The 115343-nt window shown below is 61.0% G+C and carries 82 protein-coding genes and 4 tRNA genes (2 of these 86 cut by a window edge); 41 read left to right on the forward strand and 45 right to left on the reverse strand.

Going from position 1 to position 115343, the window contains the following annotated elements; translation table 11 throughout:
* The 13 genes from B5F33_RS02180 to B5F33_RS02240 all read right to left on the reverse strand — a co-directional run.
* Positions 1 to 536 carry the start of an ABC transporter ATP-binding protein gene (locus tag B5F33_RS02180; RefSeq protein ID WP_087410297.1) on the reverse strand. The gene continues 1270 nt to the left of window position 1, outside the view, so the window shows 536 of its 1806 coding nt (coding positions 1-536); it begins with the start codon at positions 534 to 536; its stop codon lies off the left edge, out of view.
* A gap of 265 nt (positions 537 to 801) precedes the next feature.
* Positions 802 to 1434 (reverse strand): NUDIX hydrolase, encoded by a 633-nt coding sequence (locus B5F33_RS02185; protein WP_087410167.1) that lies wholly within the window; start codon positions 1432 to 1434, stop codon positions 802 to 804.
* Between the two features lie 2 nt (positions 1435 to 1436).
* Positions 1437 to 2168: an NUDIX hydrolase gene (locus B5F33_RS02190; RefSeq protein ID WP_087410168.1), complete on the reverse strand. Its 732-nt coding sequence runs from the start codon at positions 2166 to 2168 to the stop codon at positions 1437 to 1439.
* Positions 2169 to 2285: 117 nt separating this feature from the next.
* Entirely contained in the window at positions 2286 to 2738 is a 453-nt protein-coding gene (locus B5F33_RS02195; RefSeq protein WP_239284670.1) for a MarR family transcriptional regulator, read from the reverse strand.
* Positions 2739 to 3111: 373 nt separating this feature from the next.
* Positions 3112 to 3489 (reverse strand): MarR family transcriptional regulator, encoded by a 378-nt coding sequence (locus B5F33_RS02200; protein ID WP_087410169.1) that lies wholly within the window; start codon positions 3487 to 3489, stop codon positions 3112 to 3114.
* The gene (locus B5F33_RS02205) at positions 3490 to 8535 is read right to left on the reverse strand and encodes an FctA domain-containing protein (protein WP_087410170.1); all 5046 of its coding nucleotides are present in this window, start codon (positions 8533 to 8535) and stop codon (positions 3490 to 3492) included.
* A gap of 761 nt (positions 8536 to 9296) precedes the next feature.
* A complete protein-coding gene (locus B5F33_RS02210) occupies positions 9297 to 9674 on the reverse strand; it encodes a MarR family transcriptional regulator (protein WP_087410171.1) in 378 nt (125 codons plus the stop codon).
* Positions 9675 to 9677: 3 nt separating this feature from the next.
* Entirely contained in the window at positions 9678 to 17813 is an 8136-nt protein-coding gene (locus tag B5F33_RS02215; RefSeq protein WP_087410172.1) for an FctA domain-containing protein, read from the reverse strand.
* Between the two features lie 983 nt (positions 17814 to 18796).
* Complete coding sequence (purD, locus tag B5F33_RS02220; RefSeq protein WP_087410173.1) at positions 18797 to 20101, reverse strand: phosphoribosylamine--glycine ligase; 1305 nt, start codon at positions 20099 to 20101, stop codon at positions 18797 to 18799.
* 228 nt (positions 20102 to 20329) lie between these two features.
* Positions 20330 to 21241, reverse strand: a complete 912-nt coding sequence (locus tag B5F33_RS02225) for a DegV family protein (RefSeq protein ID WP_087410174.1) — start codon at positions 21239 to 21241, stop codon at positions 20330 to 20332.
* A 134-nt stretch (positions 21242 to 21375) separates the two neighbouring features.
* Entirely contained in the window at positions 21376 to 22659 is a 1284-nt protein-coding gene (locus tag B5F33_RS02230; RefSeq protein WP_087410175.1) for an adenylosuccinate synthase, read from the reverse strand.
* A gap of 282 nt (positions 22660 to 22941) precedes the next feature.
* Positions 22942 to 24345 (reverse strand): replicative DNA helicase, encoded by a 1404-nt coding sequence (gene dnaB / locus B5F33_RS02235; protein ID WP_087410176.1) that lies wholly within the window; start codon positions 24343 to 24345, stop codon positions 22942 to 22944.
* 634 nt (positions 24346 to 24979) lie between these two features.
* Positions 24980 to 25906 (reverse strand): GNAT family N-acetyltransferase, encoded by a 927-nt coding sequence (locus B5F33_RS02240; RefSeq protein WP_158095284.1) that lies wholly within the window; start codon positions 25904 to 25906, stop codon positions 24980 to 24982.
* 691 nt (positions 25907 to 26597) lie between these two features.
* On the opposite strand from B5F33_RS02240, the gene B5F33_RS02250 reads away from it, so the two are divergent.
* From B5F33_RS02250 to B5F33_RS02260, 3 genes are all read left to right on the forward strand, one after another.
* On the forward strand, positions 26598 to 27479 hold the full coding sequence (locus B5F33_RS02250) for a transporter substrate-binding domain-containing protein (RefSeq protein ID WP_239284672.1): 882 nt from the start codon (positions 26598 to 26600) through the stop codon (positions 27477 to 27479).
* Between the two features lie 176 nt (positions 27480 to 27655).
* Complete coding sequence (locus B5F33_RS02255; RefSeq protein ID WP_087410179.1) at positions 27656 to 28309, forward strand: amino acid ABC transporter permease; 654 nt, start codon at positions 27656 to 27658, stop codon at positions 28307 to 28309.
* 81 nt (positions 28310 to 28390) lie between these two features.
* Positions 28391 to 29176, forward strand: coding sequence for an amino acid ABC transporter ATP-binding protein (locus B5F33_RS02260; protein WP_087410180.1), 786 nt, complete (start codon positions 28391 to 28393; stop codon positions 29174 to 29176).
* Between the two features lie 713 nt (positions 29177 to 29889).
* Here the strand turns inward: B5F33_RS02260 and B5F33_RS02265 are convergent.
* Entirely contained in the window at positions 29890 to 32550 is a 2661-nt protein-coding gene (locus B5F33_RS02265; RefSeq protein ID WP_087410181.1) for an ABC transporter ATP-binding protein/permease, read from the reverse strand.
* Between the two features lie 305 nt (positions 32551 to 32855).
* Between B5F33_RS02265 and rlmD the strand changes: the two genes are divergently transcribed.
* A complete protein-coding gene (gene rlmD / locus B5F33_RS02270) occupies positions 32856 to 34166 on the forward strand; it encodes a 23S rRNA (uracil(1939)-C(5))-methyltransferase RlmD (RefSeq protein ID WP_087410182.1) in 1311 nt (436 codons plus the stop codon).
* Positions 34167 to 34609: 443 nt separating this feature from the next.
* On the opposite strand, the gene B5F33_RS02275 is transcribed toward rlmD, so the two are convergent.
* The 7 genes from B5F33_RS02275 to tilS all read right to left on the reverse strand — a co-directional run bounded on the left by B5F33_RS02275 (position 34610) and on the right by tilS (position 44298).
* Entirely contained in the window at positions 34610 to 35896 is a 1287-nt protein-coding gene (locus tag B5F33_RS02275; protein WP_087410183.1) for a hypothetical protein, read from the reverse strand.
* Between the two features lie 190 nt (positions 35897 to 36086).
* Positions 36087 to 36686 carry an FmdE family protein gene (locus B5F33_RS02280; protein WP_087410184.1) on the reverse strand — a complete coding sequence of 200 codons (600 nt, stop codon included), beginning with the start codon at positions 36684 to 36686 and terminating at the stop codon, positions 36087 to 36089.
* A gap of 222 nt (positions 36687 to 36908) precedes the next feature.
* Entirely contained in the window at positions 36909 to 37736 is an 828-nt protein-coding gene (locus B5F33_RS02285) for a phosphatase (RefSeq protein ID WP_087410185.1), read from the reverse strand.
* A 116-nt stretch (positions 37737 to 37852) separates the two neighbouring features.
* Positions 37853 to 39064: a pyridoxal phosphate-dependent aminotransferase gene (locus B5F33_RS02290; RefSeq protein ID WP_087410186.1), complete on the reverse strand. Its 1212-nt coding sequence runs from the start codon at positions 39062 to 39064 to the stop codon at positions 37853 to 37855.
* Positions 39065 to 39239: 175 nt separating this feature from the next.
* Complete coding sequence (ftsH, locus tag B5F33_RS02295) at positions 39240 to 41567, reverse strand: ATP-dependent zinc metalloprotease FtsH (RefSeq protein ID WP_087410187.1); 2328 nt, start codon at positions 41565 to 41567, stop codon at positions 39240 to 39242.
* A complete protein-coding gene (hpt, locus tag B5F33_RS02300) occupies positions 41568 to 42116 on the reverse strand; it encodes a hypoxanthine phosphoribosyltransferase (RefSeq protein ID WP_087410188.1) in 549 nt (182 codons plus the stop codon).
* A 550-nt stretch (positions 42117 to 42666) separates the two neighbouring features.
* A complete protein-coding gene (gene tilS / locus B5F33_RS02305) occupies positions 42667 to 44298 on the reverse strand; it encodes a tRNA lysidine(34) synthetase TilS (protein WP_204214351.1) in 1632 nt (543 codons plus the stop codon).
* A gap of 57 nt (positions 44299 to 44355) precedes the next feature.
* Between tilS and B5F33_RS02310 the strand changes: the two genes are divergently transcribed.
* Entirely contained in the window at positions 44356 to 45180 is an 825-nt protein-coding gene (locus tag B5F33_RS02310; protein WP_087410189.1) for an MBL fold metallo-hydrolase, read from the forward strand.
* Between the two features lie 146 nt (positions 45181 to 45326).
* On the opposite strand, the gene B5F33_RS02315 is transcribed toward B5F33_RS02310, so the two are convergent.
* The gene (locus B5F33_RS02315; protein WP_087410190.1) at positions 45327 to 45752 is read right to left on the reverse strand and encodes an Hsp20 family protein; all 426 of its coding nucleotides are present in this window, start codon (positions 45750 to 45752) and stop codon (positions 45327 to 45329) included.
* 264 nt (positions 45753 to 46016) lie between these two features.
* Between B5F33_RS02315 and B5F33_RS02320 the strand changes: the two genes are divergently transcribed.
* Complete coding sequence (locus B5F33_RS02320) at positions 46017 to 46619, forward strand: hypothetical protein (protein WP_087410191.1); 603 nt, start codon at positions 46017 to 46019, stop codon at positions 46617 to 46619.
* Positions 46620 to 46647: 28 nt separating this feature from the next.
* The gene (locus B5F33_RS02325) at positions 46648 to 47889 is read left to right on the forward strand and encodes a cysteine desulfurase family protein (protein ID WP_087410192.1); all 1242 of its coding nucleotides are present in this window, start codon (positions 46648 to 46650) and stop codon (positions 47887 to 47889) included.
* 182 nt (positions 47890 to 48071) lie between these two features.
* Here B5F33_RS02325 and B5F33_RS02330 read toward each other — a convergent pair whose 3' ends face one another.
* From B5F33_RS02330 to B5F33_RS02340, 3 genes are all read right to left on the reverse strand, one after another.
* Complete coding sequence (locus B5F33_RS02330) at positions 48072 to 49766, reverse strand: phospho-sugar mutase (RefSeq protein WP_087410193.1); 1695 nt, start codon at positions 49764 to 49766, stop codon at positions 48072 to 48074.
* A gap of 492 nt (positions 49767 to 50258) precedes the next feature.
* Positions 50259 to 50334, reverse strand: a tRNA-Ala gene (locus B5F33_RS02335).
* Between the two features lie 63 nt (positions 50335 to 50397).
* A tRNA-Ile gene (locus B5F33_RS02340) sits at positions 50398 to 50474 on the reverse strand.
* A gap of 574 nt (positions 50475 to 51048) precedes the next feature.
* Here B5F33_RS02340 and B5F33_RS02345 point away from each other — a divergent pair.
* Positions 51049 to 55821 (forward strand): isopeptide-forming domain-containing fimbrial protein, encoded by a 4773-nt coding sequence (locus B5F33_RS02345; RefSeq protein WP_158095285.1) that lies wholly within the window; start codon positions 51049 to 51051, stop codon positions 55819 to 55821.
* 339 nt (positions 55822 to 56160) lie between these two features.
* Positions 56161 to 56754, forward strand: coding sequence for a class B sortase (locus tag B5F33_RS02350; protein WP_158095286.1), 594 nt, complete (start codon positions 56161 to 56163; stop codon positions 56752 to 56754).
* Here B5F33_RS02350 and B5F33_RS10950 read toward each other — a convergent pair.
* Complete coding sequence (locus tag B5F33_RS10950) at positions 56747 to 56902, reverse strand: hypothetical protein (RefSeq protein ID WP_204214353.1); 156 nt, start codon at positions 56900 to 56902, stop codon at positions 56747 to 56749. The genes B5F33_RS02350 and B5F33_RS10950 overlap by 8 nt on opposite strands.
* 153 nt (positions 56903 to 57055) lie before the next feature.
* Here B5F33_RS10950 and B5F33_RS02355 point away from each other — a divergent pair, with 153 nt between their 5' ends.
* Entirely contained in the window at positions 57056 to 57298 is a 243-nt protein-coding gene (locus tag B5F33_RS02355; RefSeq protein WP_087410196.1) for a glutaredoxin, read from the forward strand.
* Positions 57299 to 57494: 196 nt separating this feature from the next.
* Here B5F33_RS02355 and B5F33_RS10905 read toward each other — a convergent pair whose 3' ends face one another.
* Entirely contained in the window at positions 57495 to 60947 is a 3453-nt protein-coding gene (locus B5F33_RS10905) for a hypothetical protein (protein WP_158095287.1), read from the reverse strand.
* A 218-nt stretch (positions 60948 to 61165) separates the two neighbouring features.
* On the opposite strand from B5F33_RS10905, the gene B5F33_RS02365 reads away from it, so the two are divergent.
* Together B5F33_RS02365 and B5F33_RS02370 are read left to right on the forward strand one after the other, a co-directional pair.
* Positions 61166 to 62191, forward strand: coding sequence for a WYL domain-containing protein (locus B5F33_RS02365; RefSeq protein ID WP_087410198.1), 1026 nt, complete (start codon positions 61166 to 61168; stop codon positions 62189 to 62191).
* A complete protein-coding gene (locus B5F33_RS02370) occupies positions 62178 to 63089 on the forward strand; it encodes a WYL domain-containing protein (RefSeq protein ID WP_087410199.1) in 912 nt (303 codons plus the stop codon). The genes B5F33_RS02365 and B5F33_RS02370 overlap by 14 nt, the downstream gene beginning before the upstream one ends.
* Here the strand turns inward: B5F33_RS02370 and B5F33_RS02375 are convergent.
* Positions 63083 to 65983, reverse strand: coding sequence for a helicase C-terminal domain-containing protein (locus B5F33_RS02375; RefSeq protein ID WP_087410200.1), 2901 nt, complete (start codon positions 65981 to 65983; stop codon positions 63083 to 63085). The genes B5F33_RS02370 and B5F33_RS02375 overlap by 7 nt on opposite strands.
* Before the next feature lie 43 nt (positions 65984 to 66026).
* Positions 66027 to 66983, reverse strand: coding sequence for a D-alanine--D-alanine ligase (locus B5F33_RS02380; protein WP_087410201.1), 957 nt, complete (start codon positions 66981 to 66983; stop codon positions 66027 to 66029).
* A gap of 112 nt (positions 66984 to 67095) precedes the next feature.
* Here B5F33_RS02380 and rlmN point away from each other — a divergent pair, with 112 nt between their 5' ends.
* On the forward strand, positions 67096 to 68142 hold the full coding sequence (gene rlmN, locus B5F33_RS02385; RefSeq protein WP_087410202.1) for a 23S rRNA (adenine(2503)-C(2))-methyltransferase RlmN: 1047 nt from the start codon (positions 67096 to 67098) through the stop codon (positions 68140 to 68142).
* 157 nt (positions 68143 to 68299) lie between these two features.
* Here the strand turns inward: rlmN and B5F33_RS11060 are convergent, their stop codons facing one another.
* From B5F33_RS11060 to rpmH, 9 genes are all read right to left on the reverse strand, one after another.
* A complete protein-coding gene (locus B5F33_RS11060; RefSeq protein WP_255376236.1) occupies positions 68300 to 68428 on the reverse strand; it encodes a hypothetical protein in 129 nt (42 codons plus the stop codon).
* 128 nt (positions 68429 to 68556) lie between these two features.
* Positions 68557 to 69396, reverse strand: coding sequence for a ParB/RepB/Spo0J family partition protein (locus B5F33_RS02395; RefSeq protein ID WP_087410204.1), 840 nt, complete (start codon positions 69394 to 69396; stop codon positions 68557 to 68559).
* A 43-nt stretch (positions 69397 to 69439) separates the two neighbouring features.
* Positions 69440 to 70240, reverse strand: coding sequence for an AAA family ATPase (locus B5F33_RS02400; protein ID WP_087410205.1), 801 nt, complete (start codon positions 70238 to 70240; stop codon positions 69440 to 69442).
* A 609-nt stretch (positions 70241 to 70849) separates the two neighbouring features.
* The gene (gene rsmG / locus B5F33_RS02405; protein WP_087410206.1) at positions 70850 to 71599 is read right to left on the reverse strand and encodes a 16S rRNA (guanine(527)-N(7))-methyltransferase RsmG; all 750 of its coding nucleotides are present in this window, start codon (positions 71597 to 71599) and stop codon (positions 70850 to 70852) included.
* A 99-nt stretch (positions 71600 to 71698) separates the two neighbouring features.
* On the reverse strand, positions 71699 to 72256 hold the full coding sequence (locus B5F33_RS02410) for a R3H domain-containing nucleic acid-binding protein (RefSeq protein WP_239284674.1): 558 nt from the start codon (positions 72254 to 72256) through the stop codon (positions 71699 to 71701).
* A gap of 27 nt (positions 72257 to 72283) precedes the next feature.
* Entirely contained in the window at positions 72284 to 73060 is a 777-nt protein-coding gene (locus B5F33_RS02415) for a YidC/Oxa1 family membrane protein insertase (RefSeq protein WP_087410207.1), read from the reverse strand.
* Positions 73061 to 73089: 29 nt separating this feature from the next.
* A complete protein-coding gene (yidD, locus tag B5F33_RS02420) occupies positions 73090 to 73326 on the reverse strand; it encodes a membrane protein insertion efficiency factor YidD (RefSeq protein WP_087410208.1) in 237 nt (78 codons plus the stop codon).
* Positions 73319 to 73648 (reverse strand): ribonuclease P protein component, encoded by a 330-nt coding sequence (gene rnpA / locus B5F33_RS02425; RefSeq protein WP_087410209.1) that lies wholly within the window; start codon positions 73646 to 73648, stop codon positions 73319 to 73321. The genes yidD and rnpA overlap by 8 nt, the downstream gene beginning before the upstream one ends.
* Positions 73649 to 73662: 14 nt before the next feature.
* Positions 73663 to 73797, reverse strand: coding sequence for a 50S ribosomal protein L34 (rpmH, locus tag B5F33_RS02430; protein ID WP_019127408.1), 135 nt, complete (start codon positions 73795 to 73797; stop codon positions 73663 to 73665).
* Between the two features lie 339 nt (positions 73798 to 74136).
* Between rpmH and B5F33_RS02435 the strand changes: the two genes are divergently transcribed.
* The 7 genes from B5F33_RS02435 to gyrA all read left to right on the forward strand — a co-directional run bounded on the left by B5F33_RS02435 (position 74137) and on the right by gyrA (position 85878).
* Complete coding sequence (locus B5F33_RS02435) at positions 74137 to 75495, forward strand: ATP-binding protein (RefSeq protein WP_087410210.1); 1359 nt, start codon at positions 74137 to 74139, stop codon at positions 75493 to 75495.
* Positions 75496 to 75569: 74 nt separating this feature from the next.
* Positions 75570 to 77300, forward strand: coding sequence for a DnaA/Hda family protein (locus tag B5F33_RS02440; protein ID WP_087410211.1), 1731 nt, complete (start codon positions 75570 to 75572; stop codon positions 77298 to 77300).
* Positions 77301 to 77565: 265 nt separating this feature from the next.
* Positions 77566 to 78669: a DNA polymerase III subunit beta gene (gene dnaN / locus B5F33_RS02445; protein ID WP_087410212.1), complete on the forward strand. Its 1104-nt coding sequence runs from the start codon at positions 77566 to 77568 to the stop codon at positions 78667 to 78669.
* 327 nt (positions 78670 to 78996) lie between these two features.
* Entirely contained in the window at positions 78997 to 80178 is a 1182-nt protein-coding gene (gene recF / locus B5F33_RS02450) for a DNA replication and repair protein RecF (protein ID WP_087410213.1), read from the forward strand.
* Positions 80168 to 80743 (forward strand): DciA family protein, encoded by a 576-nt coding sequence (locus B5F33_RS02455; protein WP_239284676.1) that lies wholly within the window; start codon positions 80168 to 80170, stop codon positions 80741 to 80743. The genes recF and B5F33_RS02455 overlap by 11 nt, the downstream gene beginning before the upstream one ends.
* 116 nt (positions 80744 to 80859) lie before the next feature.
* Positions 80860 to 82884, forward strand: a complete 2025-nt coding sequence (gene gyrB, locus B5F33_RS02460; protein ID WP_087410214.1) for a DNA topoisomerase (ATP-hydrolyzing) subunit B — start codon at positions 80860 to 80862, stop codon at positions 82882 to 82884.
* Positions 82885 to 83130: 246 nt separating this feature from the next.
* Positions 83131 to 85878 carry a DNA gyrase subunit A gene (gyrA, locus tag B5F33_RS02465; RefSeq protein ID WP_087410303.1) on the forward strand — a complete coding sequence of 916 codons (2748 nt, stop codon included), beginning with the start codon at positions 83131 to 83133 and terminating at the stop codon, positions 85876 to 85878.
* A 197-nt stretch (positions 85879 to 86075) separates the two neighbouring features.
* Here gyrA and B5F33_RS02470 read toward each other — a convergent pair whose 3' ends face one another.
* Positions 86076 to 86585 (reverse strand): bifunctional nuclease family protein, encoded by a 510-nt coding sequence (locus tag B5F33_RS02470; RefSeq protein ID WP_087410215.1) that lies wholly within the window; start codon positions 86583 to 86585, stop codon positions 86076 to 86078.
* Between the two features lie 874 nt (positions 86586 to 87459).
* Positions 87460 to 87534: transfer RNA gene (locus B5F33_RS02475), tRNA-Gly, on the reverse strand.
* Between the two features lie 345 nt (positions 87535 to 87879).
* Between B5F33_RS02475 and B5F33_RS02480 the strand changes: the two genes are divergently transcribed.
* Complete coding sequence (locus B5F33_RS02480; protein WP_343215917.1) at positions 87880 to 88032, forward strand: aspartate/glutamate racemase family protein; 153 nt, start codon at positions 87880 to 87882, stop codon at positions 88030 to 88032.
* Positions 88033 to 88177: 145 nt separating this feature from the next.
* Positions 88178 to 89524 (forward strand): adenylosuccinate lyase, encoded by a 1347-nt coding sequence (purB, locus tag B5F33_RS02485; RefSeq protein ID WP_087410216.1) that lies wholly within the window; start codon positions 88178 to 88180, stop codon positions 89522 to 89524.
* Positions 89525 to 89779: 255 nt separating this feature from the next.
* Here the strand turns inward: purB and B5F33_RS02490 are convergent, their stop codons facing one another.
* Complete coding sequence (locus B5F33_RS02490) at positions 89780 to 90373, reverse strand: iron-sulfur cluster assembly scaffold protein (protein ID WP_087410217.1); 594 nt, start codon at positions 90371 to 90373, stop codon at positions 89780 to 89782.
* A 65-nt stretch (positions 90374 to 90438) separates the two neighbouring features.
* Complete coding sequence (locus tag B5F33_RS02495; protein ID WP_087410218.1) at positions 90439 to 91227, reverse strand: hypothetical protein; 789 nt, start codon at positions 91225 to 91227, stop codon at positions 90439 to 90441.
* A 149-nt stretch (positions 91228 to 91376) separates the two neighbouring features.
* On the opposite strand from B5F33_RS02495, the gene B5F33_RS02500 reads away from it, so the two are divergent.
* The 6 genes from B5F33_RS02500 (at position 91377) to B5F33_RS02525 (ending at position 98865) form a co-directional block, all read left to right on the forward strand.
* Positions 91377 to 93005, forward strand: a complete 1629-nt coding sequence (locus B5F33_RS02500; protein WP_158095288.1) for a helix-turn-helix transcriptional regulator — start codon at positions 91377 to 91379, stop codon at positions 93003 to 93005.
* Positions 93006 to 93410: 405 nt separating this feature from the next.
* Positions 93411 to 94136 (forward strand): 4Fe-4S binding protein, encoded by a 726-nt coding sequence (locus B5F33_RS02505; RefSeq protein WP_087410220.1) that lies wholly within the window; start codon positions 93411 to 93413, stop codon positions 94134 to 94136.
* A 14-nt stretch (positions 94137 to 94150) separates the two neighbouring features.
* Entirely contained in the window at positions 94151 to 96397 is a 2247-nt protein-coding gene (locus tag B5F33_RS02510; protein ID WP_087410221.1) for an aldehyde ferredoxin oxidoreductase, read from the forward strand.
* A 21-nt stretch (positions 96398 to 96418) separates the two neighbouring features.
* On the forward strand, positions 96419 to 97102 hold the full coding sequence (locus tag B5F33_RS02515) for a cytochrome c3 family protein (RefSeq protein ID WP_087410222.1): 684 nt from the start codon (positions 96419 to 96421) through the stop codon (positions 97100 to 97102).
* 233 nt (positions 97103 to 97335) lie between these two features.
* Positions 97336 to 97608: a TIGR03905 family TSCPD domain-containing protein gene (locus tag B5F33_RS02520; protein ID WP_087410223.1), complete on the forward strand. Its 273-nt coding sequence runs from the start codon at positions 97336 to 97338 to the stop codon at positions 97606 to 97608.
* 123 nt (positions 97609 to 97731) lie between these two features.
* Positions 97732 to 98865, forward strand: coding sequence for a hypothetical protein (locus tag B5F33_RS02525; protein ID WP_239284678.1), 1134 nt, complete (start codon positions 97732 to 97734; stop codon positions 98863 to 98865).
* Between the two features lie 69 nt (positions 98866 to 98934).
* Here the strand turns inward: B5F33_RS02525 and B5F33_RS02530 are convergent, their stop codons facing one another.
* On the reverse strand, positions 98935 to 99528 hold the full coding sequence (locus tag B5F33_RS02530; RefSeq protein WP_087410224.1) for a GNAT family N-acetyltransferase: 594 nt from the start codon (positions 99526 to 99528) through the stop codon (positions 98935 to 98937).
* 158 nt (positions 99529 to 99686) lie between these two features.
* Here B5F33_RS02530 and B5F33_RS02535 point away from each other — a divergent pair, with 158 nt between their 5' ends.
* The 9 genes from B5F33_RS02535 to typA all read left to right on the forward strand — a co-directional run bounded on the left by B5F33_RS02535 (position 99687) and on the right by typA (position 108888).
* Positions 99687 to 100409: a response regulator transcription factor gene (locus B5F33_RS02535; RefSeq protein WP_087410225.1), complete on the forward strand. Its 723-nt coding sequence runs from the start codon at positions 99687 to 99689 to the stop codon at positions 100407 to 100409.
* 9 nt (positions 100410 to 100418) lie between these two features.
* A complete protein-coding gene (locus B5F33_RS02540) occupies positions 100419 to 102020 on the forward strand; it encodes a HAMP domain-containing sensor histidine kinase (protein ID WP_087410226.1) in 1602 nt (533 codons plus the stop codon).
* A gap of 81 nt (positions 102021 to 102101) precedes the next feature.
* Positions 102102 to 102980, forward strand: a complete 879-nt coding sequence (locus B5F33_RS02545) for a phosphoribosylaminoimidazolesuccinocarboxamide synthase (RefSeq protein WP_087410227.1) — start codon at positions 102102 to 102104, stop codon at positions 102978 to 102980.
* The gene (locus B5F33_RS02550) at positions 102981 to 103652 is read left to right on the forward strand and encodes a hypothetical protein (protein WP_204214357.1); all 672 of its coding nucleotides are present in this window, start codon (positions 102981 to 102983) and stop codon (positions 103650 to 103652) included.
* Positions 103653 to 103826: 174 nt separating this feature from the next.
* A complete protein-coding gene (locus tag B5F33_RS02555) occupies positions 103827 to 105107 on the forward strand; it encodes an aminopeptidase (protein ID WP_087410228.1) in 1281 nt (426 codons plus the stop codon).
* 49 nt (positions 105108 to 105156) lie between these two features.
* Positions 105157 to 105232: transfer RNA gene (locus B5F33_RS02560), tRNA-Lys, on the forward strand.
* Positions 105233 to 105387: 155 nt separating this feature from the next.
* Positions 105388 to 105972 (forward strand): J domain-containing protein, encoded by a 585-nt coding sequence (locus B5F33_RS02565; protein ID WP_087410229.1) that lies wholly within the window; start codon positions 105388 to 105390, stop codon positions 105970 to 105972.
* 402 nt (positions 105973 to 106374) lie between these two features.
* The gene (locus B5F33_RS02570; protein ID WP_087410230.1) at positions 106375 to 106824 is read left to right on the forward strand and encodes a hypothetical protein; all 450 of its coding nucleotides are present in this window, start codon (positions 106375 to 106377) and stop codon (positions 106822 to 106824) included.
* A gap of 225 nt (positions 106825 to 107049) precedes the next feature.
* The gene (gene typA / locus B5F33_RS02575; protein WP_087410231.1) at positions 107050 to 108888 is read left to right on the forward strand and encodes a translational GTPase TypA; all 1839 of its coding nucleotides are present in this window, start codon (positions 107050 to 107052) and stop codon (positions 108886 to 108888) included.
* A gap of 298 nt (positions 108889 to 109186) precedes the next feature.
* Here typA and B5F33_RS02580 read toward each other — a convergent pair whose 3' ends face one another.
* Positions 109187 to 110056: a trimeric intracellular cation channel family protein gene (locus tag B5F33_RS02580; RefSeq protein WP_087410232.1), complete on the reverse strand. Its 870-nt coding sequence runs from the start codon at positions 110054 to 110056 to the stop codon at positions 109187 to 109189.
* 116 nt (positions 110057 to 110172) lie between these two features.
* Positions 110173 to 111042, reverse strand: coding sequence for an AraC family transcriptional regulator (locus B5F33_RS02585; RefSeq protein ID WP_087410233.1), 870 nt, complete (start codon positions 111040 to 111042; stop codon positions 110173 to 110175).
* A 459-nt stretch (positions 111043 to 111501) separates the two neighbouring features.
* On the opposite strand from B5F33_RS02585, the gene ugpC reads away from it, so the two are divergent.
* The 4 genes in view from ugpC to B5F33_RS02605 are tightly spaced (at most 20 nt apart) and all read left to right on the forward strand, a layout consistent with a single transcriptional unit that may run on beyond the window.
* Positions 111502 to 112611 carry a sn-glycerol-3-phosphate ABC transporter ATP-binding protein UgpC gene (gene ugpC, locus B5F33_RS02590; RefSeq protein WP_087410234.1) on the forward strand — a complete coding sequence of 370 codons (1110 nt, stop codon included), beginning with the start codon at positions 111502 to 111504 and terminating at the stop codon, positions 112609 to 112611.
* A 20-nt stretch (positions 112612 to 112631) separates the two neighbouring features.
* On the forward strand, positions 112632 to 113915 hold the full coding sequence (locus B5F33_RS02595; protein ID WP_087410235.1) for an extracellular solute-binding protein: 1284 nt from the start codon (positions 112632 to 112634) through the stop codon (positions 113913 to 113915).
* Positions 113916 to 113927: 12 nt separating this feature from the next.
* A complete protein-coding gene (locus B5F33_RS02600) occupies positions 113928 to 114797 on the forward strand; it encodes a sugar ABC transporter permease (RefSeq protein ID WP_087410236.1) in 870 nt (289 codons plus the stop codon).
* Positions 114797 to 115343, forward strand: partial view of a carbohydrate ABC transporter permease gene (locus tag B5F33_RS02605; RefSeq protein WP_087410237.1) — the 5' portion only. 299 nt of this gene lie beyond the right edge of the window; the window shows 547 of its 846 coding nt (coding positions 1-547); the start codon lies at positions 114797 to 114799; its stop codon lies off the right edge, out of view. Before B5F33_RS02600 ends, B5F33_RS02605 begins: the two co-directional genes overlap by 1 nt.

Genomic DNA, 115343 nt, shown 5'->3' on the forward strand with positions numbered 1-115343 from the left:
AGGTTCTGCACGACCATGATCGCCACGAAGATTGCGGTGACCACCGCCATGACGCCGGTGAGCGCCGGGGAGATGGTAAAGAGGATCACGAACGCGCCGATGATCTCGACCCCGCAGATGATGATCCACTCGGGAACGTGGTGCGCGGCCTCGCAGATATCAAAGAGGTCGTTGACCACACGGCTCATCATGTCGCCCGAGTTCACGCGGTCGAAGTAGCTAAAGCTGAAGCGCTCGTACTGGTCGAAGAGGTCCTGGCGCATCTTGGACTCCATGCGCGCACCCATGATGTGGCCCTGCGCCGACACGAAGTAGCGGCATCCACACCGGATGAGGTACATGACAACGAGGCCGGCGGCTACCATGCCGATAGAGGCCATGATGGCTGCGGGACCCTCGGTGAACAGCCCGTTGGTAAGCGAGCGCAGGATGACGGGAAACGCCAGGTCGATGCCGGCGATGATGAGCGCGCAGACCGTATCGGCTATGAACAGGTGCTTCTGCGGTCCGTAATAGGCCAAAAAGCGGCGGAGCATGGTCTTGGGGCGCGCGGCGGTGCGCGAGGAAGTTGAACTGGTCACGGCGTTTCCTTGCTTGAAGTCGTGTTTGAGCTGTACAACGTAGTGCAGCCAACCAGTATATACGCGGGGCGGCAACGGAACGGCGGCTTGATGGCGGCTTTTTAGTCCAGCAACTACTTTTGACTAACTTTAGGCCCGTTTTTCGGCCGAAACTTAGTCAATGGTAGTTGCTGAACTACGTTTGGGATGTTTGCACGGCGAGCAGACGAGCGGCTCGACGCTACGAAGCGGACAACGTCGTCCGAGCATGCGCCGCCAACACGCCAGCAACCGTCTTCGCATCGGTGATGGACCCGCCCAGCGCGGCCAGCACCAGCTCGCGCAGGTCCACCATGTCCACGTTCAGAAACTCGTCGGCATCGGGACTCGTACCCACGAAGTGCAGCCCGTGGGCCAGATACACCCGCACCACCTCGTCCGTGTAGCCCGGCGAGGCCGCCACCGACACCAGCGGCTCCAATCGGTCCGCTACAAAGCCGGTCTCCTCGCGCAGCTCACGGCGAGCAGCCGAAGCGGGATCCTCACCGGGGTCGAGCTTGCCCGCGGGAATCTCGACCGTCACGGCATCAAACGGCACGCGATACTGACGCACCACCGGCACCTGTCCCTGCGGCGTTATGGCTACCACGCCAACACCGCCCGGGTGCCGCACAACGTCGCGCTCCTCATGGGCGCCGTCGGGCAGCGTCACCTGCAGGTTGTGCACGTCAATGACGCCGCCGCGCCAAATGTGCTCGTCGCCATTGATATGCTCGTGCAAGGCGGCGTCACGCGGGTCGGCGTCTCCGGCAATATACGGTCGCGAGGGCCAAGGCGACTCGGGCTCCGCGGCGCTCAAAGGGTTCTGCGCCATGGCTACTCCTCTGCCAGACGATGCGCCATGACCTCGCAGGCAAGGGCGCCCACCACGGTCTTTGCGTCTTCGATCTTGCCGTCCAGCACGGCGTCCACCAGCTCGTTTACCGGCACCAGGTCGACGTTTAGGAACTCGTCCTCGTCGGGCTCGGCACCTTCGAAGCCCAGCTGCGTGGCCAGGTAGATGTGGATCAGCTCGTCGGAGAATCCGCAGGACGAGGCGATGGTGGTGAGGTAGGCGATGCAGCCCGCCACGAAGCCCGTCTCTTCTTTGAGCTCGCGCTTCGCGCACTCGAGCGGCTCCTCGCCGGGGTCAAGCTTGCCGGCGGGGATCTCGACCGTCACGCGGTCGAGCGCGGTGCGGTACTGGCGCACCAGGGCGATCTTGCCTGTTTCGGTAAGGGCCACAATGGCTACGGCGCCGCGGTGACGCACCACGTCGCGCACGGAGGTCCTGCCGTTCGGCAGGCGCACGTCCAGCCGTTCAACGTTGAAGATCTTGCCCGACCAGGCGATTTCACTCGAAAGAATCTGCTCGTGCAGGTCGGCGTCGTGCTCGGCCTCGTCGCCTAAGATGAGCGAAGGCACTTCCTCCGGCTCGGGACTCTCGGTCGTCTCGTAGGGCCCGCGGCCCGTGTCGTCGGGCTCGCAGGCGCACTGTTCGGCACCATCCGGACACGGCTCGGCAGGTGCCTCCTCGCCCGAAACGACCTTCTCCTGATCCTCCGCCATGGGTCCTCCTCCCCGCGCCGCGCACCGGCCGGCGTGGCCGCGCGGCGTCTGGAACGTTCGCACAATCACGCTAGTTGTACCCAACATGAAGAGGGGTCGATACCTTGTGGGCGAAGCCTATGCCGATGCAGAGGCGTCGGGGTTCGTGTCGCCCTTTGTTCTGCGTCGACGCGAGCGGCGCTGCTTGAGCAGCGTGGCGTGCTCGATGCCTTGTTCGGTTGCCTGATACACGTTGCCCAGTTGGGCTCCGGTGGGGCTGAACACCGGGGTCGAAACGATGTCGCCCTCGCGACGCAGGCGGGTCAGTGCGCGGTCGAGGGTGCGTCCGCAGCAGCCCAGACGCTGTACCAGGTCGGTTTTGCGAAACGTGACCGACCCGTGAATCTCGGTCTCGCGCGCGATCATTTCCAGCACGCGCTCGTGGATGAACGCGTGCCGGCCGTCGATTTCGGTGCTGACGCCGCGAAGCGACGAGTTGCCCACGCCTTCGCGCGCGGGCGTAGGACGCTTCGCGTCACCTTCCTGGGAAGGACCCCCCCCCAGGCCGTTTTTGAGCAAATCTGTGGTCATGAGAGCTCCATTGCATTTGCGTGGCGAACGGTGCGAAACCGCAGCAGGCGCCGCACGTCCAACGGTGTATTGCAATCACTTTAGGGGACCCACACAATCCTGCCAGTTCATGTTATGTGGGTCCCCCATTGTTTTATGAGTTTTCTAACATCTTTTTTTGGCGTTTCACCTGGTGTTTTCCGTTCGCCGATTTCTTCTGCAGAAGCTGTGGTGTTCGGCGGTGCGCAGGCGTGGTGGAGGGTGATTATAAGGTGCTATGCGACTGTTGATTGCGAGCTGGGTGTCGGGTGCTCCGAACCGTGTCCGCGCCACGCAAGCGCAAAGGACCGGCACGGGATGCTCCCCGCACCGGCCCCTATGGTTTGCAGCCGCTCTAGCAGGCTGCCTCTGCGCTCTTGGGCTTATCCTGGCCCGCAGGCTTCGGACGCTTCTCCGCCCGGAAGGTCTTCGCATGGGCGATGCCCGCTTCCGTGGCGCGGTACTCGTTGCCAAGCTGCGCGCCCGTCTCGCCGAACACCGGCGTCGAGACGACCTCGCCCGAGCGCCGCAGCCTCACGAGAGCGTTGTCGAGCGAGCGCTCGCAGCATCCCAGGCGGTGCGCCAGGTCCGCTTTGCGGAACGTGACCGACCCCCGAATCTCGGTCTCGCGCACGATCATCTCCAGCACGCGTTCGTGCACGAACGCGTGCCGGCCGTTGATCTTCCTGCTGATACCCTTGAGCGACGAGCCCTCGCCGCTCTTGAGCGCCACCTACCGCTCACCCCGCTTCCGGATTACGTGAGCCGCGCCCAGGCATGCCACGCCGATGGCCGCCGTCGCGATGACCGCGCCCAGCATGGCGTCGCCGGTGCTGGGGAGCGTTTCGGTGGGCTGCTCCGGTTTCACGGGCTGTTCCGGCGTGCTCGGCGTCGAGGGGTTCTCTGGCGTTACCGGGGTTTCCGGAGTCTCGGGCTGCTCGGGGGTCTCCGGAGTCTCAGGCGTCGTGGGCTCCTCGGGAGTCGTCGGGGTCTCCGGCTCTTCGGGCTCGGGAGTGTTCGGCTTCTCGGGCTCGTGCTCCCCCGGAGGTGTCGTGGGCGGGGTGTAGGTGTTGGTGAACTTCAGGTCATCGCCACCAGACGTCACCGTAGCAACCAGCTGGCCCTGTCCGTCATCCGTGACACTCACGTGGACGGTGCGGGACGGAATCTTATCGTAGGAAACACCACTCTGGCGGTCGTTGACCTCAGTGATGGTGTAGTCATATTCGCCCGCAGTCGTGAACGTGATGGGGCCGAAGGTCACTTTGCCGTTCTCATCGTTGGTCACCTTCTTCTCGTTGGGCATAGGAGCACCCTCGGAACCTGTGAGCTCGAAGGTGAACCGCCCCGCGGTGAGCTCAGCGCCCTTCAGGACCTTGGTTGCCTCGATCGTCGCCGATGTTGAAGTAGGCGTATAAGTGTTAACAAAAGCGAACAGCGGGCCGCTGACCGGATCGGCGACGGCGGTCAGGTTGCCTTTCCCGTCGTCCGTCAACGTAATCGTGAACGTCCTGGTCGCGGTCGCGTCGTTCGTCACCGACTCGACGGAACCGGATTCGGTCACGGTGTACGTGAAGGTCTTCGATCGGGAACCGTCGGCGGCGGTCTCGACGCCGGCAAGGTTGTCGAGGTCGAACGAGATGGCACCGAACGTCACGTTGCCGTTCACATCATTGGTCGCGGTGGCACCGTCGCCCTCCGGCATCGGCGCGGCCGGGTCGTCCGAGGACAGCGTGAATGTGAACAGGCCCTCCAAGTCGGGATTCGCGGCCTCGCCGTCGGCGTAGACGAACGACTTGCTGCCGGACGGGGCCACCTCCACCGACTCGCCGGTAGAGTACGTGTTCGTGAACGCGATGCCGCCTCCAGGCAGGTTGGCGGTGGCAGTCAGCGTGCCGTCGCCGCTGTCCACGACCGTGACCGTGAAGTTAAAACTGCTCGCATTGGCGCTCACGCCGGCGGGCAGACTGTTGGTCACCTCGTAGGCGGTGTAGTTCAGCGTCCACGTGCGCTGGCCATCGGCGTTCACACCCTTGGTCGCGTAGCCAGCAGTGACCGCCTGCGGCAGCGAGGTCAGCGTGCCCGTACCCTCATCCGCGGTCGTGTAGCCGAGGCTGCCGAAGCTGACGGTGCCGTCGGCGGTGTTTTTCGCGGTGGCGACCGGATCGAGAAGGCCGTTCGCGGTGCGTGGGGCGATGGCAAACGAGAACTCGTCGGCCTGCAGGCCGCGTCCGGTCAGCGTCTTGGTCGCAGACACGTTGGCGGCACCGCTATCACCGGTCGTAGCTTTATAGGTGTTAGTGAACACGAGCGCATCGGAGGCATCATCGCCCGTTGTCACCAAAGTCGCCTCAAGCTGACCCGTCATCTGATTCGGGGCGACGCTCACGGTTACGACCTTCTGCGACTCGTCCTTGGAGAGGCCCTCGATGCTGAAGTCGTTTTCGGTTACCACAAATTGATAGGTGCCCTCAGCGCTGAACGTGATGTTGCCGAACGACTTCTGATGCACGCCATCGCCGTTCTCATCAGTCGCGCTGATAGAAATCGACGCCGGATTAGGCATGGTCACGGTGCCGACCTTAACGGCTTCCTCGGTTTCTTCGCCATACGGAGCAATCGTGAAGTCAAAGCTCCAACCATCGTCCCAGTCGGTGCCCACCACACGCTTGGTCACCACCAGGTTGGTGGCACCGTCGAGCATGGCGCTCGGTGCCCATGTATTGGTCACCGTGGTGGTCGCGGTCTCATTGAACTCAATCGTGCCTATCTGGTTATCGTCGTACAAGGTCTTGAAGTTTGCCACCTGCTCCTCGGTCACCTGATAGGTAACACCTGCGGGGATATTAGTGAATTGCGCGGTCTGGCCGGCTTCTAACTGGAACGTCACTGCGCCGTCTTCACCCACGGTGACATCCGCGGCTTCACCATCGCCGATTGCCAGCCGCATGCCGGCAGCCGTAGCTTCGTCCTGCGTCAGCGCAATGGTGTCCTCCTGACCCTCTTCCGCAGGATGCACAAAGGTCACCGTGAAGTCGAATGTCGCATCCTGGTTAGCGCCCTGACCTGTCACCACCTTGGTTACATTGAGCGCGCCAACCTGCTGGTCTTTGATGTGCACAATGGTCACGCCGGTGAACAGATTAGTGACGTTCGCGCTGATATCCTGACGAGGCGTTGTTGCATGATCGGCAATGTCGCACTGCTCAATTGACAAGCCCGGGACCCCCGCCTCTACGGTATAGGCCCCTCCACTCATCATCTCGTAGTCGAGCACCGCATCGCCGTCATCCGCAAACTCAAGATGCTGAGTTGATGCACTGCCGTTCGGAACCCATTTCCAAGAGCCATCGTTCTGCTGCTCACGCAACTGCGGCGTCGCAACGATATCGTGCAGCGTCGCGTCAACATCGTCGGCGGTGGCAAACTGTACCATCGAACGCACGATACGTCCCACGCCGCGGGTCACGCTGACTCCGTCGCCATCCGTTCCAGCGTCGGCGTACACGCCCGTGTCGTCGACGATGATTTTGGCAAAGTTCTGGTTCAGCGCATAGCTACTCGGAGCCGCCGTCTCAACCACATAGTACGTACCCGGCTCGAGCTCGGTAAAAATCACCGCGCCGCCAAGATCGATCGAGTCCCCGTTCTTCTTGCTCAACGTGCGGGTCGTGTCCGTCTGAATCGCGTCTTCGGCCGTCACATCATCCTTGAGGGTAACCGAACCGTCCTCGGCAACATTTACCTGATCAGCCTTGAAGAGCGACATGGTGGCACCGTCAACCGCATTGCCGTTCTCGTCGGTCTTCTGCACCAACACGCGATTCAGGATATTGGAAAGGTAGATGCGCGCCGAGAACTGACGGTCGAACGTGTCGGGATTTGTCACAGCGTACGTATTATCCTCAGTCGCCCCGGCAAGAGTGCTTGCCGTGGTGTAGTAGTACGCTCCACGATAGCTTGTTCCGCTCTTACTATTCGCATCCTTGAAGAACTCATAGTCCTGGATTCGCCCAGGCAGATTCTTGATTTCAGTCTGATAGGCACCTGACGTGGAGATGGTGAACACCGCGTTGGTTGATTTCCCCGCTGCGATGATGTCGCTCATTGCGTTCTTCTTGCTCACATTCCAGCCACTGAGAGCATCACCCGTGACCGGGTACCACTTTCCGTCGCTGCCCTGCTGCTCGATGACTGCGAAGAGGACACCACTCTGTAGTTCGTCCTTGCTCAACGTACCGTTGTCCTGCCGATCGATTTGAACATCGCTTGTCGTCGTGGCGGTCACCTTAGGCTGCGCGTACGCGCCCGTTGTCCACGGATCGCTTGAAAGCAGCAGATTGGTTTCTTTTCCGTTTGCCGTTTGATCGGCATCGTAGTGCTGGATATACAGCGGTATTTCCGTTGCGGCCCTATAGCCATCAGGTGTGTCGGTCTCGACAAGCGTGATGTTCTTGACGCCATCAGCCCACAGTCGATCAAGCGTGATGGGATAGTCGTCCTGACCGATAAGCGTAACGGTGCCGTCCTTCTCCGTCACGACGCCTTCGCAAATGAGGTTCTCGTCGGAGATTTCCTTGTCATTGGTGGTGTCGTACACGTTGAACGTCGCGCCGTCGATAAAGTTGCCCTCCTGATCGACCTTGGACAGCTCGGTCTCGGGGATGCTCACCAGGTTGTAGCGCAACGACATGTTGGAGTCGTTGTTGCCGCGCTCAAGGTAGAAGAAGTCGAGGGTATGGTAGGTCTCATCGGCAAACGTGCTACCGCTACCGTTGTTGCTCCATTTGACGTTGTTCTCAGCCCGCGCGTTCTGGTAGCATGCGCGAAGCGTCTTCATGTTATCGGGCGTAACGTCATCGCCACTCGAAGCAGTCACTTTAATCTCGCCCGTGCTGAAATCGATAGTGATGCGCGCGGCGTCGTGGATGCCGCCCAAGTCGCCCACGAGCACGTCGTCGATGTAAATCCACACGTCGTCATCGCCCGAAAACTCGTAGGTCACCTTGTCAGCGTCTTCCGCGTCATTTACATGACCGCCATACTGCTGCACGAACTGCGTGGACATGTGCATGCCGAAGTAGTGGTTAAGGATATTACTCGAAGCCTTAACGTCCTTCTGGACAAGAGCGGAGTTCTTGCCATTCTCGGTAAATACATCCGCCGCATTGTTGAAAGGGAAGAATTGGCCATTAGGCGAGTTGGTGCCTTCGTGCATCACACCCCAGGTGTTGTAAAGCGTAAAAGTGTTGGCGCTGGAATCGAACGCTGCATAATTGGCACTCTCGAAGCTGCCACCCTGAGCTTTCGTCTGCTCCGACGAGGCGTTGTAATAATAGTAGCCATCAGAGTCTACCTGTAGCAGACCCTGCACGCCATAATAACCTTGCTTGCCGGCTTGGCTGGAATCATCGAAAAGGTACGCAAGAGGCTCGTCAGCAAGCACCTGCGTGCCGCCTTGACCATAATTATTATTGTTCAGATTAACCCATCCGCTAATCGTTCCGGCAGCAATTGAGGGATAACCGTCGACCAGCGTGTTTTTAACTATGCCCGTGCGAGGCCCGTTGCCAGCATTGGTCCATGAATTGATAACATCGCTTGCGTCCCGAGGCGTACCCGTATTGAACTTCAGCTGATGGTCATTGTTAATACCACCGTTATAGTTATAGTTATCGTCCTCGCTAGGCGCTTCAGTATTGGCTGTCCAATAATCGAACAGGTCGATCGTCGTCCCGTTGGGCGAGACGCCCTGCACGGTGTACTTCGCGTCCGTCACTGCCGCCTTCGCAATCGTCGGAAGGCAGAATACCGACGTTGCAACGAGCGCCAAAACTGCAAGGGCTGAGGCTATCTTCCTGGAGCGCCCCCCCCCGAACTTATTTTCGTTCTCCTAAATAAACCCATGTGCAATCATCCTCCCCGTCTACGCTGTGTAGGCATGTCTCGCTACATTCCGTGTGAACTAGCCGGTTTATCAGCAGTTATGTCGAACTGTAGGTAGAGAGGAATCGTTTTGCCAGAAAGCCGCAGGTCGGCCCCACGAACAATTTTGTATGGGGAGTGCCAATTTTGTGGCCCGTTACCTGCGCCAAACCATTTGCCGAATTTTTCCGGCCGTCAACGGCTCAAATGTTGCGAAATCGTCAACATATGACGAGTCAACCGATTTTTCGCAGCGCGGCAGACCAAAATCCGGGGGCGCGGAAAGCCGCAAAGGCCGCTCCCGCGCCGGCAAATCCACGCCGCACGGTTCATACGGAACAAAACTGAGCGTCTGCGACCGCGTTATTCGCCGAAGCTCAGTTTTGCTCCAGAATCGGAGCTGATTCCGGAGCATTACTGAGCGTTGCCGAAACGTCAGCAGGAGCTCATGGCAAAGATAAGCTGGACGCACGCGCTGCCCCATAAGCCACGAATCCCCCAGCCGCCTCGCAGGCCCACCCTCGCCCTCCCCTCACCCAACCCCACCCATCGCAAAAAGGCCGGCGCAGGAACCGCTCCCTGCGCCGGCCTTGTGCCGTCTATGTCGCCTTGTCGCTACTCGGTCGCTCCGTCCTCGCCGTCCAAAGCCGGCTTGTGAGCCTTCGAGCGCTTCTCGGTGTTAAACGTCTTTGCCCGGGCTATGCCGAACTCCGTGGCCACGTACTCGTTGCCAAGCTGTGCGCCCGAGGTGTCGAAGACGGGGGTTGACTTGACCTCGCCGTCGCGGCGGAGCCTGGTGAGCGCCCGGTCGAGCGATCGCTCGCAGCACCCAAGGCGATGCGCCAGGTCTGCCTTACGGAAGGTCACCGACCCTCGCAGCTCGGTCTCGCGCACAATCATCTCCAGCACGCGCTCGTGCACGAATGCGTGGCGACCGTTGATACGTCGGCTGATTCCTGTGAGGGACGAGCCCTCCCCCTTCTTCATAGCCATGAGCTACTTCTCACCCCGCTTCCGCAGAATGACGGCGCCAGCGATGCAGACGATACCGATGCCAGCCACGGCGGCGATGGTCGCAGGTGCGGTGTCGCCGGTGCCAGGCAGCTCGTCCTTGGGCTGCTCGGACTCTTCAGGCGTAGTCGGTGTGGTCGGCTCTTCAGGAGTCTCAGGCTCCTCAGGCTCGACCGGCTGCTCGGGTTCCTCGTAATCGTTGGTGAAGACGATGCTGTCATCAACGCTCCACGTGACCTGCAGCTTGCCATCGACCTCGGTAACCGTAGCGGTCGCTCGATGGGTGGTCTGATCGTAGGTTACGCCATCATGCTGAATGCCCTCGGTGTCCGGGTCGTCGTCCGCAGGCAGGACCTCAGAAATGACAAACTCGTAGGTTCCTTCCTTGTAGAAGGTGAAACCCTTGCCGAAGCTCACGCCGCCGTCAGCCGCGTTTGTAGCCGTGAGGCTCTTGGGAGAGACGTCTTCGCCGTAGTCCTTGGCGGTCGCGATCTGGAAGGTGAACTCGCCAGCCGTAAGGTCACGCCCGGTCAGGGTCTTGGAGATGTCCGTATCGGAATCCGTAGGATCGGACGGCTCGCTGGGCGTAGGCTCTTCGGGCTCGGGCTCGGGCTCAACAGTGCCACCACCGCCACCGTTGTAGGTGTTGGTAATCGTCGGGTTATTGCCCTCGACCGTTGCCTCAAGCTGGCCGTTGTTATCGGTCACCGTCACCGTAATAGTCTTGGGCTCGTTGTCGTAGTCCCAGTTTCCATCGGTAGTAGTCGTGATCTCGGTCACCGTGAAGGTATAGGTGCCCGCCTTGGTGAAAGTAAAGTCACCGAATTCAACCGTTTCGGAACCCTGCTTGCCCTTAAGGTCGTTAGTCGAAACCGTCCAGCCGTCATCGGGCCAACCAAGGATGCCGGTCGGATCTCCAGAGGCAAGCGAGAGCTTGAACTCGAATTCAGACGGAGCAGCTGCACCTGTAACCGTCTTGGTTACCTTGAGGTTTTCCTCGTCGTCGCCAACGGTCACGTATTCAGCCTCGTACGTGTTGGTAAACACGCCGCTATTCACATTGACGCTAGCCACGAGGCTCCCGTCCTCGTTCTCACTTACCGTCACCGTCACCTTGGCGACATTGTCCGAATAGGTAATGGCCTCATTGTCGCCATGAACCTCGCGCACCTCATATTCATAGGTACCGGCCTGTGTGTATGTAATCGGCCCAAAGCCAAAGGTCGCCTCATCAGATTGACCAGCGTCAGGCCCTGTCACAGTTACTCGGTTAGTGCCCGGTGTTGGAATCAGAATCGAAGTACCATCAGGTGCCTCAGCGTTGACGGGCGCAATCTCAAAGGTGAACGCATCACCGTCCCACTCTTTGCCAGTAAACACCTTCTTGAGGCCAAAGTCGGCTGCTTCAACCTGAACCTTAGTACCCTCCTCGTACACGTTTGTAAAGGTGAGGTTGGCAGAGCTGTCCTTATCGACGCTTGCAACGAGCTGGCCATCATCGCCACGCTCCACATTCACCACCACTAGACGCGGAGTGGTGTCATAGGTCAAATCAATATCGGACCCAGCTTGCTCTGCCACGTCAAAGTAATAGGTGCCCTCACTCTTGAACGTTATGTTGCCGAAATAATTGCTATGCGCTTCATCTTCGTCAGTGATGGTCAAGCTGTCAGCGTTATCAGGAAGCAGGATGCTCCCGTTGTCTATCGCGCTCTGTGTCGCATATCCATGGGCGGTCAGAGTGAATACGAATTCATCTTCACTTGTCCAATTACGCCCTACAAGCTGCTTCGTTACATCAAGGTATGTAGCGCCGTCCAACGTGGCGTCGTTTTCGCCATTCGAATCGTACGTATTCACAAAGGTCGTGTCGCCCGTAGTGTTAACGAGAACAGACTCAAGGATTCCGTCCTGATCAATGTCCTCCACTCTATAGGTAGACGTGAACACATTGCCCGAATAGGTCATATGCTCATCGAAGGCTTCTTCGTTCTCGGCAGGAACAACCTCTTTGATTTGGAGGGTGTAGACGCCTGGTTCGGTGAAGATAATTTTACCGAACTGAACCTTGCCATTGGCGTCATTGCTCATGACGGTCGGGCTGGGCAGAGTGACGCCATTAACCGGAGGTTCAGAAACCCCGTCAAGAGCGCCGATGCTTAGAATACTCAGCTCAAAGCTAAATTCGCCTTGCTGAAGCGGCGTCGAGCGATCGCCCTCGAGAACCTTGGTTATTTCAAGGGGAGTCTGTACTGCTTTATCGAGATTGAAGCTGTTGGTGAAGACCACTTCATTAACGGTGGCATCCTCCCCGACTGGGGTGAATACCGAATCGTCGTAAGAGCCCTTTTCAATCGAGTCAATGCTCGGAATGTATTCGTTTTTCTCCTCGTCAAATTGAACATTGATCGTCACTAAAAACGCAGTCGTATCGTACGTAAGTCCAGGAATCCGATTCTCCTCTGATGGGATTTCCTCAGTAATGATGTACTGGAAGTTCTTGGCGTTCTGCCCGTCCATATCAGAGGCCGTATATGTAATGTCTCGCAACAGCTCAATTCTGCTTACAGGAAGGTTGTCGGAACCAACACCGTTGGCATTCCCCTGAGCATAGGTCTTTCCCATCGGCGCCCCATCGACCGGTGTGACGTCGAAGTAGAACTGCCCCTTTGTCAGCTCGCCTCCCTCGAGAACCTTCTTGCCGTAAAGACTAATCGAGTTGTCTTGGTCAGTAGTCTGAGGAGTATAAACGTTTGTGAATGTTGGATTTGCTCCTTCCACAACCGTAGCAGAGAGCTCGCCCTTCATATTGTCAGTAACCTCAACAACGACAACCTTGTAGTCCTCGGCATAATACATGTTGGGGTCAGCATTTTCGGGCACAACTTCCCTAATTGCGAAACTGTAGCGCCCAGCAGCGTTGAACACAATGTCGCCGAAGGATTCCTTGTGGCCCTGGGAATTCGACGTGATTTCGATTCCATTCGCGTTATCGGGCAGTATTACGGATTTGCCTATGGCCTGATCAGTAAAGTCATCAGCACCAGACAGCTCGAAAGCGAAGGAGTCTTCCTCCTCCCACTCACGCCCAACGAGGTTTTTCGTTACCGACAGGTTGTCCGCACCGCTCAGCGTAACCGACTCCGGTTCGTATGTATTGGTAAAGACACCCGCGCCACCATCCGTAAGCTCGACGCCCTTAATCTCGGCAGAGACCTGGAGCTTACCAGCACCATTATCCGTCACGGTAAAGGTTACGCGAGCAGTGTCCGTACTGTAGGAAACACCCTGCGTGTCGGTGCCTTCGGCGGGCTGAGTCTCAGCCACGTCGTAGGCGTATGTACCGGCCTTGGAGAAGATAAAGCTACCAAACGAGAAGCCCTTATCCTCATCGGCGCCTGTCACCTTCGCCGTCGTATCCTGGGGCATAGCAGCCTCAAGATCGTCTTCGGACACAGTGGAACGCTCGGCGTTAGGCGTCAGCGTGAACTCAAAGCTGTCCGTTTGCTTCCAATCGCGGCCGATAAGCCGCTTTTCGAAGTTGACGGAAGCCGGGTCTGCCGCAGACGCGTGGTAGCTGTTCACAAACGAGGCCGTAGGATAGGTGCTGGCATCATTGGTCTTGAAATCAGCGCTGTTATAGGTAGTCGATGCGCCGTCCTTTGTGACGGTAGTGACGGTGCTCATGGTACCGTCGCCATCGTTGGACACGGCGATCTGAACCGTTACCGGCTGGCCGTCATAGGTATAACCGTCCCCCTCTTGATGTTCGTCGGTTTCCGCAACGATGAAGGTAAACGTCTTGCCCGCGTCATCCTCGTCGAACGTCAGGTTGCCAATACCCTTCCACATGGCAGCGGTGCCGTCGGGGGCTCCCTGCTCGTTGGAAAGCACCGTCGTAGCTTCCGCTAGCTTGGCCGCGGAATCCGCGTCATCCTCAGGCGTGGTCACGGTGAAGTTAAACTGGTTGGCAGTGAGCGCGCGGCCGTTCAGCGTCTTGGAGAACCAGACGCCACCAGCCTCGCTGTCGTAGTCCATCGAGGACGCATAGGTGTTGGTAAAGGTAGCGGAACCGTTCGTGGTTACCGGGGCGGTGATGGTCAGCTGGCCGTCAACGTCCTTTACCTCGAACTGCACCTGATATGTATGGCTGTCATACTTCCATGCAGCATTGGGAGCATCCTGCTTCTCGGTGATGTTGAACGTATAGGTGCCCGGATGCGAGAAGGTCAGGTTGTCGAACTGGACGTTCTGCGAGCCATCCTTCTCGATGGCGGTCGTACTCCTCGAGGTGCCGTCGGCGTCGATGCCCGTCACCCAACCGTTGGTCACGGCGTCCGCAGTGCCTTTGTCAGCCGCCTCCATGATGAAGGTAAACTGCCCGTTGGCACCAGCAGCGCCATCAAGCTGCTTGGTGATCTTCAGCACGTTGGACACGCCCTCGGTGGTTATCGAGGAAGCCCGGTAGCTGTTGGTAAACGTAAAGCCGTTGCCGGTCACCGTGGCGATGACGTTGCCAGTCTTCTCGTCCTGCGTAACGGCGATGGTCACCTTCTTGGCCGACATGTCATACGTCATGCCCTGATATGTCACAGTCTGGGCGACATCGTCACGCACACCGTTGTCCAGAGCCTCTTGCGGAATATCCTCTGTTATCTGGTACTCGTACGTTTTGCCCACGTCGTCAATGCCGAACTCGATATCCGAGAATTCGATGGCACCGGTTCCGAGGTTGCCTGTACGGGTCTCGCCGGGCATGGGGGCGCCAGCAGTCACGGCAGTCAGGTTGAAATAGAAGTCGTTGATGTCAAGCACACTACCGGACGTAGCGTCGGTGAAGTTCTTGGTACCTGTAATGTTGGCATAGTCGACATCGTCGCCGCCGAAGGTGTTAACGAACGCCGCGGTGGCAGCGATCGGCCACTGGCTCTCATCCTCACCCGTGGAATCGCCCTTGTCATTGAACGTATTGTATATGGAGCCGATAGAAGCGCTGAGATTGCCGGCGCCGTCGTCGGTCACCTTGACCGTCACGCGGTACACAGCGTTGGAGTAGGCCAGGCCGTACTCGTCGCCCTCGGCCTCCTGTACCAGGTAGACATATGTCCCCACACGGTCATACTGGATAGAGCCAAACTGGAAGGCAACCTCCTGGTCCTCCGCATAATCGTTGCTGTTATCATTCGTCAACGTAACGGAAGCAACACCATCCTGCGCGCCCTCGGGAAGCGGCGCGCCCTCGCTAGAAGCAGCAGGCTTTAACGTGAAGGTGAAGCTCTCTCCGTCCTTCCAATCTCGTCCGGTCAGATTCTTTGTGCCTTTGATGCTGCCATCGGCCAAGCTGGTGGCAGCCACGGTGTATGCGTTGGTATACGCCACTTCAATGGTGTCATTAGATGCGACGGTGCCCTCTGCAATCGCACCGTTCTGGCTGGCGACGCCTTCAACCGTGTTGGAAGCGGTGTAGCCGTCAGCGGCGGTCTCAGTCACCGTAAAGCTGGTGTTGGCAGGAAGTCCGCTGATAACCACGCGCTCGCCGTTCTTAAGCGTGAGGGTGCCACCGTCGGAAATCTGACCGGTTGCGACAGGCTGGGCGCCGTCCTCAAGCTTCTGCACATTACCGTCGACAGCGAGCGGTTGGCCGGCAGCGTTGTACTTGACGTAATCGAAGTTTCCGGAAACGGTGGTATCCGCACCCCCGAAGTCGACGGTGTAGGTGAAGTCCTTGTCGTTGTGCTCGGCACCAGTGTTGCCCCAGTCAACGGTCTTGCTGATCTGCAGCGAGCCGGAAACCGGGTAGCTGATCTTACCGTTGTTGCCAAGCGAGACGGTCACGTCCGAACCGACCCAAGAAGGACTGATGGCATCCTTTGCAGTGCTCGTGGTGTTGTCGGACTTGGCGGCCTCAAACTCCGTAGCGCGCGTCAGGCGCGGAGAGCCCTTCTGGATGTAATACGTCCCGCTGTCAGAGTTGAACCGAACATATTGACCAAGTTGCCCCTCTTGTGCGGTAAAGGACACCCATTCAGTATGGAGACCGTTCTCAGCATAGTATGTGCGCTGATAGTAGTACGTGCTGCTAGGCGTGTAGCTTGTTGCAGGGTTGTTAGTATCCTCCGTCGCGTAGATAGGGGTGTCCTCGGTGAAGTAGTAGAAACTATTGGTATCTGCCGGCTGGAAGGTAGCCGTAGTGGTTCCCGCATCGCCCCTGCTATATGCATTGGAGAGGAAGTAGACGTTACCGTCATCGTCGATGTGACTGGAAATATAGTTCGCCGAAAGCTTCGACGCATCGATATTGTCGCCATCCATCACGTCAGACTTGAGCCCAACGGTGTAGAACACACGGATGGGGTATGCGTCGCGCACCGAAGTCGTAGTAGTCGTTTCACCGTCAACCGTCGTGGTATTCGCGGTATACAGACGAAGCGGCACCAGGTTGGACGGAATACGAACGGTAACGGTGTCGCCTTGCTCCAGTGTTGCTCCGTGGCTAACGGTGATTTCGATAGTGCTCAGATCATGATCGCCAGGATAGACGACCCCATCATCTGTACCGTTGCTGACGGTTCCCTGGAAGGTGTAGGTAGTAGAAACACCATCATCCGAGTTCGTGGATGACACCTGAGTGAACTCCTCGCCGGCAAAAACAATGGCCTTGAAGTTCTTTACTTCCATATAGCTGCCGAGAGTATCGGTAAACGTGAGGTAACCGACATTCTCACCACCGATGTTCGTCGTGCTCTCAATAGGTGACGTAGCTCCAGTGCCGAAATCGTCATAAATGGATTGGAAGACGTCATTCAGAGATTCCGCGTTATCCGCTGCAAAGTAGTAATCGCCGTCGGCACGTTCGCCCAAGGTGCAGTTATCAGAAAAATCAGCTCGGCTACTATCTGTATTGTGGGATTGAGCAGTGGGATAATTGCTCGATACCGCGTTCATGAAGTAGTTTGCGTCGTGGGTGGTGTTTCCGGTGCCGGTCAAATCGTTTGGATCAGCACCCTGGAACACGCCAATGGAGTAAACGGTGACCCCGTCTGCTTTCATCTCCCGCGAAGTATTGACGGACTTGCCCGCGTTATCGTTCTCGACGCGCTGGCCGCTGCCAGGCATACCGTCGGTGAAGAAGATGACCACCTTTTTGGCATCGCTGCGGGCGCCGTCGCCCACACCGCCATTTTGGCTGCCATCTATGATGCTCTGGGCCATTTCAAAGCCCTTATCGGCTTCCGTACCTCCGCTATAGGTTAACCCGGTTACATAGTCCTTCAGGTCGGTAGCATTAGCGCCTTGGGTGCAATTAATGAAGTACTGTTGATCGCGCCAGCCACCCGTGCTAAATGCAGAGGCGTTATCAGAATACGAAACGATAGAAACGCGATGCTGTTGCGAGGCATCCTTGCCCGCGTTCTCATCGGCAACGGTATCAATGAAGTTGGTGACCGCGGCCTCCATAGCCTGATCGATACGAGTTCTGCCCGTAGTCGAACGCGTATAGAACTGGATGTGGGAGTCATCGGGATCTTGCGCACCCGTCTTGGGATAAACCCGGTCACCGGTATCCGCACGACGCCAACCCCAATCCGGGTCCTCAAGTATTCCCCAGCCACCAAAATTATGGCGCTCAACTTGAACGTACGTTCCATCATCATCCTGAATATAGTACGTCCCATTATCTCTAATGCTATACGCTTCGCTGTATTCGTAGCTCGTCAAATAGCTATCGTCCATCGAGCCGGAGCGATCGAGAACGAGCACAATATCGAGCGGCTGGTTGATAGTGGTCTGACCGGAAATGTTCGCCGCGGAAGACAATGCCGAGAGCCCGACGAGCGCGGCGTTCTCGTCGTTCTCGATCTTGAACGTCGGCTCGCCGCTCGTACTGGTCAGCTGGACATCGTCGCTGTACACGGACTTGTCGGTCCAGATGCGGCCGGTGTTTTTGGTGGAGTCGCCCCCCTGCGTGGAAACACCGGTTCCGTCAGTGTTGCTATACCACGTGTCATGCGTGTCGGGGTCTGAAATCCAGACACCCGTTTCAGCCGCGCGGGCAATACCTGCAAAGGACACTACCGACACTGCCAGCAACAGTGCCGACAGCACGCCGATCAGGCCCACCCGCCTAACTTTGGCGGAAGTGCGAGGCGTCTCACCAAAGATTACTCTTTTGAGACGCCCCCCCCCCGCAACTTATTTCGTCCAGAGCTTGCCATGACTACCATCCTTCACTCTCAGTGCACGTTACGTTTACTGTGCATTTCGTGCACATCCACCGTTTTGGCACAGCGATAGATAGTCAAATTCTAGGCAGCGTCACCTTGACAATCATCAAATCATTTTGTACCCCCTCTCTCCGAACTTGCTTAAATTGCAAGTCGGGCGGCGGCATATACCTGCGAAGAACCGTTCACCGATAATTCGCCGGCCACTTGTCACATTCGTAACATCAGACGTCGCGCTGCTACCCCTTTGTCTTAACTTCAACGGGCGCCACAACCGCGGCACCGTCGGCCACAAACTCCATCTCGCACGAACCTAAGCACGCTCAGATTCCTTCGATACAGCTTCTCAGGATGTCTCTCAGTAAAAAATGCAGCTTTTCAGGACGAGTTTTTCAGAAAATTGCAGCTTTTTAGAGATTCGCTACTACGAGCGTCCCTTGGAGGGACGGCACCGGTGCCCTCTATACATGCCATGGGTGAGCGACGCCCGCCCACCGTCAACATGCGAGCTGGCTAACATGTGGCAAAACACACGCTCGTCCTCGCGTATGGTCCTATCTTGTAGCAATCCACACGCTCGGACCGTCAAAAACGACCCCTGAGCGTGTGAATTGCCGCAATTCTGAAAACGAGCGTGTGATTTGCCACAATTTATGCAGCCACGCGAAGCTGCCACCACGTTACACGAGCTCACAGCCCGCCCCGCCACCTCGCACAGGCACCTCGCCGCCATGGCCACGCAGCCACTCCGCCGCCCCACGCAAGCCCGCCGCCACCTCGCCGCCGCACGCTCGTCCCCGCCCACAAAAACGAGGGCCGAGCCATCAGGCCCGACCCCCACAAGTCACAACAATGTCCTCAGGCCAACATCCTCAGACGCTAGTCCCATGCCTCGCGGCCCTTAAGAGCGCGCAGGCCAATGTCGTGGCGAAGCGTCTTGCCCTCGAACTCAATCTTCTCGCAGGCCTCGTATGCCAGGTTGCGCGCAGCCTCGAAGGTGTCGCCCAGCGCAGTCACCGCAAGCACACGGCCGCCGTTGGTCACCAGCTCGCCCGCCTCGTTCACAGCAGTGCCGGCGTGGTACACCGTCACGTCGTCCATAGCAGCGGCATCCTCGACGCCCGTGATGACCTTGCCCTTCTCGTAGCTGCCCGGATATCCCGCAGAGGTAAGCACCACGGCCACAGCCCACTTGTCACTCCACGAGAGCTCGACCTCGTCCAGATGCTGCTCAGCACAGGCCAGCATGACCTCTACCAGGTCGTTCTGCAGGCGCGGAAGGATGACCTGCGTCTCGGGGTCACCGAAGCGCGCGTTGAACTCCAGCACCTTCGGCCCGGCAGGGGTCAGCATGAAGCCGCCATACAGGCAGCCGCGGTAGTCGATGCCCTCGGCGGCGAGCTCGACCACCACGTCAACCATGATCTGTTCCATGGTGGCGTGCTCCTCGTCGGTGACGATGGGCACCGGGCTGTAGACGCCCATGCCGCCGGTGTTGGGCCCGCGGTCGCCCTCAAGCGCACGCTTGTGATCCTGCGAGGTCGCCATGGGACGCACGGTCTTGCCGTCGGTAAAAGCCAGCAGCGAACACTCCGGACCGGTGAGCATCTCCTCGATAACCACCGTGGAGCCAGCCTCGCCAAACGCACCGGCGAAGCACTCGTGCACAGCCTCCTCGGCCTGGGCAAGCTCGGTGGCCACCACGACGCCCTTACCCGCAGCAAGGCCGTCGGCCTTCACGACCAGCGGGGCCCCCTGCTCGCGCACGTAGGCGAGCGCGCTTTCCTCGTCGGTGAAGGAGCCGTATGCAGCCGTCGGCACGCCCGCGCGCTCCATGACCTGCTTGGAGAAGAGCTTGGAGCCCTCCATCTGCGCGCCGGCGGCGCCAGGACCAAAGCAGGGGATTCCCGCCTCGCGAACGGCGTCGGCAACGCCTACGACCAGCGGAGCCTCGGGGCCGATGACAACCAGCCCGCAGCCCATCTCACGCGCGAACTCTGCCACGGCGGCGGGGTCGTTCTCGTTCAGATCGACGTTCTCGCCCACCTCGAGCGTGCCGCCATTGCCCGGAGCGATGTACAGCGTGCCACAATGCGCGGACTCGGTGAGCTTCTTGGCAAGGGCATGCTCGCGCCCACCACTTCCAAGCAGCAGGATATCGATGGTCTGGGACGCTTCAATCATGGTGAGCTCCTTGTCAGTCGATCGGCCGATGCGCTCCGTCGTCCAAAGCGGTACCGCACGCCTTGAATAGCACATCTGTATCATATGAGATTGCGCGCCCGGCCGTGCCGAAGACTTGAGAAGCCAGAAATCTCAGCGAAATCGACCGCTGCCGCGCTTTAAGAAGAAAGGCCGGGGTCGCCGACCTTTCCACCAATTCATTTGTACGGCCCGCCAAGGACAGCGGCGTTAGAACTGCGGCGTCAGGTACTCCGCAATGCCGTCCAGCTCGGGCGCGTGCAGCGCCTCGGGATAGCAGAAGATGCCGATGGCGCCGTTGCCCACATGCGTGGCAATCACCGGCCCGATCGTGGCCTCGGTGATCATGCGAACGCTCGCCCCGGTCTTCTCCAGCGCCTCGCGAATCTTGCTGGCCTTCTCCGCTGCGTTGGTGTGCAGCAGGTAGTAGACCATGGGCCCCTTCTCCTGCGCGAGCGCGGCCACATGCTTGGCCATGAAGGAGATGGCGTTCTTGACGCCCTTTGCCTTGTGCTCGACCTCGATGCTCCCGTCCTCAAGCAGGCCGATGACCAGCTTGATGTTCAACAGCGAGGTCACAAAACCCTGGGCCTTCGTGGCGCGCCCGCCCTTCACGAGGTTCTCGAGCGTGTCGGGCACGAAGTGCAGGGCAAACCCCGCGCGCATCTGCGAGATATGCTCGATCGCCTCGTCGATCGTGCCGCCCTTCTGCGCAATGACGGCAGCCTCGAGCACCATGGCGCCCTCGCCCACCGTGGCATGGCGGCTGTCTACGACCTCCAGGCGCACGCCCTCGGGAAGCTGCGAGGCAATCGTACGCGCGCTCTCGATGGTCGCCGAAAGCGCCCGCGCAAGGTGAATCGAAAGGATCTGCGTGTATCCCTCGTCGATGAGTTCCTGGTAGACCGCCAAGAAGTCGCCCGGCGTAGGCTGGGAGGTCTGCGGCAGGGCGCCACTGCCGTCCATAAGGCGCAGCAGTTCGGGCGTGGAGATGTCCACGCCGTCCCGATAATCCTTCCCCTGGAACAGCACGTGGAGCGGGACGATCCGAATGTTCAGGCGCTGCGCCAGCTCCAGCGGGATGTCGGACGCGCTATCGGTGACGACGGCAAAGCTATTCATGGCACTCCTTGCTCTCTGCAGCTTGTGGTGTTGAGCCGCCGGGTCGCGCCGCAGGCCCGGCAGCGGCGCCGGGACTCCCCCGAAGTCGCGCGGCGCAAAAGGGCCAAGGCCGCGTTGGCCTTGGCCCTTTGGTGTTACCAAGAGCGGTTGATGGTCTGGTCGCGGTCCGGTCCGACCGACACGAAGGATACGCGCGTATGCGAGAGCCGCTCGACCAGCGCCACGTAATCCTGCGCTGCCTGCGGAAGCTCTTCGAAGCTGCGGCAGCCGGTGATGTCGCAGCACCAACCGGGTACTTCCTCGTAGACCGGCACGGCATGGGCGAAGACGCTCTCGTGCTCGGGCACCGTGGTGTAGCGCACGCCGTCGCACTCATAGGCCACGCACACCTTGATGGTGTCGAAGGCCGAGAGCACGTCGAGCTTGGTGAGGGCGATGTCCGTCAGCCCGTTCACGCGCGCGGAGTAGTTGGCGATCACGCCGTCAAACCATCCGCATCGACGACGGCGGCCGGTGGTCACACCGTACTCGTAGCCGTTCTCGGTGAGGGTGTGGCCCTCCTCGGTCTCATAGGCAAGCTCGGTGGGCATGGGGCCCATACCCACGCGGGTGATGTAGGCTTTCATGATGCCCAGCACGCGGTCGATGTTCTTCATGCCCACGCCCGAGCCCGTCACGGCGCCGCCGGCGGTGCAGTTGGACGAGGTCACATAGGGATAGGTGCCATGGTCGATGTCGAGCAGCGTCGCCTGCGCGCCCTCGAACAGGATGCTCTTGCCCTGCTCCACAAGGTCGTTGAGCAGAAGGCCGCTCTCGCAAATGTAGGGACGCAGCCGCTCGGCCATGGGCAGGTACTCGTCGCAGATCTGCTCGACGGTATAGGTTGGCATATTGAAGAGCTTCTCGAGCTGCGGATTCACGCGATCGAGCGCGCGGCCCAGCTTGTCGCGGAAGACCTGCTCGTCAAGCATGTCCTGCATGCGCAGGCCCACGCGAGCCATCTTGTCCTGGTAGCACGGGCCAATGCCGCGACGCGTGGTGCCGATGTTGTGATCGCCCAGCAGCTGCTCGAAGGCGCCGTCGAGGTCCATGTGATACGGCATGATGATGTGCGCGTTGCCCGAGACCTTGAGGTTCGCGGTCGAGACCCCGTCATGCTCAAACATGTCGATCTCTTCAAGCAGGACCTTCGGGTTCACCACGCAGCCGTTGCCGATCACCGAGATGCACTCGGGATACATGATGCCCGAGGGCACCTGGTGGAGACCGTACTTCTTGTCGCCCACCACAATGGTATGCCCGGCGTTGTTACCGCCCTGATAGCGCACGACGCAGTCGTAGTCCCCGGCGATCAGGTCGCAGATCTTGCCCTTGCCCTCATCGCCCCACTGGGTTCCGACCAACACTGTCGACGGCATGATGCATCTCCTTCTAAACCGTCGTTCCGGCCCGCGGGCCGGACGAGAAGCGTTCTTATTCGTACGCGCGGCTCGCGTGCAGCGCAAAGCGCGCGTCGACTCAACCTCTTCATTATATCCATCGGCACGAATGCTAACCGTAGACGCTCGGCAGGTGGCAGCAATCGTGCCTGTAGGCGCAAGGCGCCATAGGTGCGGCGGCAGCGCAGGCGACGCTGCGAAACGTCGCCGCGGGGCGGCGCTGCGCTACCCCGTCCCCTGCCGCGGAGCGCGGCGGAGCCGTTAGTCGTGCACGCCATCCAGCTCGTAGAACTTCGTGGACGCCGGCAGGAACATGAGGTCCACGTCGCCGATGGGGCCGGAACGGTTCTTGGCCACGATGACGCGCGTCACGCCCTCGTCCGGTCGGTCGTCGCGGCTCGCCTCCTGCTCGTCGCTCGAGCGGTCCAGGAACATGACGATGTCGGCGTCCTGCTCGATCGAGCCCGATTCGCGCAGGTCCGAAAGCTGGGGTCGCTTACCGGTACGGCTCTCGACCGCACGCGAGAGCTGAGAGAGCGCGATAAGCGGAATTTCCAGGTCTTTTGCCATGATCTTGAGGCCACGGCTCATCTCCGAGACCTCAACCGCGCGGTTCTCGGCGCGGCGTCCCGGAGGCGGGCTCACCAGCTGCAGGTAGTCCAGGATGATGACGGCCTTCTCTTTGTTGTGCAGCATGCGGCGCGCCTTGGCGCGGATCTCGGTCACCGTGGTGCCGGGCGTGTCGTCGATGAGGATGTCGAGCTTCGAGAGCTCCTGCGTCGCCTCGTTGATGTTGGCCCACTGCTCGGGCGAGATGCGGCCGGTGCGGAAGTCCGAGATGGACAGCATCGCGTGCGCACAGATGAGACGCTGGGCGATTTCCTTGCCGCTCATCTCGAGCGAGAAGAAACCGACGGTGAAACCCGCCGCGGCGGCATTCAGCGCCAGGTTGAGTGCGAACGAGGTTTTACCCACAGCAGGACGCGCGCCGATGATGATGAGCTGGCCCTCGCGGAAGCCCAGCAGCAAGCGGTCCAGGCTGGGAAAGCCCGTGGGCACGCCATGCGCCTGGCCGCCGGCGGCGCACACCTCCGAAGCCTCGTTGTACGCCTCGATCATGAACTCGGTGAGCGACTTGTACGAGCTGGACACCTCGCGCTCCGTCACCGACAGCAGCATACTCTCGGCGCGCTCGACAACCTCCTTGGTGTCAAGCGGTGCATCGTAGGCCAGGGCGTTGATCTGGTTTGTGGCGCCGATGATCTCGCGGAGCATCGAGTCGCGCCGCACAATACCGGCATGGTGCTGCCAGTTCACCAGCGCGATCGTGTTGCCCACGAGCTCCAGGATGTACGCCTCTCCGCCAACCTGCGCCAGCGTCCCCTCCGACGTGAGGTAGTCGATCAGCGAGATCGAGTCGATGGGGATGCTGCGCTCGTTCATCTCCATCATGGCGGTAAAGAGCGTGCGATGCGACGGACGATAGAAGTCGTCGGGGCGAAGCTCCGAGATGGCATCGGAGACCACCTCGGGCGAAAGAATCATGGCAGCGAGCACGTTGGCCTCTGCCTCGGCGTTGTTGGGCAGCCCCTGGCGCGCGCCGCGGTCGGACGCGCCGGCGGGCGTCCACGCGTAATCGCTGTACTCGTTTGTCGATGCGTCCATGTGCACTCCTTGCGTCGGGCAGTCCCCCGCCTAGAACGGCAGCGCGCGGTAACGATGGTGCGGGGTCGGCAGGCCCCCGAGGCAAAGCCCTGGGAACAGCCACGGCACCGATGTCGTTTACAGCCAGGCACATCCCGGCCCCACGTCCGTCCTTAGCTGGGGAGCACCCATGGTACGGTATCCGCACGTCAGGCGAACAGGCCTGCGCAGCGGGTTTTTCTTTCCACACCGCCCTGTCGATAACCTTGCGCGACAACCCTGCGCAAATAGTGGTTTTCAACGTTATCCACAATTTTGGTTGCCTATTGTGACTAGTTTTCCACAGCCAAGCGTCTGACCTGCGATTATTCAGTTTGACGCTCTTCTTACTGCGCTTTTACCAAATGCTATTTGTGCATTTTGTGAACTCGCAGGTAAAGAATACCTTCTTATACATTGCGCAGGAAAACACCATCGCTTGCTAAAGCATATGCTCGCGCGATTCGCTGTGTACAACGTCTGTTCGGTGATGACTTTTCCCGACATTCCGCAAACGACCTGTGGATTTCTTCTCTGCCGATTTTGTCAAGTGAAAACCTTGTTGAAGTCCTGCCTCAACGGCTTTTTAATAACCCCGCAGGCGCGCCGGGCCTCCCTACTCCGTCCAGCACTGGACGCCGGACAGACGGGTCATGCCCAAGCTCTCCTGCAAGGCAAACGAAGCCGCGTTGTCGATTACAACCTGGCCGAACGGTACCCTGCCCGCCGCCAGCATGCGATTGACCGCATGAGCCTCGAGCTCTGTCGCATAGCCGTGACGCCGATGCTCGGGAAAGACCTCGAGCATGCCGATCGCCGACTCGTCGTGCTCGCCGATAAAACCCACAAGATCGCCCTGGGCGTTGTAGCCGCCCCACACCCAGCCGTCTGCGAGGTGGCGGGCTATATCCTCCTCGGGAAGCATGTCGTAGTGCGCCGCGACAACTGCGAGGTCGCCAGGACCGAGCTGCCGAATGTCGAGCGTACCCGCCAACGGCAGCGGATGCTCGCGCTCATAGAGACAGATGTTGTAGCAAGAGCCCCGCGAAACGGGAAAGCCCAGCGCCCGGGCCTGACGGGCATCATGCGTCATGAGTATGGGGCGCTCATCGCGCGGAAGCCGGGCGGCGTCATGCAACGTCGTGCCGCCCACAAGAAGGGGCATGCTGCCGATACGCTCCGCTGCGGACGCGTCCTGTGCGGCGAGGAAATACATCCCCGACCCCGTCGTTCGCACGAGCACGCCGTCGGCGCCCACATAGAGATAGTCGGCACGGCCGAGGCACAGCATCTCAGCCAAGGTCACGAGCTCGCGCGGGTCGGGCTGGGACGCAATGAAGGCAAGGGCGCGCTGCAGGTTATCGGAAGCTGTCGGGGCTACTGCTGGGATCGCTGCCGCTGCTGTCGGCTTTGACTCCGTACGCTGAGCTTGGTCACACGTGAAACACTCGGCGTCGAGCATATTCCTCGACGCGTCTTTTGCCGCCGCGCTCTCTGCAGTCTCACATTTCGTCCTAGAAGGCTCCTCCGGCTTATCGCCCATTTGCACGCTCCCCCGCCATACCTCGTTGATTGCAGAAGCATACACAATACTAAAGAACCGCCGATCCACGCCGGAAGCACAAGACAGGAACACATGGATGGGCTGGGAGGGTTGTCCCCGCATCCAGCGCTGAGAGGGCATCCTGGCCCTGCCCAGAGCTGCGGCCGACCTTGCCCCCGGCCAGAACCGCTGGCCATCCCGACCAGAGCCGTGGACCATCCAGACCAGAGCCGCGGGCCATCCCTACCAGAGCCGAGGACCATCCAGACCAGAGCTGCGGGCCGCGCCGACCAGGCCTTTCGACATGATTCTTCCAGGGGAGACCTCTCCGCGTCTTTTGAAGTCCTCGATTTGGACGTTTTTGAGCCCTAAAACGGCCAAATCTAGGACTTCGTTTGAACAGGACGAGATACACGCGCTCACAACTAAACGCTGACCCCCTATCAGCCATCGGCTCAACCCTCTTGCCGTCATCTGACCGACCCTCCCCCAGCCTCTCCAGCTAGCCTCCTCCAACTTCTCCCGCCGCCCCTCCACCAGCCTCTCCCGCCAGCCCTCCTCCAACTACTCCTCAGCCTCTCGCCGATACGCTGCCCAATAAGCCCTTGCGCTCCATCGCACTAAAGCGTAAAGTCTCAACTGCTTTGCTCGACACTTTAGTTAACTAAAGTACTACCTTGAAAGGCCTCAGATGATGGACATGTCTACCACGCCCACGCGCCGCAGGTTTACGCTGATTGCCTGCTTCGCCACCCTTCTTTGCGCCGTCGCGCTGCTGGCCGGCTGCAATTCCTCTGCACCGGCCAACGATGCCGCCGGATCTGCCGACACCGATGCTGCAACCGAGGACACCGGCGCCGCAGCTACCGGCACCCTGATCGTGGGCTTCGACCAGTCCTATCCGCCGTACGGCTTCGTGGGCGATGACGGCGAATTCACCGGCTTCGACCTTGACCTTGCCGCCGCCGTGGCTAAGAAGGAGGGCTGGAACGTCCAGTACGAGGCCATCGACTGGGATGCCAAGGACACCCTGCTTAACTCGGGCGCCATCAACTGCATCTGGAACGGATTCACCATGGAAGGCCGCGAGGACGATTACACCTTCTCCGAGCCCTACATGCTGAACGAGCAGGTTGTCGTCGTGCGCGCCGACAGCGACATCGAAAGCCTTGACGATCTGGCCGGCAAGACGGTCATCACCCAGGTCGACTCCGCCGCGCTCGACGTGCTCGAGGGCGACAAGGCCGACCTCGCCGCCACCTTCGCGTCGCTTGAGCAGATCGGCGACTACAACACCGCCTTCATGCAGCTCGAGTCCGGCGCCGTCGACGCCGTGGCCTGCGATCTCTCCATCGCTGCCTACCAGCTTGCCGCCAACCCGGACGCCTACGTGCAGCTTGACGAGGCCCTCTCCTCCGAGCACTACGCCGTCGGCTTCAAGCTGGGCGACACCGAGACCGCCGACGCCGTGACCGAGGCGCTGCGCGAGCTCAACAAGGACGGCACCGTCAAGGAGCTCTGCGACAAGTACGCCGAGTACGGTCTGTCCTACGACAACTGGGTCCTGGAGTAAACAGGTGCGCGGCCGGCGGCGAGGTGCCCCGGCCGCGCTTTCCCGCCGTCGAGGACGGGGCCATTCGTCATGCTCTATGCTTGGGTGACGGATGACCCCGTTCCCCATGTTGGGAACACGTCCACCCCGTCGCCGGCCATCGACACCCGAGGGCCGCCACGTACCAAAGGAGACACATGGACATCGCCACCATGCTGCAGATGCTCTTCGAAGGCTTCCTGGTGAGCATGCAGATCTTCGCGTTTACGCTGGTCGGCGCCGTGCCGCTGGGCATCGTCGTCGCGCTGCTGCGCATGAGCCGCATCGCGCCGGTACGCCTCATCACGCGCCTCTACATCTCCGTGATGCGCGGCACGCCTCTTATGCTGCAGATGTTTGCCATCTACTTCGCGCCGTACTACGTGTTTGGCATCCAGCTTTCAACCGATTCCAAGTGGTATGCGACCATCGTCGCGTTCATCGTGAACTATGCCGCCTACTTCGCCGAGATCTACCGCTCGGGCATCCAATCCATTCCGCGCGGCCAATACGAGGCCGCCGAGGTGCTGGGCTACTCGCGGGTGCAGACCTTCGTGCACATCGTGCTGCCCCAGGTGGTCAAGCGCATCCTTCCCGCCATGGGCAACGAGGTCATTACGCTGGTGAAAGACACCTCCCTGGCCTTCTCAATCGGCGTGGCCGAGATGTTCTCCACCGCCAAGGCCCTCGTCGCCTCACAGGTAAGCATGCTGCCCTTCGCCATCGCCGCCGCGTTCTACTGGGTCTTCAACCTCATTGTCGAGATGGTCTTGAACGCAATTGAGAAGCGCCTGGACTACTACCACGACTAGCTCACCTAGCCCCGCCGACGGCGCCGCCCGCGCCGGGCGAGACTGCGCCCCTTCATTCAGCCTTCTTCTCGAGGAGTCATCATGACCGCATCACAGCAGACCTCCCCCGCACCCGTCGTGACACTTTCTGGCGCCCGCAAGGCGTTTGGTGACAACGAGGTGCTGCGCGGCGTGTCGCTCGCCGTCAAGCCGGGCGAGGTCGTCGCCATCATCGGGCCGTCGGGCGGCGGCAAGTCGACGCTGCTGCGCTGCCTCACCCTGCTGGAGACGCTCGACGCCGGCTCGCTGAGCTACGGCGACCTCACTGTCGCGCAGGACGAGGGCGGACGCACGCGCTATGTTAAAGGTCCCGAGCTCAAGCAGGCCCGCGACCGCTTTGGCCTGGTGTTTCAGAACTACAACCTGTTCCCGCACATGACTGTCATGAAAAACATCTCCGACGCGCCTATTCGCGTGCAGAAGCGTCCACGAGCAGAGGCTGAGGCCGAGGCGCGCGCCCTCATTGCGAAGATGGGGCTTGAAGGCTGCGAGGAAAAGGTGCCGTGCCAGCTTTCGGGAGGTCAGCAGCAGCGTGTGAGCATTGCCCGTGCGCTGGCCATGAACCCCGAGGTACTGTACTTCGACGAGCCCACGAGTGCCCTGGACCCCGAGCTCACGGCAGAGGTGCTGCGCGTTATCAAGGAGCTTGCCGCGGAAAACATGACCATGGTCATCGTGACCCACGAGATGGGCTTTGCACGCGACGTCGCGGACCGCGTCATCTTTATGGACGGCGGCGTCATTGCCGAGGAAGGTCCGGCGAGCCAGGTCATCGATCACCCGCGCGAGGCCCGTACCCGTGCGTTCCTGAGTCGCCTGGAAGAGTAAGCGAACTTGCGACAAGAGTACAGAACAAGGTAGACAGCAGGCCCGGGGCATCCGCGTGCGCAACGGATGCCCCGGGCCTTGAACACGATGCATCATAACCACCGAGCGCAACCCCGAAGATGTCTCCGACGCGCCAGGGCTTCATCGATGCCGTTCTGGTCTTCAGCAGCGGACAGTATGCACGTCCGCGGCGCCCCTCAGGACTCAGAGGCAGCAAAAGGAATTGGATGTGTGCAAAAACGCCCGTTTTGTACGACTGGAATCTCCCATCTGGCTCTGGCCGACCCTCGCATCGGCAAAACGCCAGGTAAATATCTGCATAAACAGCTTGTAAAACTGCATATCGGAATCCAGTCGTACAAAACGCCGATTTTTACACACAACAGGAGTCGTTTTCTACCCCGCCCGGGTTTCCCAGGTGCCCCAGGTTGCCACGAACGTCGAGGGCAAACGCCTAGCGGCGGCGCCCGAAGTTTGCGACAAGCTGAGTCAGGGAAAACCCTGCGCTGAGGCGCCCGAGATTGCCTTGAACGAGGAGGGAACGCACCCCGGACAGTTGGCCTCGGCGCCCTGAGCGCCCGAGATTGCGAGCGACAAGCCCACCCCACCTGGCTTTCCCAGGTGCCCCAGGTTGCCACGAAAGCCGAGGGCGTACGCCTGACGGCGGCGCCCGAAGGCTTGAGCGGCAAGATGGGGTGCCTGGGAAAGCCAGGCTATTCGGTGCGGAGAGCGGTGACCGGATCCTTCTTCGCCGCCATCCGGCTGGGCGCCAGCCCCGCCACAAGCGACAGCACGACCGAGATGATCACAAGCGCGATACCCGGTCCAACCGGCACAGCAGCCAGGTTCTCCACGCCGGCAACCTGGTAGATGATCGCATTCACCGGAATATCCAGCAGCACGGTCACGCCCACGCCCAGAAGACCCGACACCAGTCCGATGATGAACGTCTCGGCGGTAAAGATGCGACTCACGTCGCGTTTGGAAGCACCGATGGCGCGCAGGATGCCGATCTCCTTCGTACGCTCGAGCACGCTGATGTACGTAATGATGCCGATCATGATGGAGCTCACCACGAGCGAGATCGCCACGAACGCAATGAGGATGTAGGTCAGCGCGTTCACGATGTCGGTCACACTCGACATGAGCATGCCTACGATGTCGGTGTACTGAATCTCGGTACCCTCGCCGTCAGCGCGAATCTGCTCGTTGTAGTCGGAGATGAGGTTGTCGATGTACTCCTTCGCTTCAAAGTCCACCGGGTAGATGCTGATCTGCGACGGGTCGTCGAGGTCGGCCTTGCCGAGTGTCTCCAGGTTGCCGTCGTAGGTGGCGTTATCCGTCTGGTCGGCCATACGCTCGGAGAAGGCAGAGGCGGTCTCGTCGTCGGACATGCCCGACGAGCGCATCTCGTCCACATACGCCTGAATCTGCTGACCCTGCTCGCCCGGCATCTGAGCAACCATCGCCTCGATCTGGTCCATCGTGAGGCTTGTCCCCACGTCGTCCGAGAACGGAAGTCCGGTAAACACGTCGGTGGTGGGGTCGGCCTCCTGGGCCTGGACCACGGGGCTCGCGTTGACCTGGTCGATCACATGCTCGATGAGCTCGGGCGTATAGAGCACCATGCCCCAGTTGGAGAGACTCGAATCCTCAGTCTGCTGCGCGATGCCCACGACGTGGAGCTCTTCGGCGTTGTTCACCACATCGGTCATAAAGGCGTCGTCGTCGCTCATGTCTGCCCAGGTCCCGTCGTCCTGCTGGGCGTACTTCGAGCTTTCGGGCACCAGCTTGAACGTGAGCCCCATGAGGTCGTCGTAGGTGTACGAGCTCGACTCCACCGAGTCGACCGAGCGGCCGGCGATGACATCCGCCATCATGCCGCGCAGGTCGCTTTGGTCCAGCAGGCCCAGCGCGTAGAGCGTGTAGTCGGAAATCCGGCCGTTCTCATCGGTAAGAATCACGACCTCGTCCCAGTTCTGGGGCTCATGCCCCGCCACCATGGTGAAGTCGCGCGACCACGCGTCGCGGTTGGGCAAAAGCTCGTGGAAGGCGTCGTAGCTTGAACCCATGGAGGACATCATCTCGGTCTGTGTCTCGCCCGACGTCGAGATGCCAAGGGCGTCCAGGACCGTGGCGGGATTCACCTGCACCGGTCCCTTCGACGTGTCGCTCGCATACACGTTGAGCGGCGTGTCGTAGGTGTACTTGATCGCCGTCACCTGGTCGTCGATATCGTCCGGGTTAGAGTCGAGCCAGGCCTTGATGGCCTTCATGTCGTTCTCGTTGGCGCCGTCAGCCACGCTCGAGACCATGTCGGTCACGAGGTCCTTCGACTCGACCGTGCCGTCGGCCGCGCGGCGCGTGACGTCGGCCGCAGCGCCCATCATCGAGCTCATCATGCTCGAAAGGTCGACGCTCGTCTCCTGAATGGTGAGCGGGTAGCTCCCCATGGTGGATTCCTCGGTCTCGGCAATGTAGTTCTGCGCGCCGTCGGAAAGCGACAGGATGAGCGCGATGCCGATGATGCCGATCGACCCTGCAAACGCCGTGAGGAACGTGCGGCCCTTCTTGGTCATGAGGTTGGTGAACGACAGCGAGAGCGCCGAGCGGAAGCCCATGGAGCGCTTGCCTTTCCTGGCGTCCTCGACGGCATGCTGCTGAATCTGTTCGGGGGTGAGCCGCTCCGCCTCGGAGTCTACCGGGCGCGAGTCGCTGGTAATGAGGCCGTCCTGGATGCGCACGATGCGGTCGGAGTATCCCTCGGCGAGCTGCGGGTTGTGCGTGACCATGATGACGAGGCGATCCCGGCTGAGCTTTTTCAAGATCTCCATGACCTCGACGGAGGTCTCAGTGTCAAGGGCGCCCGTGGGCTCGTCTGCCAGGATGATCTCGGGGTTGTTCACGATGGCGCGGGCGATGGCGACGCGCTGCATCTGACCGCCCGACAGCTGGTTGGGCTTCTTGTGCATCTGCTCGGCCAGGCCCACCTGCGCAAGCGCCTCTTCGGCGCGGCGGCGGCGCTCGGCCTTTGGCGTGCCCGAGAGTACCAGCGCCATCTCGACGTTGGCGATGACCGTCTGATGCGGAATGAGGTTGTAGCTCTGGAATACGAAGCCCACCGAGTGGTTGCGGTACGTATCCCAGTCGCGGTCGTGGTAGCTCTTGGTGGACCTGCCGTTGATAACCAGGTCGCCACGGGTGTATTGGTCCAGTCCGCCGATGATGTTGAGCAGCGTCGTCTTGCCGCAGCCGGACTGGCCGAGGATGCTCACAAACTCCTGGTCGCGAAACGTGACGCTGATGCCCTTAAGCGCGTGGACCACAGAGTCGCCCGACGGATAGTCTTTGGTGATGCCTTTGAGTTCAAGCACGATAGGCCCTTCTTGTAGAGACGATGCGGCGGCGCAGATAAGACGTGGCATGTGCCAGCGCGCAGAGATAGCCCGCCCCAGCAGGCACAGGCATGTCGCCGCAACAATATTGATGTATGGTACCCATTTTTCGCGCAGGACGTGGCACCCACATGGCTTGGCTATACTTAAGTCCCGCTCCCACCCTGGTTCCCCGTGGTGCCAGATGCCTTGACCTGCCAAATCGTGCCACATCAACGACTGCAGGAAAGGTGCGATGACGTGGAGCGAAGCACCGAACAGGCGACGACGAAAGAGGGCGCGGCATGAGCAAGGTCACCGGGCGCGAGCGCAAGGCGCGCAAAGACAACGCCGGACCCTGTCCCATCATGCGTTCGTGCGGCGGCTGCGCGTGGCTGGGCATGCCCTACCGCAAACAGCTTGCACACAAGCACGAGGCCATGACGGAGCTCTTCGCGCCGCTCTTTACGCGGCTTCGGTGGAACGTCGAAATCGAGCCCGTCCTGGGCATGCGCGTGCTTGCAGACGGCGAGCGGGAACAGGAAGGCTACCGCCCTCTTCGCGATGCCGTAGTCACCACCGATGATGGCAAACTGCCCGCGCCCCGAGGATTTCGCCACAAGGCGGCAACCCCGTTTGCGCCCGGCCCCAAGGGAACGTTGCGCTGCGGCTTCTTCGCCCGAGGAACCCACACGATCGTTCCTGCCACCACGTGCGCCGTCGAGGCCCCCGGAGCGCGTGAAATCCTGCGCGGGGTCGCCCGGGTCGCACAGGCCTGCGGCGTCACCGCCTATGCCGAAGACGTTCGCCGCGGCATGCTGCGCCACGCCGTGGTTCGCATGGGGTGGCGTACCGACGATGCCATGCTCACGGTGGTCACCGCCCACCGCGACCTCGCCCGCCTGGATGAGTTCACCCAGGCGCTCGCTGAGCTCTCGCCCCGGCTGGTCACCGTCGCACAGAATATAAACCCCCGGCCTGGCAACGCCATCCTGGGGCCCGGCACCCGAACACTTGCCGGACAGGATCGCATGCAGGACCGGCTGCTGGGCTGCACCTTCGAGATCTCTCCCACGGCGTTCTATCAAACGAATCCCCAACAGACGGAAGTCCTCTACCAGCTGGCCATCGACGGCATGGATCTTCGCGACGGAGACGTGCTCATGGATGCCTACTGCGGCAGCGGTACCATTGGCCTGTGCGCGCTGCAGGAAGCGCAGGAAGTTGGGCGCTCCGTGCGTCTGACGGGCGTCGAGCGCAACCAGGCGGGCATCGCTGACGCGCAACGCAATGCCCAGGTCAACCATCTGGAAGACCGTGCGGAGTTCGTCGCAGAGGACGCCACCGCCTTCATGAAGCGCGCTGCTACGGAAGGCCGAAGCATCGACGTGCTTGCCATGGACCCGCCGCGTGCAGGCTCGACCCCGGAGTTCTTGGACGCCGCTGTGGCGCTTGGCCCGCGGCGCATTGTCTACATCAGCTGCAACCCCACCACCCAGGCGCGCGATCTGGAAACGCTGGCCGCCGGCGGATATCGACTTGAGCGCCTGACCCCGGTGGATATGTTCCCGCACACCGACCACGTCGAAACCGTCGCCGTGCTCACGCGAGGCTAGGCGCTTGTTCCGCGTGCGCGGGCAACGCCGTCGGAATGGCGAAGGGCGAAAGGCGCCGCGCGTTTGCAGCAGCCGAAACGCCACCGGAACGCGGATGCAGCATAGCTTGTTCACGTTCAAACCGTTCGCGCCGCGCTGAGCGGCGCCCGCGAACCCCTCACGGCGCACCTAAATGGCCCGTCCACGCTGTACCTACGATTGTTCGTTTCGGTTTTATGCAGTTTATTGGAGACTTGGCGAGTAGACACCTCATTTGGGCCCTGGAATCCTGCGGTTTTGTTGGCGAGATCGGCCGTCTACTCGAGGATTCCCGAACTAACTGCATAAAAACGAAACGAGTTTCGCAGCCCGCCCAAAAAACCTCGACATCCCCCCACCGGACTGCCCCGCGGCGGCCGTCGCAGCAGCCGCGGGACAGCTGCGCCCAACATGACACGCCGCTCTTAGCCGGTGGCAAGGGCCTCCAGCCAGGCGAGGTAAACGCTTGGATAATGCCCTGCGAGCAGACGCAGGGGATTTGCTGCTGCGACAACGGCCGCAGCATGTGCGACGGCAACCGGGTCGGCCAGCGAGTCCGGAGAGACCAGGATGCCAGAGAGCTCGTCCAACAGCGTCTCGACCTCACTTGGAGACATCGGCTCGTGCGCGCACAAAACCCCAGTGAGCGCCCGATACGCCTCCCGCATACCAGCCGCGTCCTCCGCCGACGCACCGGACGGCATACCTATGGACACGTCGCGCCCAAAGCGAACGTATCCCCAGGTGGCCAGCGGCAGGCGCGGTACCAGATCTGCCGTGTTCACCACGTTGACGATGGTGTCGTAGCGCGCGGAGCGGGCCGAGGCGTCCGTGGTTGAGCAAGGCGCGGCGAAGGTGTAGCCAAGCGCTTCGTCGTCGGCACCCCACTGCGCGCCCACGTCGCCGTCGATGGCGCGCGCCGCAACCATGCCGGCAATCGCGCCGCCTCGGCTGTGGCCGCAGGTAAGCACGGTGACGGCATCTCCCTGCGCGTGCGCGGCGTCCACCCACCGCCCGACTTCTCCGGCAATCTCGTCTGCCAGCACCCGGTAGCCCGGGTGGTCACCCGAGGAGGACAGGTCGGCGTTGCTTAGCCACTCGGACCCATAGCTCCCGCGCACGGCAACCACGATGACCGAACGCGAACCATCATCGCCGCTCGCCGCGAGGCGGCGGCGTGCGACGGTATAGGCTCCCAGGTCCTCGTCCTGCGTAAACACGTTGAGCACCTGGTCGGCAACCTCGCTTCGAAAGCGATAGGAATCGGTCGAGACCTCGGAGAAGCCCAGTTGTTCCAGCGCCTGCTCCATGTAGGCAGGACCTTGGCTTCCCTCCTGATAATGCCCCGACTCCGAGTAGGCAAGCGTCGAGAGCGCGGCACAGGTGAGGGCAAGCTCGCTGTTCCACGATGCCGACGCGCGCCCAAACCAGGCGTCGTCCCATGTGACGCGCAGCTCGTGCTCGCCTGGAACATCGAGCAACGTCAAGGTGAGCGGCACTTCGCGCGCGGAGCGCAACGCTTCGGGCGTTGTCCGGTCCAGAGGCGCAGGAAGGCCCTGTGCCTCGGCGACGGCAGCGCACTTGACCTGATACCGCAGAACAAGGCCGAATCCCAGCGCGAGCCCTACAACCAGCAACGCCATGCCGGCAGCCGCCATGGCACGCCGCACCATACGACGAAAACCACCCTGTTGCATGCCGCTGCGGAGCATCGGGACCTCTCCTTGCCTGACTGCCTCACATCATGAGCATACGGAAGGATTATGGATGCGCCGTGGGCATACCCTTACGCTTTTATAAGGTTTTAAGAGCACGGCAGCCGGAGCAGGCAGATGTCCGCGTCGCGGGGATGCCACGGGCAGCGACTTCCCCGCAACGCCGCATCTCTCTGAAAGCCTTGTCCTAGGCGCCCTGCGCGAGCTCGGAGGCGCTCAGCTCGCGGCCAAGCGTGTAATAGACGTGCTCGCCGGCGCAGCGCTTGCAGTAGGTGTGCCCGTCGCGCTCGACGCCGCGCCCGTCGTGCACGCGCTCGCCACACACCTCGCACACCTGCGTGGCGCGAGGGCGACCGGGCAGGTCGAACTCGCGGAAATCCGGCAAGTCGACCTCGTTGACGCAAAACAGGTCGTTATCTGAGATGCCGGCAAAGAAGGCAAGCATCTCATCTTTGCCGTGCGGCGCCTTCGGCACGTCCGGTCGCTGGGTGATACGAATGGCCTTGTTGCTCGCCAGGTCGAGGAAGCTCGCCGCCATGATGCCATAGTCGTACCACTTGAGCCGGCGACGCCCCAGATGGCAGTTGGCCACCGAGATGACTGCGTCGGCCAGGCATCGGTCGCACTCGACAAACGCCACGAGGTCGCGATAGGTGTCGGGGTCCTCAATGTGGAAGTAGTCCATGGCCACGCGCGCCATACGCGTACCAATGACCTGACCTGCGCAAAGATGGCCGTGGAAGGCGACGGCGCGGTCCAGGTCTTCTTCAAACGTGCGTTTGAGCATGGTGTTCCTTTCGTTGTATCGTGCCGCAGCCGCCGGGGGATGCGGGCAGGTGGAGGCGCAGCGGCAGTGCGGCGGCTAGCGCGGGGCGCAACCGCGAGGACAGCGCGACGACCGGCGCGGCATGCGACCGCGAGGGCAGCGCGACAACCGGCGCGGCATGCGACCGCAAGGGCAGCATGCGGCGACCCGGGACAGCGCGGCCGTTAAGGCAGCGCGCAGCACCTAGGCTGCAGCACCGCCTTTGAGCGCACGCAGATCGCACACGCCGGACACCGCAAGTGCTTCGAGCAGCGTGTCGCGGTCGCGGTTCATGATGAGCTCCTGCGGGAAGTGAATCTCTTCCAGCAAGCGCTTGGCGCACGGGTAGTCGCCGATAGCGGGTGCGATATGGGCGTCGCTCGACACGCAGATGCCCACGCCCAGCTCGGCACAGCGCACTGCGATGTCTCGACATGCCTGATGGTGCCTGCCCGCACCTTCCAGGCTGTGGTTGTTGATCTCGATGAGCTTTCCCTGCTCCTTGGCGCAGCCCAGGACCTCATCCAAGTCGTAGGGAATGCCCGAGCGGCCCGTGTGCCCCAGCACGAACACCTTGGGGTTCTGCAGCACACACACATACATCTCGGTCGTTTGCGCCAACGTAGCATCGGCGGCAAAATCGCCGTTGTGAACGCTCGCTACCAGGTAGTCGAGCGATTCCACCACCCGGTCGTACAGCGTCCAGTCGCGACGGAAGCGCTTGCCCACGATGGACTCGGGCACATGAACGTCCTGGCCAAAGAGCCCGCCCTCGAGCGACACGATATCGGCCTCGGCGCCGCGCAGCAGCGTCACGCCGTCCCACACACGCGGCCACACGACCTGGTTGTAGAAAAACTGGAAGTTGCGAATATCGGGCTCAGGGAAAAGCATCGAGCTCATATGGTCTGCCGAGCCCAGAAGCTCCAGGCCTGCCGCCCGCGCCGCGGCAACGTTTTCGCCGATGGTCGAGTATGCGTGGCGCGAGAACAGCGTATGCGTATGGATGTCCGTCGCGATGGTGTAGGACATTGCATCCTCCTCGGTCGACTGGTCGGTATGGTCTATGAGTCGCACCTGGGCGTAAACGTGCCGGCCATGGACTTCACACGTCATCGCGGCCGGCGCGTTTTCCCAAGACAAATACCCTACTTGGCGCAGACTCCGTAGTCCTGGGCCAGACGCTGCCAGGCCGGCAGCGAGCGCTCGATGACCTCGGGCGCGACGCAGTAGCCCACGCGCACCCAGCCGGTCACGCCAAAGCTGTTGGATGGCACCGGCAGCAGCTCGTAGGCGCGAGCGCGCTCGCAGAATGCCTCGGCATCGGGCTCGAGGGCACGCACCCACAGGTAGAAGGCCCCGTCGGGCTCCACGTAGGTATACCCAAAGGAGGAAAGCGCCTTCGTAAGCGTCTCACGATTGCGCGCATAGGCCTCGACGTTGACCGGCTCGTCCACGCAATCGACCACCACGCGTTGGAAGAGTGCCGGGGCACACACGAAACCCAGTGCACGCGCCGAGCCCGCGACAGCGGCCATGACGCGGCGGGCGCCCTCGCTCACCTGCGGCACCAGCACCCAACCGACGCGCTCGCCCGGAAGCGACAGGGACTTGCTGTAGGAGTAGCACACCACGGTGTGCTCGTAGATGCTCGGAACCCAGGGAACCTCGGCACCATAGGTGAGCTCGCGATACGGCTCGTCGGAGATGAGGACCACCGGCTGCGGATGGCCCAAGCCCTCCGTGCGGCGGGCATTCTCCTTCTCGAGCACCGCCGCGAGCGCCTCGAGCGTTGCACGCGTGTAGACCGCGCCTGTGGGGTTGTTGGGCGAGTCCACGATCACCGCCGCCGTCCGCGGCGTGATGGCGCGCTCGACCGCAACCGGGTCAAGCTGGAAGGTCTCGGGATCCGCGGGCACCTCGACACAGACGGCGCCAGCGGTCTCGATCCACACGCGATACTCGGGGAAATACGGTGCGATCACAATGATCTCGTCGCCCGGTGTGGTCACGGCGTGGACCGCGCAGGAGACCGACGCGGCCGCGCCGACCGTCATGAACACGTCTTGCGCCGTGTACGAGCAGCCAAAGCGCCGGTTGAGGGACGAAGCAACCGCCTCGCGCGCCGCGGGAAGACCCGGAGCGGGCGTATATCCGTGCAGCTCCGCCGGCGGCACCTCGGCAAGCGAGCGCTCGATGGATGCACGCACGGCGTCGGGCGCAGGAATGCTCGGATTTCCCAGGCTGAAGTCGAACACCTTGTCCGCCCCGATCTGTGCTTTGCGCTCGTTCGCGTAGGTGAAGATCTCACGGATGACCGAGCTCTCGACCCCGTATCCATACATGGCCTCGTTGATCATGGCTGCTCCTTAGCTTGTTTGTGTATCCCGCCCATCATACGCCAATCCACCGTGCACCAGGCACGGTCGCGCGGCGCCGATACCGCAATGACCCAATCTACGACAACGGCCCGCTGCCGCCTTCTCACCGAAAGACAACAGCGGGCCGAACTAACCCTGTAGCGGAGGACGGGGCCTATACCTCGTCGTCCTGAGCTTCTGCAGCGTCAGAGGCATCAGAAGCTTCCGGTGAGGCAGGCTCCTCCGAAGATGCCCCCTCCTCGGCAGCCATGCTCGCGGCTGCGTAGCGGGCGGCATCCTCCGCAAGCTCCTCGTCGCTCATGCGCGGCTTGCGTGCGGATGCGGCCTGCTTGGGCTCGTCCTCGCCCGCCGTCCGGTGCTCCTGCTCGTGGGCAAGGTACTCGTCCCACTTGTTATCAAGCAGCGCCTCGACCGCGTCGCCCTCGACCGTCTCGCGCTCAAGCAGGACGTCCGCCATCAGCTGCAGCTGGTCGCGACGCTCCTCCAAAATCGCCTCGGCGCGGCGGTGTGCCTCACGCATGATGCGCTGCACCTCAACGTCGATGCGGCGCGCGGTCTCCTCGGAGTAGTTCTCGTGGTCAGCGTAGTCGCGACCCAAGAACACCTGGTGCTGAGCCTCGCCGAAGACCATGGTTCCCAGCTCTTCGCTCATGCCCAAGCGCGTGACCATCTCGCGGGCCATCTTCGTGGCGCGCTCAAGGTCGTTCGAAGCGCCCGACGTGATGTCGTCGCACATGAGCTCCTCGGCCACGCGGCCGCCCAAGAACACGGCAAGCTCGTCGAGCATCTCGTTTTTGGTCTTGAGGAAGTGGTCCTCGGTGGGCAGCTGCAGGGTGTAGCCCAAAGCCTGGCCGCGGCTCACGATCGAGATCTTGTGCACCGGATCCGAATGCTCCAGGATGTGTCCCACCAGCGCGTGTCCACTCTCGTGGAAGGCGATCGTGGTGCGCTCCTGCTTCGTCATGACGCGGCTCTTGCGCTGCGGGCCGGCGATAACGCGCTCCATGGACTCCTCGACCTCCGACATGGAGATGAGCGGCTTCTTGCGGCGCGCCGCCAGAAGTGCGGCCTCGTTCATGAGGTTCGCCAGGTCGGCGCCGGTAAATCCAACGGTGAGCTGCGCGAGCTTGTCGAATTTCACGTCGTCGGCAAGCGGCTTGTTACGGCCGTGGACGCGCAGAATCTGCTCGCGGCCCGCGACGTCGGGGCGGTCGACCGTGATCTGGCGGTCAAAGCGGCCGGGACGCAGTAACGCAGGGTCCAGGATGTCGGGGCGGTTCGTTGCGGCGATGAGAATCACGCTCTCGCTCTCCTCGAAGCCGTCCATCTCCACCAGCAGCTGGTTCAGAGTCTGTTCGCGCTCATCGTGACCGCCGCCCAAGCCGGCGCCGCGCTGGCGGCCGACCGCGTCGATCTCGTCGATGAAGATGATCGAGGGAGCCTGCGCCTTCGCCTCCTTGAAGAGGTCGCGCACGCGGGACGCGCCCACGCCCACGAACATCTCTACGAAGTCTGAGCCCGAGATGGAGAAGAATGGAACCCCCGCCTCACCGGCAACGGCCTTTGCGAGCAGCGTCTTGCCGGTGCCTGGAGGGCCCACGAGCAGTACGCCACGGGGAATCTTCGCGCCGAGCTTGCGATAGCGCTCGGGATTCGCCAGGAAGTCGCGCACCTCCTCGAGCTCTTCCACCGCCTCGTCAATGCCCGCCACGTCCTTGAACTTGACCTTGGGACGAGTCTCCTCGTTGGTCTTGGCGTTCGTCTTACCAAACTGCATGGTCTTGCTGTTCGCGCCCATCATCTGACGCAGGAAGTAGAACATGAGCACGATGAGCAACACGGTGGGCAGCACGCTCACCAAGAAGTCGCTCCAGAAGTCGGGATTGCTCGTGTCCACTTCATAGGTGGTGTCGGGGTGCTTCGCCATGAGCTCCGCCAGCGAGTCCGACCCGACATAGGTCGATTTGAACTGGACAAGCTCATCGTCCTTCGAGGTATTGGCGTCGTCCGGCCAATATTCACCCGTCACCGAGCCGTTCGCAACCGTATAGGTCAGGCTGTCGACGCGGTTGTCCTCGATGGCGCTTACCAGCTGGTTGGTCGGAATCTCCTGAACCTGGTCTCCCCCGCCAAAGCCCGGGCCCATGTTGAAGAACATGTAAGCCAACAATACGCAGGCCAGCAGGAAATAGAGCCATGTGGCGCGCGAAGGCGGACGGCGCGGGCCGCGGTCGCCGCGATTGCCCTTGCCACCAAGCAGCATGTCGTCGAAGTTGCCAAGCAGCGGGTCGCCGGACGGACGCCGATTCGAACCGCTGCGCCTGTCGTCGCGGTCGTCGCGGTTACCTCGACTGTCTCGGTCACCTCGGTCGGTCGAGGTCTTCGAATCCCCCGAGGTGCTCGGCTTCTCGTCTTTATGCGAGCCGTCGCCCTCGGCAAGGAGAGCGACGGCCTCTAGATCGTCATGGATACGAAACGTCATCTACGAATAAACCTCCGGTTTGAGAATGCCCACGTAGGGGAGATTGCGATACCGCTCGGCGAAGTCCAGGCCATAGCCCACCACGAAGGCGTCCGGGCAATGGGTGCCCACGTACTTGGGATTGATCGCCGCCTGCTTGCCCTCGATGTCCTTCCAGAGGAACGTCGCCACCTCGATCGAGGCGGGATGACGGCTGGAGAGGTTCTTCATGAGGTACTTGAGCGTAAGACCCGAGTCAAGAATGTCCTCGACGATGAGCACGTCGCGACCCTTGATATCCATATCCAGGTCTTTGACGATACGCACAATACCCGAGCTCTTCGCCTTGTCGCCGTAGCTGGACACAGCCATGAAGTCGATGGACAGCGGCACGTCGATGGCGCGCATGAGATCGCCCATGAAGACCACCGCGCCGCGCAGCACGGCGATGAGCACGAGGTCCTTGCCCTGGTAATCCTGGGAAATCTGCTGACCCAGGCGTTTCACGATGGCCGCGATCTCCTCCTCAGAGAACAAAACGGTTTCGACATCGGGATGCACGGTGCTCATGGATACCCTTTCTGTTGCGAGAAACGATCGCGCCTCGGGCCGCGGCAACGAAAGCAGGGCCCAGATCGACGTGGTCAAGGTGTACCCGTATATAGTACCAGCAAGACCAGCGATACAACGGCAGCCGCTTTACAGACACCAGGTAAACAACCGTGACAGGTGGCTGTGTAGCCGTGACGCTCGTCCGCGCGGGCGCAGCCTAGAGATAGATCGCTCATCCCCCGAAGTTACGTACCGTCGATGTGCGTTACATACCGGCAACGTAAGTTGCGTACCGGCAGCGCGAGTTACGTACCTCAAAATAAAGTTAGACGAACAAATCGGCCGTTTCTCCCCTGTTTTTGGACGAGAAGCGGCCGATTCACGCTCGCAATTTAAGTCGGCGGCACGTAACTTGAAACGACGGCACGCAATTCGAAGCGGCGGCACGCAGCGTGAAAACACGACACGTAACTCGAGTCGATGGCGCACAACGCAGCTTGGCAGCCCTGACGCACTCAGTGCACAACATGAAAGCGTGGCACGCAACGTGCGTCGGCGGCGTCCCTCGTTACGATATCGAGCGGAGAGTAAGCTTGACGAGCACCCTCGTTGCCGCCGTGCACTTGAAGCGGTCGTCCAGTCGAAGGCCTCCCAGCCACACCACCGTGCCACTGGGCGCGGTACGAACCACCGGAACGAGCGGGCGCTCGGCCACGGGAACCTGTTCCTCTCCCAGAATGTCCGACACCTTCTTCGTACGACCATGCATGCCCAACGGGCACATGAGGTCGCCCGGCGCCGGAGCATCGACCCACAGTCGTGCCGACAACGCTTCTGCAGGAAGTCCCTCGCCCGCTTCTTTAAGGCGCACAAGGTCGGACTCGGCATATCCCAACGACGCTGCATCCACAAACGCGACACGCGCATGTGCAACGGACGCGGTCGTAGATGCAGGTACCGCCGTATCGGCAGGCCGCTCTTGTTGTGATTCGCCGGCACTTCCAGACACGTCGGCCTGTGCAAGCCGCTGGACCTCTTCGCGGGCGAGGGCCACAGCATCGGTTCCTGCCGGCACACGCAACAGCTCCGCCGTGAGCGTCGCCTCATTTGCCAGAGCCATGCGACCCGGAACCGCCAGCCATCCTGCCACAAGCGTCTCCCGCGCATCGGCTGTACGCAGGGCGAGCGTCCCAAACTCCATGCGGGCGTCGATGCCGTTCGGCAGCGTCAGCGATCCCTCACCCGCGGCAACACAGGCAAGAACGGCTTCCACGTGGCGCATCTCAAGACGCGCCTCGGGATCGAGTGCCTTCACCGCCAGGCGCACCATGCGTCGGGCGATGGCGACCTCGGAAGCTGCAAGCCTTGTCGCATCCAGCACGACGAGCCCGTCCTGCTGTCGACGGATGCACGTGCGCAAGGCCCGCGCCGCGAGTTGCGACATGAAGGCGTCCTCGTCTCCCAAAATGTCACAGGTCGCGCCGATGATGCGCGGAAGGTTCTCGTTGCGCTGACGCGCCACGGGCAGCACGCGGTGACGCACGAAATTGCGCAGGTAGGTGGTGTCCTGGTTGGATTCGTCCTCACGCCACGATATGCCAGCCACCTCCAGGCGATGGCAAAGCTCTTCGTGGGTGTAGTCCAGCAGGGGGCGCACGATGATATTGCGGCGGCGAGGAATACTCGAGAGGCCCGCCGGACCCGAGCCCTTGATGGCATTCATGAAGAAGGTTTCCGCGCGATCGCTCGCCGTGTGCGCGGTCACGATACGCGCGGCCGTACGGGGACACCCCGCCTCCTGACACAGTTCGCGCACGTATCGGCGGGCGGCTGCATAGCGAACCTCCCGCGCGGCAGCCTCGAGGTTGCGCCCGCCCAGATCGCTAAACGAAGCATGCTCGACGCAGAGGGGCAGACCATAGCGTTCACAGAGCTCGCGCACGAAGGCCTCGTCGGCGTCCGACGCCGCACCCCTCAGATGGTGATTCACGTGCAGAACATGCAGGCGCTCGCGGGCGATGCGCGCCGGACCGCGACCATCCTGCAGGTCAAGCCGGGAGGTGCAAGCAAAGACCGTAAGCGCCGTAGAATCGGCGCCGCCCGACACCATAAGCACCACCGGCGCGGCGGACGTCCGTGAATCCGCGCTGCGTGCCGCCGCGGGCGTCCTCTGGATATAATGCTGTGCCACCGTTGGCATGAATCGCCTCCTTATCGCGTAGTCCACATTGTATCCTCCGGGGGATGAACGAACACCATGGCCCATCACGACCACACCCTGCACCTGCACATCCTTGGCAGCGGATCCAAGGGGAACTGCGCCCTTGTCGAAGGACCCGAGGGGCTCGTCATGATCGACTGTGGCTTCTCGCGGCGCGAGACCCTAAACCGCATGCATGAGTTGGGACTTGAGGAAACACAGGTGCGCGCGCTGCTCATCACCCATGAGCATGGCGACCACACGGGCGGCATGCCGGTGTGGTGCCGCCGCTTTGACGGCGAGGTCTTTGCAAGCGCCGGCACTCTGCAGGCGCGCAAGGCAACCGCCGAGGTCGATGCGCACGAGTTTATGCCGGGGGATGTTCTGCAGGTGGCAGGCTTGACGGTAGAGACCTTCCCCACCTCGCACGACGTGGTGAACCCCGTCGGCTTTCGTTTCTCATGTGGCGACGACGCCGTGGGGTTCGCAACCGATACCGGCTTTGTGACCCCAGGCGCACTCAGGCTCCTGCGCGACGCCCGCATCCTTGCAATCGAGAGCAACCACGACCTACCCATGCTGCGCACCGGCGACTACCCACGCTACCTGCAGGACCGCATTGCGAGCAACGAGGGACACCTCTCCAATGCCCAGGCAGCCGAAGCGGTGCGCGAGCTGGTGGGAGAACACACGCAGCAGCTTGTCGCCATGCACATCTCGCAGGAAAACAACCGTCTGAGCCTTGCCGTACGCGCACTTGCTGAAGCCCTGGGAGCGCAGCTTGACAATGAGCTTGGTTCCTCGGCGACCCTTGTGCGCCGCAACGGCCCCGACCTGCATATCCGTGCCGCCGGCCAGAATCGTCCCATCAGCGTGTGGTAACTGCCAGGCCAACCGATGCCGGACCAATCACTGTCAATCCCTTCAACAGGCAAAAGCCCCGGCGGGGAAATCCTCGCCGGGGCATATGCACGTCATGCTATTGAGAAGCGCCTAAAGGTCGATTGCCAGCTTGCGAATACCGATTGCTAGTCGATCGAGATCTTCGTGACGTTGCTCTTCTCCTGAATCTTCGGGACGGTGACCGTAAGCACGCCGTCGGCATACTTAGCAGACAGGCCCTCGCTTGCGGCGTCCTTCAGATATACGCCACGGGTCGCGCTGTAGGACGTGAACTCCTTCTGCAGGTAGTTCTTGTCCTTGTCCTCTTCCTTGTCCTGAACGTTGACGGAGATGGACAGACGACCCTCGTTGAGTTCGACGTCGATGTCGTCCTTGCTCACGCCCGTGAGATACGCCTTGACCTCATAGCCGGTACCCGTGTCCTCGACGTCGATGGGGAACGCCTTCGCAAGCGGCGCGTTCGCGAAGTCCATCATGTCGTCGAGTGCATCAAAGAGGCTCGTGGTGGGACGAATACCAAACATCGAACGATAAGGAATCATGCTAGCCATAATCAACCACTCCTTTTGTGGATTGCCTCGACCCTGCTTTGGCTGGTCGGGGACTTCTTTGGACACTGCTGTTATTCCCGCCTCAAACCATTTCATACATCTCATATCAAGTTTTTTAAGCGTCACAGTATCATCAAATTTAAGTCCTTGACACTTAGATTTGATGAACCTGCATTTTTGGTTAATGCCTCTACACACAGCGAGTGGTCCATTCCAGACCTTTAGAATAGGAAGAGTACTGTTTCGTTTCTGTCGAAGGATGCTATGGATACCCAAGCGAGGACAGAACGCACCCCACAGGGCGTGAATCAGCCGGACCGCAGCGTCCGCGCGCAGTCCGCCCCCACCCCTGAGCAGCCTCAGCCTCAACACCCGTGGCAAAGCGCCGATGCCCCGGCGGTCGCACCGTCGTCCGCATCCTATGCGCAGCCCACGGCGTCCACGCTTGCGACACCTGTCGAGCCCCAGGCGCCACGCCAGCCCTATCGGCACCATGCGGCGCATATTACTCAGGACCCCATCGTCGATGACGGCATCTCGTACCAGCATGCTCCCGACCCGCGAGGCGCGGCAACGGTGCCCGGCAGGCGCCATATGGGCACCGCAACCTCGGATCCTCAATACCTGCCGCCCACCGATCGACGTGGGCAGCGGCCCGCATCCGCTGCAGGTGGCGCTGGACCCCGCGGTGCGGGCGAACGACGCGCTCAGCTGCACTACGAGCGCTACCTCGAGACGCCCAAGCCTGGAAAAAGCATCTTCACCTCGCGCTACGAGCGGTCTCGCCGACGGAGCGCGCGCCTCGTGATCGTGGTGTTGGTACTTGCCGTGCTCGTGGGACTCGTTTGGTTCTTCTTCCTGCGCTAGCGGCGACGCACTGCAATCGGGAGCCACCATGTCTCAATCTCCAACGCCATATATCTATGCCGACAACGCTGCCACCACACCGCTGTCGCCCGTCGCGCTTGACGCCATGATGCCGTATCTCACAAGCACCTTTGGAAACCCCAGCGGCATCCACCGCATCGCACGCGACGCAGCCCGCGCACTCGAGGCGGCGCGGCGAGACGTTGCCTCGTGCCTAGGGGCAAACGCGGACGAGGTGTACTTCACCAGCGGCGGTTCCGAGTCGGACAACTGGGTGTTGCGCGCCGCCGTCGCACGATTCCGCGATCTCTGGGGCTCCAAGACCCCCGTGCGCGTAATCACCTCGGCCGTCGAGCACCATGCCATCTTGCACTGCTGTCGCGCACTCGAGCGCTCGGGCGTCGAAGTCACCTATCTTCCCGTGGATAACCAGGGCTTTGTCTCGGCCGACGACCTTGACCGAACGCTTACCGAGCTCGAGCGTGCCGATGCATCGGAGCATGAAGCCCCCGCCGCGGCACTCGTCTCAGTCATGCTCGCCAACAACGAGGTGGGCACCATCGAGGACATCGCCTCGCTGGCCGCGGTCGCCCACAGCCACGGCGTGCCCTTCCACACGGATGCCGTCCAGGCGGTTGGGCATATTCCCATCGACGTCCACGAGCTGGGCGTCGACGCGCTATCGCTTTCGGGTCACAAGTTCCACGGACCGCGCGGTGTGGGCGCCCTTTATCTGCGCGACGGCTTCTCGCTTCCTCCCCTCATTGAAGGAGGCGCGCAGGAGCGCGGCGAGCGTGCCGGCACCGAAAACGTCGCGGGCATCGTCGGCATGGCCGCGGCCCTCAAAACATGCGTGGATAACCTCGACGAGCGACGGGCACATGTGGCGCAGTTGCGCGACCGTCTTGTTGCGGGCATCGTTGGCGCTGTTGATGACGTGCGCCCGACTGGTCCATCCGACCCGTATCGTCGCCTGCCGAGCATCGCCTCGTTTATCTGCCACGACGTAGACGGCGAGCTGCTGGTCATGCTCCTCGACCGCGCGGGCGTGGCCGCAGCTACAGGGTCTGCCTGCTCGACCGGCTCGACCGACCCCTCGCACGTCGTGACCGCACTAGGCGTGACCGATCGGTCGTGGAACAGAGGAACGCTCCGCCTGTCCCTTGCCGACGACATTACCGATGCCGACGTCGACCTTCTGATAGAACGCGTGACGGCCATCATCAAGCGCGCCCGCACCATGAGCGCCATGAGCCAGATATCGCTGTAAATCCCCCGCAGCCGGCGACGCACGCCGCGTAAACCCACGAACCGGGGGGCTTAGGCAGCCATGCGAAGCCAGAAGGCACGCCTTGGGCAGCCGGCCGTCGGCATCGACCCCTCTCCTCGCTACAAAAAACGGGCACCCCGAAGAGTGCCCGCCCGAGTCATCTATGAACGTTGCGCGATGTACTACGACAGCAGCTTGCGGCCAGCAGCCTCGATCGCATCGATCTGCGCGTCGGCAGCCGCGGCGTCATCGCCCTTGGCAAAGATGTAGAGCTTGATCTTGGGCTCGGTGCCGGAAGGACGCACGATAGCCTTGTCGCCGCCCTCGAGGTCGAACTCGATGACGTTGGCCTTGGGCAGACCGTTCACGCCGGTCTTGTAATCCACGACGCCCTCGACCTTGGCGCCGGCGATTTCGGTCGGAGCCTCGGCGCGCAGGTTGGCCATGATGCCGGCCATCTTGTCGGCGCCCTCGGCACCCGGATACGACAGCGAGATGGTCTTGTTATGGTAGTAGCCGTACTTCTCGTACAGGTCGTGCATGGCCTGAACCAGGTTCTTGCCCTGCAGCTTGTAGTACTGGGCCATCTGGCAGATGAGCATCGAGGCGTTGACGGCGTCCTTGTCGCGCACGTGGTCGCCCGAGAGGTAGCCGTAGCTCTCCTCGAAACCAAAGATGAAGCGGTCGACCTCGCCCGCGTCGGACAGGCTCGTGATGATGTCGCCGATGTACTTGAAGCCCGTGAGGCAACGACGCATCTCGAAGCCATACTCGGCAGCGAGTGCATCGACCATGGCGGAGGACACGATGGTGGTCACTGCGACCTTCTTGGAGAGGTCCTCGCCGCGCTCAGCACGCATCTTGCAGATGTAGTCAAGCAGCAGCACGCCCATCTCGTTGCCGGTCAGCAGCGTGTAGTCGTCGCCATCCTGGCAGGCAACGCCCACGCGGTCGGCGTCGGGGTCGGTTGCGAGCAGCAGGTCGGGCTGGACCTCCTGGCACAGGTCGATGCCCTTCTGCATGGCCTCGCGGATCTCGGGGTTAGGATACGGGCAGGTCGGGAAGTTGCCGTCCGGGTCCTTCTGCTCGGGGACGATGGTGATATCGGTGATGCCCACCTTGTTGAGCACCGTGGTGACGGGGATGAGGCCCGTGCCGTTGAGCGGCGTATAGACAAGCTTGAGCGGAGCGCTGGCAACCTGCTCCTCGGTGAGGTTGCTCACCGACTTGTCGACCACGGCGTCGTAGTAGCGCTCGAGGCAGTCGTCGCCGATCCACTGGATCTTGCCCTGCTCGACGGCCTCATCGAAGTCCATGGTCTTGATGCCGTTCCACATATCGACGCCAGCGATGGCGGCGGAGATGGCGTCGGCGACCTCGGATGCGATCTGGCAGCCGTCGGGACCGTAGGCCTTATAGCCGTTGTACTGCGCGGGGTTATGCGAGGCGGTCACGCAGACGCCGCCCGAGCACTTGAGGTCGCGCACAGCCCAGGAAAGCGTTGGCACCGGGGAGATCTTAGGATACACCTTCGCAACGACGCCGTTGGCCGCAAAGATGGAAGCGGCGGTCTTGACGAACAGCTCGCCGTTGTTGCGGCTGTCGCGCGCGATGGCGACAGTGGGGTTCTCGAAGTTCTTGACGAGATACTCTGCGAAGCCCTGGGTGGCGCGACCGACCGTATAGATGTTCATACGGTTGGTGCCGGCTCCCAGCGTGCCACGAAGACCCGCCGTACCGAATTCAAGATCCTGGAAGAAGGCGTCGGTGATAGAATCCTCGTCACCGGACTCCTTCATGCTCTTAAGCTCAGCAAGAAGCTCTTCGTCTTTAACGTTGGCAAGCCACGCGTCAAGAAGCTCATGTACATCGACCATTTGGTGTGCCTTCCTTTCGAGCCACGATGATCCATCCTGCTGACCCGTGCACAGCAGCGATGGCGAGCGACAGGCGCTCTTACTTGCCATGATACGGCAAGCTTCGTGACGGAATCTCGACATACCGGCGAGCGTGGCGGATTGTAAGGCGGCAGGCAAAACACCTCGACGTGGGTCGATCGGCGCCAGCAATAGTGGGTTACTAAATGCGTGCCAGAAACTCGTTTCGTTTTTATGCAGTTGTTTTCGAAATTCCCGAGTAGACCGCCTTCTCAGGCCTCTGAATCCAGGGGCTTTGTCGGCGAAATCGGTCGTCTACTCGAGGGTTCCCAAACTAACTGCATAAAACCGAAACGAGTTTCTCACGGCTGGATTGTTTTGCGGCTACCAACGCTCCGCGTTTGCTTGAGGCTCGCGCCCCGAGCGGGGTTCGACCCCCGTAGGACCCCCTGATATGAAAAGACCTCGCCGTAGCGAGGTCAATAAGATCGATGGTGGAGGTTAGGGGGATCGAACCCCTGACCTCAGGCTTGCAAAGCCCGCGCTCTCCCAGCTGAGCTAAACCCCCAATGTAGTAATAAACACCCCAGCGGCGACTCGGCTCTCGCTGGGGTGTTTATTGCGAAAGGAATGGTGGACCTGACAAGATTCGAACTTGTGACCTCCCGGTTATCAGCCGGACGCTCTAACCAACTGAGCTACAGGTCCATCGCGCTCACAAATAATAGCCCAGAACATTCGAACGCGTCAACAACTTTTTTCAGATTCTTTCGGAGAATCTTCGAGGTTGTCGAAACCGCAGCATATCACCCATATCCACATAGCCGGGCACCACGTTGCCGGACTTTCCGGCGCGCGTCCGTAGCACCGAGAGAGCGGGAATTTTGGCACATTTTTCCAGCTGCTCTCATCGTGAGACGTCGGATTCATACACAGCACCCACCGACGCTACCAGCTATAACTCCCTACATCGAGAAACGGGTTAGATTCCTGCGAGGTTTTGGTAAGAAGCAGCGAGCATCCCGTTAGATGCCCGGGGTTACCCTCGCCTTCCACCGAGTGATGGGAGGAAGGTATGGACATCCGCAACCATCTCTACACCCTTTGGCGCACCTGCCGACGTGCGGTGCGCGACGGGCCCGTGAAGAAGGTAAGACAGCTCTGCGCGCGAACACAGCGTAACGAGACGCCGCCAGCGCCACCGTTGACGCATCAGCACAGGCACCGGCGCGGCATCGGAGCGCTCATAGCCGGCGCAACCATCCTGGGAGGACTTGCTCCTTTGCTCTGGAGCGCCTATGCCGCGCCCGGTACGGCCGTCATCGAACGCGTCGCCGAAAACGAGTTCGAGCCTTTGGGCTATGAGGCCTCAATCGACTTCACCGACATCGAGGTCATCGATGGATTCCAAGAGGTCCCAGACATCGGCGTCTACTACGACCACCGCGGCATCGGGGACCCAGGGGTCGGAGAGACCATCGACCCCGACGACCTTTATGGACAGGTCACAGGCACACCGGGTTTTGCCCTGGACGGCACCGACAGCAGTCTGAAAGGTCGCGCGGCGCTGCGCTACACCGGCGGCACCTATGGAAACGACCTCTACGACGCCATCGTCACCTTCGAGGACTGGAATGTTCTGGAACCGATCAACGGATGGGAGAGTCACTGGAGCTACGGCTTCCACGATGTCTTCCAGCCGGGCATCTATATCTCGAAGGACTACAAGGCGCAGTCCGATAAGGACACCGGGTATCAGAACTTCAACATCTACACGGTTGGTCTGGACGCACTGCAGGTGTCGGTCGAGTTTGTATATGCCGGCACGACCTCACCGTTCCCGGCTAAGGGCCATATGACGTGCATCGACCTGGATACGTTGCAGGCGTTCACCTTTGGCGGCGCCATTACGGGCGGACGCATCGTGGCCGAAAACGACCACCTCACCCTTGAGCGCGACGACACCTATGTCCAAAGTGCAGACACCGCGCTGTCCGTCGATTTCAGACACTCGCCAGACCAGTATAAGAACGGGCTTGTGGAGGTGTTCTACGACACCACCAAGGATGCAAACAACTTGGGCACTCCTATCGAGCTCTACTTCTATCCCGCGTGGTATGGTGATCGGGGCGATACCCAGGCCTTCTTTGCTATGACGAGCGACTTTCTCACGCTGCCGAACCCCAATGAGAATCCGTCTGGTCAAACCGATATCACCAAGACGGCCGACAAGACGTCGGGGGTCTCGATGGGCGACCATGTGGAGTATACGGTCGATTATCAGGCGCATGAGCAGGGTGTGAACTGCCGCCTGGGCTATCGCTATACCGCACTCGACATCGTTGACGTGTTGCCAGCCGAGATGCGCTATGTCGACGGCTCGGGCAAACTGCTCGATGGCGACGGCAATGACATCACCGAGCAGGCAGGTGTGGTCGTCTTTGAGGGAGACAACGAGCACCCGGTAGAGAATACCGTTCGATTTGAATTCGACCGCGACTACCTGTCCACGATGCCCATGACGGGCGAACACTATCGCTTTGTGTTTGCGGCGGAACTCACCGAATATCCTGCAGACGGCAGCCTTACCGTACGCAACAGCTCCTATGCGCTCATCAACAACACCGGCAACGTGCCCTCGAACAACGTCGATACCGAGCTGGTGAAGCCGGAGCTTGTCGTGGATAAATCGGCCGACGCCTATGAGTACGAGGTGGGCGATGTCGTGACCTACACCGTCGTCTATCAGCAAACCGCCGCGAACGCCCAGGCGCGCAACACGATCGTGTCCGACAACGTTCCCGAATACCTCGAACTCATTCCCGATAGCGTGAGTGCAACCGGCGTCAAAGATCTGCCGCCCGTCGAGGTCAACGCCAACGAATGGTCTATCGACTTCGACAAGTTCAACTACGGCGACGAGCTCGTGGTGACCTATCAGGCACGCGTCCGGCAATCGGGCGTAGGCAAAGAGGTCGTCAACAACGCGGGCATCCATGCGAACAACGCAGCCGATGCCGACGACCCCGTAGAGATCTATATCAATACGGCAAACATGGATATCTCGAAGGATGTTGATCGCTACGAAGGCTATGTCGGAGCAAGCGACCAATTCCCAGGATACTTCGAGTACACCGTCCGCGTCTCCAACACCCAGGCCGGCACGGTCGCTAACGACGTCGTCATCACCGACGACAGCCTGCCTGACGGCATGCGGCTGGGGCGCAACAACGACGGTTCCCTCATGATTGCCAGCATCACCGAAAACGGCACGACCGTCGAGGCGTCGTGGACAGGAGACCGTGCCGAGGGCACGCTGTCGGACATCTCGTATCGCATCGGCGACGACGACCATACGCATGACCAATACACGACCGTGACGCCCCACTGGAACCTCGATCCCGAGGGAAATGGGTGGCGCATGACAATCGACCACCTGGATTACGGCGTTGAGCTCACCATTGTCTATCGAGCCTGCCCGGAAGATGCGGTAGCGGGCTGGGAGGTCGTCAACAAGGCCGGCGTCGAGGCGGGCAACAGCCTGCCCGACGATGACACCGCCAAGGTGTGGATCAACCAGCCCCATCTTGTCGTCGAGAAGACAGCGAGCAACGACAGCTTCACCGTCAACGACGAGATTCTCTACCACGTTGTCGTCGACAACGAGACGCCGGGAACGCTGGGGAGAAACCTTGTCATCTCCGACCTGGCACACACCGAAGGTGTCGAGTTGCTGCGCGACACAATCAAGGTTTACGACAGCCGCGGAGAAGACATTACCGATGCCTGCACCGTCACCTACAAGCACAGCCCTCAAGGCGGCGAGACGTTCATAGTGGAGACGCACCGCAACATCGTTCATTCCGCAGACGAGCGACCTCTCTGGGAAGACGGCGAGCTGAAGAACGTCGACGGTAACAACCCCCTTGGTGTTGAAGGTGAGACGCAGGTCTCCGTTGAATACCGCGTGAAAATCAACGATTCCGAGCTTGCAGGACAGACCGTCGACAACACCGCCCTTGCCGTCACCGATGAGCCGAACACCCAAACAACCGACGATGAGGTCGTCGACGTCAAGGGACCGAGGCTTGTGGTGGACAAGAACTCCGACCAAGAGGTCTATCAGGCAGGCGAGACGGGACAATACACCCTTGTGGTGCGCCAAACCCGTGAAGACGTCGTTGCAAAACAGGTCGTTATCGTCGACAAGATGGACGAGGCGGGGCTCGCAAGCATCGTCGAGGGGTCCGTTGCGGCCACGGGACCTGACGGAGAGTCCATCGACGCCTCAGCGACGTATATAACCGACGAGGACACCGGAGACATCGTAGGCTTCGAGCTCGAAACGAACACCGACCTTGCTGATGAGGGAACCATCACCGTGACCTACGACGTCACCATGAAGACGGCAGGATCAATTCTGAATAACAAAGTCCAGGCCTCAGCCACCAATGCCATAGGTGCCGTCGACGAGCACGAGGTGCGCATCGTTGACCCCTACACGCAGGTGGCGCTCACCAAAGAGGCGGACAGCAACACGCACCGCATCGGCGAGACGGCTGTCTACACCGTAACCGCCGCCATAGCGGACCACCCTGCAAAGAACGTCGTCATACGCGACACGAGCCTGCCCGACACGATGCCGATCGACCTGAGAGGCATCGAGGTTGAGGTCGACGAGCGCGATGTCGACAACTTCCAGCTCGACGTCGATGGAAACGGCTTTGCCGTTCATCTGGGAGACCTGGACGCAGGCACGGTGGCACGCGTCGTCTACACCGCTCAGGTGCGCGACGAGCGTCTGATGGGTCAGTCCGTCGTCAACACGGCCATGCTCACTTCGGATTCGCTTGAAGATCCCCTCCGGGCCGATGCATATGTAACCGTTCCCGTCGATGAACCCGACGTTACCCTCACAAAAGATGTCGATCGCGACCAGATACACGTGGGCGAAACGGTCACCTACACCATCGAGGCGCAAGTTGCCGAAGGCACAGAGGGCGCCAAGAACGTCGTCATTGGAGATGCCAGCCTGCCCGATACCATGCCGATCGATATGGCAAGCATACATGCATGGCTTGACGGGCGTGAAATCGACCCGGTGACGGCGGATATCTCTGGCAACACCTTCACCATCGGCTTTGGAGACCTCCGGCAGCTGGAGTCCGTCCGCGTCACCTATCAGGCAACCGCCTCAGACGAAGGACTCGCCGGTACCGAGGTCGTCAATACGGCCACGCTCACGAGCGATAGCCTTGACGACCCGCTGACAGACACGGCAACAGTCAAGGTCGTCGACGAGACGCAGACCGTCCTGGACAAACAGGCGTCAGTAGACGAGGCCCAGGTTGGAGACACGATCACCTATACCGTGACCGTCGTCGCAGGCACCAACTTGACCGATGCGGTCATAACCGATTCGGACTTGCCGCGGGGCGTGGTGATCGACGAGCAGTCGATTGAGCTGACGGTGAACGGCGAGCGTATCGTCGCAGCCCCGACCATGGAAGGAACCGGATACACCGTACAGGTGGGAGACCTTGCTGCTGGAGACAAAGTCACGCTTACCTATCACGCCGCCGTCGAGGAAGACGTTGAGACCACACGGGCCGAGAACACGGCCACGCTCACCAGCCCCGACCTCGCAGAGCCTGTTGCCGACACCGAGACCGTCACAATCGCGGAGCCGGAACAGCCTGGCACCCAAGAACCCGACGACGAGCCGAAGGAACCGGACAAGCCCTCACAGGACGAGCCGGAACCTGAGGAGCCCGACGACGAGAAACCGAGTGACGAATCTCCAGAGCCAAGCGATGACAAGACGGCCGATCCGGAGGAGCCGACGAGCTCCGACGATGAGACGCCCAAAGCCTCGACGCCGACCAGCTCGAAGGAGCCCGGGAAGAACCTTGGCAAAACCGGCGACGTCACCGCTGGCATCATGCCCCTGGTAGGAGCCGCTGTCGCCCTTGCGGGGGCTGGAGGCATCTACGGATATCACCGTCATCGCCACCGCGATGACCAGGATACCTGGGGCATTCATCACACCTCGTAGCATCCGTATGCCGGCGCCGCAGAGTCCCCAATGGGCGCGGCGCCGGCCTTGGCAGGGCCCGGCGGGGTCGGAGCACTTCGACTCCGCCGGGCCCGGATATTGCACACCCTGGGAGTCGATATGTTCTCAACACCTACTATGGGGCGTCGCACATTCATCCTCTTGGCACCGTTTGCTGTTGCCGCGGCGGCGGGCGGCTGGCTCTGCGCACCTTACCTACAAGGCGAATGTGAATACGCACGAGTACGAGAAATAGCGGGCGCGCAACCTCCGACAGATGTCGCAGATGCCTCGAACGAACGGAAACCAGCTGCGACGACGGCCGATGAAGACCCCTGCATGGACCGCTCGTTTGATTGGAACGCGCTCTATCAAATCAACTCCGACGTCATCGGCTGGATCTATATCCCCAACACCCCGATTGACTACCCGATCGTGCAGGCTCCCGTCGACGATCCCGAGCGATACCTCCACACGACCTTTGAGGGAGCCGTGTCCTACCCCAACAACCAGGGCTCCATCTATCTCGATGCAAGCAATGCCGGCGATGGCCTTAACGCCTCAGCCCCGCTTCTCTACGGGCATCAGCAACTCAACGGCTCCATGTTCTCGGCATTGAGCAACAACCACATCACCGGTGTCCTCGAAGAACACGACCAGGCATATGTCTACACGCCAAGCACGACGTGGCGCATAGCGCTCTTTGCGGCAAACGCTGTCGATGCCTCCACCGAAACAGTTCAGACGTCGTTTCGTGATGCCTCAGAGCTGCAATCGATGCTTGAAGAAAAGCTCTCGGAGTCCGAAGTTATTCTCTACGATCCAGGCCATATCGAGCAGCTCTGGACGTTTTGCACCTGCAGCTATGGCATCTGGCAGAACCAGCGAACCCTCACCTATGGATATGCAATCGAGCGTAGAGACGCTACATGATCACCGACGAGCTACCCGACTGGGACGGAGCATCGTCCGGCGTGGTGCCCACAAGCCCAACGACGTAGGCAGCGCCAAGGCCAAGTGCAACCGCAAGAGCAACGCCGATGATATATGCAAGCCAGTGCTTCTTGATAAACGAGAACACAGAGCCCTCCAAACCATCTACAACACATCGTATGCTAGCAGCTTTTACCAAGGCTCACCGCCACGGCTCCACAACCCACCGGCTTCACACGTCGCGCAAGCTCAGAAGCGGGTACACCAAAATCAAGCATCAACCTACGGAGAAGGGAACGCCATGGACAAGCATCTCGAGCTCTATCACATGCCCTCATGCCCCTACTGCCTCAAGGTCCGCCGTTACATGGACGAGCACGGCATAGAGATTCCCCTGCGGGACATCACCGCCGACGCGGCCGCACGCGACCAGCTTAAGCGCGTGGGAGGTAAGGTGCAGGTGCCCTGCCTCTTCATCGACGGCACGCCGCTCTATGAGTCCGACGACATCATCGCCTACCTCGCCGCGCACGTCGCGGCGTAACGGCTGCCACGGCGGCGCGGCGAACGCGGCGAAACAGCGGCCACAGTGCCCATCAGCGGCCATAACGCCGTTCTGCGCGCCTGCGCGCCACGCATCGACATGCGACAGGGCCCTGGCCTCGCCTCCTGAGGTGTTCGTATAGAACACGTCTCAGCAGACGGGCCAGGGCTCTGAGTGATAACGAGCGAAATCGCACCTACGAACGACGGATAACCTCTGTCACGACGTCGGCCACCAAGTCGACGTTTTCAGGATTCACGTTGTACGGCAGGTCCACCTCGCTGTGCGAGCACGCGAAGTTGGGGCCGTCGATGCCGGCAACGGTAAGCGAGCGCAGGCTCATGCTCATGGCCGCGTAGGCATCGGTCGTCTCGTAGGGCATCTCGACCGACGCGAACTCGTTGTGGAACGCAGCAGATACCTTGCGCACCAGATTGGTGATGCGCTTGTCGCCCTTGAGCACGCGGTTCTCGCCCTCGGTTGCCACCATGGCAAGCTGTCCGGCACCGACGCATTCAAGGTTGATGAGGAACACGCCGCGCAGCTTGTCGCGGTGGGTCGACAGGAACGCCTTCATTCCCGCGTTGTCGTACTCGGAGGCACCCGTCGCGACAAACCAAATGTCATGACCGAGCAGCTCGTCGTCGGCCATCGACGTGATGGCGTCGCGGAGCTCGCGCTCGGACACGCCCTCAGCGCCGGTAGCTCCACCCTTCCAGCCATCATCGAAGTTATCCCACGAGCCGATGTCTCCACCGGTACGCTTCGCATCGAAGTCTTCATCGACGCCGAGCCAATCGCTCATGCTGGACTCTTCCTGGCGCTTGCGATGGAACAACCCGCCGCGGGAACGGCCCTTGCCCTGCGAGCGCGAGGTATCGGGAACAGAGATGGTCTCAAACGGCGACGAGGCGGCCTGGGAAGCGGGTTCCGCGGCATCCTGGTCGACCGACGGCGGTGCGGGCACGCGGCGCGCAGACGCAGCCTCGTGGTCGGACACAAATGGATCTGCCGGCGTCGACGAAGGATCGGGAAGATCAAAGAGCGACGAACGGCTTGAAACCGGTGTCTGGTTGAGAGACGGCTGCGCCGGATCGGGAACGGTCCTAAAGGCCGGGCGCGTCGTGCGTGCCGGGCGCGGCGCGGGAGGACGCTTCGCCGTGATCTCGGCCATGAGCGAATCGATCGTCTCCTCCTCGCTCACCTCGGCTGCAGGCGCAGGCTCGGGTGCGGGCGCAGCCGCCTGGGTAGACGTGACAGCGACAGAGGGCGCGGGCTTCGGAGCGGCCGGAGTGGCCACGGTCGCCTCAGGAGCCGGCGCGACGGGGGCAGCAGACGAAGCGGCGGCGTCATCCATAGGCGGCATCACGAACAGCTGCGTGTCCCCATATACGTCGACCTCGCCGGTTCCTGCGGGCGCGGCAGCCTCCTGAGGCTCCGCCACAGGTTCGACATCGGCGCTGTCGTAGCCAACGCTATCAACCGGCTCCGGCATATCGTCTGCCGTCGCCTCGACATCATCGGCGTCATCGGCACCAAACGCATCCTCAGACTCGAGCTCGGCCTCCTCCGCGGCATCGGGCACCACGGTAAAGCCCGCCTGCGTGGCCCCATCGTGCGTCGACAGCGGCTGGAAGACAGCCGTCGCCTCCAGCGCGGGAGCCTCGCTCTCCTCAGTCCACGATGCCTCGTCGGATTCGGCGGTATCGTTGCCTTCCTCAAACGGCTCGGCGTCGACAGCTTCGTCCTCGCCTTCGAAGGAATCATCTGCAAATCCATCTTCGACGAACTCGTCGGTAACGGCTTCGCCAGTCTCGGCCGGCTCTTCGAACCCCTCGGCCGCCTGCAGGTCCTCGGGCGTGATGTCCTCGTACTGGTCTTCCTCGGAAGCACCGGTAAGATTCCGCGCCGTGCTCTCGATCTTCTCAACCGCATCTTTACCAAACTGCAGAGCGGTGCTCAGGAAGCGAGACGCCCCTTCGCGAACATTCGCCAGGGTCTCGGCAAACGCCGGACGGGACGGACTCACCTGCTGGATGGGCTGGTGGCGCACCGGCGGGCGATACGGAATCTCAGGGCGCTCGCGACGGGCGGGCTCATCGAACGCTTCGTCCGAGACTTCAGAGACGGTCTCGACATCAATGCGCTCGGACACCTCAGCGTCGGCGACAGCGGGGAACACACCGGTCTTTTCGGCATCGGGCGGCACCTCATCGAAAGAAGCCTCGTCGGCCTCGGCAGCAGGAGCGGCAGGCGCGGGGGCGGGCACAGCAGCCGGAGCGACATCGGCGGCGAACACCTCGGCGGAAGCTTCCTGTGGCTCAGGCTCTGCGACCACAGCTGCGGGCGCAGGTACAACCCTCTTGGGTGCAGGTGCGGGCTCGGGCTCCACGTATTCAAGAATGGTCGACTCGGAGACCATGCCGAGCGCATAGATGGCATCGGCGCCAAAGCGATAATTGCCCGCCGCATTCAGCGGACCGCGCTGCTCCTCCTCGGCGACATACTCCTCCACGGCGGACGCATCCAGAGCGTCTTCATCCGCAACGAGGTCGGTGTCGGCGCTCGGCTCGGCAGCAGACTCCTCAGCAACCGCGGCCGCGGGCGCAGACTCATCGAAGAAGTCGGTCGGCATCTGCATAGCAACGGTCGAACCAAGCGGATCGGCTGCCGGAGTGGCAGGTACGTCTGATTCGGTCTCCGCGGCAGCTTCATCGTCGGCGGGTGTCTCCTCAAACTCAGCCTGCTCCTCCTCAAACGCCTCGGCGTCATACGCCTCATCGACGGGCTGCTCGGCGTCATCCAGATAGTCGCTGTAGTCCGGCTCGGCGGCCTGCTGCGCTGCGGCAAGCTGCTCGGCGGCAATACGCTGCTGCTCGGCGTAGTACTCTTCGAACGGCGTATCCTCGGGGAACTCGTCGCCACGCTCGTACGGGGCGACGGCATCCATAACGCCCAACATGGAGGCGACGGAGGACTTGTTGCACACCGAACCAGAGGTGTAGGGAAGCACGAAGCGGTTCAGGAAGACCGCGACGGCGTTGGCAAGCGGAACCAGGGCCACCACGATCGCCGCAAGCCACAGGACGGTCTTGACGGCACCCGGCAGCGGTAGAAGGCGAACGATCGCCACCACCGCAGGGGCGATCATGGCAAGCGGCAAAAGCTTAGAGATCGCCGGGCGATACGACGCGTAGGGCATGCGCGAAAAGATGTCGGCACGCGGCGAGTCGTAATGGGCGACCACGACGACAGGGCGGTTGCGCGGCGAGGCCAGAGGGCCCGACGCCTTGTGATAGGCGATCACGTTCTGGGAAAGTCCGCCGGCACCAAAGCTGGACAGCACAGGTCGCCCGGTACGCTCCATGGTGTAGAGCACGGCGGCGACAACGGTGAGCAGCAGGCCTACAATGCCCGCAGCCCCTCCCACACCCATAAGGACGGCGCCCACAAAGGCCACGACGCCCAGACCGGCGAGAACAAGCTTGCGCGAACCGGAGGCGCTAAACTCCTGCATCTCGGGAGAAAAGCCATGATTTGCGAAGATGCGCGCAAGGTCCTCGGCCGCGGCGCGCTCCTCCTCGCTGCATGCCGGCGTAATCCCCGTATTCTGGAGAAGATGGTTGAGATATTTTTGCGTGCTGGCCATCTGCACTCCGTATCCTGTGTTCCAACGTGTGGACCCATGGTGACAGATACCGCCATGTGCCCGCCATATTCTGTCGAAAGTATACCGCGACTCCAATATATCTGCAGCTTTAGTACCCACGCCTCCGCATGCCCGACGCGAATACCACCCATCTCCACATGCACTAAAATGGTGGGGATTATGCATCGAGCGGGTATCCATGATGGAGGTGCGGGCGCATGCCCTCGAGATCGACGGAGCGAGAGGACGCGGCGCAACGCCTCCTCAACCTGGTGTTCACCCTGTCCTGTGCCACCATGCCGCTCACCACCGAGCAGATCGTCTCCGACACCGACCTTGGCTATGGGTCGGATAATCGCGCGTCGGACCTGCGCAAATTCCGCCGTGACCGCGAGGAGCTCGCACGTCAGGGCATCCTCATCACCGAGGTTCGTCCTGAGGGAACCCCCGAAACCGACCCGGGACGCTGGGCCATCGACCGCGAGCGAACCTTCGCCGCAGGCGGCATCGTCACCGCCGACGACGCCGACTTGCTCGTACATGCGATCGACGACTACCTCTCGGTTCCCGGCAATCCGCTAGCTCGTCCGCTCTCCAGCGTCCGCCGAAAGCTCGTCGCCGCCGGCATGACAACAGATACCCTCTCGGCGGACGGCGGAGAGGGCCCGACAGACGGCAAAGCGTCGAGCTTGAGCCCCATGCTCGACGCCGTCTGGACATCCTACGCGCTGCGGCTGGCACTACCCATCGCCTATCGCGATGCCCGGGGCAACCTTATCAAGCGAACCGTCTCCATCTACGGCCTGTTTTCACTGGACGGACGGACCTATTTCACCGGCCTCGATGACCATACGAACACCGTTCGAACCTTCCGCATCGACCGCGTGGAACGCGCATGGCGGCCGAAGGGATCCTATGTGATTCCCCCGGACTTCAACATCCGCGACCACCTGTTTCTACCGTTTGATTTCTCCCGCAACGAGGCGATGGCCGCTCGATTCACCCTGCCCGACTCCACACCGCGCGAAGAGGCCCTGGCCATCGGTGGAGGACGCGGCAGCCTGAAGCACGACGACGAACACGCCTGCTGGACGTGGGATGTCGAGGTGCGCGACCTACGCGCTGCCGCGGCGTTCGCCCTTGCGCACGCTCGCAGCGGCCTGCGTCCCGTGCAGCCGAAAGCGCTCGTCGACTGCTGGTGCGAGCTCGTAAAGGAGGCGATCGCACGCCATGAAAACCGATGAGCAGGTGCGAAAGGCACTTCAGTTGCTCGAGGCGCTCAGCGCCGCGAAGGGGCAGCGGGTGGACGTTCAAGCCGTGTGCGCCTCCCTTGACCTGGATGAAGCGGAGCTCGACAGCTGCCTGAACCTGATCTCCAACCTTGCCGACCGCGAAACCGGGGCTCGGGCCGTCGTGGACCGGTCGAATAACGAGGTCGTGCTGCATGGAGACGCAGGGCGTCTCCAAACCCTTCGTCTGGACATCTCGGAAGGCATGGCGCTTGCCGCCGCGCTGCGCGACCTCCACATCGGCAAAGAAGCAGCCGACCGCCTGCGCCGCGGGCTGCTCCCCCTGGACTGGACGCCCGATGAAGGGTCTTCTCAACTTGCAGGGGGTGTAGCGTTTGGACCATGGTTCCCGGTGCTGCGTGAGGCGCTTGAAGACGGCGTGCGCTGCAGCTTGACCTACCGCACGCAGGGCGAACGCGAGGCCCGGGCACGCATCGTAGACCCCGCCGCAATCGAGACCCGCGCCGACGCAGCCTACCTCCTCGCCTGGGACGTCGAAAAGGACGCCGAACGTCGCTACCGGCTCGACCGTATCGCCGACGTGCAGCTGACCGAAGATTCCGCCGAACGACACCCCTATCGCGGGGAATCGACTGCCGACAGCCTCGCGCGCACGGGCGAGCGCGTCGTCCTAGCCATGGACGCAGGTACCGCCGCCGGCATCGACTGGGACGGCGCCCTGCCTCCTGAACCCGACGTCCACAACCCAGAAGAGGTTCGTGTGACGGTCTATGTGGGGTCACGACCCTGGCTCTTCGACCAGGTGCTGGCGAGCGGCGGGCACATGCGCATCGTCGAGCCCCAAGAGGCGGCGGATGCGTTTCTTACCTACGCTCGCAGCTTGCTTCAGTGACGTCCGCGCTCGTGTGAGCGCCGCCATAACTCAAGGTAGTGGCCCACCTGCGCCGCGTCGATGCGCTGGTACGAACTCACCGGCAACGACGTGAGGAACTTCTTGCCGTATCCCTTGCTCACAAGCCGTGAGTCGGCAAGCACCAGCACACCGGTATCGGACGACGAGCGAATGAGGCGCCCCGCGGCCTGCTTGACCTCCAGGACGGCCTCGGGCAGTGCATAGCGTGCCCAAGCGCGATCCTCTCGCAGGTTGCGCTCGCAGGAAAGCGGATCGGTGGGGCTTGCAAACGGCAGTTTGGGGATGACGACGCAGCGCAGCGTCTCTCCCGACGCATCGAAGCCTTCCCAAAAGGCCTTGAGAGCGAAAAGCGACGACGAGCGCTCGGACAAAAAGCGGTCGCGAAGACGCTTGGGGGAGCTTCCCCTCAGCTGACAGTTAAGCTCCAGTCCGTCGGCAGCAAGCACAGGCTCCACGCGCTCATACAGGTCTTCCATGTCCCGACGGTTAGTAAACAGCGTGAGGGTCGAGCCGCCCATCGCCCGATGAACATCGACGAGCAGATGCTCGAGCGCCGAGAGGTAGGCGTCGCGACTCCGCGGATCGGGAAGGTCGCCCGCGACCACCACGGCCATGTTGGAATCGAAGTCATAGCTCGAGTCCAGGTGCAGCGTGCGCGAGGTTCCCTTTGGAAGCCGGTCGAGGCCGATAGCGTGGTTGAAGTGGTCGAAGCTTCCCGAGATGCTGATCGTCGCCGAGGTAAAGATGGCGCTTTTGACCTCGGGCAGCCATTGCTCGGCAAGGGCCTCGCCGATGTCCAGACGCTCCGCCGTAAGGGCCTCGCCTCCGGCCTTGAGGCGACGGTTCACCTGGAACGAATAGACATAGCGGTCATCCTCCCCTTCAACGACCAGCTTGAGCCCATCTGCGAGCTCTTTGAGACGCCGCTCGCCGTCCGCAACGTCGGCTGCGGCATCGGGACGCTCCTGTCCCACTGCCTCGATCAGCGAAACAAGCGAGCGGTCCGCCTGCTCCAGGGCATCAAGCGCCACCTGGGCCGGGACGCAGAAGCGCTGCCAGGCCTCGCTTTCACGTACTTCGGGGCCAACCCATGTGTTCGTGAGGTCATAGCCGCCGCTGCGTGCAGCCCCAGCGAGCTCGCGGATGCCATCGAAGACGCCCGCCATGGCAATCGACGCGCGGTTGACCGCCGCGACAGCCTTCGCCGTCAGCCCCATGTAGAGCGTCGCCGCATCGGACCCTGCAAGGTCCCTGGTAATCTGTCCCAGCGCTCCCGACCGTTCACTTCCCAGCCGCTCAAAGACGGTCCGGGATTCGTCGGCCGAGACCGTAATCGCCCACTGGCGGCGCGCCTCACGCTCGACCGCATGGGCCTCGTCGACAACCCAATGCCTGATGGGGGGCAGAATCTTGCCATCCGCTGCGACGTTTCGAAACAGCAGGGAGTGGTTGGTCACCACCACGTCGGCGCGGGCGGCGCGGCGACGGGCGCCGTGCACCAGGCATCGATCGGGGAAGAAGGGGCACAGCCGGCGCGCGCACTCGCGCGACCCGGTAGTGAGGTCCTGGCGATTCACGCTGCGCCACCGAATGCCCAGCGAATCAAGATCGCCGTCGGGTGACTGGCAGACATATGCATAGATCACCGCGACGGCGGTCAGCGTGTCGGCGGGGTCGCGAGTGGTGCGAATCTCGGTTGCCGAGCGGCTCATGCGCTCGAGTTTTCGCAGGCAGGGATAGTGGTCATACCCTTTGAGGGCACAGTATGACAGGCCGCCGTCCAGCTCGCGGGCAAGGCGCGGCAGCTCATGGAACATCAGCTGGTCGGCCAGGTTGTTCGACTTTGTCGCAACACCAACGGTGATGTGGTTGCGCTTTGCCGCCTGGGCCAGCGGAACAAGATAAGCGATCGACTTCCCCACGCCCGTCCCGGCCTCGATCACGCGGTGCGTCGACGTCGCCAGGGCGTCTCGAACCTCGACCGCCATCTCAATCTGCTCGGCACGCGGCTCATAGCAGGGATACATGCGGTTGACCAGGCCGCCTGGGGCAAACGCCGCCTCGACCTCGTCGGCACGAGGCAAGTCGAGCCTCGGCAGGTCGTCGGCGTCGACCTTGTCAGGCGCCTGGTCGGCGTTCACGACCTCGGTACGGGCCGCTGCGAGCGAGAAGATGGCGCCAGGCGTCTCCTGCGCCAGATACGAAAAAATCGGTCGATACGACCAGGGAACATCGGGGTGCATGTCTGCCAGGCGGGCTGCAAGACCGGCAGGAAGGTCCGAGAGCGCCGTGAGCAGAATGTGCCAGACGCCGGCGAGGGCATCGACATCGTCGTTGGCGCGATGGGACACCGAACTGCAGCCAAACACCTCGGCGATAAACGACAGCTTGTGCGAGGCCAGACGCGGCAGGGCGATGCGCGACAGGGCGAGCGAATCGATCCAGATGTCGCTCACGTTCACGCCGCCGCGAACCGACTCGATGAACGTACGGTCAAAGGTCGCGTTATGGGCAACCACGGGGCGGCCCTGTACAAACTCTACCAGGTCGGCCACGGCCTCACGGGCCGACGGCGCATGGGCCACATCGGCATTGGTGATGTGCGTAAGCTGCGTGATCTCGGGGGGAATGAGGGCGTGAGGCTTCACAAACGTGTCGAACCGTTCGGCGACCTGGCCTCGCGAGAGCCGCGCGGCAGAAATCTCGATCAGCTCGTTCTCCTGCGCAGAAAGCCCCGTTGTCTCGGTGTCGAGGATGATCACGTCTTCCTCAAGCAGACCAAACTCTCGCGTCTTCGCGCGCTCGGCGAGCGAAGCATACGCCTCGACAACGAATGCCGGCGTTCCCGGCAGAACAGCCTCGTCTATGGTCACTGGTAGCCTTTCATTCCCGCTCGACACTCCTACTCGGCGGACCTTATTCCCCCGCGCGCTCGAGTCCCAACTCAATCAGGCGGTCGCATACCTGTGCAAAGGTCATGCCCGCATGGCGCACCTCGTCGGGATACAGCGAGGTATCCGTCATGCCCGGAATCGTGTTGGTCTCAAGAATCACCGGACCATCCGCGGTCACGATAAAGTCGCTGCGAGAGAAGCCGTTGCAACCAAGCGCGCGATGAGCGGCACAGGCAAGCTGCTGAGCACGCTCGTAGTCATCCGCGTCAATCTGCGCGGGAATGCGATGTACCAGGGAGGGGTCAATGTACTTGACGTTCAGGTCGTAGAACTCGGCGTTCTCCTGCTTACGAATCTCCACGATGGGCAGGGCCATAAGCTTGTCACCTTCATAGACGCCGACCGTGATCTCGGTGCCTACCAGGCGCTGCTCTACCAGCACCTTGTCACCATGCTCAAACGCGACCTCAAGCGCGCGGGGAAGCTCGGACGCGCTCTTGACGCAGCTCACGCCATAGCTCGAACCGTTGACAGCGGGCTTCACGAAGCACTCCGGGCCCAGCTGATCCATGATGGCGTCGACATCAATATCGTCGCCGCGCTCTACAACTACACCCTTGGCGATGGGAATACCGGCATGCTCGTACAGAACCTTCGAGATGTCTTTGTCGGCTGCACAGGCACTGGCGGCAACACCCGAGCCCGTGTAGGGGATATGCAGGTATTCAAGGATGCTCTGAATCATGCCGTCCTCGCCGCCCAGCCCGTGGAGAGCGATGAACGCAGCATCGTAGCCACCCTGGGCAAGGTCATGTAAAAACCCCTCTGAACCCGGGTCGAGCGTCTCGACAGTGCCGTAGCCGGCCTCCTTGAGAGCGACGACCACGTTGGCGCCGGATGCTTTCGAGATTTCGCGCTCATCGGAGATGCCGCCCGACAACACGACCACACGCATCGCGTCCTTGTTCTTCCTGCTCATGATGCGCTCCCTCCCAAGGTGGTTTTTCCCGCCTTGCGTCATTTCTTGGTCTCGACTCACGGTATCTTATTGTATATAGATACGATTCGGTTCCACCATTGAAAGGTATGCAATGGAAGAAACAAACAAGCGCCCCGACATCCGCTCTCTTACCCCCGATGAGCTGGGCGTCCTTCTGCGCGACTTGAAGCAGCCGGCCTTTCGCACCAAGCAGGTCATAGAGTGGGTCTTTGATAAGAACATCAGTTCGTTTGACGAGATGACGAATGTTCCTAAGTCCCTGCGCGAGCAGCTTGCCCAGTCCTTTACGTTCAACCTGCCCGAAGAGGTTGCACGACAGGTCTCGGCAGATGGATCGCGTAAGTACCTACTCCGCTTCTCCGATGGCGTCGCCGTCGAGACGGTCGCCATGCCAAGCCGCTCGAAGCTCGCAGTATGCATCTCGACACAGGCTGGCTGCGCAATGGGTTGCGTCTTCTGCGCCACCGGCCTTGCGGGGCTTACCCGTTCGCTTACCGCCCAGGAGATGGTCGATCAGGTGCTCCACGTTGCCAATGACTTCAACGAGCGCGTGACCAGCGTCGTCTTCATGGGTCAGGGAGAACCTTTCAATAACTTCGACGCCACGGTCGAAGCGCTGCGCAAGCTCAACGCAGAGCACGGCCCGAATATCGGGGCACGTCATCTCACCGTTTCTACCTGCGGCATCATTCCTCGCATTCGTCAGTTTGCCGAACTTCCCGAGCAGTTCACCCTTGCCATCTCTCTGCACTCCGCCATCCAGCAGACTCGCAACCAGCTCATGCCCGGTGTTAAGAAATACACGCTGCCGCGCCTGTATGAAGCCCTGCAGAACTACACCGAAAAGACCGGACGACGCCCGACGTACGAATACGCCATGATTGAGGGAGTCAACGACACCGATCCCGAAATGCGAGCGCTCTGCGACTTCTGCGAAGGAACGTTGTGTCACGTTAACCTTATTCAGCTGAACGACATTCGCGACAGCCCCTTTAAGCCGTCGCCGCAGAAGAAGGTCGAAGAGCTTCAGCGGAGGCTGATGACGCGCGGCGTCGAGACGACCATTCGTGTATCGCGGGGGAGTGACATCGACGCGGCCTGCGGTCAGCTCAAGCAGCGTCTTACGACCCATAAATAATCATATTTGCATCGGGCTCATCCTTTGAGCCTCTTGTTGCTGCTTCACATGACGAGCCCCCATGTTTTACGTGAAACATGGGGGCTCGTTGGTATCAGGAGATCCTAACCGTTCGTGATGTATGTCTAACCCAAATACTTAGGTACCTAAATATTACTTAATATCCAACAGATTCCCATTGCTGTGCAACCCACTGCTGGTTGATCTTTGGATTGCGCGTCATCTGTGCTGTGCGCAGTGCAACCTCTTCCGACATTCCATCGACCGTTTGCTTTGTGGTAGACATGACCGACCGCGCCTTAGCAATCAGCTTGGTCCGAAGCTCACGGTCCGTCATTAGACGATACGACACATATGACGTTGCTGCTACCGTCACCGTAAATGCAATAGCCCCTGCAAACCCCTTCATAGCTATCAGCCCTCATCCATCTCAACTGTTCCCGATGACTCCTGGACGATCTGTGCTAGCAGCGAGTCCAACTCATCCTCGTCTTTAAATTCAATCTCAATCTTATTCTTGCCACGTAGACTCTTGACCTTCACATTGGTATTAAGAGCCTGACGCAGAACTCTTGCAGCCTTCTTGAACGACTGCGGTGTCACCGTTCTTGGTGCTCGTGGTGCATCGCCGACTGAAAACAATGGTGCAAGGTTTTCAGTCGCACGAACGGACAGTCCTTCCTTTACAACCTTTTCTGCGAGCCTGATTCTTGCATCCTCATAGGGAACCGCAAGGATTGCCCTCGCATGACCAGCAGTAAGCTGGCCTGCAAAAATCATGTCCTGAACAGGAGCAGGAAGGTCAAGCAAACGGAGGCTATTGGTGATCGCAGAACGTGACTTAGATACTGCCTTCGACAGAGCTTCCTGAGTCATCCCGCTCGCATCGATGAGCTGCTTATAACCCTTAGCTTCTTCAATAGGATTCAAGTCGGAACGCTGAAGATTCTCGATGAGTGCCAGAGCGAGCATTTCCTGATCGTCAACATCTCGCACAACCGCAGGAACTTCCTCAAGACCAGCAAGCTTAGCTGCCTGGTACCGGCGCTCTCCGGCGATGATTTCGTAACCCTTACCTTTTCGACGAAGAAGCAACGGCTGTAGAATTCCATGCTCTGCTATAGAGTTGCTCAGCTCCCGAAGTTCCGATTCATTGAAATGCACACGCGGTTGATTTGGGTTCGGAGTAATATCCTCAATAGGAACAGTCTGCTTAGCAGCAGCGCTTCCCGTTTCAGTTTGAGCCTCGCCCATAAGCGCGTTCAAACCTTTTCCGAGACCACTTTTTCGCTTTGGACTAGGCACGGTTGATCACCTCTTTAGCTAATGACATGTATGCCTTAGCACCCTTGTTGTTTGGAGCATATGAGATCACAGGCATGCCATACGATGGCGCTTCGGAGAGCTTTACCGTTCTAGGAATCAACGTTTTAAAGGTTGTATCGCCAAAATAGTTGCGGACTTCTTCAACAACCTGATTCGAAAGCGAAGTACGAGAATCAAACATGGTCAGAAGGACGCCATATGTATCCAATTCCTTGTTCAAGCGCCCCTTTACCATCTTCATCGACTCCAACAGCTTTGTTACGCCTTCAAGTGCGTAATACTCACACTGAATAGGGATCAAAACGCTGTCTGCTGCAGTTAAAGCATTGATTGTCAGCAGACCGAGCGACGGGGGACAGTCGATGAAAATGAAGTCAAATGCATCTTTCACCGGCTCAAGAGCCTCTTTTAACCTTGTTTCGCGTGCCATTGCCGAGACAAGCTCAACTTCAGCACCTGCCAACTGAATTGTTGCTGGCACTACAAACACTTTCTTGCTCTCTGTATCATGAATGAGGTCCTCAACAGGCACATCATTGAGCAGCGCGTCATATACACACTGCTCAAGATCTTCTTTTTCAACACCAAGGCCGCTTGTACTGTTTCCCTGAGGGTCAAAGTCAACCAGAAGTGTCTTTCGATTCATTTCTCCTAATGCTGCAGACAAATTAACAGCTGTTGTTGACTTGCCCACACCACCTTTCTGGTTGATGATGGCGATTACACGCGTCTTTTTAGCGCTTTTCGACCGCTTTACGTCTCGGAATCCCACTATTCCTCCCATTTCTACGGTTTTAGTGCGTTCATCGGCTCGATGGAGGATGTTTCACGTGAAACATGACGTTCCTAATCTCCAGAATCCATTATGTTTCACGTGAAACTATGAAGCAAGAGCATTTCTCAGATAGACGAAGGTGAATTTAAGTTAAGAATCGTGTTGGTGGAACAAATCAGCAATTCAACTAATGAATTTATACAAGTTTCACGACCATACGTGCATGTTTCACGTGAAACATGCAGGACTAAACTATTCAAAAGTGTCATTCAAACTCTCAACTGAATTGAGTTCAACAATCAAACAATTTCAACGGTAAACCTGAGTTTGCTCATTCTTGCGTTATATTGCAATCAACGCAGACACTTACATAAGATCAATACTCTAATTACTTATATCGTAGTTGTAATCTATTTCGCTATTACTGTATTCAGTAGTCTCTCTTTCGTAATTCAGAATGGTAATACACAACGTCGAGAAATGCAGAATGCCCTGACGTTTCACGTGAAACGTCAGGGCATTCTAAAGAAAACTGAAATATGAAAAGTGCTGAACGAATACTAAGGCAAAGAATCACTCAATCGGATCAGATCAGATCAAAACAATCTATCCCAAAGGATGGCGTTTGGCAGCACCAGCCTGTCGTGGAAGCTTGCAAGAAGGTCGGGACACCGATTGATACACGATCACCGTACGATGACCCAACTCATTCGGAAGCTCAAATTCAGAATAAGCAACACGCCTCAAACCACAAATATCAGCGGCACGATCACCAGCCTCAAGCTCAGACTCTTCAGGTCGAGCCTTCGCAGCAACAAAGAGACCGCCTCGCTGAAGCAACGGAGTTGCATACTCAATCAACACCGGAAGCGAAGCGACGGCACGAGCAGTGATGACAGCAAACCCATTCAGATGTTCAACAGCATAATCCTCAAGACGCGCATGAACACACTCAACTCTGTCAAGGTGAAGCTGATCACAGAACTCTTGTACAGCAGCGACCTTCTTGCCAACAGAGTCAAGCAACACGGCGTCTCGCGCGGATACAATTCTCAGAGGGATTCCTGGAAAACCAGCACCGGTACCCATATCAAGATAACGACCATCAGGAGCCTGAGAACAGGCATCGGCAAGTAGCAGTGAGTCCAGAATATGTAAGACCAGGGCCTCAGTCGGTGAAGTGATTCTTGTCAGGTTAAGTGAAGCGTTCTTCTCGATAACAAGAAGCAAATGCTCAACAAGCTGATTCAGCTGGTGGTCTGTCAAATCAATCCCAGCATCCTGAGTCAACGACTTAAGCTCATCAACCAAAGATGCCTGAGAAACTCTATTCAAAGAGTCTACGGAACCAGTCATATCAACACCTTTCAAGTGACTGAAATCAGTGTAACAAGAATCTGAGACAAAAAAGGGAGCGCCGCAGCGCTCCCCAAACTCATCGATGAACGTCAGGAGTTACACCAAGGAAATCACAACATGACGATCGGGATCGGTACCCTCGGAATGAGTTTCAACCTGAACGTTATCACGCAGGGCAATGTGTACGAGACGACGCTCATAGGCGTTCATAGGCGGCAGGGTCACTGTCGTATGCTGGCGAACAGCACGGGCAGCTGCAGAGGTTGCCATTGCAGTGACCTTGTCATGACGTCGGCTCTTATATCCCTCGATGTCCACAGACACTGGATAACGAAAACCGAGCTTTTTGCTCACCATAAGTGAAAAGAGCGTCTGAAGAGCTTCGAGTGTGCGCCCATGGCGACCGATGAGGACGGCAAGATCAGGAGCCGTCACATCAAGTATGAGGTCATCATCGTCGCCCTCATACTCGTCAATGGGCGAACCCTCGGCACCAAAGAAGCCGAGCAGCTCGCGGAGAATCGAAATCGAAAGGTCTGCAATCGTATCCAAATCCTCGTCGGTGAGCGGCTCACCAGCCTTATAACGAGCCGCAAGCTCGGGATACTCTCCAGAAGGAGCGACCTCCTGGGCTTCATTCATGACGTCATCCATATGAACTCCAATTAGTTAGGTACCTAATTAGTTCTTCTTGTGCGGACGCTGCTTGCGCTCACGACGCACCACATCGACCTCGATGGGAGCATTCGCAAGACGGGCCTCTTCCTCGGCCTTCGCCTTCTCCATGACGCGCTGCGTAACGAACACCTGCTGGACAACCTGCCACAGCGTAGAAACGTCATAGTACAGAAGAACGCCGGCGGGAAGTCCCCAACCGATGAACAGCATCATGATAGCCATGACGACAGATGTCGTACGCATGGTAGAAGCCTGGGCGCCGGTCTGGTTACGAGCGCTATACAGCTGCGGGATGAGCGTCAGCACGGCAAACAGCAGCAGCGCGATGATGTACGGAAGCGCAACAGTAATACCCTGGGCAAACGTACCAGCAGGCGTAGCGGTCAGATCGGGCAGGATGTTATAGAACGAGAACGGCACATCGCTGCCGCCGAAATACGAAGGCAGGTCGCGCAGCAGCGTAAAGAGCGCGAACAGGATAGGCATCTGAATAAGGAGCGGCAGGCACCCGCCAAACGGGTTGAACTTGTTCTCGGAATAGAACTTCTGCATCTCCTCGTTCATGCGCTGCGGATCGTCGGCATAACGCTCCTGAATCTCCATGAGCTTAGGCTGCAGCACCTGCATGCGCGCAGTGGACTTCGTGGACTTCAGCAGCAGCGGCGTCAGGATAAGACGCACAATGAGCACCAGGATGATGATCGACAGTCCCCAGTCGACCGCAAAGCTCTGAATGACCGCGAGGATCTGGAAGAGAATGTTGACGATCCAATCCCACATGTGTAGTTAACCTCCGAGTTACCGTGCACCTAGGGCACGGGGTCGTAGCCGCCGGCGTGGAGCGGGTTGCATCGTACGATGCGCCGAACCGCCAGCCAGCCGCCCTTTACAATGCCGTGACGCCGAATCGCCTCGACGGCATATTGTGAACACGTAGGGGTGTAGATGCACGAAGCCGGAAGCATCGGCGAGATAAACCGCTGATACAGCCGAATGGGCGCCACCGCGACGCGGCGCGCAAACGTGTGCCATGCCCCCTTAGCCATCAAGACCCGCCCGCTTACACAGCGACTGCAAGGCTCCCGCAAGTTCTTCGGGTCGGGCCGCAGCGGTGCCGCGCGTGGCAAACAGAATGATCTCGCGACCCTCGGCGGGAAAGCCGTGATGCCGCGCGACCTCGCGGAGCACCCGCTTGGAACGGTTGCGCACCACGGCGCAGCCAAGGCGCTTTGGTGCAGCGAAGGCGACCCGTCCTGGATCGCCTTCGCTCAAAGAATCACATATAACCATTCGCATCAAGGGATGGTTATAGCGCCGTCCCTGGGTGAACACGCGCTCAAAATCCATCTTGGACTTGATGGTCCTCATACGAACTATGTCTACTAGACGGTGAGGCGCTTGCGACCCTTGGCGCGACGACGGGCCAGCACAGCGCGGCCGCCCTTGGTTGCCATACGAGCGCGGAAACCGTGAGTCTTGGCGCGCTTACGCTTGTTCGGCTGATAGGTACGTTTCATCGTTGTCCTCCTGCTGCATTTCTTGCAATCAATGAAAGGCCAATTAACAGGCACTAGAGCTTTCAGATTGTATGGAATACCGCGCGCGGATGTCAACAAAACAATTGCATATATCCCGAAGTCACCACAGGTGAACGGCAAGATTTGCACGCTTTGAACAGCGCGGGTGAATTATTTCATATTCTTTCACGCACATTTCCACAGGCTCAGTGGAAGTTGTTGATAACTTTTCGCAATCTTTCTTCACTTTTCAACAGGTTTTGAAAAGTTGTGGAAAGATGTGTAACTGTCCACGGTGAGCTACTATCTTGCTGAAACCGCGTGAAAGATTGAGAAACCATGGCAGACGACTTCTATCCCTTCGTGGACTCGGGCGACCGAGCACCGGACAACAGCCACATCACCGGCGAAGCCGACACCACGGAACGCGCCGACGAGCCCCTCGGCACCGAGGCGCCACGGGCTGCCTTCGCGACGCGTATCGCCATCTATGACGACATGTTCTCTACGCCGCGTGTCGTGGTGATAGAGCCCAACGAAGTGCGCCCCTATCTTGAAGAGGTAACCAACACGGTGTACCGCTGCATGAAAGAACAGGGCGGCAACGTCTCGCTCATGGTGATCAGAGAGATCGTCGAGAACTTCATCCACGCCCACTTCGTCGAGCCCATCATCTCGATTCTCGATGGGGGCAACACCATCCGCTTCGCCGACCAAGGGCCCGGCATCGCCGACAAGGAGCGCGCCTTTGAGTTTGGCGTGACGTCGGCAGACCGAGATATGAAGCGCTATATCCGAGGCACCGGCGCGGGCTTTCCCATGGTGCAGCAATACCTTGAAGCCGCCGGGGGCGCCGTGTCGATTGAAGACAACCTGGGCGCCGGCACGGTCGTGACCGTGAGCCTGGACCCGGCGCGCGTAAGCGAGATTCGCGCAACCGCCTCGCGCGGCGCGGCGGTGCGGGGAGGGACTGTACAGGGACAGGCGCCGCAACAGCAGGGCCTGTCCCAGGCGACGCCGAGCCCTCAGCAGATGACGCCCATGCCCAGCGAGTCCGCCCCGTACACGCCGGATGGCACCGCACCCAGCGCAACGCCCGCCGCGGCACCCTGGGCAGGACCGGAGGCCGCGCCTTATGCCCCGGCGCCATCTCCGGAGACGGGCGGCGCACAGAACCCGCAAGCCGCTGGTAACGTAGGCAACGGAACATATCCCCAGGCAACGCCGGGAACTCCGGGATACATGCCGCCCGCGGGATACCCCGCACCGCAAGGGAGCTGGGGACAGCAGGGCTACTGGCCCGGATGGAATCCGGCGTATCCCACTCAGTCCTATGCGACGCCGGCGTGGCAGGCCCAACCGGGCGCCGCAGGATATCCCTTCGGTTATCAACAGCCCTACCATCAGTTTTCCACAATTCAACAACCGGCTGGTCAAGCCTATGGTTCGGCGCCCCAAGGCACGGAGGCTACAGGTATGACAAGCGGGCCCTACGTAAGCGAGCGCGGACGCCTGGCGCTGGCGTTTCTCCTGGAGCACGGGCAGGCAGGGCCCACCGACCTGGCAACGGCGTTTGGGCACTCGGGTCCCACGTGGTCACGAGAGCTTGCTACACTGAATGAATGCGGATTCGTGGTAAAACACGGCCAAAAGTATCACCTCACCGAGCTGGGATCGTCGTGGACCCGGTCCCAGTGACCGCTGCTGCATAAACCACGGGACAAGGCTGAGGTTACCGGCGGCAAGCTGAGGAGAATTGGGCGGAAGGCGACATGGACAACGAGGCGAAAATCATCCTAGACGACACCATCTCGTTTTGCAGGAGAGACGGACGCGACGCCCGTCTTATCAACATGCTTGCCCAATCACTGCCGCTCGAGCTCACCGACGAGAGCCTCACCATCGAGGCGCCCTCCCGCTTCGCCTATGCCTACCTCATGAAGCAGCGCGAGATCATCGAACGCTATCTGGAGGAGATCGCGTTTTGCCCCCTGTCGTTGCATGTGACAGTTCCGCAAGATCCCGCCGCCACCTCGCAGACGCCCGTCGCGCCCGCACCGTCCGTCGAGCGAAGCGCTGCCCCGGAGGCGCATGCGCCGGCCGCCTCGGCGACCATGGCCTATCCCGAGAGCGCTCCGATAGCCGAGCCTGCGGTCGCGACGCCCGTCGATGCCATGCCTGCGAGGCCGGCAGCATCCACACTGGAGGCGGCGCCGTCGCCCTTCACTGCCGCAGCGGACACCAAGGTCACGGTCACCAACACGCTTTCGCCCGAGGCGTTTCGCAAGATGGTCGCCACCATGAAGGGCGAGGAGCAGGCGCGTCGTGCAGGAACCCCCGCACCCGTCGCGCCGTCGCCAGAGCCCGAAAGCGCCCCGGCGCACCAGGCGCACGCCAACTCGAAGTTCACGTTCGAGAACTTCGTCTATGGCGACGAGAACAAGCATGCCTACCAGTCGGCCGTCCGCTTTGCCGCCATGGCCGAGGAGCCTGGCAGCTGCACGTCGCTGTTCATCTATGGAAACTCTGGCCTTGGCAAGACGCACCTGCTGCTCGCGATAAAGAACTATCTCAACGAGACGAAGCCCTACATCCGCGTGAAGTATGCGAACTCCCAGGCTTATATCGACGACTTCATCAACGAAGTCGCCATCCAGAAGACCGAGGGACGCGCCATCCTGCGCGACTACCACGATGCCGATGTGCTCATCATCGACGACATCCAGAACATCATCGGCAAGACGGCGAGCATCGAATACTTCTTCCGTCTCATGGACGAGTTCATCCGAGACAACAAGAAGATCGTGATCGCATCGGACCGCGCACCCAAGAAACTCGGCATGGACGAGCGTCTCACCAGCCGCTTCAACGCCGGCATGCTCTGCCTGGTGTCCGAGCCGGGCTTCGAGATGAAGTACACCATCCTCAAGCGCTACTACGAGCACACCATCCTGCCTGCCGCCGAGGCGGAGCGCACCGCAGGCACCGGCGACGATTCGCTGCTGGGAACCATCCGCTCGGGAGGGGGACACCTCACCGACGAGCAGCTGCGGCATATGGCCGAGATCTCGGGCACCAACATCCGCGAGCTCGAAAGCTTCTGCGAGCGCTGCGCGGGCGACTCGTTCGAGAAGGAGCAGGCTGGCCAGGAGCTCACCGGCGACGACATCGACCGCATCGCGAACGAATACTTCGACACGGCGCACAAGAAGATCCACGTCGACACTGTGCAGGCCGTCGTCGAGGAGTTCTATCACGTAAGCCATGAGGACCTCATCGGACCCCGGCGTCCGGCAAACATCGCCTTCGCACGCCACGTGGCCGTCTATCTCGCCATGGACATGTGCGAGATGACCACCCCCATGGTGGGCGCCGAGTTTGGCGGCCGCGACCATTCGACCGTCCTCAACTCCATCAAGGTCATCGAAAAGAAGGTTAAAGAGGACCGCAGCCTCGTCGAGGACCTTCAGCTGCTGCGCAACAAGATCATCCTGCGCTCATAGCGGGCGCAGGCGTTACTAGCCAGCACGCTCGGCGTGCAGGGACAAGGTGTGAAAAGGAGCGGGAAAGGGTGTTGAGAAGTCGATGCCGTACGTGGAGAATTGGGGAGGGTGTTCGTGGCTGTTGATAACCACCCCTGTTCTCAACATGGGAAGGTCAACAACTCTATGAGCCGCGACCTGCCCGTTTGCTAGTTGCCCACACCGTCCACGGTCTTATTACTATTATGAAAGATATATCTCTATAGATATAAAGAAAGGGAGCGCCATGAAGTTCACCGTAAGCCAGAGCTCGTTGTCAGACGCCATCGCAATCGTGTCGAAGGGTGTCGCCAACGCGTCGACGCTTCCCATCCTCTCCGGCGTGCTGGTGCGGGCTATGGACGGCGTGCTCGAATTCCAGACGTCAAACTACACCATATCTATCCGTCACCGCATCGCCGCACATGTTGAGGAGCCAGGCGAGATGGTGATTCCCTGCAAGATGCTCTCCAACATCACCAAAACGCTTCCCGACGCCCCGGTGCGATTCGAGCAGGCCGATCGTCAGGTGCTGATCAGCTGCGAGAAGAGCCGTTTCCGCCTGAATACGCTTGACGCCGCCGACTTCCCCGAGTTCCCCACCTACGCCATCGAGGCGGCCGTGGAGCTGCCGACCAACCTGCTGACCGAGATGGTCGCCCGCGTGTGGCGCGTCACCTCGAACGACAAGGCCCGTCCTATCCTGGGCGGCGTCCACATGACGGTCGAAAACAACACGATCCGCCTCGTCGCGACCGACTCCTTCCGACTTGCCGTGGTCGACACCCAGGTTGAGACGTCGTCGCTTGAGGGAAGCTTCGAGCTCAATGTTCCGGCCGAGGCCTTCAACGACGCGCTGTCCATCATGAGCGACCAGCCGCAGATCATGGTGGGTGCGACCGATACTCAGGTGGTCTTCGAAGCGGGCAACACCTGCTACGTCTCGCGCCGCATCGAGGGCATGTATCCCAACTACAAGCAGCTCATCCCCGATTCATGTGTGACGAGCGTGAAGATCGATGTCGACGCCTTCTCGGCCGCCCTGAAGCGCGTCGCGGTCATCGCGACCACCAACCCCGCCGTCAAGTTCGAGGTCGATGCGCAGGCGGGCACGCTGTCGCTTTCGTCGATCTCGAACGACCAGGACCTCGCGCAGGAGACGATCGACGTCGAGGTCGAGGGCGAAAGCGGTGTGATCGCCTTCAACTATCACTACATCTTCGGCTGCCTGAACGTGCTCGGTCGCGAGAAGGAGATCACGCTCGAGCTGAAGAGCTATGCTGCCGCGGGCGTGTTCAAGGCGTATGACAAGATCAACTATTTGTACCTTGTCATGCCCGTCCGCATCTAATTCTTGGGCGCTGAGGCACCGCGCCTCGGGGCTCACTCGTCGGTCGCCGCACGCTAGGCGTGCTCCCTCCTCGTTCGCCTCGATCCACGGCACCTCAGCACCCAAGAATGATTGAGAGGGCGTGGTGCCGGCGTGCGCCCTCCTCTTTCGGGGCAGCCTACGGCACCTCAGCGCCGGGAGGGGCGCTCCTGGCCGAGGCGTACTCCTTCCTCATTCAGGGCAATCTGCGGCATCTGAAGGGCCTCATGGGGGTGCCGACGCGCCGCACGCTAGGCTGGGGGCCTCACACGTCGGGTTGATATCAATCGTTGACGGGAAGGAGGGGATATGACGATCTTCGCGCGCGAGTTGGCGGTGCGTTCGTATCGAAGCTACGAGACGTACGACCTCGCGCTCGCCGACGGCGTGACGGTGCTTGTGGGCAGAAACGCCGTAGGCAAGACGAATCTCATCGAAGCGTTGCAGCTGCTCACCACGGGCAGGTCGTTTCGACGGCCGTCGCCGGTAGAGCTCGTGCGCGCCGGCTGCGACCGCTGCCGCCTTGAGCTGACGCTCGAGGGCGAGGGTCGTGTCATCGACATGGCGCTCGAGGTGTCCGACGGCAAGCGGTCTTTTCGTCGCAACGGGAAGCGCTGCGCCGCCTCGGGCGTTCGCGGCGTCCTGCCGTCTGTCCTCTTCTGTCCCGACGACCTTGACATGGTCAAGCGCTCTGCGCGCGTGCGCCGCGACGCGCTCGATGCCTTTGGCATGCAGCTCAACGAGCGCTATGCCGAGCTCGTAGGGACCTACGAGCGCATCGTCGAGCAGCGCAACAGCTTGCTGCGCGAACGCGCTTGCTCCCCCGACCTTATGGCCGCCTGGGACGACGCCCTCGTGACCACAGGCGCCGCCCTCATGGACCATCGCATGGCGCTGCTGGAACGCATCCGCGTCCATCTGGTGCGCGCCTATGGCAGCATCGCCCCGCACGAGCAGGCAGACGTCGCCTACGTTCCCTCTGCGAATCAGGAAGGCGCCGAGGATGCCCCGCTGCCTGCAGACCGTGGTGCCCTGCGCGAACAGCTGGAGAACCAGTTCCGTCACAGGCTCGAGGAGCTTCGCGACGAGGAGTGGCGCCGCGGCATGACGCTGGTGGGACCACACCGCGACGAGGTCGCATTCAGCATCGACGGTCGTCCCGCGCGGACCTATGCGTCTCAGGGCCAACAGCGCAGCCTGGTGCTCGCGTGGAAGGTCGCCGAGGTGGAGGTCACGCGCGACATTCTCAGCCGTCCGCCCTTACTGCTGCTCGACGACGTCATGTCCGAGCTCGACGCCCATCGCCGCGACGCGTTTTTAGGTTCAATCGAGGGTGAAGTCCAGACCGTCATCACCACGACGAATCTGGGGTATTTCACCCCGGACGTGCTCGGGCGCGCCCGCGTGATCGAGATCGGCGGCGCGGAAGGCGACCCCGCCCCCGCCTCCGCGTCGGCGCCGGTCGGAAAGGGGGTTGCACGTGAAACATGACGATGCCCTTCGTTCACGCAAGACCGTCGGCCTCGACGCCTTTTTGGGCGCCGAGCGCAGCCGCATCATAGACGCGGCGACGCCCGAGCGCCGCGAACAGATGCATGCTGCCGAGCGCACCCGTGAGGTCTATCGTGCCTGGAATGCCGTCTGCGGCGGCACCCGGGAGGGCGGCCACGTGACGGGCCTTCGCTATCTGCCCGAGTCCAACCAGCTGCTCGTTTATGCCGACGCTCCCGCATGGACGCAGGAGCTCACCATGCTTCGCGAGATCATTCGCGCCCGCATGGCGCGCGAGGGGATTGACCTTGACGGGTTCGTCTTTCGTACCTCGCGCCCCGGTTACGGCTCCACTGAGGGGTCCCCGCGCAAGGGCCCGCGACCTCGCGGAGCCGCCTCTCAGGCGAAGCCTGCGCCCAGGTGTCCTCTCACCGACGATGAGGCTGCCTCGCTTTCACGCGCGGTTGAGCCCATCGAGGACCGTCGCCTCCGAGACGCCCTTAAATCGGCCATGGCTGCCAGTCTTGAGTGGAAAAAGGGTAAGGAAGCCCAAAACAAGCCTTAAATCCATTCTGGTTGCCTTGTAGAGGTATGTTCATGCCGTTCAGACACGTCGCCTTATCCGTTATCATAGAAAGGATTGCAGCATCAACGCACCTTTTCTTATGAGAGGGAGAACACGTGGCGAAGAAAAACGAGTACGACGGATCAGAGATTAAGATCCTTGAGGGTCTCGAGGCCGTCCGCAAGCGCCCGGGCATGTACATTGGCTCGACGAGCGCGAGCGGTCTGCACCACCTGGTCTGGGAGATCGTGGACAACTCGGTGGACGAGGCCATGGCGGGCTTCTGCACCAAGATCGAGGTCACGGTGCACCCCGACAACTCCATCACCGTTGTGGACAACGGCCGAGGCATCCCGGTGGACAAGCACCCGGTGAAGAAGATTCCGACGCTCGAGGTGGTCATGACCATCCTCCATGCGGGCGGCAAGTTTGACAACTCTGCCTACAAGGTGTCGGGTGGCCTGCATGGCGTCGGCGTGTCGGTGGTGAATGCCCTTTCGAAGAAGATGGTCGTGCAGGTCAAGCGCGATGGCCATATCTACGAGATGCAGTTCTCCCGCGGCAAGACCACGCAGAAGATGAAGGTCGTGGGCGACGCGAAGACCACCGGCACCACGACGACGTTCTGGCCCGATGACGAGATCTTCGAGACCACCGTCTACGACTACGAGACCCTGCGCAACCGTCTGCAGGAGACGGCGTTCCTCAACAAGAACCTCAAGATCGTGCTCAAGGACGAGCGCGAGCTCGCCCCGCGCGTCGATGAGTTCTGCTACGCCGGCGGCATCGTCGACTTCGTCAAGTTCCTCAACGAGGGCAAAGAGGTCCCCGACGGTCTGAAGCGCCCCATCTACCTGGCGGGCAGCTCAGAGCCGGACGCTCCTGTCGAGCGTACCGGCGAGGTGGAGATCGCCATGCAGTGGAACACCTCGTACTCCGAAACCGTCATGAGCTTCGCGAACGACATCTACACGCCCGAGGGCGGCATGCATCTCGAGGGCTTCCGCACCGCGCTGACGAGCGTCATCAACGACTATGCGCGCAAGCAGGGCATGCTCAAGGAGAAGGATACGAACCTTACCGGCGATGACGTGCGCGAGGGCCTCGCCGCGATCGTGTCGGTCAAGCTTGCCGACCCGCAGTTCGAGGGCCAGACCAAGGCGAAGCTCGGCAGCTCGTTCATGCGCACGCTCGTGCGCAAGGTCGTCGCCGACGGCCTCTCTGAGTACCTCGAGGAGCATCCCAAGCAGGCCCGCGAGATCGTCAAGAAGGCCCAGCAGGCGTCGAAGGCGCGCAACGCCGCGCGCAAGGCCCGCGAGGCCACGCGCCGCAAGAGTCTGCTCGAGACCGCGTCGCTTCCCGGCAAGCTCGCCGACTGCTCGGTGCGTGACGCCGAGATGACCGAGCTCTTCATCGTCGAGGGCGACTCGGCAGGCGGCTCGGCCAAGGACGGTCGCCGCCGAGACATCCAGGCGATCCTGCCCCTGCGCGGCAAGATCTTGAACGTCGAGCGCGTGGGTGATCACCGCGCGTTCAGCTCCGATACCATCCAGTCGCTCATCACCGCCATCGGCACGGGCGTGACCACGAGCTCGGGCGACGGTGGCGACTTCGACATCACCAAGGCGCGCTACCACAAGATCATCATCATGACCGACGCCGACGTCGACGGCGCCCATATTCGCATCCTGCTGCTGACGTTCTTCTACAAGTACATGCGCCCGCTCATCGATGCCGGCTACGTGTACGTGGCGTGCCCGCCGATCTTTGGCGTGAAGGTGCGCAACAAGATCCATTACGTCTACCCCAACGGCCGTCAGCCCGAGGACGAGATCCTGCGCGACACCATCAAGAGCCTGGGCCTCAACCCAGACGACGCCGATGACGACGTGAGCACGGGCAAGGTGACCAAGAAGCGCAAGGGCTACACCGTCCAGCGTTACAAGGGTCTGGGCGAGATGGACCCCAAGCAGCTCGCTTCGACCACCATGGATCCCAAGACCAGAATCCTGCAGCGTGTGACCATCGACGACGCCATGGCCGCCGACCGCGCCGTTCGCGAGCTCATGGGTAACCAGGTTGAGTATCGTCGCGAGTATATCGAGAAGCATGCGCACGACGCCCGCTTCCTGGACGCCTAACGCTCGCTTCCTCAGGCACCGCATCTTGGGGCTCACTCGTCGGTCGGCGCCCTTAGGCGTCCTCCCTCCTTGTTCACCCCAATCTGCGGCACCTGAGAAACCGAGCGGACCTGAATGGGCAATTTGGGGACAGTAAATTGACCTCGAGCTGACCTGCGGAATGTCAAATGGGGGACAGCCCCCAAATTGACCATTTTGAACGTGAGACGACCACGACCTAAGTAGGAGGTATACGTGGCAGACGATATGAACAACACCCCGGGAGAGGTGCCGGAGTCTGAGGGGTTGCCCGAGGATTTGAAGCGCCTGCTCGCCCGCGCCGAAAGCGATGACGAGGGCACCGACGTCTACGTCGAGGACGAGGGCGACGAGGAAGAGGAAGACGACGGCGAGCTCGAGGAGAGCTTCGGCGAGGTCGACCGCGGCGAGGCAGCCGGTGAGGACATCAACGGCGGCAGTCTGCAGATCAGCGAGTTCGGCCGCGAGATGCGCCAGAGCTTCATCGAGTACTCGATGTCGGTCATCACCGCACGCGCCCTGCCCGACGTGCGCGACGGCCTGAAGCCGGTGCACCGCCGCATTCTCTATGCTATGAACGAGAGCGGCATCTACCCCAACCGCCCGCACAAGAAGTCGGCCTGGACGGTCGGCGAAGTGATCGGTAAGTACCACCCGCACGGCGACTCCGCGGTCTACGACACCATGGTCCGCCTGGCGCAGTGGTTCTCCATGCGTACGCCGCTCATCGACGGCCACGGCAATTTCGGCAACATCGACGGCGACTCTGCGGCCGCCATGCGTTACACCGAGAGCCGCCTGGCGCGCCCGGCCATGGAGCTCCTGCGCGACCTGCAGAAGGACACGGTCGACTGGCAGCCCAACTACGACGAGTCGCTTGCCGAGCCCCAGGTGCTGCCGGCGCGTTTCCCCAACCTGCTCGTCAACGGTTCCTCGGGCATCGCGGTCGGCATGGCCACGAACATCCCGCCGCATAACCTCGGCGAAGCTATCGAGGCCACCTGCTATCTCATCGACCACCCCGATGCGACGGTCGACGAGCTCATGCAGGTCATGCCTGGCCCCGACTTCCCCACGGGCGCGGTCATCATGGGCTCCGACGGCATCCGCAAGGCCTACGAGACCGGCCGCGGCTCCATTACCGTGCGCGCCAAGGCGCATGTGGAGTCCACCAAGACCGGCCGTAACCGCCTGGTCTTTACCGAGATTCCCTACCAGGTCAACAAGGGTACCCTGCAGGAGAAGATCGCCCAGCTCGTCAACGAGAAGCGCATCGAGGGCATCTCGGACATGCGCGACGAGTCCACGCAGAAGGGCATCCGCCTCGTCATCGAGCTCAAGAAGGGCGTCATCCCGCAGGTCGTGCTCAACAACCTGTACAAGTTCACCTCGCTGCAGACGACCTTCGGCGTGAACAACCTCGCACTCGTGAACGGCGTGCCCAAGTGCCTGAGCCTGCCCGAGATGCTTCACCACTACATCGACCACCAGGTCGACGTGGTGACTCGCCGCACGCGCTACGACCTCAAGAAGGCCCAGGCCCGCGCCCACATTCTCGAGGGCTACCTGCTGGCGCTCGACCACATCGACGAGGTCATCCACATCATTCGCTCCTCGCAGACCGACTCTGAGGCAAGCCAGCGCCTGATCGAGCGCTTCGGCTTCACCCCCGAGCAGACGAACGCCATCCTCGAGATGAAGCTTCGCCGCCTGACCGGCCTCGAGCGCGACAAGATCGAGGAAGAGCTCGCAGGGCTCCGCCGCGCCATCGCCTACTACGAGGACCTGCTTGCGCACGAGGAGAAGATCCTCGGCGTCATCAAGGACGAGATGCGCGAGATCGCCAAGAAGTACGCAGACAAGCGCCGCACCGAGATCGCCGCGGCCGAGAAGGACCTCGACGTCGAGGACCTTATCGCCGACGAGGACATGGTCGTGACCATTACGCACACCGGCTACGTGAAGCGCATCCCCGTGGCGGCGTACCGCTCGCAGAAGCGTGGGGGCAAGGGCGTCTCGGGCGTGAACCTCAAAGAGGACGACGTCATCAGCGAGATGTTTATCGCGAGCACCCATGAGTACGTGCTCTTCTTCTCCAACCGCGGCAAGGTGTACCGTCTGAAGGTCCACGAGCTGCCCATCGGCACGCGCCAGGCACGCGGCACGGCGATCGTGAACCTGCTGCCGTTCGAGGAGGGCGAGAAGATCGCGAGCGTGATCAGCTGCCGCGAGTTCCCCGACGACGAGTATCTGCTTTTCGCTACCAAGCAGGGCATGGTCAAGAAGACCGTGATGAGCGCATACGACCGCAGCCGTCGCGATGGCATCATCGCGATCAACCTCAAGGCGGGCGACGCGTTGCTCGACGTGCGTCGCGTGCGCGAGGGCGACAAGGTTATCATGGCCACGACCGCCGGCAAGGCCATCGTGTTCGACGAGGACCAGGTGCGCGCCACCGGTCGCGACACGTCGGGCGTGCGCGGCATCACCATGAAGGACGACGCGACCGTGCTGGGCATGGAGATCTCCAACGGTAAGGGCGACCTCTTCGTGATTACCGAGCTCGGCTTTGGCAAACGCACCCCGGTGGCCGACTATCCCACCCAGAACCGAGGCGGCCAGGGTGTCTACACCATCCAGATGACGGCCAAGAAGGGCCAGCTTGCCGCCATGAAGACGGTGGGCCCGCAGCATGAGCTGTTCATCATTACCGAGGGTGCCACGGTCATTCGTGTGAAGAGCACGGATATCTCCGAGACGGGACGTGCGACGCAGGGCGTGAAGATTCTGACCGTCGCCGACGGTGACCGTGTGACGGCGGTGGCGCGCATGACGAGCGCGAAGAAGAAGCCGAAGGCGCGCGCCGTCGCCGAGGGGCAGGAGGCGCTTGATCTGGGCGCCGCCGGTGAGCCCGAGGACGACCGCGTTGACATTGGCGCCGCGGACGAGGCGCTCGAAGATCTGATCGACGAGTAATGTGTCTGCGCTCCGGTTGAGGCTCCGCTTCGAGACCCGGCCGGAGCACGCCGCGCGTTTCCGCGTGTCGCATCTCAGCGACGTGTATGACAAAGGGGCGGATGCCTGGCTACGAAGCCCGGGCATCCGCCCCTTATGCATGATGAGCTGTGTGGCGTCCGATGCATCGTCGCGGCCGCCTCTCGACAGGTTCGGTGTTAGAAGTCGTCGGGGGAGAGCGTTTGCACGAACTTGTCGAACTGCTCAAACTCCTCATCGCCATTGTGTTCGTTTGCGTGATACGAGATGGTCCCTGCGCGGTTCATGACGTCGTCTTCGACGTAGATGGGTGCGTTCACGCGAACAGCTAGCGCGAGCGCGTCGCTGGGCCGTGCGTCTACAGTGACCTCCTCGGCATCGTTGCCGTCACGCGTGAGCACGATGGTCGAATAGAAGACAGGTGCGTCGACGCGGTTGATCTCCACGCGCTCCAGGCGCGCGCCCAGGCTGTGCAGGGTGTCGACGAACAGGTCGTGAGTGATGGGGCGACTGTGCTTGGCGCCTTCGATGCCGCGGCTGATGGCGGCCGCTTCAAAGGAACCGGTTTGAATGGAAAGAGCGCGCAGCGGGGCGTCGCTTGCATGGCCAGCCGAGCGTTCTCGCAGCACGATGAGTGACGGAACAGCACCGGAGGCCATGATGATGGTCTCGATGTCTACGCGGATCATTATGGCACCTCCCATGTGCGATTGGTGATCTTGCGGTGGGTGGCTCCCACGTCGTTTGGGTTACCTACCCAAAACCGGTTAGTAATAGTACCCAAAACCTGCTGCATGTACAGCGGGGCGCATGCCAGCACCTCTATTTCATCTCAGGTTTTAACGAATGGCGCTATGGTATCTACAGGCCGCGCGGCCTGTCCGCCAGCGCTGCACGCGGACGGTTTTGTGGCAATCCACACGCTTGGTTCGTATGTTGTGGCAATCCACACGCTCAGGGTAGGTTTTTCAGTCCCTGGGCGTGCAGATTGCGTAAGGATACGAGCAAGGCGTGTAGATTGCCGCAGAATGGCACGTGCCAGGTTTATGAGAAAGGTCTCCATCGGAGAGGGCCTTGACGATTCTGAAGTGAGCCCGCGGGTAACGCATCCGGCTTCGCCGGCACGTTCGCTGCGCAGGGTATGCCGAGAAGCCAAGCGGGCGCCAGAGGGTCTGCGGCCATCCCGCACGTAGGCGCGGCGAGGCGTTTCTAGGGCGCCGTGGACAAATTTTCGAGAAGTCTGTAATCATGGCCGCCAACTCTGGTCCATGTATAGGATTCTGGGCGCTGTTTGGTCGAGAATCGCATTATCTAACCCTTCATAGGGGGCTGATCCGGGCCAGTACCTACAGACAAGTCGAAAATTTGTCCACCTCGGCCGGTCGAAGCGCCGTCTAGGGTTCGCCAGGGCATCGAATCGGCCTCAATCCTATACAAATTACACGCAGAATTATGCATATGAAAAATACCCGCGTATTTCCTCGGTCTCGTGACCTCACGGTTTGAGTTCACGGAGCGGGCCCAAACAAGAAAGGTCCCCATCGCTGGGGACCTTGACGATTCTGGAGCGGGCAACGGGACTCGAACCCGCGAGTGTCAGCTTGGGAAGCTGATGCCTTACCACTTGGCGATGCCCGCGTATGTGCGCAAACGCGCGTATCGGACAGTATACCGTGCGCTCCTTTTTCGAGCAAGGTTCTTACGTCCAGTTGAGAACGGCGCAAATCATCATTCGCGCTTAGCGCTTAGGTGGGAATCCCCGACACCAGCGTGAAGTGGAGTGTCCTCACGGCGGTAGTCATCCCGCCCGAGGAGCATCGCGAATACGAGCGCCTGCGCGAAGCTCGGGTGGATGCAGCCGAGCTCGCCTTGGTAAAGGAGCGTCTCACGCGATAGGACGGCGACACGAGTAAGCTCAAAACGCATGATGAGCTCTGTCATGGTGATATACGTGATGACTCCCGCGCTGAGTATCTTCGCATCATTGATGGACTGGCAAAAGATGGAGCTCAAGGTGTAATTCTTGGCTGCACGGAGATTGGACTGCTGGTTCACCAAGACGATACGGAGGTTCCCCTGTTCGACACCACGCAGATCCATGCCCGCCGTGCGGCGCTGGCCGCGCTTGGCGAGTAGCCCCGGCCATCGTCCGCCCCTGTGGTGGGACAACGGAACCTGTAGCTGTAGCTCCCGGTAGCGCCGGTGAACCCGTACAATGATGAGGTTACGTATCGAGGTGTCACTGCCCGCGCGCGGACGCCCAACGCCAAAAGGAGCCTGCATGATCGACCGCTATACCCGCCCGGAGATGGGCCATATCTTCTCGCTCGAGAACAAGTACGCCATCTGGCAGGAGATCGAGGTGCTCGCCTGCGAGGCTCAGGCAGAGCTGGGCAAGATCGGCATCACGAAGGAGGAGGCTGCTTGGATTCGCGAGCACGCCGCCTTCAACAAAGAAGAGGTCGACGCCATCGAGGCGGTTACTAATCACGACGTCATCGCCTTCCTTACCAACATGGGCGAGCATATCGACAAGGATGTGCCTGAGGGCGAGCCCAAGCCGAGCCGCTGGGTCCACTTTGGCATGACATCGTCCGATCTTGGCGATACCGCTCTGTGCTACCAGCTCGTCCAGGCAACCGATATCATCATCGAGGACGTGCGCAAGCTCGGCGAGATCTGCAAGCGTCGCGCCTTCGAGGAGCGCAACACCCTCTGCGCCGGTCGCACGCATGGCATCCATGCCGAGCCCATGACCTTTGGCATGAAGTTCGGTAGCTGGGCATGGGAGCTCAAGCGCGACCTCGACCGCCTTATCGACGCACGCAAGAACGTGGCCTTCGGTGCCATCTCGGGCGCGGTGGGCACCTATTCTTCCATCGATCCGTTTGTTGAGGAGTACGTCTGCGAGCACCTGGGCCTCGTGCACGATCCACTGTCCACGCAGGTCATCAGCCGCGACCACCACGCCTACCTGGCCGGCGTCCTGGCCACCACGGCGGCCACCTGCGAGCGCATCGCCACCGAGGTCCGCAACCTCCAGAAGACCGACACCCTGGAGGCCGAGGAGCCGTTCAAGAAGGGTCAGAAGGGCTCCAGCGCCATGCCGCACAAGCGCAACCCCATCACCATGGAGAAGGTCTGCGGTCTCTCGCGCGTGGTCAAGGCCAACGCTCAGGTCGCTTTCGACAACGTGGCGCTGTGGCACGAGCGCGACATCAGCCACAGCTCCGCCGAGCGTGTGGCGCAGGCCGACAGCTTCATCGCGCTCGACCACATGTTCCAGTGCCTTATCCGCGTCATCGACGGGCTCATCCTCTATCCCGAGCAGATGAAGGCCAACCTCAACAAGACGCGCGGCCTCATTTTCTCGTCCAAGGTGCTGCTCGCCCTCGTGGAGACCGGCATCACGCGCGAGGAGGCCTACGCTATCGTGCAGGAGAACGCCATGGCCACCTGGCGCGAGGTCCAGCAGTGCCAGGCCGGCACCACGTTCCGCGAGAAGCTCGAGGTCGACCCGCGCTGCACCGTGAGCGCCGAGGAGCTCGATAAGATCTTCGATCCGTGGGACTTCCTCACGCGTATCGACCGCGTCTTCGACCGTCTTGAGGAGCTGAACTTCGACTAAGTTACAGCGCCAAGCAGCGTTCGACAGGATGGACGCTTCAACCTAATCAGAGTCCCAAGTGTGCAAACGCTTGGGACCCTGATTCGTTCTTCATGTGAGTTGTAAGCGCAGAGCCGCTCCTGGCTTCTCAAGAGATTGTGCGCTGCGTCGGGAGGCTTTCGTCCCGCGTGCAGTTTGCGAAGCACTGTCTGAGCACGGGACGAAAGCCTCCCGACGCCTCCCGCTGATCGCTGAGGCTAATTCACCGTCGCCCCGCTAGTCGATCTCTCCTGCCTCGCGCAGCTCCTGATCGACGCGCTCGTCGCGCAACGAGCAGTTTTCGGTAAGCAGGCAGTTGACACACAGCTTGTCGCAGGGAAGCGCTTCGTCGAGTTGAGCGAGCGAGAAGCCCTTCACGCGCAGGTAATAGTCGCCGATGATCGCTCGAATGGCCTCGATGGCAAAGGTCAACGTGTACATGCGCCCGTTGGGAAGGCCATCCACCGCATCGAGAATCTGCTCCTGCGTGATGGTGAGTGCCTCGTCGACCGTCTTGCCGGTGAGCATATCGGCCACGACGGTGGCACAGGCGATGGCGGCAAGACATCCGTGGCTGCGGAATCCGACTTCCACAAAACGGTCGGTTTCGGGGTCCATCCTGGCAAAGAGCTGCATTTGAACGGTTCCGCGCTTCTCGCGCCCGACGCTGCAGAACGCATTGGCGCCCTCGGGCACGCCGCCGTTGCGGGCGTCGGCTATGAGGTCAAGCGCGCGGTCGGAATACTCGGTAATGGGCGCGTCGTTTTCAATCTGGTACATATCGGGGGTGCGCAGAAACGGCGTATCCTCGGTGATGTGCTGCTTGGGCATGATGTCTCCTTGAGAGTGAATCGTATGGGGCAACGTGGGCGGTCGACGGGAATCGTAGCCTGCAGCTACGGATTCATACCCTTCTCAACGCCGTACCATTGGGCAAGGGCCTTGCCCTGCGCGTCACTCAGATACCAGTCCGAGTAGTAATAGGCCTCGCCTTTGCTCGTGTGGGTGACATGGATGTCTTTGAACGCCTCGTTTGCTGCGACCTTCTCATACACCTGCTTGGTTCGCGCGGGAGACCACAGGTAGGGCGGATTCATGAAGCTGTCCTGAGCAACCGGCCGCGGGTAGACGCGTGACTCGGTGCGGACAACGTCTACAAAGGTCGCCACCTCGTCGTCCTCCGCCGTGAGATAGAGTGCGTGGGCAAAGCTGTGGGACATGAGGGCGGCCGAATAGAGATAGATGGCCTTCTTGCCCATGATGAGTGCGAGGTCGCATACATCGGGCTCCGGCAGGGGCTCGTCGGGATTCACCTCGCGGCCCTCAAGCTGCACGTCCAGCGGCTTTGGGGCCGAAAGCTTGCCGCGCACCTCGGTCGCCTCGGCATGGTCGTGCTCCTGGATATAGAGCAGCGCTTGCTCTTCAAATGCTTTGGCATCCATGCCCTCGGGCGCGAAGGAGCGCTTCTTCCACCGGGATGATGTGGTGAGCTTGCCTTCGTAGGAGCGCTGGCGAATATCGGTGTACGCAGCGTCCAAAGCGCGGACGAGGGCGTTGTGCCGATGGATCTGCTCAAGCTCTTCAGGCGTCGGCTCGCTGTCCTCGCCGGTGTCCTCCTCCGACGGGTCGGGTTGCGTCGCTGCGCGCTCCGCCTCGTCGTCTGGGCGGTGCAAGGTGCTGTCCATGACGGGTTCCTCCGCTCTCCTGTCTCCCCACATGTGCCATCAAGTGTAGTACAAGGTATACTGCTATTCACCTAAAAGAGGTGACCCATATGACCTTGCGTTCGCCCAAGGTGGCAGGGTGTTGTGACAATCGGCTGGGAGGTGGAGCAATGGCTAACGACGGCGCATCGACAAACCGCACGGGGGATGCGGCCGCACAGCGTGACGCCACTGCGATGCCCGCCTTCTCCGTTGACACCTACAAGGTGTTGGCCCCGCCCATTGCCGGCATTGCGAGCTCCACGATGGTTGCCAACCTCATCATCCAGGAGGCCCACCGTACCACCGGCGTCTCCACGGCTGGCGGTCTCACGATGGTTGCGGCCTGCGCGGTTCTGGCGGTGCTGTTTATATCAACTCTGGTGGTCAAGCGATATACCAAGCGCGCCGTGTCCCTCATGACCTTCCTGTCGGTCCACATTTCGGGTCTCTCTGCGCTTGCGTTGACGTTTCTCGACGTCGCCGGGAGCGCTCCGGACGTGTTGCGCACCGCTCTGGAGTGCGCGGCGACCGCAGCAAGCGCGCTGCTGAGCTTCTACTGGATGCGAAAGCTTCGAGGGACCTCGGCGCAAGCGGTGGTCGTGGTCGCGTTCTGCGCGCTTGCCCTCTCGGAGTTCGGGACCTTCGTGGCGAGCTTCTCCGGCAACCTCGTGGCCCACGCCATAGCGTTTGTGCTGGCGTTCGCCCAGTTTCTCTACGTGCGCGTCTCGCGCGCTATGGATGTGCCGAGCGACCAGTTCCCCGCGGTGTCCGAATCGTATTTTGGCACCGACCGCGATCGCTTCTCGAACCGCAGCTTCCTGGCCGTAGCGGCTGTCGGCTTTTGGTTCATCTCCATTCCGATGGGCATGGGCCGAGGGTTTCCAGCTGGCGATGCCATCTTTATGAGCCCGGTGCCGCGCTTCTTGGCACTCGTGTTCGTCTGCGTAGTGAGTGCGGTATGGGTTCGTCACGGCATGGCGTCCCGCATGCGCGCCCTCACCACGAGCATCTGGGTCGTCATGGAGCTTTTGCTGGCCCTCGGAGCCATCTTCTTCGCTATATGGCCGCGCTCGATCGGCGTCGGCGCATCGTTCATCATGGCGTCTGCTCTCGTACTTCAGGCGTTTATCTGGTATCTCACCATGGCGTTTATCAGCTTTGGATGGCGTGACGCCTATTACTATGCGTCCGCAGCGTGGATCAGCATGAATGTGCTCACCGTGGCGGGCATGGAGGTCGATCGCCTGCTGGCGCGTGTGTTCTTCGACAACACGCCGGTAATCATCTCCATCATGAGTCTCTTTGTGCTTGTGAGCGCACAGGTGGTCTACACCAAGCTGCTCTCGGCGCCGTCGCAGCAAAGCGAAGCGAGCTCCCAAGAAGACGCCGCTACATCCGAGCATGACGGGCGCGGGCACATCACGCAGGACGACGTCCGCCGCATCCCGCTCATGGGGGTCATGGCGCTCAGACCCCAGGCGGAGCTTCCGCTGCCCAGCGTCAACCCCGACGCACGCATCGCTACGTCGGTGATTGAGCTTGGCCAGCGCTTCGGTCTTACTGGTCGCGAGATCGAGGTCTTGACGCTCTATGCGCTCGGTCATACCCAGGCGCGCGTGAGCGAAGAGCTTCAGCTGTCTCAGAACACGGTGCACACTCACATCAAACGCATCTACGAGAAGACCGACCTTCATTCGCGCCAGGAGATTCTGGATTACATCAACGAATACGGGTCGGCCGCCGCGCCGCGCGGCTAACGCCGAGGCATGTGTCGAAGCCCCTTGTCGCGTCCCTCGATCAATGTGCTCGCGGCGAGGTCGGGTTACCGCCAGGTCCGCCTCCGTCTGCGTTTCCAAAAACTGCTCGCGATGGTTCCCTTGCGACGGGTTGCGACGGACATCTCTCCGACGGTGGGGTGACCCGTATCACCCTCATCGGCGGCCTATACCCACCCGATGTATACGTACCCTCAAATAGGGGACAGGCAGGTAGGGGGCAAAAAAGCTCCAGCGAGCAAAAATTACCCAAAAGCGGGGGAACGTAATGAGGAGAACTCGTGGATAATCTACTCTGACAATTTGGGCGTGTTCGCCGCGCGCCCTGTCAGCTCTGTACTGCGGACGCACCAGGCGGCGTCCGTGAAGAATCAAGGGGAGGGAACTATGAACGAGAACACCGCTTTGGAGCAGGTTGGCTCCGGCGCGGACCGCCTCGACGCCTTCTTCACCCGTAGAGGGTTCGTGAAGGTTTCCGGCGCGTTCGTGGCCAGCATGGTGGCGCTCGGCCTGCTGCCCGACGAGGCGGCTGCCCAGCCCACGAGCTCGAACGGTCAGGTGGACTACTATGCCGCACCGACCCACGTGCTCAAGGTCAACCGTGCGCGCTGCACCGGTTGCCAGCGCTGCGAGATGAGCTGCACGCTCACCAACGACGGCGTGTCCCAGCCCGCCGCTGCGCGTATCCACGTGCACGACGGCTTCCAGTACGGCGCCGGCCTGGACACCGGCGACGGCATCTTCTACTCCGCCGAGTGGATGATCCGTCAGTGCCACATGTGCAAGGCTGCCATGTGCCAGACCGCGTGCCCGCACGGCGCTATCCTGACCAACGACAACGGCGTGCGCTACGTCGATGCCGACAAGTGCGTTGGCTGCGGCACCTGCGTGGCCTCCTGCCCGTGGAACATCCCGGTGGTCAACACCGTGACGGGCAAGTCCGCCAAGTGCATCGCCTGCGGCCGCTGCGCCGATCAGTGCCCGAACGGCGCCATCGAGCTCGTCGAGTGGGAGAACGTCAACCATTCGTCCGGTCCTACCCGTACCGAGGATCCCGCACCGCTCGTGAGCGAGACGCAGGATTATGTCGGCGGCGGCAAGATCGCTCAGTAAGTTAGGAGATACCAATGGCTGATACTGCCACTTACGGTTCTTATGGTTGGGCGGGCCAGATCGCCCGTGTCAACCTGACTGACGGAACCATCTCCGTCGAGTCCGACGAGGCGATGCAGGACGATTACATCGGCGGCATGGGCTTCGCGAACAAGATCATGTATGACGAGGTGCCTGCCGGCACCGCGTGGGACGCGCCCGAGAACAAGGCCGTCCTTGCCGTCGGCCCTCTCACCGGCTCCGGCGTGCCTCTGGGCGGCCGCTCCACGTGGGCGACGCTGTCCACCTTCACGACGGACTACCAGGTTGTCGACTGCCACTGCGGCGGTCAGCTCGGCGCCACCCTCAAGTATTCCGGCCATGACGGCCTGATCATCGAGGGCGCTTCCGACAAGCCGGTCTACATTCTCATCGACGACGACAAGATCTCGATTGAGGACGCTTCCTCCGTGTGGGGCAAGGGCACCCGCGAGACCAACGAGGCCCTGTGCAAGAAGCACGGCTTCGACGCCTGCGTCGCCGCCATCGGCCCGGCTGGCGAGAACCTGCTTCCCTATGCCTGCGTCATCAACACCCGCTCGCACTCCGCGGGCGCTGGCCTGGGCGCAGTGCTTGGTTCCAAGAAGTGCAAGGCCGTCGTCGTGCGCGGCACCAAGGCCGTGAACGTCGCCGACCCGCAGATGGTCTCCGACCTGTCCGACTACATGATCGCCCAGGTCCTGGGCTCCAACAACAACCACGTGGTGCCGTCCACCCAGCAGTCCTGGGCCGAGTACTACGACAAGGGTTCGCGTTGGACCGCCAAGAAGGGCCTCTACTGGGCTGCCGCCGAGGGCGGTCCCATCGAGACCGGCGAGCCGAAGCCCTTCGAGCCCAACACCATGGGCTATCGCTGCATGAAGTCCACCAAGGACATGGGCCCCGAAGCCGAGAAGTACACCGTCAAGATGGCCGGCTGCCACGGCTGCCCGGTGCGCTGCTACTCTCAGGTGCGCGTGCCGCAAGTCCGCGAGATCACCGGTTACGACGCCACGGGTAACACCTGCGTCCCGAACTTCCCGGTGACCTCCTACTTCTGCTCCATCCAGGACATCGAGGGCATGACCACCGAGGATGGCACCCTCACCGATATGTCGGTTGTCTACAACCAGGTCGTTTCGGCCACGGTCGACGACCTCGGCCTGTGGTGCAACTACGCCCAGCTCTATCGTGACCTTGCTCGCACCTACAAGGAGGGCATCCTCCAGCGCGAGCTCGGCGACGAGTACGGCGAGTATGACTGGGCTGGCATCATGGCTGGCACCAACCCCGCCGGCTGGGTGAAGGTTCTCACCGACATCGCCTTCAACAAGAAGAAGATTTCTCTGCTGGGCCACGGCCCCATCGTGTGGTGCAAAGAGTGGGACGACATGAAGTGGTTCGACACCACCAAGTCCTGCCTCATCAACTATCGCGGTTGGCCAGTCCACCACGCCATCGAGTGCTTCGGCCAGGTGGGCGGCGTCTACAACATGATGTTCAACCGCGATGACATGATTCACTCTGCGGTGAACTTCCAGGGCTGCGGCCTGCCCATCGACCTCAAGAAGGAGATGGCTGCCGAGATGTGGGGCGGCGAGGACGCCATCGACCCCGACAAGAACTACACGCCCATGAACGAGCACAAGGCGGAGTTCTGCTGGTGGAGCATCGTCACCGACGTGCTGCATGACTGCCTGACGGTCTGCAACTGGGTGTGGCCGATGGCCATGGCCCCCGCCAAGGAGCGCAGCTATCGTGGCGACCTGGACCTCGAGGCCCAGTTCTACACCGCGGTCACTGGCAAGGAGGTCACCATCGACGACCTCTACAAGGCGGCCGAGCGCGTCATGACGCTGCAGCGCGCCAACACCGTCCGCGGTATGAAGGACGCCGACGGCAACATGGGCTGCAACGACTTCCGCAACGTCCATGATGTCATCACCGAGTGGCCCTTCACCAAGGACCCCGACATCGAGCCCTTCACCGCCGGTACCGACAAGATGGAGAAGGACGACTTCCAGACGGCCCTCACCATGGTGTACAAGCGCTTTGGCTGGGACGAGGAGCTGGGCTGCCCGACCAAGCAGTGCCTTGAGGACCTCGGCATGGACGACGTTGCGTCCGACCTGGAAGACCTGGGGCTCCTGCCCGACGGCGGCACGCCCTACGACGAGCGTACGCGCAAGTACGACGGCATTCTGTCCAAGTACTGCGGCGACAACCCCGCGCTCAGCGCGTAATGCGTTCGGAGAGGAGAGAACATGGCTGATGAGATCAAGGAGGGCACGGAGGCTCAGGCCACCGATGCCACCCCGAAGAAGAAGCGCAACTGGAAGGCCAAGCGCCTCCCGATCGTGATCGCTGCTGTCGTGGTCGTCACGGTCCTCGGCGTTGCCGGCTGGGCTTGGCGCGCCACCCCTGAGTACTGCGACACGCTGTGCCACAGCACCATGGGCAAGTATTACAACTCGTTTGTGAACGACACCACCTCGCTTGCCTATGCGCACAAGGGTGTTGTGAACAACCAGTGCCTGGGCTGCCACGAGACCACCCTGCCGCAGTCTCTGCACGAGGTGCAGGCTCAGCTTTCCGGTGACTACAGCGACCCCATGGCGAAGGTCACCTATTCCAACGAGTTCTGCCTGCAGAGCGGCTGCCACACGGGTGCCGGCGTGATGCCGGGTGCGACCGAGTCCTCCACGGCCGACTGGTCGTTCGACCCGCACAGCACGATGCATGGCGTGCAGCAGTGCAACTCCTGCCACCTCATGCATGACCAGAGCGTCTTCACCTGCGCCGGCTGCCACACCTGGGGCGGCGACGAGGCCTGGTCGAAGACCCCCGATGGCTGGACCGAGTACACCCTTGAGGACGGCTCCATCACCGCCGCGCCCGAGGGCTGGACGATTCCCCAGCTGTTCGAGGCTTCCTCTGCTCAGAACTAATCTGCGCGCACAGGTATGCTAGACAAGGGGGCGACCCGAAGCGGGTCGTCCCCTTTTTTGCGCACGTGACGCGATGCGGTTTGGGTAGGCTTGGCGTCCGTGCGATGTTGCATGCGCCGGATATGGGTATGTGTAGGTTGATATATGGCCTCTGGGAGGCATGTCCAAGAGACGCTATAGTTAGGTTCATTCGCTACGACCCAGCAAGCATCGTACAGAGAGGGTGGTCTTTGATGATCAGCATCGACTACACGCCCCATGGCGTTTGTTCGCGAAACATCCATGTCGAGCTGGATGACACCGGTACCACGGTGACGGGCTGCTCGTTCACCGGCGGCTGCAACGGCAACCTCAAGGCCGTGTCCAAGCTTATCTGCGGCATGCCGGTCGACGAGGTAACTGCCCGCCTGCGTGGCAACACCTGCGGTCCGCGTCCGACCTCATGCGCCGACCAGCTCTGCTGCGCGCTCGACGCTGCCCAGGCTCAGGCCAAAACGCAGGGGTAAGGCATGTTCGCCCCCTGGAAACGTCTTCGGAGCGACGCGTCTGCGCCCTCCGTGCCCGCCGATTCCCGCGGCATCACCCGACGTCGCTTTACGCTGGGGAGTCTGGCTGCGGCGTCCGCCGGCATGGCAGCGATCACGTTGAGCTCCTGCACCTCGGATACCAATACGGACGATGGCGAGCCGCAGGTGGTTACCGACGAATCCCAGATCGTAGATATCATCAACGACTACGAAAACGTCGACACCGATCTTGCCGCAAGCGCGACCTACACCTTGCCGCTGGGCACGGTGCTCTTTCATACCGAGGGATCGTGGGCTGCAGCCATGATGGCTCCGGAGTCTTCACTGCATGTCAACACGCTCGGCGTGATGAGCCTTTCCAGCGGAGACCTCGTCACGCTTATCGAGGCGCCCACGCAAGGGGGAACCTTTGGCTTTTTCGACGTGCGCTGTTCCGACGGCGTGCTGGCTTGGGTCGAGGTCGACTACGCGGATCGTTCATGGGTGCTGCTGGGGCAAGCCCTCTCGGCAGGCACCCTCTCCGGTGAGGCGACCATACTCGATCAGGGCGATATCGACTGGGAGCCTCCGCGTTTTACCGTGTGGGGTACCAGCGTCATCTGGTACCGCATGCCGCAGGCGACCGGCGACAGCTCCTCGGAAGACTCGCACTGCTATCAATGGACGCTCGGGGACGACGAGGGCCAGGAGCTCTGGACCTCGCACGGGCGTTTCTCGGCTTCACCGCGCGTGGCCGACAGCATTTTGACCATCGTCCCGCGTGTCCGCGACGACGAGGGGACCTACTACGGTCTGACGGCGATCGACCTGACGGCGGGCGATAACACCCGCCGCGCCCAGCTGGTGCTTCCGCGCGGCGTCGCCCCCTTCGAGGCCACCTATCTCAACGATACGTTTGTGTTTTCAATCGAGGCGAGCTACAACGGGGTGGGTAGCCTGGGCAACATGGGAACCTTCATGGGCAACGAAGGCGGACCATATATATATGTGCGCCGCGAGCCGCAGAGCTGTGCTCTGCTGCTGGGAAACCGATATGTCGTGAAGTCCCAGGCGTCTCACTTTGTGATTGACCCCTCGGCGCAAACCTATGCCGTGCTCTCTGCGCCCGATCGGTGCCTGGACTTTGGCGACTGGACGGCGAGCGAGGGCGTCACCAACCAGTTGCTTACCTATGCGACGGTACGCGATGAGCAGGGGCTCCCTGCCAGCGTGACGGCGCGTGTGTTCACGGTGTAGCTGCGCCGCGCGCCATCCTCGGTGTTCTCAACGGGGCGGGTCCCGCGGTCCAGCCGGGCCTGCCTGCGCCTAGAGGCCTGCAAGCTGCTCGTTAGCCTCGCGCACGATACGCTCAACGTCTTCGGGCGCCGGCGGATGAGGGGCCTCGGGCACGGCGTCGAGCGGCAGCAGCTGCTTTTCCATCCAGGTGACCGAGAGCCACTGTCCCATTTTATAGCCGCAGGTCGTGTGCTCGCCACAGATGCGGTAGCCATGATGTTCGTGGAACGCAATGGATGCGCTGTTGTCCGACGTGATGCAGGCTTCGCTCATACGGATGCCCTGCGCGCGCATAAGCCCCTCGAGCGCCGCAAGCAGCACGCCTCCCAAGCCGCGCGCCTGATAGGGCCCATCGAGGTAGATTGATGTTTCCGAGGCCCAGCGATATGCCTCGCGCTCGCGGAACGAGCTGTTGTAGGCAAAGCCGGCAATACACCCTTTATCCAGGTCTTCAAGGACAAGGTGCGTGGTCTCGCGCAGATGCTCTTCGATGCGGTCGCGAAACTCTGCGATGCCAGGAACCTCGGTCTCGAAGCTCACGGTGGTGTCGGTGACAAACGGCGCGTAGATGGCCAGCAGCTCTTCGGCGTCGTGGGGCGTTGCAATGCGGATCCGAAACGGCATGGGGCCTCCTGGTAGAAAAAGCGCGAGTCTGGGCATAATGAGCAAAGAGTCTGCCCCGCCGCGCCGTTCGGCGAGCGGGTTGCCCTGCGGACAAGTGTAGCGTTTTCGTGCGCTACAATAAGTTTTGTTCTTTCGGATGAGACAAGGGGGCCCCACATATGGCTTCGGACGCAAGAAAAATCCTGCTCGTTGAGGACGAGAAGGCAATTCGCGACGCTGTCGCGGCATATCTCGAGCGCGAGGGCTATTGGGTCGTGGGCGTCGGCGACGGTCAGTCCGCCGTCGAGGAGTTCGAGAAGCATCAGTTCGACCTCATCGTGCTTGACCTCATGCTTCCGAAGCTATCCGGCGAGCGCGTCTGCCGCGCGATTCGCGACACCTCCGATGTCCCCATCATCATGCTTACCGCCAAGGGCGAGGTCGAGGACCGTATCATCGGCCTCGAGCTGGGCGCTGACGACTATCTGATCAAGCCGTTCTCGCCGCGTGAGCTTGTGGCTCGCGTGCGTGCCCTGTTCCGTCGCGCTCATCAGAGCGATGAGCCCCAGGTTGAAGTTCTGGACTTCGGCGACCTGGTCATCGACATCTCGGGTCACAAGATCCTGGTCGAGGGCCGCGAAGTCGACCTCACGGCGTCCGAGTTCAAGCTGCTCACCACCCTGGCGCGTCATCCGGGCCGCGTGTACAACCGCATGGAGCTGGTCGAGAAGGTGCTGGGTTACGACTTCGAGGGCTACGAGCGCACCATCGACAGCCACGTAAAGAACCTGCGCGCCAAGCTGGGAGACGACCCCAAGAAGCCGAAGTGGCTCTACACCGTTCATGGCGTGGGCTACCGTTTCGAGGCGCCCCAGCAGCCGGCTAAGGAGAAGACGGAGTAGCTACATCCCATGCTTTTCGCACGGTTTGAAATCGGACAGAAGCATAAACAGAACGACGAGGCGAGTTCCCGCGCAAGCTGGAATACGCCTCGTTCCGATTCGCGGCGCGGGCTAAGCTATGCCACGCGCATGGTGCTCTCGTTCGCGTTGACCTCGCTCATGACGGTGCTTGTGCTGACCGTGGTGGTCTCGGTGGTCTGGGGTGGCGTCTTTAGCGACTACACGCGCGCCAACATCTCAGAGATCGCCCAGCTCACGGCGCAGCGCCTGGCCGAATCCTACGAGGAGGACGGCGAGTGGTCCACTGATTTCCTGGCTTCCATCGCGGAGTCCAATCTGGTGTCGAGCGACATCGGCCTGCAGGTGATGGATGAAGACGGCACGATTCTCTACGACGATTCGTGGCCGGCTGCTCCCGCCGCTGCCGACGCCACGCGCGGCCGGACCGAAACAGGGACTTCGCTGGGGTCGGCTGCGGTGCCCGCAGACTCTGCCAGCACCTCGGCGATGGCGTCGCATAGCCCCGTCTCGACGGCACCCACCGACGCCGAGAGCGCCGTAACCGAACCCATCAAGCTCTCCGACGGTACCGTCGTGGGCCAGGTGCGCCTCTGGGTGCTTGGGTCCGACGCACTGCTTACCAAGGCCGATACCGCCTTCCGCGAAAAGACGTTCAACGCCATGTCCCTCGCAGCGATCATCGCCATCGCCATCGCGGTGCTCATGGGCTTCTTCATGTCACACATGCTCACCAATCAGGTGCGTCGCATCACTGCGACGGCCAAGCAGATTCGCGACGGAGACCTTTCGGCCCGCACCGGCCTGCGCGGCGACGACGAGATCGACCAACTGGGCGAGACCTTCGACGAGATGGCGACCTCCCTGGAAAAAGACTTGAAGCACGAGCGTCGCCTGACGTCAGACGTCGCACACGAACTGCGAACCCCGCTCATGGCTATGCTGGCCACGGTCGAGGCGATGCAGGACGGCGTGCTGCCGGCCGACGACGAGCATCTGGAAACAGTCGCATCCGAGACGCGCCGTTTGTCGCGTCTGGTGCAGCAGATGCTCGACCTGTCGCGCATGGAGAACCGAACCACCCCGCTCAACCTTGAGCCGGTCGACATGGTGGCGTTTGTCCAGCGCATCGTCTCCGGTCAACAGCAGCTGTTCACCTCGCACGACCTGCGACTCAAGTTTGTCGATGACATGCAGGGGCGTTCGAGCACGGTCGATGCCGACCCCGACATGATCACGCAGGCGATCATCAACATCATGAGCAACGCTATGCGCTATACCCCCGAAGGCGGTTGGGTCGTGGTATCGGTGCGCGGCGACCGCAAGTACGTGATGATTTCGGTGTCGGACACGGGTATCGGCATTGCCAAAGAAGACCTGTCTCGGATCTTTGGCCGCTTCTGGCGCGCCGACGCAAGCCGTGCCCGCGAGAAGGGCGGCCTTGGTGTGGGTCTTGCCGTCACCAAGTCGATTGTGGAGCGCCACCACGGGTTCATCACGGTCGAGTCCGAGCTGGAGAAGGGTACGACTTTTACGATTCATCTCCCGCGCGAGCACATGGCAGACGCGGCTTCAACTACAATGGAACACTAGCTTTGTCTAGCTGCCGCATGCGCGCTACGCATGCAAAACCGTATTCGTTCGTCGGATAGGAGTTGATCCTCAGTGACTTCCATGGAGCGTCGTCCCGATTCCCGCGGTAAGGTTCGCGATATCTACGAGGCGGGCGACAACCTGCTGATGGTCGCCACCGACCGTATCTCGGCCTTCGACTACATTCTGCCGGACGAGATTCCCTTCAAGGGCGAAGTCCTCAACCGCATCTCCGCGTTCTGGTTCAACAAGTTCGCCGACCTGGTTCCCAACCACCTGGTAAGCATCAACGTCGCCGACTTCCCCCAGGAGTTCGCCGAGTATAGCGACTATCTGTCCGGCCGTGCCATGCTTGTTCGTCGCGCCGAGCCCATCATGATCGAGTGCATCGTCCGTGGGTACCTGACCGGTTCGGGCAAGAAGACCTATGACGCCGACGGCACGGTGTGCGGCATCAAGCTTCCCGCCGGCCTCACCGAGGCATCGAAGCTTCCCGAGCCGATCTTCACCCCGTCCACGAAGGCGGCCATCGGCGATCACGACGAGAACATCTCGTTCGACCGCTGCGTCGAGATCGTTGGTTCCGACATCGCCGAGCAGATCCGCGACCTCTCGCTCAAGATCTATACCGCGGCCGCCGAGTACGCTGCGACCCGTGGCATCATCATCGCCGACACCAAGTTCGAGTTCGGCATCATCGACGGCAAGGTGACCCTCATCGACGAGTGCCTTACGCCCGATTCGAGCCGTTTCTGGCCTGCGGCTTCCTACGAGGAGGGAAAGGTCCAGCCCAGCTACGACAAGCAGTTCGTCCGCGATTGGCTGCGCGCCAACTGGGATATGACCGGCGAGACGCCGCATCTGCCCGCCGAGGTCATCGACGGTACGTCCGAGCGTTATCGCGAGGCGTTCCAGATCATCACCGGCGAGCCGTTCGTCAGCATGAAAGAGAGCAAGTAAGTGACTATTCGGAGTTCCAACAACAAGCGCACGCAGAACCAGGAGTACACGGGCATGGCCCGCAAGTCCGCAGCGTCTGCAAAGCCCGCCCGTGCCGCCGCCGGATCGGTGCGCGTGGTGCCTTCCTCTGCCAAGGCTCGTCGTAAAGAGGCTGAGCGCGGAGAATCGCTCGCGGGCCTGTCGCGCGAGGAGAAGCGCGCCCGCAAGCAGGAGGAGCGCCGCCGCGACGACCGTATTTACACGGCGTCGAACATCATGCTCAAGAAGGACCCTGAGTACAAGCATCTGCGCACCATCTTCTGGGTGCTGCTTGCCATCGGCATGGTGATCATCATCGCTGCTTGGGCCATGATGTTCGGTCTGGATGAGCAGGCGGTACAGGACACGTATGCCATCCAGCTTGGCTGCGTGATCGTGGCCTATGTGTTCATCATCGGCACGTTCATCTTTGACTTCGTGAAGATCCGTCCGCTGCGCAACTTCTATCGTAGCCAGGCGGAGGGCATGCCCGAGAAGAAGATCATCGCCCTGATCGAGCAGGAGGCTGCAGAGCCCAAGGGCAAAAAAGGCGACAAAGATCGTTCCGTCGAGCCTGTGAAGGTCGAAGACACCTCGACGGATGCCCCGGTCAAGAAGACCGGCCGCAAGAAGAATCATCGTTCGCGGCGGTAACGCCCGAATCGATACAAGTGCTGGGCGGTTTTCCTAAACAGGGTCTACCGCAGAGCAGCAGGTGGAAGAGGGCGGCTGCGGGGCCTGGTAGTCTCGCAGCCGCCCTTATGTCTGAAGGCGTTCGGTTGCCGTCTCTGTGTTGGGCGGCGCCGCGCCCAAGGTGAGGAGGACGATATGATTCGAGCCGCGCTGACGGTCGACGACGCGCGCGCCGGCATGAAGGCGCTCGAACCCAAGATCGAGCGCTATGCGCACCTTATCATGCGTCAGGGAGTTAATGTTCGCCCTGGCCAGGAGGTCGTGCTAACCGTTCCTGTCGAGGTTCAGCAGTTTGCTCGCGTGCTGGTGCGCTGCGCCTACGAGGCGGGCGCAGGGCATGTGACCGTTATCTGGAACGATGACGTTGTGACCAGGTTGCACTACGAGAACGTCGAGCTGTCCTGGTTTGAGAAAGTGCCTTCATGGCAGCGCGAGCAGCTGGACTCGCTTGCGCGCGACGGTGCCTGCTTCGTGTTCATCGAAGGGTCGGACCCGGAAGCGCTCAAGGGCATCGACCCGGCCAAGCCGGCCGCTCACGCCAAGGCGCAGAACACCCAGTGCCGCATCTTTCGACGCGGTTTGGACTTCAACCTCAATCCGTGGTGCATCGCCGGTGCCCCCGTTCCGGCATGGGCTCGCGCGGTCTTCCCTGACGTGGACGAAGAAGTGGCAATGTACAAGCTCTGGTGCGCGATTCTCTCGGTTGCCCGCGCCGACGGCGAGGATCCCGAGAGCGACTGGGAGCTGCATGATGCCACGTTCGATAAGAATCTGCGCTTTTTGAACGAGCGTCATTTCGTTGAGCTGCGCTACACCGCGGAGTGCGGCACCAACCTCACCGTGGGTCTCACCGACCGGCATGTGTGGGAGGGCGGCTGCAGCTCGACGCCGGATGGCCACCGGTTCTTCCCCAACATCCCTACCGAGGAGGTCTATACCTCGCCGCACTGCGAGCGGGTGAACGGCGTGGTGTACGCGACCCTGCCACTTATTCATCGTGGCACCAAGATCGATCGCTTCTGGCTGCGCTTTGAGGAAGGGCGTGTAGTCGATTACGACGCCGAGGTCGGCCTGGACGCACTGCGCTCGATCATCGAGTGCGATGAGGGATCGTGCCGCCTGGGCGAAGTCGCGCTCATCTCAAAGAACACGCCCATCCGCGAGAGCGAGATTCTGTTCTACAGCACGCTCTACGACGAGAATGCAAGCTGTCACTTGGCGCTGGGCATCGGTTTCCCCGAGTGCTACGAAGGCGGCTATGACATGTCGACCGACGAGCTGCGCTCGCACGGCGTGAACACGTCGACCACGCACGTGGACTTCATGATCGGCTCCGACGATCTGGACGTCACGGGTATCACGGCTGACGGCCGTGAGGTGCCGGTGTTCGTGAACGGGCAGTGGAGCTGGGAGTAGCGTCTAGAGCGTGACGGTTGAGCAGGGTCCGTGTTACAATCTCCCTTGCGGGCCGTTAGCTCAGCTGGCAGAGCAGGGGACTTTTAATCCCAAGGCCCAGGGTTCGAACCCCTGACGGCCCACCATAGGAACGGATGCCGGACCATTGCGCCCGGCCGGCGAGAGGCGAGGAGACAACGGTCACCTCGCCTCTCTTTCGATTTCATGGGGCTAACGCCGGTATTTGGGTCGGATGCTGTGACAGGACCCTCAGAGAGGATGACAGGTTGGGGGTGTCGATATGACGCGCGATGAGGCGCTCAGGGTACTGGGCCTTCATGCGGATGCCTCGCGTGACGAAATCCAGGCAGCGTATCGCGAGCTGGCGCAAATGCTTCACCCGGACAAGTTTGGTGACAACAAACGCCTGCGCGAGCGCGCCGAGCGCCAGATGAGTACCATCAACGAGGCGCGTGACACGTTGCTCAAGAGCTCGCGCACGGCTGGTGGACGCAACGCGTCGGCTTCGACTGTCCACCGCGCCCCTTCGACCCCGGAACAGATTGCCTTTGAGGCGACGGCGCGAGCACGTGCCGCCGAGGCCGCCCGTCTTGCTGTCGTTGCCGATCTGCGCACCCTGCGTGAACGTCGTAGGTCCATGCTGGTGATGGCGGCTGTCGCCGCGCTGGTTGCGGTGCTGTTCTGGAGGGTGCGGGGAGGTATCGGCGCGACGATCGCTTCCATTGCATCCATGGTGGCGGTGTGGGGCGTGATCGACACCGTGCTGTTGTCGAGCCAGGTCGATGCCCTGCAGAAGCGTTCAAAGGAGCTGCTGCAAACGCGCGATGCGGCTCAACGCATCGCCGACGAGGCTCGCACCCTCTAGGAAAACGCTGATTACCGCCTCCTTGCGCCCCCTCGTGCACGCTCGCTTCGGAAAAGGGCGTCCGAAACGCGAACGGCCGGGTAGACCAGGATGCCCGACGGACAGAACCCCTGGTAGATGGCTCGGGGCTTAAGAGTCTACTCGGCGATTCCGGAAAGGGACGCCCTTTTCCGAAGCGAGCGTGCATTGAGGGCCGCCGCGAAGGCTCATATTCAGCGTTTCCCTAGGGCAAAAGCACGCAGCTGGCCGCACGCCTCGCCGCCAGCGCCGCCCCGGCGTCCCGCTGTCTTCATGCATTCGGTCCCGGACGCTTCTTGCGCTGCGTACCATGCTAGAATGGCCGCATGTGGGCGCATATGTATGTGCCCTCCCGATTTGTTCGGCCAGAGGAGGAGCCGCGACATGAGCCATGACGCAAACAACAGCAGCGCGGTATCGCCTCAGCTGGACACCATGGTGTGCGATCTTATTGGGTCCATGCTCGATGCCCTTGCGGCGGGCGAGGACCCCGGCGTCGTGGTGTGCCTCGAGGACGGGTCCTCCACGCGAATCGAGATGGCGTTTAGCGACGACGGCGAGGAAGCTTGTCTCACGGCGGCGCGACAGTATGTGAAGACGCATGCCGCAGGTTCGCACGACGACGGATTGGGACGCGTCGAGCGCTATGCGATCGCCTGTACCGGCTGCGTCGATCTTGAAGACGGCTATCAGGACGCCTTGCTGGTCAGCTTCTATGAGCGCAGCCTGGCTACGGGGTATTCGGCATACGTTCTGTACGATGGCTTTGGCAATGAAGACCAATTTGTATGGAGCGATCCGCAACCTGCCGGAGAAGAGCAGCCGCTCATCTAAAAATCGTTTACTATTATTTCTGTTTGCGCTAGGAATCCTTCTACACAGTATCCCAAACATTCTTATACTTGCGAAGGTTTGAGCGACCAAACCAGAACTGGTGCCTTGGTTGGCTCGTTGTCGCGGAGGGCGTCTTGCCAGCCGCGATTTCTGAGCGCAGCGAGGCTGAGTGGATGACAGACGCCCTTTGCGACCATGCGGGGAAGACGGTATAAGGAGCACTACATGCAAGCAGAGAACCTAAGAAACATCGCCATCATCGCGCACGTCGACCACGGCAAGACCACGCTGGTTGACAAACTGCTGCGTGCCACCGATGCATTCCGCGCCAACCAGCAGGTCGAAGACCGCGTTCTTGACTCCAACGACCAGGAGCGCGAGCGCGGCATCACCATCCTTGCCAAGAACTGCTCGATCGAGTACAAGGGCGTGAAGATCAACGTCATCGACACCCCTGGCCACGCCGACTTCGGCGGCGAGGTCGAGCGCGTGCTCAAGATGGCCGACGGCGCGCTGCTGCTGGTCGACGCGTTTGAGGGCCCCATGCCCCAGACGCGCTTCGTGCTGCGCCACGCGATCGACTGCGGCCTGAAGATCATGATCGTCATCAACAAGATCGACCGCCCCGGCGCCGAGCCCGAGCGTGCCTACAACGACTGCCTCGACCTCATGGCCGACCTCGGCGCTACCGACGAGCAGCTTGAGTTCGCCATGGAGCATGTCGTGTACGCGAGCGCGGTGAACGGCTACGCTCGCCGCGAGCCGGACGACGGCAACATGGACATGTATCCGCTCCTCGACATGATTCTCGAGGACATGCCTGCTCCCGAGGCCGACCTCGACGCGCCGCTCGCCATGCAGTGCGTGACCATCGACCACTCGAGCTATGTCGGCCGCATCGGCATCGGTCGCGTGTACTCCGGCACCATCCACACGGGCGACAAGATCCTCGTGGTGAAGAACGACGGCTCGAGCTCGGTGGCTACGGTGCGCCAGCTCTACACCTTCGACTACCTGGGCCGCACCGAGTGCGACGAGGTGAAGGCCGGCGACATCGGAGCCGTGGTGGGTATTGACCGCACCGACATCGGCGACGTGTATACCGACCCCGAGAACCCTGTGCACCTCGATCCCATCGAGATCGATCCCCCGACCCTGTCGGTCGTCTTCGAGGCTTCGACCTCTCCGCTCGTGGGTCGCGACGGCGAGATTGTGGGTGCCCGTCAGCTCAAGGAGCGCCTGTTCAACGAGGCCGAGAACAACGTGACCATGAAGATCGAGGAGCTTGAGGACAAGAGCGGCGTCGAGGTCTCGGGCCGTGGCATCCTGCATCTGTCGGTGCTCATGGAGACTATGCGCCGCGAGGGCTATGAGTTCCAGGTTGGCCGCCCGCGCGTCCTCATTAAGAAGGACGAGAACGGCAACCGCCTGGAGCCAATCGAGCAGGCTGTCGTCGAGTGCCCCGACGAGTATGCGGGCAAGGTCATCGAGGTCTTCGGCAACGCCGGCGGCACCATGACCAACATGCATGCCGGCAGCACGGTCACGCATATCGAGTTCCGCATCCCCACCCGCGGCATCATGGGTCTTAAGAACCGCATCCTAAACGTCAGCCATGGCGAGGGCGTGTTCTATCACACCTTCCTGGAGTACGGTCCCTATGCAGGCGAGATCGGTGGCCGCAACAACGGCGCCATGATCTCCATGACGACCGAGAAGGCCGTCGCGTATGCACTTGGCACCCTGCAGGAGCGCGGCCAGCTGTTTGTGGCTCCGGGCGACGAGTGCTATGAGGGCATGCTTGTGGGCGAGCGCAACAAGCCGGGCGACATGGTCGTGAACATCGCGCGCACCAAGAACCTGGGCAACCAGCGCAGCTCTACGGCCGACATCGCTGTGCAGCTCACTCCGCCGCGCGCCTTCACGCTCGAGGAGGCACTCGAGTATATTGCCGACGATGAGCTTGTAGAGGTCACGCCCAAGAACATCCGCCTGCGCAAGCGCCTGCTCTCGGCAATCGACCGCAAGAAGGCAGCTGTCCGTTCCGGTCAGGTGAACAAATAGGAGACTTCTGAGCTAGCTCTTGGATTTTGGCCCTGGACTGCACTGCGGTCCAGGGCCTTTTGCATACATGGAGTTGATAGGGGACACCAGGCCGTATCCGGTGCCCTTTCTTTTTGCGATGGCGGTGGTTGTTCCGCGTTTCGCGACACATGTGGAACAAAACCGAGCATCGGCGGCAGTATATTTCGCCGAAGCTCAGGTCTGCTCCAGAATCGGGCGTAATTTTGGAACATTACTGAGCGTTGGTGAATCACCCGGTGCGGACTATCGCTTCGTTCGCCGAATCACCCGGCACGGACTAGCGCTTCGTTCGCCGGAAGCGCCGCATCAGCCCGCGCTGTTCACCGCGGCGGCGTTCTATATCTGCCAGCGTGCGCTCTCGGCGGTCTGCGAGCTCTCCTGCCGAGAGCGTGGAGCCGCGTGGCCGCCCGCCCCCCTCGCCGCGGTGAAGACGCGGGTGGGGAACATGTTCTGCCATCCGTGAGAGATCGACCTCGGTGGGACTCTTGATGTCGTAGCGGAGCGACAAAAAGCGCAAGCTCATGGTCAGGACCACACACACGATGAGTGCAATCATGTGGTCGACACCGGCTGCGACGAGCAATACGTAGCTCAATGCGCCCGCGATTGCGGCGACGGCATACAAGTTACTGCGTTGGAAGATGTAAGGCGTCTGCCCCAGAAGCACATCTCGCAACATACCTCCGCCGACACCGGTGAAAAACCCCATCACCACGCCGATGAGCGGGCTGAACCCATAGACGAGGGCTTTGTCTGCTCCCGTTGCGGCATAGAGCCCCACGGCAAAGATGTCGAGGACCGCAATCAGACGGTCCTGCTTCTCTATGAGCGAGGGGATAACGAACACGATGGCTGCCGTAATAATGGAGGCGGGCAGCGCCAACGGCTGGTTCAAGATGTAGACGTTGCCCACTTGCAGCGTCATGTCGCGCAGCAGACCGCCGCCCAAGCTGCAACATACCGCCAGGCACACAGCGCCTACCAGGTCGAGCTTCTTTTCACGTGCTGTTAGAACTCCAGATACCGAGGCGACCACGATGGCGACCATCTCGATCCAAAGCGGGATGGCAACCAGCTGGCTTGGGGCGCCGGCATTGGCCGTGACCGCTGCAACGGTTGTCAAACCAGCAACAAGAGACGCGGTCATGGCTGCTTCCTTCCGACAGACCCAGCCAAGGCCGGGCAGCGCGTACGGGCACATACGCGTCTATGATACCTGCCAAGCAGCGTTAACGTCCCCAAGAGTCTCAGGAGGCTGGAGCGTTAGCGTGCGGGAGTGTTCGGGCGGGTGTTTTCCTTCCGCCACTCGCGCGGCGACACGCCGTACACCGTTTTGAAGGCACGCGAGAAATGCAGCTGGTTGGGGTACCCAACGGCCTTTCCCACCTCGCCGATCGACAGTGCGGTGAGCTTGAGCAGCTCGGTCGCCTTTCCCATGCGATAGGCAATGAGATACTGCTGCGGCGACTTGTTGACCACGGCTTTGAAGACCTTGCCAAAGTAGCTGCGGTTGAGGCCCGTTTGCTCTGCGATGTCCTCGACCGAGATATCGTTCTGATAGTTCTGCTCTATATAGTTGATCGCTTCGCGGATATAGAAGTCCTGCAGCTTGTTCGTTGTGGGAAGCTGCTTGGGAACAATGGACCGCTTGAGATAGTCCAAGAACAGAAAGGTGTGCGCGACCAGGTGAAAAGCGCTGTCCTCTCGATGGGTGACAAGATGGCGCATCTCGCGTTCCATGCCGTCGCGCAGGTCGGGGTTGTCTGAGCGATAGATCGGGGAGGAGGTCGTGAGGCCTGTGCTGCGGATTGCTTCCTTGACGACGGCGCCGTCAAACTCGACCCAGACGTACTCCCAGGGGTCCTCCATGTCGGCGAAGTAGGTGTTCACCTGTCCGGGAAAGATGAGAAAGCCTTCGCCCGCGTTCAAATCGAAGCGGCGCTGTTCTCCGTCGTCATCGGTCGCGAGCAGGGTGCCGCGCCCCGAGATGATGTAGTGAAACAGATAGTGACGACGCTGGGCAGGACCAAAGGCATGTCCCGGCTCGCAAATCTCGCGGCCGTACTGGTAGGGCATGAGGTCTATGAAGTTGCTGCCAGAGAACGTGGCGAATTGCAGGTCATGGACAGGCATAGTACAACTCCTATTTTTATATACGATATAGCAAAATCTAATTCCTTTCGGACGGTCTGACAAATATCAACGCCCTATAGATATATCAGAATGCGTTTATTAACGCAGATAAATATATAAAATTTTGGGATAAAAATAGAATATTGATATAAACGGAAGAAATGAAATGAATGTGTCGTATTGAATTCAAAACGATAACGTCAAAGAAATTCGAGGTAGTTGGCACAGTTCTTCCCAAGCTTATTTCCGTTGACAGGGAAAAATATACCGTTTGTCGAATGCTATCGGATTCAAAGCAATCAAAATTTAGGCAATCTACCAGGAAGAACACTAATAAAGCTATAAATTATCGACGATTTACTACAAAAGAAAGAAAAATGACAACATAGAATGAATTCACGGTAAAGACATGCCAGCCGCTCCCACGGGGGGAGCGGATGAGCAGGAAGGGGCTGTGTCATGGCAGGACTTTCACTCGAACACATCGGAAAGAAGTACCCGAACGGCTACGAGGGCGTGAAGGACTTCAACCTCGAGATCGCGGACAAGGAGTTCATCATCTTCGTCGGCCCGTCGGGCTGCGGCAAGTCCACCACGCTGCGCATGATCGCCGGCCTCGAGGACATCACGTCGGGCACGCTGAAGATCGACGGCAAGGTCGTCAACGACGTCGAGCCCAAGGACCGCGACATCGCGATGGTCTTCCAGAACTACGCGCTCTACCCGCACATGACGGTCTACGACAACATGGCGTTCCCCATGAAGCTGCGCAAGGCCCCGAAGGACCAGATCGACAAGGCCGTCCGCGAGGCCGCGCGCATCCTCGACCTCGAGAAGCTCCTCGACCGCAAGCCCTCCGCCCTCTCCGGCGGCCAGCGCCAGCGCGTCGCCATGGGCCGCGCCATCGTCCGCGCGCCGAAGGTCTACCTCATGGACGAGCCGCTCTCCAACCTCGACGCCAAGCTCCGCGTGCAGATGCGCGCCGAGATCTCGAAGCTCCACGACCGGCTGGGCGCCACCATCATCTACGTCACGCACGACCAGACCGAGGCCATGACGCTGGGCACCCGCATCGTGGTCATGAAGGACGGCGTCATGCAGCAGGTGGACACCCCGTCCAAGCTCTACGCGGAGCCCTGCAACCTGTTCGTTGCCGGCTTCATCGGCAGCCCGCAGATGAACTTCATCGACGCCACCGTGGGCGAGAAGGGCGGCAAGACCACCCTCTCCTTCGGCAAGAACACGATCACCGTGCCCGAGGCCAAGGCGGCCGCGCTCAAGCCGTACCAGGGCAAGGTCGTCGTCGCCGGCATCCGCCCCGAGGACGTCGTCGAGTCCAACGAGTACGCCGAGGGACGCCGCCTCTCCGAGCCCATCGACGCCGCCGTCACCGTCTACGAGCTCCTGGGCTCGGAGGCCATGGTCTACGCCGACGTGGACGGCGGGTCGGTCTCCAGCCACGTGTCCGCCGCCAACCCCGCCCGCTCCGGCTCGCGCATCGAGGTCGCGTTCGACGTCGACAAGCTGCACGTGTTCGACAAGCAGACCGAGCTGGCCATCGTTCACTAATGCGGGGAGGAAGGCATAGCATGCTGAATAAGCCAATCACTCGTCGCTCGCTCTTGGGCCTTACTGCGGCAGGGGCTGCCTCCCTGCTGTTCAGCGGGTGCACGTCCGAGCGCAGCGACGGCAAAATCGAGGTCGAGATCGTCAGCTACAAGCAGGAGGCCGTGAGCATCTTCAACCAGCTCATGGATGAGTTCAACTCCACGCACGACGACATCTACCTCAACATCTCAAGCCCGGCAGACGCCGTGACCATCATGAAGACGCGCTTCGTGCGCGAGAACTACCCCGACGTTATCGGCATCGGCGGCGACGCGGACTACGCAAGCTTCGTTGACTCCGAGATCCTTGCCGACGTCTCCGACTGCCCCACCACCGATGAGGTCCAGGATGCCTACAAGGACATCCTCAAGAGCGTGACCTACGTGCCCATGGACGGCATCTATGGCGTGCCGTACGTCGCCAACGCGGCGGGCATGCTCTACAACAAGGACATGTTCGAAGAGAAGGGCTGGGAGATTCCCACGACCTGGGACGAGCTCATCGCGCTTTGCGACGAGATCAAGGCCGAGGGCGAGGTTCTGCCCATGTATCTGGGATACCTGGATACCTGGACCATTCTTTCGCCGTGGAACTCCATCACCACCAATCTGGTGCCGAGCGACCTTGCGCGCCAGGTCAACTCCGGCAAGGCGAAGTTCGCGGACTATTACCGCGAGCCGGCCGAGATGATGCTGCAGCTGCTCGACTACGCCGAGGACGGCCCGTTTGCCTACAGCTACAACGACGCCTGCACCGCCTTCGCCCGCGGCCAGGCAGCCATGTATCCCTGCGGCTCGTTCGCCGTTCCGCAGATCCTGTCGGTGAACCCCGAGATGAACATCGGCATGTTCCCTATGCCGTCTGCCAAGAACCCCGACGACCGCATCGTGGTGTCTGGCGTCGACCTGCAGTGGTGCGTCGCTGAGACCTGCGATCACAAGGACGCCGTCTACGAGGTCATCAAGTTCCTGGCCCAGCCCGAGAACATCCAGACCTACATCGATGACCAGCGCGCCATCCCCTGCATCGAGGGCGATTTCACGCTCGATCCGCTCTTCGACGACGTCGCCGAATGGATCGAAGAGGGCAAGGTGCTCGACTATCTCGACCACTCCTACCCGTCCTCGATGGCATGCGACGCGCAGCTGCAGACGATGCTGCTCAACAAGGACGTCGACGCGTTCTTGGAGAAGTGGGATACCGACTGGCAGCGGTATAACCGCAGCGTCATCCGCAAGGTACAAGCAGCCGATAGCCAGGAGTAAGGAGGAAGAGTCATGGCAAATCTGGCAAAAGCCAAGAACGGTTCGGATCGCAACAGGACGTTCATGATGATCCTCATCCCCGTCCTGGTCATCTTCTGCGCATTCAACACCGTTCCGCTCATCACGGGCTTCCTGTACAGCTTCACCGACTCTAAGGGCTATGGTGCGTTCAACATCATCGGCCTGCAGAACTACATGGACCTGTTCAGCGACGCCCGCGTGCTCAACTCGTATCTGTTCACCTTCAAGGTGGCCGTGGTGGCCACGCTGGGAACCAACATCATCAGCCTGATTCTGGCGATGGGGCTTTCCAGCAAGATCAAGTTCAAGAGCGCACTGCGCGGTCTGTACTTCGTGCCGCGTATCCTCGGCGCCCTGGTCGTTGGCTACGTCTTCAGCTACTTCTTCACCTACATCGTCCCCGCCATCACCGGCACCGAGTCCATTCTGGCTAGCACCGAGTGGGCATGGGTCGCGATCGTGATCGTGCTTGTGTGGCAGGCCTGCGCGCAGACCACCATCATCTACCTGACCGGCCTCTCCTCGGTCCCCGAGGATGTCTACGAGGCGGCAGCGCTTGATGGCGCCACCGGCTGGAACAAGTTCCGCTACATCACGTTCCCGCTCATCATGCCGAGCGTCACCACCAACATGGTGCTCGTCATGAAAGACATGCTCATGGTCTTCGACCAGATCGTCTCCATGACCAGTGGCGGCCCTGCTCAGAGCACGGAGTCCATCTCCTATCTCATCTACAACAACGGCCTTGCCGGCGGGCAGTTTGGCTACCAGTGCGCGAACGCAGTGATCTTCTTCATCCTCATCGCCGCAGTCTCCATCCTGCAGACGAAGTTCTTGAACAGTAAGGAGGAGCAGCTCTAATGGCTAGCACTAAGGTGAAGGAGCGGGTCAACTGGCCTGTCACCATCCTTCTTATCATCGGTCTTATCACCATCATCTTCCCGCTGTACATGGCGGTGGTCATCGCCTTCAAGGATCCCTCCGAGATGACGAACGACATCGCCGGCATCCTGTCGCTGCCGAGCTCCTGGAGCCTGGACAACTTCATCGAGGCCATCCAGGTCACGGACTTCTTCCACTCGTTCCTGAACAGCCTCATCATCACGGTCGTCGCCGTGGTCGTGTCGATCCTTGTTCATTCGCTCGCGGCGTATGCCATCGGGCGCAACATGGATCGCAAGCGCATCTTCAAGTGGTCCTACTACTTCATCATCGCCGGCATGTACGTGCCGTTCGCGATCCTCATGATGCCGCTCGTCAAGCAGACGGCCGTCATGCACCTGGACAACATGGTCGGCGTCATGATCCTCTACATCGTGTTCTACATGCCCATGAACATGATGCTCTACACCGGCTACCTGAAGAACATCCCCATCGCGCTTGAGGAGGCCGCGCGCGTAGACGGCG

This window comes from Collinsella sp. An2 (genome assembly GCF_002160065.1).
In the GTDB taxonomy this organism is placed as follows: Bacteria; Actinomycetota; Coriobacteriia; order Coriobacteriales; family Coriobacteriaceae; genus Limicola.

Excerpts from the sequence above, each read along its gene's own strand:
- B5F33_RS02585 (WP_087410233.1), bottom strand. The coding sequence starts at position 111,042 with ATGCCTGTCCATGACCTGCAATTCGCCACGTTCTCTGGCAGCAACTTC.
- B5F33_RS02505 (WP_087410220.1), top strand. The coding sequence starts at position 93,411 with ATGAACGAGAACACCGCTTTGGAGCAGGTTGGCTCCGGCGCGGACCGC.
- B5F33_RS02600 (WP_087410236.1), top strand. The coding sequence starts at position 113,928 with ATGGCAAATCTGGCAAAAGCCAAGAACGGTTCGGATCGCAACAGGACG.
- B5F33_RS02555 (WP_087410228.1), top strand. The coding sequence starts at position 103,827 with ATGATTCGAGCCGCGCTGACGGTCGACGACGCGCGCGCCGGCATGAAG.
- hpt (WP_087410188.1), bottom strand. The coding sequence starts at position 42,116 with ATGAGCACCGTGCATCCCGATGTCGAAACCGTTTTGTTCTCTGAGGAG.
- ugpC (WP_087410234.1), top strand. The coding sequence starts at position 111,502 with ATGGCAGGACTTTCACTCGAACACATCGGAAAGAAGTACCCGAACGGC.
- B5F33_RS02225 (WP_087410174.1), bottom strand. The coding sequence starts at position 21,241 with ATGAATAGCTTTGCCGTCGTCACCGATAGCGCGTCCGACATCCCGCTG.
- B5F33_RS02580 (WP_087410232.1), bottom strand. The coding sequence starts at position 110,056 with ATGACCGCGTCTCTTGTTGCTGGTTTGACAACCGTTGCAGCGGTCACG.
- B5F33_RS02255 (WP_087410179.1), top strand. The coding sequence starts at position 27,656 with ATGGACATCGCCACCATGCTGCAGATGCTCTTCGAAGGCTTCCTGGTG.
- B5F33_RS02380 (WP_087410201.1), bottom strand. The coding sequence starts at position 66,983 with ATGAGCAGGAAGAACAAGGACGCGATGCGTGTGGTCGTGTTGTCGGGC.
- B5F33_RS02495 (WP_087410218.1), bottom strand. The coding sequence starts at position 91,227 with ATGGACAGCACCTTGCACCGCCCAGACGACGAGGCGGAGCGCGCAGCG.
- B5F33_RS02525 (WP_239284678.1), top strand. The coding sequence starts at position 97,732 with ATGGCAGCGATCACGTTGAGCTCCTGCACCTCGGATACCAATACGGAC.
- B5F33_RS02315 (WP_087410190.1), bottom strand. The coding sequence starts at position 45,752 with ATGGCTAGCATGATTCCTTATCGTTCGATGTTTGGTATTCGTCCCACC.
- B5F33_RS02530 (WP_087410224.1), bottom strand. The coding sequence starts at position 99,528 with ATGCCGTTTCGGATCCGCATTGCAACGCCCCACGACGCCGAAGAGCTG.
- B5F33_RS02540 (WP_087410226.1), top strand. The coding sequence starts at position 100,419 with ATGCTTTTCGCACGGTTTGAAATCGGACAGAAGCATAAACAGAACGAC.
- ftsH (WP_087410187.1), bottom strand. The coding sequence starts at position 41,567 with ATGACGTTTCGTATCCATGACGATCTAGAGGCCGTCGCTCTCCTTGCC.
- B5F33_RS02535 (WP_087410225.1), top strand. The coding sequence starts at position 99,687 with ATGGCTTCGGACGCAAGAAAAATCCTGCTCGTTGAGGACGAGAAGGCA.
- B5F33_RS02365 (WP_087410198.1), top strand. The coding sequence starts at position 61,166 with ATGCCCTCGAGATCGACGGAGCGAGAGGACGCGGCGCAACGCCTCCTC.
- B5F33_RS02350 (WP_158095286.1), top strand. The coding sequence starts at position 56,161 with ATGGACCGCTCGTTTGATTGGAACGCGCTCTATCAAATCAACTCCGAC.
- B5F33_RS02565 (WP_087410229.1), top strand. The coding sequence starts at position 105,388 with ATGACGCGCGATGAGGCGCTCAGGGTACTGGGCCTTCATGCGGATGCC.
- B5F33_RS02520 (WP_087410223.1), top strand. The coding sequence starts at position 97,336 with ATGATCAGCATCGACTACACGCCCCATGGCGTTTGTTCGCGAAACATC.
- B5F33_RS02310 (WP_087410189.1), top strand. The coding sequence starts at position 44,356 with ATGGCCCATCACGACCACACCCTGCACCTGCACATCCTTGGCAGCGGA.
- dnaN (WP_087410212.1), top strand. The coding sequence starts at position 77,566 with ATGAAGTTCACCGTAAGCCAGAGCTCGTTGTCAGACGCCATCGCAATC.
- B5F33_RS02595 (WP_087410235.1), top strand. The coding sequence starts at position 112,632 with ATGCTGAATAAGCCAATCACTCGTCGCTCGCTCTTGGGCCTTACTGCG.
- B5F33_RS02395 (WP_087410204.1), bottom strand. The coding sequence starts at position 69,396 with ATGGGCGAGGCTCAAACTGAAACGGGAAGCGCTGCTGCTAAGCAGACT.
- B5F33_RS11060 (WP_255376236.1), bottom strand. The coding sequence starts at position 68,428 with ATGTCTACCACAAAGCAAACGGTCGATGGAATGTCGGAAGAGGTTGCA.
- rlmD (WP_087410182.1), top strand. The coding sequence starts at position 32,856 with ATGAGCAAGGTCACCGGGCGCGAGCGCAAGGCGCGCAAAGACAACGCC.
- B5F33_RS02250 (WP_239284672.1), top strand. The coding sequence starts at position 26,598 with ATGATGGACATGTCTACCACGCCCACGCGCCGCAGGTTTACGCTGATT.
- B5F33_RS02510 (WP_087410221.1), top strand. The coding sequence starts at position 94,151 with ATGGCTGATACTGCCACTTACGGTTCTTATGGTTGGGCGGGCCAGATC.
- rnpA (WP_087410209.1), bottom strand. The coding sequence starts at position 73,648 with ATGAGGACCATCAAGTCCAAGATGGATTTTGAGCGCGTGTTCACCCAG.
- typA (WP_087410231.1), top strand. The coding sequence starts at position 107,050 with ATGCAAGCAGAGAACCTAAGAAACATCGCCATCATCGCGCACGTCGAC.
- B5F33_RS02440 (WP_087410211.1), top strand. The coding sequence starts at position 75,570 with ATGGACAACGAGGCGAAAATCATCCTAGACGACACCATCTCGTTTTGC.
- B5F33_RS02470 (WP_087410215.1), bottom strand. The coding sequence starts at position 86,585 with ATGATCCGCGTAGACATCGAGACCATCATCATGGCCTCCGGTGCTGTT.
- B5F33_RS02500 (WP_158095288.1), top strand. The coding sequence starts at position 91,377 with ATGGCTAACGACGGCGCATCGACAAACCGCACGGGGGATGCGGCCGCA.
- B5F33_RS02410 (WP_239284674.1), bottom strand. The coding sequence starts at position 72,256 with ATGGATGACGTCATGAATGAAGCCCAGGAGGTCGCTCCTTCTGGAGAG.
- B5F33_RS02210 (WP_087410171.1), bottom strand. The coding sequence starts at position 9,674 with ATGGCTATGAAGAAGGGGGAGGGCTCGTCCCTCACAGGAATCAGCCGA.
- B5F33_RS02260 (WP_087410180.1), top strand. The coding sequence starts at position 28,391 with ATGACCGCATCACAGCAGACCTCCCCCGCACCCGTCGTGACACTTTCT.
- B5F33_RS10905 (WP_158095287.1), bottom strand. The coding sequence starts at position 60,947 with ATGGCCAGCACGCAAAAATATCTCAACCATCTTCTCCAGAATACGGGG.
- B5F33_RS02545 (WP_087410227.1), top strand. The coding sequence starts at position 102,102 with ATGGAGCGTCGTCCCGATTCCCGCGGTAAGGTTCGCGATATCTACGAG.
- B5F33_RS02290 (WP_087410186.1), bottom strand. The coding sequence starts at position 39,064 with ATGATCAACGAGGCCATGTATGGATACGGGGTCGAGAGCTCGGTCATC.
- B5F33_RS02355 (WP_087410196.1), top strand. The coding sequence starts at position 57,056 with ATGGACAAGCATCTCGAGCTCTATCACATGCCCTCATGCCCCTACTGC.
- B5F33_RS02185 (WP_087410167.1), bottom strand. The coding sequence starts at position 1,434 with ATGGCGCAGAACCCTTTGAGCGCCGCGGAGCCCGAGTCGCCTTGGCCC.
- B5F33_RS02415 (WP_087410207.1), bottom strand. The coding sequence starts at position 73,060 with ATGTGGGATTGGATCGTCAACATTCTCTTCCAGATCCTCGCGGTCATT.
- purB (WP_087410216.1), top strand. The coding sequence starts at position 88,178 with ATGATCGACCGCTATACCCGCCCGGAGATGGGCCATATCTTCTCGCTC.
- rsmG (WP_087410206.1), bottom strand. The coding sequence starts at position 71,599 with ATGACTGGTTCCGTAGACTCTTTGAATAGAGTTTCTCAGGCATCTTTG.
- B5F33_RS02320 (WP_087410191.1), top strand. The coding sequence starts at position 46,017 with ATGGATACCCAAGCGAGGACAGAACGCACCCCACAGGGCGTGAATCAG.
- B5F33_RS02275 (WP_087410183.1), bottom strand. The coding sequence starts at position 35,896 with ATGCTCCGCAGCGGCATGCAACAGGGTGGTTTTCGTCGTATGGTGCGG.
- purD (WP_087410173.1), bottom strand. The coding sequence starts at position 20,101 with ATGATTGAAGCGTCCCAGACCATCGATATCCTGCTGCTTGGAAGTGGT.
- B5F33_RS02330 (WP_087410193.1), bottom strand. The coding sequence starts at position 49,766 with ATGGTCGATGTACATGAGCTTCTTGACGCGTGGCTTGCCAACGTTAAA.
- yidD (WP_087410208.1), bottom strand. The coding sequence starts at position 73,326 with ATGGCTAAGGGGGCATGGCACACGTTTGCGCGCCGCGTCGCGGTGGCG.
- B5F33_RS02435 (WP_087410210.1), top strand. The coding sequence starts at position 74,137 with ATGGCAGACGACTTCTATCCCTTCGTGGACTCGGGCGACCGAGCACCG.
- dnaB (WP_087410176.1), bottom strand. The coding sequence starts at position 24,345 with ATGGACGCATCGACAAACGAGTACAGCGATTACGCGTGGACGCCCGCC.
- rlmN (WP_087410202.1), top strand. The coding sequence starts at position 67,096 with ATGGAAGAAACAAACAAGCGCCCCGACATCCGCTCTCTTACCCCCGAT.
- B5F33_RS02280 (WP_087410184.1), bottom strand. The coding sequence starts at position 36,686 with ATGCTCAAACGCACGTTTGAAGAAGACCTGGACCGCGCCGTCGCCTTC.
- B5F33_RS02190 (WP_087410168.1), bottom strand. The coding sequence starts at position 2,168 with ATGGCGGAGGATCAGGAGAAGGTCGTTTCGGGCGAGGAGGCACCTGCC.
- B5F33_RS02515 (WP_087410222.1), top strand. The coding sequence starts at position 96,419 with ATGGCTGATGAGATCAAGGAGGGCACGGAGGCTCAGGCCACCGATGCC.
- tilS (WP_204214351.1), bottom strand. The coding sequence starts at position 44,298 with ATGCCAACGGTGGCACAGCATTATATCCAGAGGACGCCCGCGGCGGCA.
- B5F33_RS02285 (WP_087410185.1), bottom strand. The coding sequence starts at position 37,736 with ATGTCCTACACCATCGCGACGGACATCCATACGCATACGCTGTTCTCG.
- B5F33_RS02230 (WP_087410175.1), bottom strand. The coding sequence starts at position 22,659 with ATGCCGTCGACAGTGTTGGTCGGAACCCAGTGGGGCGATGAGGGCAAG.
- recF (WP_087410213.1), top strand. The coding sequence starts at position 78,997 with ATGACGATCTTCGCGCGCGAGTTGGCGGTGCGTTCGTATCGAAGCTAC.
- B5F33_RS02570 (WP_087410230.1), top strand. The coding sequence starts at position 106,375 with ATGAGCCATGACGCAAACAACAGCAGCGCGGTATCGCCTCAGCTGGAC.
- rpmH (WP_019127408.1), bottom strand. The coding sequence starts at position 73,797 with ATGAAACGTACCTATCAGCCGAACAAGCGTAAGCGCGCCAAGACTCAC.
- B5F33_RS02325 (WP_087410192.1), top strand. The coding sequence starts at position 46,648 with ATGTCTCAATCTCCAACGCCATATATCTATGCCGACAACGCTGCCACC.
- B5F33_RS02370 (WP_087410199.1), top strand. The coding sequence starts at position 62,178 with ATGAAAACCGATGAGCAGGTGCGAAAGGCACTTCAGTTGCTCGAGGCG.
- B5F33_RS02240 (WP_158095284.1), bottom strand. The coding sequence starts at position 25,906 with ATGGGCGATAAGCCGGAGGAGCCTTCTAGGACGAAATGTGAGACTGCA.
- B5F33_RS02195 (WP_239284670.1), bottom strand. The coding sequence starts at position 2,738 with ATGACCACAGATTTGCTCAAAAACGGCCTGGGGGGGGGTCCTTCCCAG.
- B5F33_RS02490 (WP_087410217.1), bottom strand. The coding sequence starts at position 90,373 with ATGCCCAAGCAGCACATCACCGAGGATACGCCGTTTCTGCGCACCCCC.
- gyrA (WP_087410303.1), top strand. The coding sequence starts at position 83,131 with ATGAACAACACCCCGGGAGAGGTGCCGGAGTCTGAGGGGTTGCCCGAG.